Origin of the sequence: Mesorhizobium ventifaucium, assembly GCF_935822925.1 — a bacterium.
Taxonomy (GTDB): domain Bacteria; phylum Pseudomonadota; class Alphaproteobacteria; order Rhizobiales; family Rhizobiaceae; genus Mesorhizobium; species Mesorhizobium ventifaucium.
In genome coordinates this window covers 1-114,125 of the sequence record NZ_CAKXZS010000022.1, presented here as the reverse complement: position 1 = coordinate 114,125, position 114,125 = coordinate 1, and the positions used below count along the sequence as shown (strand labels likewise).

At 62.9% G+C, this 114,125-nt stretch carries 100 protein-coding genes, 1 tRNA gene and 1 pseudogene (1 of these 102 running past the window's edge); 49 read left to right on the top strand and 53 right to left on the bottom strand.

Annotation, left to right across the window (positions count from 1 at the left end; all coding sequences use genetic code 11):
* The 8 genes from NMG70_RS17845 to NMG70_RS17810 form a co-directional block, all read right to left on the bottom strand.
* Window positions 1–584, bottom strand: the 5' portion of a protein-coding gene (locus NMG70_RS17845) for a Tex family protein (RefSeq protein WP_254025767.1). The gene continues 1,723 nt to the left of window position 1, outside the view; only the first 584 of its 2,307 coding nucleotides appear in the window; the start codon lies at window positions 582–584; the stop codon falls past the left edge of the window.
* A 310-nt stretch (window positions 585–894) separates the two neighbouring features.
* Complete coding sequence (locus tag NMG70_RS17840; protein WP_254025766.1) at window positions 895–2,076, bottom strand: serine hydrolase domain-containing protein; 1,182 nt, start codon at window positions 2,074–2,076, stop codon at window positions 895–897.
* Window positions 2,077–2,104: 28 nt separating this feature from the next.
* Complete coding sequence (locus NMG70_RS17835) at window positions 2,105–3,301, bottom strand: serine hydrolase domain-containing protein (protein ID WP_254025765.1); 1,197 nt, start codon at window positions 3,299–3,301, stop codon at window positions 2,105–2,107.
* 68 nt (window positions 3,302–3,369) lie between these two features.
* On the bottom strand, window positions 3,370–4,404 hold the full coding sequence (locus tag NMG70_RS17830; protein ID WP_254025764.1) for an ABC transporter substrate-binding protein: 1,035 nt from the start codon (window positions 4,402–4,404) through the stop codon (window positions 3,370–3,372).
* A gap of 13 nt (window positions 4,405–4,417) precedes the next feature.
* Window positions 4,418–5,224, bottom strand: a complete 807-nt coding sequence (locus tag NMG70_RS17825) for an ABC transporter permease (protein WP_254025763.1) — start codon at window positions 5,222–5,224, stop codon at window positions 4,418–4,420.
* A complete protein-coding gene (locus NMG70_RS17820; RefSeq protein ID WP_254025762.1) occupies window positions 5,217–6,137 on the bottom strand; it encodes an ABC transporter permease in 921 nt (306 codons plus the stop codon). The genes NMG70_RS17825 and NMG70_RS17820 overlap by 8 nt, the downstream gene beginning before the upstream one ends.
* Window positions 6,137–7,231, bottom strand: a complete 1,095-nt coding sequence (locus tag NMG70_RS17815) for an ABC transporter ATP-binding protein (RefSeq protein ID WP_254025761.1) — start codon at window positions 7,229–7,231, stop codon at window positions 6,137–6,139. The genes NMG70_RS17820 and NMG70_RS17815 overlap by 1 nt, the downstream gene beginning before the upstream one ends.
* Before the next feature lie 144 nt (window positions 7,232–7,375).
* A complete protein-coding gene (locus NMG70_RS17810; RefSeq protein WP_254025760.1) occupies window positions 7,376–9,043 on the bottom strand; it encodes an amidohydrolase in 1,668 nt (555 codons plus the stop codon).
* Window positions 9,044–9,212: 169 nt separating this feature from the next.
* Here NMG70_RS17810 and NMG70_RS17805 point away from each other — a divergent pair, with 169 nt between their 5' ends.
* Window positions 9,213–10,244: a histone deacetylase family protein gene (locus NMG70_RS17805; RefSeq protein WP_254025759.1), complete on the top strand. Its 1,032-nt coding sequence runs from the start codon at window positions 9,213–9,215 to the stop codon at window positions 10,242–10,244.
* Window positions 10,245–10,284: 40 nt separating this feature from the next.
* Here the strand turns inward: NMG70_RS17805 and NMG70_RS17800 are convergent, their stop codons facing one another.
* Both NMG70_RS17800 and NMG70_RS17795 read right to left on the bottom strand, forming a co-directional pair.
* Complete coding sequence (locus tag NMG70_RS17800) at window positions 10,285–11,286, bottom strand: DUF5996 family protein (protein ID WP_254025758.1); 1,002 nt, start codon at window positions 11,284–11,286, stop codon at window positions 10,285–10,287.
* A gap of 605 nt (window positions 11,287–11,891) precedes the next feature.
* On the bottom strand, window positions 11,892–12,785 hold the full coding sequence (locus tag NMG70_RS17795; protein WP_254025757.1) for a LysR family transcriptional regulator: 894 nt from the start codon (window positions 12,783–12,785) through the stop codon (window positions 11,892–11,894).
* A 154-nt stretch (window positions 12,786–12,939) separates the two neighbouring features.
* Between NMG70_RS17795 and NMG70_RS17790 the strand changes: the two genes are divergently transcribed.
* Complete coding sequence (locus NMG70_RS17790) at window positions 12,940–13,584, top strand: hydrolase (protein WP_254025756.1); 645 nt, start codon at window positions 12,940–12,942, stop codon at window positions 13,582–13,584.
* 231 nt (window positions 13,585–13,815) lie between these two features.
* A pseudogene (locus NMG70_RS17785) lies at window positions 13,816–14,578 on the top strand (alpha/beta fold hydrolase); the annotation flags it as partial.
* Between the two features lie 110 nt (window positions 14,579–14,688).
* Here NMG70_RS17785 and NMG70_RS17780 read toward each other — a convergent pair.
* Genes NMG70_RS17780 through NMG70_RS17770 form a run of 3 tightly spaced genes read right to left on the bottom strand, consistent with a single transcriptional unit; the run spans window position 14,689 to window position 16,562 of the window.
* The gene (locus tag NMG70_RS17780; RefSeq protein ID WP_254025755.1) at window positions 14,689–15,237 is read right to left on the bottom strand and encodes a dihydrofolate reductase family protein; all 549 of its coding nucleotides are present in this window, start codon (window positions 15,235–15,237) and stop codon (window positions 14,689–14,691) included.
* Window positions 15,238–15,297: 60 nt separating this feature from the next.
* A complete protein-coding gene (locus NMG70_RS17775) occupies window positions 15,298–16,224 on the bottom strand; it encodes an SRPBCC family protein (protein WP_254025754.1) in 927 nt (308 codons plus the stop codon).
* On the bottom strand, window positions 16,221–16,562 hold the full coding sequence (locus NMG70_RS17770; RefSeq protein WP_254025797.1) for an ArsR/SmtB family transcription factor: 342 nt from the start codon (window positions 16,560–16,562) through the stop codon (window positions 16,221–16,223). Before NMG70_RS17770 ends, NMG70_RS17775 begins: the two co-directional genes overlap by 4 nt.
* A 286-nt stretch (window positions 16,563–16,848) precedes the next feature.
* On the opposite strand from NMG70_RS17770, the gene NMG70_RS17765 reads away from it, so the two are divergent.
* Window positions 16,849–18,492, top strand: coding sequence for an MFS transporter (locus NMG70_RS17765; protein WP_254025753.1), 1,644 nt, complete (start codon window positions 16,849–16,851; stop codon window positions 18,490–18,492).
* Between the two features lie 75 nt (window positions 18,493–18,567).
* On the opposite strand, the gene NMG70_RS17760 is transcribed toward NMG70_RS17765, so the two are convergent.
* The gene (locus NMG70_RS17760) at window positions 18,568–19,569 is read right to left on the bottom strand and encodes an NADP-dependent oxidoreductase (protein WP_254025752.1); all 1,002 of its coding nucleotides are present in this window, start codon (window positions 19,567–19,569) and stop codon (window positions 18,568–18,570) included.
* 108 nt (window positions 19,570–19,677) lie between these two features.
* Between NMG70_RS17760 and NMG70_RS17755 the strand changes: the two genes are divergently transcribed.
* The 3 genes from NMG70_RS17755 to NMG70_RS17745 are packed head-to-tail and all read left to right on the top strand — an operon-like array spanning window position 19,678 to window position 20,833.
* Window positions 19,678–20,280 (top strand): TetR/AcrR family transcriptional regulator, encoded by a 603-nt coding sequence (locus tag NMG70_RS17755; protein ID WP_254025751.1) that lies wholly within the window; start codon window positions 19,678–19,680, stop codon window positions 20,278–20,280.
* The gene (locus tag NMG70_RS17750; RefSeq protein ID WP_254025750.1) at window positions 20,277–20,456 is read left to right on the top strand and encodes a hypothetical protein; all 180 of its coding nucleotides are present in this window, start codon (window positions 20,277–20,279) and stop codon (window positions 20,454–20,456) included. The genes NMG70_RS17755 and NMG70_RS17750 overlap by 4 nt, the downstream gene beginning before the upstream one ends.
* The gene (locus NMG70_RS17745; protein WP_254025749.1) at window positions 20,438–20,833 is read left to right on the top strand and encodes an alpha/beta fold hydrolase; all 396 of its coding nucleotides are present in this window, start codon (window positions 20,438–20,440) and stop codon (window positions 20,831–20,833) included. The genes NMG70_RS17750 and NMG70_RS17745 overlap by 19 nt, the downstream gene beginning before the upstream one ends.
* 63 nt (window positions 20,834–20,896) lie before the next feature.
* Here NMG70_RS17745 and NMG70_RS17740 read toward each other — a convergent pair whose 3' ends face one another.
* On the bottom strand, window positions 20,897–22,309 hold the full coding sequence (locus NMG70_RS17740) for a coiled-coil domain-containing protein (protein ID WP_254025796.1): 1,413 nt from the start codon (window positions 22,307–22,309) through the stop codon (window positions 20,897–20,899).
* Between the two features lie 347 nt (window positions 22,310–22,656).
* Here NMG70_RS17740 and NMG70_RS17735 point away from each other — a divergent pair, with 347 nt between their 5' ends.
* Window positions 22,657–22,941 (top strand): SCP2 sterol-binding domain-containing protein, encoded by a 285-nt coding sequence (locus NMG70_RS17735; protein ID WP_128183502.1) that lies wholly within the window; start codon window positions 22,657–22,659, stop codon window positions 22,939–22,941.
* 59 nt (window positions 22,942–23,000) lie between these two features.
* Here NMG70_RS17735 and NMG70_RS17730 read toward each other — a convergent pair whose 3' ends face one another.
* Entirely contained in the window at window positions 23,001–23,564 is a 564-nt protein-coding gene (locus tag NMG70_RS17730; RefSeq protein WP_436798416.1) for a GNAT family N-acetyltransferase, read from the bottom strand.
* A gap of 257 nt (window positions 23,565–23,821) precedes the next feature.
* Window positions 23,822–24,955: an ornithine/lysine decarboxylase gene (odc2, locus tag NMG70_RS17725; RefSeq protein ID WP_254025747.1), complete on the bottom strand. Its 1,134-nt coding sequence runs from the start codon at window positions 24,953–24,955 to the stop codon at window positions 23,822–23,824.
* A 545-nt stretch (window positions 24,956–25,500) separates the two neighbouring features.
* Between odc2 and NMG70_RS17720 the strand changes: the two genes are divergently transcribed.
* The 4 genes from NMG70_RS17720 (at window position 25,501) to NMG70_RS17705 (ending at window position 29,489) form a co-directional block, all read left to right on the top strand.
* Window positions 25,501–26,703 (top strand): amidase, encoded by a 1,203-nt coding sequence (locus tag NMG70_RS17720; RefSeq protein ID WP_254025746.1) that lies wholly within the window; start codon window positions 25,501–25,503, stop codon window positions 26,701–26,703.
* A gap of 1 nt (window position 26,704) precedes the next feature.
* A complete protein-coding gene (locus NMG70_RS17715; RefSeq protein ID WP_254025745.1) occupies window positions 26,705–27,604 on the top strand; it encodes a LysR family transcriptional regulator in 900 nt (299 codons plus the stop codon).
* Between the two features lie 84 nt (window positions 27,605–27,688).
* The gene (locus tag NMG70_RS17710) at window positions 27,689–28,357 is read left to right on the top strand and encodes a DUF1007 family protein (RefSeq protein ID WP_254025744.1); all 669 of its coding nucleotides are present in this window, start codon (window positions 27,689–27,691) and stop codon (window positions 28,355–28,357) included.
* Window positions 28,358–28,361: 4 nt separating this feature from the next.
* On the top strand, window positions 28,362–29,489 hold the full coding sequence (locus NMG70_RS17705) for a nickel/cobalt transporter (RefSeq protein WP_254025743.1): 1,128 nt from the start codon (window positions 28,362–28,364) through the stop codon (window positions 29,487–29,489).
* 248 nt (window positions 29,490–29,737) lie between these two features.
* On the opposite strand, the gene denD is transcribed toward NMG70_RS17705, so the two are convergent.
* From denD to NMG70_RS17685, 4 genes are all read right to left on the bottom strand, one after another.
* The gene (gene denD / locus NMG70_RS17700) at window positions 29,738–30,709 is read right to left on the bottom strand and encodes a D-erythronate dehydrogenase (RefSeq protein ID WP_254025742.1); all 972 of its coding nucleotides are present in this window, start codon (window positions 30,707–30,709) and stop codon (window positions 29,738–29,740) included.
* Between the two features lies 1 nt (window position 30,710).
* Entirely contained in the window at window positions 30,711–30,917 is a 207-nt protein-coding gene (locus tag NMG70_RS17695; RefSeq protein WP_254025741.1) for a hypothetical protein, read from the bottom strand.
* Between the two features lie 63 nt (window positions 30,918–30,980).
* Window positions 30,981–31,967 (bottom strand): cation diffusion facilitator family transporter, encoded by a 987-nt coding sequence (locus NMG70_RS17690; RefSeq protein WP_254025740.1) that lies wholly within the window; start codon window positions 31,965–31,967, stop codon window positions 30,981–30,983.
* 134 nt (window positions 31,968–32,101) lie between these two features.
* Window positions 32,102–32,788, bottom strand: coding sequence for a GNAT family N-acetyltransferase (locus NMG70_RS17685; protein WP_254025739.1), 687 nt, complete (start codon window positions 32,786–32,788; stop codon window positions 32,102–32,104).
* Between the two features lie 83 nt (window positions 32,789–32,871).
* Between NMG70_RS17685 and NMG70_RS17680 the strand changes: the two genes are divergently transcribed.
* Both NMG70_RS17680 and NMG70_RS17675 read left to right on the top strand, forming a co-directional pair.
* Window positions 32,872–34,056, top strand: coding sequence for a pyridoxal phosphate-dependent aminotransferase (locus NMG70_RS17680; protein WP_254025738.1), 1,185 nt, complete (start codon window positions 32,872–32,874; stop codon window positions 34,054–34,056).
* Window positions 34,057–34,090: 34 nt separating this feature from the next.
* Window positions 34,091–34,471: a YciI family protein gene (locus NMG70_RS17675; RefSeq protein WP_254025737.1), complete on the top strand. Its 381-nt coding sequence runs from the start codon at window positions 34,091–34,093 to the stop codon at window positions 34,469–34,471.
* Between the two features lie 17 nt (window positions 34,472–34,488).
* On the opposite strand, the gene NMG70_RS17670 is transcribed toward NMG70_RS17675, so the two are convergent.
* The 3 genes from NMG70_RS17670 to trhO form a co-directional block, all read right to left on the bottom strand.
* On the bottom strand, window positions 34,489–35,244 hold the full coding sequence (locus NMG70_RS17670) for an SDR family oxidoreductase (RefSeq protein WP_254025736.1): 756 nt from the start codon (window positions 35,242–35,244) through the stop codon (window positions 34,489–34,491).
* A 270-nt stretch (window positions 35,245–35,514) separates the two neighbouring features.
* Complete coding sequence (locus NMG70_RS17665) at window positions 35,515–36,288, bottom strand: tellurite resistance TerB family protein (protein ID WP_254025735.1); 774 nt, start codon at window positions 36,286–36,288, stop codon at window positions 35,515–35,517.
* Window positions 36,289–36,421: 133 nt separating this feature from the next.
* Entirely contained in the window at window positions 36,422–37,345 is a 924-nt protein-coding gene (gene trhO, locus NMG70_RS17660) for an oxygen-dependent tRNA uridine(34) hydroxylase TrhO (protein ID WP_254025734.1), read from the bottom strand.
* Between the two features lie 192 nt (window positions 37,346–37,537).
* Here trhO and NMG70_RS17655 point away from each other — a divergent pair, with 192 nt between their 5' ends.
* Window positions 37,538–38,176: a 2-dehydro-3-deoxy-phosphogluconate aldolase gene (locus NMG70_RS17655; protein WP_254025733.1), complete on the top strand. Its 639-nt coding sequence runs from the start codon at window positions 37,538–37,540 to the stop codon at window positions 38,174–38,176.
* Window positions 38,177–38,281: 105 nt separating this feature from the next.
* On the opposite strand, the gene mepK is transcribed toward NMG70_RS17655, so the two are convergent.
* Together mepK and NMG70_RS17645 are read right to left on the bottom strand one after the other, a co-directional pair.
* Window positions 38,282–40,183, bottom strand: coding sequence for a peptidoglycan L,D-endopeptidase MepK (mepK, locus tag NMG70_RS17650; protein ID WP_254025732.1), 1,902 nt, complete (start codon window positions 40,181–40,183; stop codon window positions 38,282–38,284).
* Window positions 40,184–40,598: 415 nt separating this feature from the next.
* On the bottom strand, window positions 40,599–42,134 hold the full coding sequence (locus tag NMG70_RS17645) for a sigma-54-dependent transcriptional regulator (protein WP_254025731.1): 1,536 nt from the start codon (window positions 42,132–42,134) through the stop codon (window positions 40,599–40,601).
* Window positions 42,135–42,505: 371 nt separating this feature from the next.
* Between NMG70_RS17645 and NMG70_RS17640 the strand changes: the two genes are divergently transcribed.
* The 4 genes from NMG70_RS17640 to NMG70_RS17625 all read left to right on the top strand — a co-directional run bounded on the left by NMG70_RS17640 (window position 42,506) and on the right by NMG70_RS17625 (window position 47,512).
* The gene (locus NMG70_RS17640) at window positions 42,506–44,344 is read left to right on the top strand and encodes a M3 family oligoendopeptidase (RefSeq protein WP_254025730.1); all 1,839 of its coding nucleotides are present in this window, start codon (window positions 42,506–42,508) and stop codon (window positions 44,342–44,344) included.
* A gap of 362 nt (window positions 44,345–44,706) precedes the next feature.
* A complete protein-coding gene (locus NMG70_RS17635) occupies window positions 44,707–45,567 on the top strand; it encodes a helix-hairpin-helix domain-containing protein (RefSeq protein WP_254025729.1) in 861 nt (286 codons plus the stop codon).
* Between the two features lie 173 nt (window positions 45,568–45,740).
* The gene (locus tag NMG70_RS17630) at window positions 45,741–46,901 is read left to right on the top strand and encodes an aminodeoxychorismate synthase component I (RefSeq protein WP_254025728.1); all 1,161 of its coding nucleotides are present in this window, start codon (window positions 45,741–45,743) and stop codon (window positions 46,899–46,901) included.
* Entirely contained in the window at window positions 46,850–47,512 is a 663-nt protein-coding gene (locus NMG70_RS17625; protein ID WP_254025727.1) for an aminotransferase class IV family protein, read from the top strand. Before NMG70_RS17630 ends, NMG70_RS17625 begins: the two co-directional genes overlap by 52 nt.
* A 127-nt stretch (window positions 47,513–47,639) precedes the next feature.
* On the opposite strand, the gene aztD is transcribed toward NMG70_RS17625, so the two are convergent.
* Complete coding sequence (aztD, locus tag NMG70_RS17620) at window positions 47,640–48,851, bottom strand: zinc metallochaperone AztD (protein ID WP_254025726.1); 1,212 nt, start codon at window positions 48,849–48,851, stop codon at window positions 47,640–47,642.
* Between the two features lie 78 nt (window positions 48,852–48,929).
* On the bottom strand, window positions 48,930–49,916 hold the full coding sequence (aztC, locus tag NMG70_RS17615) for a zinc ABC transporter substrate-binding protein AztC (protein ID WP_254025725.1): 987 nt from the start codon (window positions 49,914–49,916) through the stop codon (window positions 48,930–48,932).
* Window positions 49,917–50,274: 358 nt separating this feature from the next.
* Between aztC and NMG70_RS17610 the strand changes: the two genes are divergently transcribed.
* The 7 genes from NMG70_RS17610 to NMG70_RS17580 all read left to right on the top strand — a co-directional run bounded on the left by NMG70_RS17610 (window position 50,275) and on the right by NMG70_RS17580 (window position 58,192).
* Entirely contained in the window at window positions 50,275–50,655 is a 381-nt protein-coding gene (locus tag NMG70_RS17610) for a Fur family transcriptional regulator (protein ID WP_254025724.1), read from the top strand.
* A gap of 398 nt (window positions 50,656–51,053) precedes the next feature.
* On the top strand, window positions 51,054–52,499 hold the full coding sequence (locus tag NMG70_RS17605) for a homospermidine synthase (RefSeq protein ID WP_254025723.1): 1,446 nt from the start codon (window positions 51,054–51,056) through the stop codon (window positions 52,497–52,499).
* 198 nt (window positions 52,500–52,697) lie between these two features.
* The gene (omp10, locus tag NMG70_RS17600) at window positions 52,698–53,069 is read left to right on the top strand and encodes an outer membrane lipoprotein Omp10 (protein ID WP_254025795.1); all 372 of its coding nucleotides are present in this window, start codon (window positions 52,698–52,700) and stop codon (window positions 53,067–53,069) included.
* Between the two features lie 178 nt (window positions 53,070–53,247).
* Complete coding sequence (locus NMG70_RS17595; protein WP_254025722.1) at window positions 53,248–55,287, top strand: 5'-nucleotidase C-terminal domain-containing protein; 2,040 nt, start codon at window positions 53,248–53,250, stop codon at window positions 55,285–55,287.
* A 136-nt stretch (window positions 55,288–55,423) separates the two neighbouring features.
* Complete coding sequence (hemH, locus tag NMG70_RS17590) at window positions 55,424–56,488, top strand: ferrochelatase (RefSeq protein WP_254025721.1); 1,065 nt, start codon at window positions 55,424–55,426, stop codon at window positions 56,486–56,488.
* 278 nt (window positions 56,489–56,766) lie between these two features.
* Complete coding sequence (locus NMG70_RS17585; RefSeq protein ID WP_254025720.1) at window positions 56,767–57,717, top strand: SPFH domain-containing protein; 951 nt, start codon at window positions 56,767–56,769, stop codon at window positions 57,715–57,717.
* Window positions 57,718–57,721: 4 nt separating this feature from the next.
* Window positions 57,722–58,192, top strand: a complete 471-nt coding sequence (locus NMG70_RS17580; protein WP_254025719.1) for an NfeD family protein — start codon at window positions 57,722–57,724, stop codon at window positions 58,190–58,192.
* A gap of 39 nt (window positions 58,193–58,231) precedes the next feature.
* Here NMG70_RS17580 and NMG70_RS17575 read toward each other — a convergent pair whose 3' ends face one another.
* On the bottom strand, window positions 58,232–59,233 hold the full coding sequence (locus tag NMG70_RS17575) for a KpsF/GutQ family sugar-phosphate isomerase (RefSeq protein ID WP_254025718.1): 1,002 nt from the start codon (window positions 59,231–59,233) through the stop codon (window positions 58,232–58,234).
* 162 nt (window positions 59,234–59,395) lie between these two features.
* Here NMG70_RS17575 and NMG70_RS17570 point away from each other — a divergent pair, with 162 nt between their 5' ends.
* Entirely contained in the window at window positions 59,396–61,150 is a 1,755-nt protein-coding gene (locus tag NMG70_RS17570; protein ID WP_254025717.1) for an outer membrane beta-barrel protein, read from the top strand.
* A 76-nt stretch (window positions 61,151–61,226) separates the two neighbouring features.
* Here NMG70_RS17570 and galU read toward each other — a convergent pair whose 3' ends face one another.
* Window positions 61,227–62,132 (bottom strand): UTP--glucose-1-phosphate uridylyltransferase GalU, encoded by a 906-nt coding sequence (galU, locus tag NMG70_RS17565; protein ID WP_254025716.1) that lies wholly within the window; start codon window positions 62,130–62,132, stop codon window positions 61,227–61,229.
* A gap of 211 nt (window positions 62,133–62,343) precedes the next feature.
* Here galU and NMG70_RS17560 point away from each other — a divergent pair, with 211 nt between their 5' ends.
* Together NMG70_RS17560 and NMG70_RS17555 are read left to right on the top strand one after the other, a co-directional pair.
* Window positions 62,344–63,570: a lytic murein transglycosylase gene (locus tag NMG70_RS17560; protein ID WP_254025715.1), complete on the top strand. Its 1,227-nt coding sequence runs from the start codon at window positions 62,344–62,346 to the stop codon at window positions 63,568–63,570.
* Between the two features lie 128 nt (window positions 63,571–63,698).
* Entirely contained in the window at window positions 63,699–64,934 is a 1,236-nt protein-coding gene (locus NMG70_RS17555; RefSeq protein WP_254025714.1) for an SGNH/GDSL hydrolase family protein, read from the top strand.
* A 134-nt stretch (window positions 64,935–65,068) separates the two neighbouring features.
* Here the strand turns inward: NMG70_RS17555 and NMG70_RS17550 are convergent, their stop codons facing one another.
* Together NMG70_RS17550 and gltB are read right to left on the bottom strand one after the other, a co-directional pair.
* A complete protein-coding gene (locus NMG70_RS17550) occupies window positions 65,069–66,523 on the bottom strand; it encodes a glutamate synthase subunit beta (RefSeq protein ID WP_254025713.1) in 1,455 nt (484 codons plus the stop codon).
* Window positions 66,524–66,667: 144 nt separating this feature from the next.
* Window positions 66,668–71,416 carry a glutamate synthase large subunit gene (gene gltB, locus NMG70_RS17545; RefSeq protein ID WP_254025712.1) on the bottom strand — a complete coding sequence of 1,583 codons (4,749 nt, stop codon included), beginning with the start codon at window positions 71,414–71,416 and terminating at the stop codon, window positions 66,668–66,670.
* 470 nt (window positions 71,417–71,886) lie between these two features.
* On the opposite strand from gltB, the gene NMG70_RS17540 reads away from it, so the two are divergent.
* Window positions 71,887–72,939 carry a threonine aldolase family protein gene (locus NMG70_RS17540; RefSeq protein WP_254025711.1) on the top strand — a complete coding sequence of 351 codons (1,053 nt, stop codon included), beginning with the start codon at window positions 71,887–71,889 and terminating at the stop codon, window positions 72,937–72,939.
* Between the two features lie 79 nt (window positions 72,940–73,018).
* Here NMG70_RS17540 and NMG70_RS17535 read toward each other — a convergent pair whose 3' ends face one another.
* Window positions 73,019–73,486 carry an Hsp20 family protein gene (locus tag NMG70_RS17535; protein WP_254025710.1) on the bottom strand — a complete coding sequence of 156 codons (468 nt, stop codon included), beginning with the start codon at window positions 73,484–73,486 and terminating at the stop codon, window positions 73,019–73,021.
* Between the two features lie 546 nt (window positions 73,487–74,032).
* On the opposite strand from NMG70_RS17535, the gene NMG70_RS17530 reads away from it, so the two are divergent.
* A complete protein-coding gene (locus tag NMG70_RS17530; protein WP_254025709.1) occupies window positions 74,033–75,025 on the top strand; it encodes an alpha/beta fold hydrolase in 993 nt (330 codons plus the stop codon).
* 116 nt (window positions 75,026–75,141) lie between these two features.
* Here the strand turns inward: NMG70_RS17530 and NMG70_RS17525 are convergent, their stop codons facing one another.
* The 3 genes from NMG70_RS17525 to NMG70_RS17510 form a co-directional block, all read right to left on the bottom strand.
* A complete protein-coding gene (locus NMG70_RS17525) occupies window positions 75,142–75,684 on the bottom strand; it encodes a DUF1579 domain-containing protein (RefSeq protein WP_254025708.1) in 543 nt (180 codons plus the stop codon).
* A gap of 195 nt (window positions 75,685–75,879) precedes the next feature.
* Window positions 75,880–76,653 (bottom strand): histidinol-phosphatase, encoded by a 774-nt coding sequence (hisN, locus tag NMG70_RS17515; RefSeq protein ID WP_254025707.1) that lies wholly within the window; start codon window positions 76,651–76,653, stop codon window positions 75,880–75,882.
* A 373-nt stretch (window positions 76,654–77,026) separates the two neighbouring features.
* Window positions 77,027–77,968: an N-formylglutamate amidohydrolase gene (locus tag NMG70_RS17510; RefSeq protein WP_254025706.1), complete on the bottom strand. Its 942-nt coding sequence runs from the start codon at window positions 77,966–77,968 to the stop codon at window positions 77,027–77,029.
* A gap of 160 nt (window positions 77,969–78,128) precedes the next feature.
* Between NMG70_RS17510 and cpdR the strand changes: the two genes are divergently transcribed.
* A complete protein-coding gene (gene cpdR / locus NMG70_RS17505; protein WP_006199474.1) occupies window positions 78,129–78,491 on the top strand; it encodes a cell cycle two-component system response regulator CpdR in 363 nt (120 codons plus the stop codon).
* A 117-nt stretch (window positions 78,492–78,608) separates the two neighbouring features.
* Window positions 78,609–78,683: transfer RNA gene (locus NMG70_RS17500), tRNA-Val, on the top strand.
* 118 nt (window positions 78,684–78,801) lie between these two features.
* Here the strand turns inward: NMG70_RS17500 and fcl are convergent.
* The gene (gene fcl, locus NMG70_RS17495) at window positions 78,802–79,764 is read right to left on the bottom strand and encodes a GDP-L-fucose synthase (RefSeq protein ID WP_254025705.1); all 963 of its coding nucleotides are present in this window, start codon (window positions 79,762–79,764) and stop codon (window positions 78,802–78,804) included.
* A 142-nt stretch (window positions 79,765–79,906) separates the two neighbouring features.
* Entirely contained in the window at window positions 79,907–81,061 is a 1,155-nt protein-coding gene (locus NMG70_RS17490; RefSeq protein ID WP_254025704.1) for a dihydrodipicolinate synthase family protein, read from the bottom strand.
* 242 nt (window positions 81,062–81,303) lie between these two features.
* On the opposite strand from NMG70_RS17490, the gene NMG70_RS17485 reads away from it, so the two are divergent.
* The 13 genes from NMG70_RS17485 (at window position 81,304) to NMG70_RS17425 (ending at window position 95,980) form a co-directional block, all read left to right on the top strand.
* Window positions 81,304–82,347, top strand: coding sequence for a LacI family DNA-binding transcriptional regulator (locus NMG70_RS17485; protein WP_254025703.1), 1,044 nt, complete (start codon window positions 81,304–81,306; stop codon window positions 82,345–82,347).
* Window positions 82,344–83,360 carry a Gfo/Idh/MocA family protein gene (locus tag NMG70_RS17480; RefSeq protein ID WP_254025702.1) on the top strand — a complete coding sequence of 339 codons (1,017 nt, stop codon included), beginning with the start codon at window positions 82,344–82,346 and terminating at the stop codon, window positions 83,358–83,360. Before NMG70_RS17485 ends, NMG70_RS17480 begins: the two co-directional genes overlap by 4 nt.
* Window positions 83,357–84,958 (top strand): acyl CoA:acetate/3-ketoacid CoA transferase, encoded by a 1,602-nt coding sequence (locus NMG70_RS17475; protein ID WP_254025701.1) that lies wholly within the window; start codon window positions 83,357–83,359, stop codon window positions 84,956–84,958. Before NMG70_RS17480 ends, NMG70_RS17475 begins: the two co-directional genes overlap by 4 nt.
* On the top strand, window positions 84,951–85,727 hold the full coding sequence (locus tag NMG70_RS17470) for an enoyl-CoA hydratase/isomerase family protein (RefSeq protein WP_254025700.1): 777 nt from the start codon (window positions 84,951–84,953) through the stop codon (window positions 85,725–85,727). Before NMG70_RS17475 ends, NMG70_RS17470 begins: the two co-directional genes overlap by 8 nt.
* Window positions 85,728–85,771: 44 nt before the next feature.
* The gene (locus tag NMG70_RS17465; RefSeq protein ID WP_436798415.1) at window positions 85,772–87,259 is read left to right on the top strand and encodes an aldehyde dehydrogenase family protein; all 1,488 of its coding nucleotides are present in this window, start codon (window positions 85,772–85,774) and stop codon (window positions 87,257–87,259) included.
* Between the two features lie 59 nt (window positions 87,260–87,318).
* A complete protein-coding gene (locus NMG70_RS17460; protein ID WP_254025698.1) occupies window positions 87,319–88,572 on the top strand; it encodes an ABC transporter substrate-binding protein in 1,254 nt (417 codons plus the stop codon).
* Between the two features lie 164 nt (window positions 88,573–88,736).
* Window positions 88,737–89,693, top strand: a complete 957-nt coding sequence (locus tag NMG70_RS17455; protein WP_254025697.1) for a carbohydrate ABC transporter permease — start codon at window positions 88,737–88,739, stop codon at window positions 89,691–89,693.
* Window positions 89,690–90,634: a carbohydrate ABC transporter permease gene (locus tag NMG70_RS17450; protein ID WP_254025696.1), complete on the top strand. Its 945-nt coding sequence runs from the start codon at window positions 89,690–89,692 to the stop codon at window positions 90,632–90,634. The genes NMG70_RS17455 and NMG70_RS17450 overlap by 4 nt, the downstream gene beginning before the upstream one ends.
* Window positions 90,635–90,638: 4 nt before the next feature.
* Window positions 90,639–91,754, top strand: coding sequence for an ABC transporter ATP-binding protein (locus NMG70_RS17445; RefSeq protein WP_254025695.1), 1,116 nt, complete (start codon window positions 90,639–90,641; stop codon window positions 91,752–91,754).
* Entirely contained in the window at window positions 91,754–93,256 is a 1,503-nt protein-coding gene (locus NMG70_RS17440) for a GMC oxidoreductase (protein WP_254025694.1), read from the top strand. The genes NMG70_RS17445 and NMG70_RS17440 overlap by 1 nt, the downstream gene beginning before the upstream one ends.
* Window positions 93,253–94,014 carry a 3-ketoacyl-ACP reductase gene (locus tag NMG70_RS17435; protein ID WP_254025693.1) on the top strand — a complete coding sequence of 254 codons (762 nt, stop codon included), beginning with the start codon at window positions 93,253–93,255 and terminating at the stop codon, window positions 94,012–94,014. The genes NMG70_RS17440 and NMG70_RS17435 overlap by 4 nt, the downstream gene beginning before the upstream one ends.
* Before the next feature lie 12 nt (window positions 94,015–94,026).
* A complete protein-coding gene (locus NMG70_RS17430; protein WP_254025692.1) occupies window positions 94,027–95,655 on the top strand; it encodes a GMC family oxidoreductase in 1,629 nt (542 codons plus the stop codon).
* 10 nt (window positions 95,656–95,665) lie between these two features.
* The gene (locus NMG70_RS17425) at window positions 95,666–95,980 is read left to right on the top strand and encodes a Dabb family protein (RefSeq protein WP_254025691.1); all 315 of its coding nucleotides are present in this window, start codon (window positions 95,666–95,668) and stop codon (window positions 95,978–95,980) included.
* A 1-nt stretch (window position 95,981) separates the two neighbouring features.
* Here the strand turns inward: NMG70_RS17425 and NMG70_RS17420 are convergent, their stop codons facing one another.
* The 3 genes from NMG70_RS17420 to NMG70_RS17410 form a co-directional block, all read right to left on the bottom strand.
* Window positions 95,982–96,827, bottom strand: a complete 846-nt coding sequence (locus tag NMG70_RS17420; RefSeq protein WP_254025690.1) for an EamA family transporter — start codon at window positions 96,825–96,827, stop codon at window positions 95,982–95,984.
* A gap of 7 nt (window positions 96,828–96,834) precedes the next feature.
* A complete protein-coding gene (locus NMG70_RS17415) occupies window positions 96,835–97,749 on the bottom strand; it encodes an endonuclease/exonuclease/phosphatase family protein (protein WP_254025689.1) in 915 nt (304 codons plus the stop codon).
* A 91-nt stretch (window positions 97,750–97,840) separates the two neighbouring features.
* Window positions 97,841–99,391, bottom strand: coding sequence for a cation:proton antiporter (locus NMG70_RS17410; protein ID WP_254025688.1), 1,551 nt, complete (start codon window positions 99,389–99,391; stop codon window positions 97,841–97,843).
* 121 nt (window positions 99,392–99,512) lie between these two features.
* On the opposite strand from NMG70_RS17410, the gene NMG70_RS17405 reads away from it, so the two are divergent.
* Window positions 99,513–100,139 carry a glutathione S-transferase family protein gene (locus tag NMG70_RS17405; RefSeq protein ID WP_254025687.1) on the top strand — a complete coding sequence of 209 codons (627 nt, stop codon included), beginning with the start codon at window positions 99,513–99,515 and terminating at the stop codon, window positions 100,137–100,139.
* Between the two features lie 79 nt (window positions 100,140–100,218).
* Entirely contained in the window at window positions 100,219–100,659 is a 441-nt protein-coding gene (locus NMG70_RS17400) for a hypothetical protein (RefSeq protein WP_254025686.1), read from the top strand.
* Window positions 100,660–100,818: 159 nt separating this feature from the next.
* Here NMG70_RS17400 and NMG70_RS17395 read toward each other — a convergent pair whose 3' ends face one another.
* From NMG70_RS17395 to NMG70_RS17345, 11 genes are all read right to left on the bottom strand, one after another.
* Complete coding sequence (locus tag NMG70_RS17395) at window positions 100,819–101,883, bottom strand: ABC transporter ATP-binding protein (RefSeq protein ID WP_254025685.1); 1,065 nt, start codon at window positions 101,881–101,883, stop codon at window positions 100,819–100,821.
* A 29-nt stretch (window positions 101,884–101,912) separates the two neighbouring features.
* On the bottom strand, window positions 101,913–102,707 hold the full coding sequence (locus NMG70_RS17390) for an ABC transporter permease (RefSeq protein ID WP_254025684.1): 795 nt from the start codon (window positions 102,705–102,707) through the stop codon (window positions 101,913–101,915).
* Window positions 102,704–103,612 carry an ABC transporter permease gene (locus NMG70_RS17385; protein ID WP_254025683.1) on the bottom strand — a complete coding sequence of 303 codons (909 nt, stop codon included), beginning with the start codon at window positions 103,610–103,612 and terminating at the stop codon, window positions 102,704–102,706. Before NMG70_RS17385 ends, NMG70_RS17390 begins: the two co-directional genes overlap by 4 nt.
* A 57-nt stretch (window positions 103,613–103,669) precedes the next feature.
* On the bottom strand, window positions 103,670–104,776 hold the full coding sequence (locus NMG70_RS17380; RefSeq protein WP_254025682.1) for an ABC transporter substrate-binding protein: 1,107 nt from the start codon (window positions 104,774–104,776) through the stop codon (window positions 103,670–103,672).
* 243 nt (window positions 104,777–105,019) lie between these two features.
* A complete protein-coding gene (locus NMG70_RS17375; RefSeq protein WP_254025681.1) occupies window positions 105,020–106,192 on the bottom strand; it encodes an iron-containing alcohol dehydrogenase in 1,173 nt (390 codons plus the stop codon).
* A gap of 18 nt (window positions 106,193–106,210) precedes the next feature.
* Window positions 106,211–107,650, bottom strand: a complete 1,440-nt coding sequence (locus NMG70_RS17370) for an aldehyde dehydrogenase family protein (protein WP_254025680.1) — start codon at window positions 107,648–107,650, stop codon at window positions 106,211–106,213.
* Window positions 107,628–108,044 (bottom strand): type II toxin-antitoxin system VapC family toxin, encoded by a 417-nt coding sequence (locus tag NMG70_RS17365; RefSeq protein ID WP_254025679.1) that lies wholly within the window; start codon window positions 108,042–108,044, stop codon window positions 107,628–107,630. Before NMG70_RS17365 ends, NMG70_RS17370 begins: the two co-directional genes overlap by 23 nt.
* Window positions 108,041–108,496 (bottom strand): DUF7662 domain-containing protein, encoded by a 456-nt coding sequence (locus tag NMG70_RS17360; protein ID WP_254025678.1) that lies wholly within the window; start codon window positions 108,494–108,496, stop codon window positions 108,041–108,043. Before NMG70_RS17360 ends, NMG70_RS17365 begins: the two co-directional genes overlap by 4 nt.
* Window positions 108,497–108,553: 57 nt before the next feature.
* Entirely contained in the window at window positions 108,554–109,924 is a 1,371-nt protein-coding gene (locus NMG70_RS17355; RefSeq protein ID WP_254025677.1) for a glutamine synthetase family protein, read from the bottom strand.
* A 97-nt stretch (window positions 109,925–110,021) separates the two neighbouring features.
* Window positions 110,022–111,584 carry an amino acid permease gene (locus tag NMG70_RS17350; RefSeq protein ID WP_254025676.1) on the bottom strand — a complete coding sequence of 521 codons (1,563 nt, stop codon included), beginning with the start codon at window positions 111,582–111,584 and terminating at the stop codon, window positions 110,022–110,024.
* 20 nt (window positions 111,585–111,604) lie between these two features.
* Window positions 111,605–112,423, bottom strand: a complete 819-nt coding sequence (locus tag NMG70_RS17345) for an N-formylglutamate amidohydrolase (RefSeq protein WP_254025675.1) — start codon at window positions 112,421–112,423, stop codon at window positions 111,605–111,607.
* A 152-nt stretch (window positions 112,424–112,575) separates the two neighbouring features.
* On the opposite strand from NMG70_RS17345, the gene NMG70_RS17340 reads away from it, so the two are divergent.
* On the top strand, window positions 112,576–113,403 hold the full coding sequence (locus tag NMG70_RS17340) for a MurR/RpiR family transcriptional regulator (RefSeq protein ID WP_254025674.1): 828 nt from the start codon (window positions 112,576–112,578) through the stop codon (window positions 113,401–113,403).
* A gap of 138 nt (window positions 113,404–113,541) precedes the next feature.
* Here the strand turns inward: NMG70_RS17340 and NMG70_RS17335 are convergent, their stop codons facing one another.
* Window positions 113,542–113,946 (bottom strand): putative quinol monooxygenase, encoded by a 405-nt coding sequence (locus tag NMG70_RS17335; RefSeq protein WP_254025673.1) that lies wholly within the window; start codon window positions 113,944–113,946, stop codon window positions 113,542–113,544.
* Window positions 113,947–114,125 lie beyond the last annotated feature (179 nt).

The following is a 114,125-nucleotide window of genomic DNA, read 5'->3' as shown; positions in this document are numbered from 1 at the left end:
CCGTCGACGACGCGCGACCGCATGAAGGCGCGTTCCTTCATGTAGGTCCGCAGCCTGCCGACCAGATCGGCATTCTCGGCGAACTGCTCGGACAGGATGTCACGCGCGCCCTCGAGCGCCGCCTTGGCGTCGGCCACCTCTTCACTGATGTAGGCCAGCGCCAGCTCGGCGGGCACCGCCGCGCGATCGGCAAGGATGGCCTCGGCCAGCGGTCCCAGCCCACGCTCGCGCGCGATCTCGGCCTTGGTCCGGCGCTTCGGCTTGTAGGGCAGATAGATGTCTTCGAGTCCCGCCTTGGTGGCGGCCGCTGCGATCTTGGCTTCAAGCTCTTCGGTCAGCTTGCCCTGGTCGCGGATCGAACCGAGGATGGTGTCGCGACGCGCGTCGAGCTCGCGCAGATAGACGAGCCGCTCGGCCAGCAGGCGCAGTTGCGTATCGTCGAGGCCGCCGGTGACCTCCTTGCGGTAGCGCGCCACGAACGGCACCGTCGCGCCTTCGTCCAGCAGCCCGATCGCCGCCGCGGCCTGTTCGGGCCGGGCCGCGATCTCGGCTGCGATGATTGCTGCGATGCGCTCGGATGCCATGTCGGTCCTGCTGTCCTGTCGAAAAGAGCGGCGACCATAGGCCGGGAGATCAGCCGCGCCAACCTCGGTCTTTTCGACCGACCAAGAGGTCCACAGGAAAGCACGTTGGAAATTCGCATGGCAGAATGCGCCCACGCCTGGATTTGCCCGTGCCCCTCAGACGTTCGCGCTGCCCTCGCCAATTTCCAGCGTTGCAAATAAGCGCCGACTTTTGCGTTCAGCCCCTTCTCCCCGTCACTATACGGGGAGAAGGTGCCGGCAGGCGGATGAGGGGCAGCGCCGACATTGCCAGTCGTATACGATTGGGCTGCTAGACCATCCGGCTCAGCGCTTCGAAGAAGGCGACCATGTCGAGATCGAGCGGCTCGTCGACCGGTTCCGGCTGTGACGACATCTTGGCGATGACGACCTCCGCCTTGGGATTGACGTAGAGCCACTGGCCGTGGATGCCGATGCCGCAGAAGGCGCCGCTTGCCGCGCCGGTCTGGTACCATTTGTTGCGGTAGCGGCCTTGCGGGAAGAGGAATGCCATCGCGCCACGCTGCCAAGCCTCGCTGTCTCCGCCTATGCTGACTGTGTCGCGCACCCAGGCTTCCGGCACGATGCGGCGACCATCGGCCATGCCGCCCTGCCGCATCATCTCACCGACACGCGCCAGGTCGCGCGGCGTCACCGAAATGCCGCCGGCCGTGCGCGCTGTGCCTTCCCTGTCGACCGTCACCGACGCTTCGCTCGTTGCACCAAGCGGCAGCCAAAATTTTTCGCGCGACAGCTCTGCGAAGCGCTGGCCGGACGCGCGTTCGAGCAGGATGCCGAGCAGGTCGGAATTGGGCGAGCGATAGCGAAAGGTCCGGCCATGCGGCTCGGCAAGGCGCTGCAGCGTCAGGATGAAGTCGGCCAGGCTTTCCGTGCCGCCGCCCGGATTCCACAGCGTCGCGCGACGATAGCGGGCAAAGGCGCTTTCCGGATCGAGATAGGCTTCTTCGAAGTCGAGGCTCACGCTCATGTCGAGCACATGCCGAACGCTGGCATCACCATAGGCCGAGCCGGCAGCTTCCGGCAGATAGCGGGTCACCGGCGCCTGCGGATCAAAAATCCCCTCGCCTTCCAATATGCCGGCCAGAATCGCGGTCAGCGACTTGCTGATCGAGAAGATGATGTGGCGGGCGCCGAACTCCATATGCGGTGCGAACCAGTCGCCGACGAATTTGCCGGCTTTCATGATCGTCAGCGCGTCGCTATCGGATCGCGTGAGAAAGGCCGCAACGGTCTCCGGTCCCCCGGCCAGCGCGATCTTTTCGCCAAGCAGCCCGTCAAGATCCTGTGCCGGCGCCTCACTGCCGCTTGACGCTGCAGCGACAGTTGCGCACGGCACCAACTCGCCGACATTCTGGAACGACCACCGGCTGAACGGGCTTTCGCGCCAGTTGCCGAGTAGCACCTGGTTGCGGCCAAAGCCATATCTGGTCTCGAACGCGGTCTTGCCGGTCATGGCGTTTCCTTCCGGTTTTCTTTGGAACTCAGGCCAGCGCGGCGGCGATCGCGTGCACGGCTTTCAGCGTCGCCACCGAATAGGCGATGTCGGTGAAATCCGGGTAGCTCGAAAGCTTCACCACAACCATTCTCGTGTTCCAGTCAATATGGATCAGCTGCCCGAACACCCCCTCGCACATCAGCGCGCGAGAGCGAGGGTCCTCGATCCAGAACTGGTTGCGGTAGCTGCCTCCCGGCAGGCTGGGATTGAAATCCGGTCCATGCCTGCCGGTGCGCGTCGCCTCGATCCAGTCGGCCGGCACGACGCCGCCGCCATTGTCGAGGATCAGCTGGCCGAAACGGCCATAGTCGCGCAGCGTGGCGTTGAAGCCGCCATCGGCGATGGCGTAGCCGGCGCTGTCGACGGTGAAGCAGGCGCTTTCATCCGCGCCGAGCTTTTGCCAGAGTTCTTCCGAAACCAGCTGCGCCAGCCGCTTGCCAGTCACCCGTTCCATGATGAAGGCGAGGACGTCGGTCTCTATCGAACGATATTCGAACGCAGCGCCATGCGGCCGGCTTGTCTCCTTGAGTCGCAGGATCAATTCGAACATATGGGACGGCCACTCGAAGGCCGGGTCGCTGCCCGGCGGCACCGGTTTCCAGCCGCTGGCGACGTCGACCTGGCCGATGTCGGAATAGCGGTCGGTGTATTCCTCGGAAAAACGCACGCCTGTCGTCATGTCGAGCACATGCTGGACGCTGGCGCCGGCCCAGCCGGTAGTTTCCAGCTCCGGCAGATAGGTCGTCACCGGCATGGCCGGATCGATCAGGCCGCGCCCGACCAGTATGCCGAACACCGAAGCGGTGACCGACTTCGCCATCGACTGCGACAAATGCAGCGTGCGCTCGGTCATGCCGTTGCAATAGCGCTCATAGGCGATCTTGCCGTCCTTGAGCACGAGAAACCCGTCCGTATAGGTTTCGTCCAGCAGCCCGGCCAGCGTCGTCGGCTGACCCGTGCTGTCGCTCACCGGCAGCGCGTCGAGATCGACCTCGCTCCGCTCGAACCGGCGGCGATGGCCATTGCCGCGCCAGACTTCGACGGTCGGCAGGGTTTCGCGGATGTGCTGGAACGCCCAGCGGTTCCATGGCGGCCGGTCCCAGTCGAGCTTCGGCGGCACCATCTTGGGTGGCGAGCCCTGCATGATCGGCGGCACCGGTTCACTGTTACGGTAGGAGGTCATGAGATGCGTCCCGGCAAACATGAAAACGGACCCGGCGGCTGCAGCCGCCGGGTCCGTCAACGATGCGATCACTTCTGCAGTTCGGTCCAGATCCTGGTGTAGAGTGCCTGCACGTCGGGCGCGCAGTTCAGCATGAACTTGCCCTTGTCGGCGAACTCGGCCGGGATGTTGACCTCCGGCGCCGTTTTCATGTCCTCAGGCATGAAGGCTTCCGATCCCTTGATGCCGTTGGCGTAGCGCGCGAAAGACGAGATCAGCGCGGCGTTCTTTGGATCCATGACGAAGTTCTGGAACAGCTTGGCGTTCTCGACGTTCTTGGCGTCCTTCAGCACCGCGAGATTGTCCATCCAGATCGGATAGCCCTCCTTCGGATAGCCATAGACGATGTCCTTGTTCTGCAGGCGGGAGCGGAACGATGCGCCGTTCCAGTCGACGCTGGCGGCGAAGTCGCCCTTGGCGAACTTCTCGACCGTGCCGTAATCCATGGAGATCCATTTCGGCTTTGCCGCCACCAGCGCATCGCGCACCTTCTTCAGCACCTCCTTGTCGCCGGTGCACGGCTCGCCGCCGATATATCTGATGGCGAGATGCATGACGTCGGCCATCTCGGGAACGACGTTGATCTTGCCGACCAGTTCCGGCGGCGGGTCCATGAAGATCGCCGAGGTATTGGGATCGCCCTTGTAGACTGAGGTGTTGACGGTGACGCCGGTCGTGCCCCACTGCCACGGCACGGTGTATTTGCGGCCCGGATCGAAGGGAACATCGACCCATTTCGGATCCATGTTCTTGAAGTTCTCCATCTTGTTCGGCTCCGTCTCCAGGAGCAGCCCTTCCTGGATCCAGATCGGCACGAAGCTCGCCGAAGGCACCACGACGTCGAAGCCGCTGCCGCCCTGCCTGATCTTGGCCAGCGCCGTGTCGTTGGAATCGTAGTCGGTGACGGTCACCTTGACCTTGTATGTCTCCTCGAATTTCTTGACGAGCTCGGGGCTGGTGTAGTTGCCCCAATTGTAAATGTTGAGTTCGCCGTCGGCGCGGGCGAGACCCGCCGAGGCGAACAGCGCGGCGCTGAGTGCCGTCGCAGTCAGTTTCCACTTCATCGTTTCTCTCCTGTCACTCGTGATCCTTCTTCCTGCTGATGAAAAAGAAGACGGTGACGATCAAGATCGAGATCAGCAGGAACACCGTCGAAATTGCGTTGATTTCCGGCGTGATAAAGCGCCGGAACTGGCCGAGCATGTAAGTCGGCAACGTGTCCTGGCCGCCGGACTTGACGAACTCGGTGATGACGACGTCGTCCAGCGAGATGACGAAGGCCAGCATCAGCCCGGCAAGGATGCCTGGCCACAGCAGCGGAAAGGTGACGCGCCGAAAAGCCTTCCAGGGAGTCGCGTAGAGGTCGGCCGCCGCGGTCTCCAACGACAGATCCATGCTCTCGAGCCGCGCCCGGATCGGCAGATAGGCAAAGGGAATGCAAAAGGCGGTATGCGCCGCCATCAAATAGCCCAGCCCCGAATAGCCGGTCCAGATCTTGATGCGCGAGAAGAAGATCAGCAGCGCTACAGCGGTGACGATCTCCGGCACCATCAGCGGCTGGTTGATGAAGGCGTATTTGAAGCCGAGGCCGGGATAGGGCTTGGTTCGTGTCGTGGCGAGTGCAGCCATGGTGGCGACGATGGTGGCAACAGTCGCGGCGACCAAAGCGATCTGTAGCGACCGGATGGCGGCATCGACGACCTGGTTGTTGTTCCAGGCCTGGTAGAACCAGCGCAGCGACACGCCTTCCCAGACCGCGATCGAATTGCCTGAATTGAAGGCATAGACAACAAGCGTGACGATCGGCAGGTACAGCGCGAAGAAGCAGATCATTGCGATGGTGGTGAAGCCGGTCTGCCGGCGGATGTCGAAGCGGCTAGCCATGCGCGCCACCCCGGCGCCCGACGGCGCGGACATATAACAGCAGCGCGACCATCACGATCGCCATCAGCGACAGCGACAGCGCCGAGCCGAGCGGCCAGTTGCGGCCCTGCCCGAACTGCAGCTCGATCAGATTGCCGAGCATCATATTCTTCGACCCGCCGAGCACGCGCGGGGTGACATAGGCGCCCAGCGCCGGGATGAAGACGAGGATCGAGCCGGCGATGATGCCGGGCTTGACCAGCGGGATGATGACCCGCCTCAACACCTGGAAGCGGTTGGCGTAGAGATCGTAACCCGCCTCGACCAGCCGGAAGTCGATCTTTTCCATGCTGGCATAGAGCGGCAGCACCATCAGCGGCAGATAGACATAGGTCATGCCGACCATCAGCGCGAAATCGGTGAACATCATCTGGATCGGCTGGCTGATGATGCCGAGCTTGATCAGCACCGTGTTGGCGATGCCCTCGTTGCGGATCACCTCCTGGATGGCGAAGGTGCGGATCAAGAGATTGGTCCAGAACGGGATGGTGATCAGGAACAGCCAGATGTCGCGCTGCCGCGCCGGCCGGGTGGCGATGAAATAGGCGGTCGGGAAACCAAACAGCAGCGTCAGGATCGTTGTCATGAACGACAGCTTGGCCGAGCGCCAGAAGATCGACAAATGCGCGTCGGCGAAGGCCAGCGTATCGTCGAAGATGTCGCGCTGCATCAGCACCGACAGCCAGCCGTCGGTCGAGAATTTCCACACCACGTCGCCATACGGCCCAGGCGTCAGGAAGGAGTAGACAACGACGATCAGCAGCGGGCCGGTCGCGGCGAGAAAGATGATGATCAGTGCCGGCGCCGACAGCAGCCAGCGATCGCGGATCTCTCGGCGTTCGGCGTCCTTGGCGACCTGTTCCGCGCTCTCCATCAATCCCTCAGCACTTGCGCGGCGTCGTTGCCGATCGAAATGCCGACCTTGTCTCCCCGCTCGAAACCGCAGCCGGCGCTGCGCGTGTTCTGCTGGCGCACGGTGAAGGTCTCGCTGCTGTCCAGGCGAACATGGATGTGCGTGTCGGTGCCGAAATAGACGATGTTTTCGACCGTGCCCGACAGGTCGCCCTTGCCGCTGGTCAGCTTGGCATGTTCGGGCCTGACCACCACGGTGGCATTGTCCTTCGGCTGGAAGCCTTCTGCCACGGTCGCGTCGATCGTCGCGCCGGATTTGAGCGTTGCGCGTGCCTTGCCGTTGCCCATGCCGGTTATGGCTGCCGTGAGGAAATTGGTTTCGCCGATGAAGTCGGCGACGAAGCGCTCGGCCGGCTTGTCATAGATATCCCATGGCGTGCCGACCTGCAGGATCTTGCCCGACGACATCACCGCGATGCGGTCCGACATGGTCAGCGCTTCTTCCTGGTCGTGGGTGACGAAGATGAAGGTGATGCCGGTCTCGTGCTGCAGCCGCTTCAGCTCGATCTGCATCTCCTTGCGCAGCTTGAAGTCGAGCGCCGACAGCGGCTCGTCGAGCAGCAGCACTTTCGGCTGCGGCGCGAGAGCCCGCGCCAGCGCCACGCGCTGCTGCTGGCCGCCGGAAATCTGGCTGGTGCGGCGGTTGCTCAGCGCTTCCATCTTGACCAGCTTCAGCATCTCGGCGACCCGCGCCTTGACTTCGGCCTTGGGCTTGCCGAGCATTTCGAGGCCGAAGCCGATATTCTCGGCCACCGTCATATGCGGGAACAGCGCATAGTTCTGGAACACGGTATTGACCGGCCGCTTGAACGGCGGCAGCGGCGCGATGTCCTGGCCGTGCAGCAGGATCTCGCCGGCGCTGGGGAAATCGAAGCCGGCGATCAGCCGCAAGAGCGTCGTCTTCCCGCAGCCGGACGGACCAAGCAGCGTGAAGAACTCATTTTCGCGGATCGACACCGAAACCGTATCGAGGGCGGCGACCTGTGACTCCCCGGTACCGAAGACCTTGCGGACGCCACGAACTTCAATTGCACTTCTACCCGGTTGTTCCGGCACGATTACCCCATTCTTGTGTCCGCTCTTCTGGCGGATCCAGTTCCCACTCGATTGTCAGCACACGGCGCATGGCTTGGCAAGCCTACGTCTGAATGTCGACCATACATCTGAATGTCGATTCAGAACGCAATTCCCGTGCCACCGTCAGGCCTGGTAGGTAATCTTGCCGCCGCAGACCGTCGTCACCGGCCGCACCGTATGCAGCGCTTCCGGCGCGGTCGCTTCGATGTCGGCTGAGAGCACCACCAGATCGGCCATAAAGCCTGGCTTGAGGCGGCCCTTGCGATGCTCCATGAACTCGGCATAGGCGCCTTCCACCGTGTAGCCCGCTAGCGATTCATGCAACGAGAAGCTCTGGTCGGGATCGCCGTCTGCCCATGGTTTGCGCTGCACTGCCGCCTGAATGCCCAAGATCGGATCGATCGGCGACACCGGCCAGTCGGAAGCGAATACGACGCGCGCGCCGGCATTCTTCAGCGTCCGCCAGGCATAGCTCAGCGGCCAGCGGGCAGGCCCGATGCGCGACACCGTTGGTTCCAGCGGCAAGCCCATGCTGCCCGGCGGATGCGGCGGCTGCATCGAAGCAATGACGCCAAGCTCTGCGAAGCGCGGCACGTCGGCGGCGGTGACCACCTCGATGTGCTCGACCCGGTGCCGGCTGTCGCGCTTGCCGTTCGCCTTTTGCGCCGCCTCATAGCCGTCGAGCACGGAGCGCACGGCGCCGTCGCCGATCGAGTGCACCGCCATCTGCAGCCCGCGCCTGTCGACGGCCACCGCAAGGTCGATGAATTGCTGCGGCGTGAACAGCGGCTCGCCCAGCCAATCCGGACGGTCCGCATAGGGCTCGACCATCACCGCCGTCCAAGAATCGAGCACGCCGTCGTAGAACACCTTGACCATGCCCGACGACAGCCATTCGCCATTGTAGCGCTCAGCCATATCAGAGGCTTTGTCGAGCATGTCGAGCGTCATGAAGTTCTTGTAGTGGAACGGCACCTGCACCCGGCATAGCAAGCCGCCCTCGGCCTCGATCTCGGACAGGAGCTCGAGCTGGTGCAGATTGCCGTCCATGTTCTGGATCGAGGTGATGCCGTGCCTGGCGCACCATTCCAGACCTCGGCGCATGATCGCCCGGTCGCAGGCCTGCTCCGCCGGCGTCGGCTTCGGGTCCGGCTCGCCGCCGGTGGCCAGGCCGAGCCGCACGCGATCCTCGCCGGCCAGCGCGATCAGCGGCCCAAAAGCCTCGCCCTCGCGCAATTCGCCACCGGCCAGCCCGTCGTCGCCCATGACGATCTCGTTGCCGGGACCAAGCCGCTTGCCTCTCAGCAGGCCGGCCAGTTCCAACGCCTTGGTGTTCGCCCACATTGTGTGGTGGTCGGGCGCTGCCATGACGAAGGGCCGGTCCGGCAGGATGCGGTCGAGGTGATGGCGGCTGACCCGCTCCGTCGCCGACAGGATGGTATAGTCGGCGCCTTGCGCCTGCAGGACGGATAGGTCCGGCCACTTTGCGGCATAGTTGCGCACAGCGTCGCAAAGCGCATCGAAACCGTGGACGCCCATCAGTTGGAGGTGATCGAGTTCGGCCGCGCCGGCGAAAAGATGCATATGCGCTTCGATGAAGCCGGGAACGACGGAGCCGCGCTCGGCGTCGATGACGCGCGTGCCGGGTCCCTTGTGCTCCAGCACGGTCGCGCGATCTGCGATCGCAATGATTTCGCCGCCCTTGATGGCTAGGGCTTCGGCGCGGGGAGTATCGGGATCCATCGTCAACATGCTGGCGTTCTCGACGATCAGATCGGCCGATGGCGGCATAATTTTCTCCCGTTTGAGCTTAGGCTAGCAGAGTCTTGGCGTCTGGCAAGCCGTCCCGCTGCCACTCGCAACAACTGTCTGGATGCCTCTTGGCGGCGCTGAAACTCTCTGCCACAAAGCAATCCGTCAATGACGGATACGCAATCCGAAGAGCGAGCCGGTCGCCAAAATGAAGACTGTTTTCTCCCCTCTCCACGCCGGTCATGCCGGCAATTTCGAGCTCATTTCCGGCGCCATCGTGCCGGCCTTCGAGAAGCCCTCGCGCGCCGAGTTCATCAAGGCGAGGGTGGAGAGCGAAAAGCTCGGCCCGGTGCTGCCGCCCGCCACGCACGACCTCGCTGCCGCCAGGAAGGTGCATACCAGCGACTACATCGATTTCCTGCCGACCGTATGGCCGCTCTGGGAAGAGTCGGGGCGGACGGGCTCGGCCCTCCCCTTCACCTGGCCGACGCGCGGCCTGCGCGGCGATATGCGCCCCCAAAGCATCGATGCGCTGCTTGGCTTTTACTCCTTCGACGGCGGCGCCAGCTTCGTCAAAGGCACCTGGGAGGCGATCAAATCGTCCTATGATGTGGCGCTGACCGCAGCCGCCCTGGTCAAGGGCGGCGAGATATCAGCCTTCGCGCTCTGCCGGCCGCCCGGCCATCATGCCGGTGCTGCCTTCATGGGCGGCTATTGCTACATCAACAACGCCGCGGTCGTCGCGCAATGGTTCCGCGACCAGGGCGCCAGGCGCGTCTCGATCCTCGATGTCGACTACCATCACGGCAACGGCACGCAGGAGATCTTCTACAGCCGCGGCGACGTGCAGGTGCTGAACCTGCATGGCGATCCGATGACCGAATATCCTTTCTTCCTTGGCCATGCCGACGAGCGCGGCGCCGGCGCCGGCGAAGGCTTCAATGTCAACTACCCCATGCCGTTCGGCACCACATGGGATGCCTGGAATGCTTCGCTGGAGGACGCCTGCGCAAAACTTGCGGCTTACGCTCCCGAGGTCGTGGTCGTTTCGCTCGGCGTCGACACGTTCGAGAAGGACCCGATCAGCAGGTTCAAGCTGAAAACCGCCGACTATCCCAAGATTGGCCGTCGCATCGCCAAGCTCGGCCTGCCGACGCTGTTCGTCATGGAAGGCGGCTATGCCGTCGAGGAAATCGGCATCAACGCCGTCGGCGTGCTGACCGGATTCGAGGATCGGTGATGCATATCGCCCCAATGCGCGTGGTCGGGCTGTTGGCAGCCTATGACCGAGGAAGCACATCCTGCCATTCCGGATGACGGTCGATCTGCGCTTTTGCGAACGGACAAAGCGGAATGATATTGACCCCTTCGCGTCGTGCATCCTCGACCGCCTGGCGCACCATTTGCTCGCCGACCTTGCGGCCCCGCAAGGCTGCTGGGACTTCCGTATGGTCGATGATGATCAGTCCCTCGCCGGCCCGGCTATAGGTCATCTCGGCTTCGACGCCATCGATGACCATCCGGTAGCGTCCCTTGGATGCGCCATCCTCTCGTTCAACCTTTTCGTCGGTCGATAAAGTGGCCTTCGGCAGCTCGGCGTGTGGCGGCCGCACCTGCCCCGGCCGCCCTTGCAGGCACTCCAGCAGATCGCGGTCCCATCCTCCGAGATCGGCGGCGGCCTCGTAGGTCGAGACGAGAAACGCCAATAGCGTCTCGTCGCCATCGGCCGCCGACTGCACGGCATCGTAGGGCAGGATGAACTCCGACAGGCCGTCATGCCAGAACGCCGCATCCGGCCGGACCGATGCGCCTCGAAAGCCGTTCGGCGTCGGATAGGCGTAGGCGTAGAAGGCGGGATAATCGATGCCGCCGCCGCCCGGCCAGAAGCCTGCCGAGGAGACCTCGCGGTCGTAGGCCTCCTGCGTCACGTGGTCCGGCAATGCCGGAATGCCGCCCGGATGGAGAGGAGCACGCCTCCCTGAGAAGCGCGTGACGGCCAGATCGAGAGCGCCCCAGAACAGGTGAACCGGGCTGGATTTGCCGAGAAAGGAGGTCCGGAACGTCTTGAAGACCCTGTCGACCGACGCCAACGCGTGATGGAAGCGTTGAACGGCGTCGCGGTCATAGGGCCGTTCGCGATGATCCTCGTTGAACGGCACCGGGTTCGGCACCTCGTTCGGCTGGCCGTTGAAAGTCGGCGCGGCGATCTGCAAGTATAGATGCAGTGCGGAACACGTCTCGCGCCAACTGAGGTAGTCGAGGTGGGGCCACTTGTTGCTCATTTTCGCTGTCTCCATTCTGCATTCAACCGGCACGCGACGTCGTTCATGCCGTCCTAGACCGCCCGAGCCGTGTCCGCGCGATCACCTTATCAGCGCCGGTCAGTCCGGAAGAGGAATTTGCTCATCCCGGTCATCGATCGGGAGATCGAAGCGTCCCTTGTTCTCAGCGCGCCATTCGACCTTGAGTGCTACCCGCCCGACGACGGCCCGAACTAGTGAGCAGCCGTCTCTGCAACTAGCCACGCAATGCGCCAAGCTGTGTCGCGGAAAGTGGAACGTGCCGGCAATAAATGTCGCGGAGAGACTGTTTCGAAATTCGCTCTGGCGAGTCATATGGTGGTGGTTCGAGAACCGGCGCGCAGCGGACATTAGAGCGCGGCGCGTCCAATTGGACGCGCAAAAGGACGCTCTAACACTTTGCATTTGCGCATGATCCTTTCCGGAAACCGAAACCGGTTTCCGGGGTCATGCGCTGGTCCGTGAGCACCGGAAGCGCAGAAAACGCCATCAGATGGCCGCCAGAGTAGAGTTTCCAAACGGTCTCTGAGGCCGGTGGCCCGCAGGCGAGCGCCTCGTCTGCCAAAAGCTTCGCGGATGTCAGTGCTTTACCGGTCGAGACCCCAGAGGTGGGGATTTCGTTCGAAATGCTCGATCAGCATTTCGGTGAGTATGCGTATCTTGCGTGCCGGGTGCTGACCCGGCGGGCGGACGACATACGCGGCCCCCGAAGGCACCGGATAGCGTGTCATGATCGGGACCAGCGCGCCGGAGGCCACATATTCATGTGTGATGCAATCAGGGAGCCAGGCGATGCCGAGACTTGCCGCCGCCGCGGCGGCAAGCGCCGTGGCGCTGTCGGCCTTGAACCTGCCCTGCGGCTGGACCGTGACGATCTTGTCGCCATCCATGAACTGCCAGGCTTCGGTTCCCTGCATGAGGGCCTGATGGGTGACGAGTTCGTCCAGCGTTTCGGGTGATCCGTGCGCTTTGATATAATCCGGGCTGGCGACAAGCTTTCCATGGATTGGCCCGACGCGCTTCGCGATCAGGTTGGAGTCCTGAAGGTAGGCGCCCCGGATCGCGCAATCGAAACCCTCTGCGATGAGATCGACGAAGCGATCGCTGTAGGAGGTATGAATGTGAAGCTGCGGGTGCTGGCGCGCCATGTCCGCGAGCACCGGGGCGAAGTGGGTTGGGCCGAAAGTAAGCGGCATGGCAACCCTCAGGCGGCCGCGAAGGTCGCCGGTCGGGAGGATCGTTTCCTTGGCGGTGTCGATCTCGGCGCTGGCTCTGGCCGCATGGTCCCTGAACGTGATCCCCGCTTCCGTGAGCGCGGCGCCGCGGGTCGTTCGTGCAAGCAACTGAACGCCAAGCTCTGCTTCAACCCGAAAGAGCCGTCGACTGACGATTGACTTGGAGACGCCAAGCCGGCGCGCGGCGGCCGATACGCCCCCGGCATCGGCCACTGCGACAAATGTCTGTAGGTCTTCGATGTCCATTCCGGCGTTCCTTATTTCGCGACACAGCTTGCCCGACCATGGCACTACCGCACCACCAAAAGGAACAGCAAATTGCGTCCAGGCAACGTCGCCCGCTGGCGGATGTCTCCCGTGAACCCATCGCCGTCCATAGCGGCAGAGAAAGGAAGTTTTGATGACCCCTCGTAACGGCCTCGATTCGCTTCTTCGTCCCGAAGATTCGGTCCTCGTTCTGATCGATCACCAACCTTATCAACTCGCGAACCTGAACAGCCACGATCCGCACATGGTGGTCAACAACACGACCGCGCTGGCGAAGCTAGCAAAAACCTTCAATGTTCCAACCATTCTCACCAGCGTGATCGCGGCGCGCGGTGGACTTCTCTTTAAGCAGATCACCGACGTATTTCCGGACCAGGAAGTCATCGATCGCACCTGGGTGAACACCTGGCAGGACGAGAATGTGGTGAACGTCGTCAAGGCGACCGGCCGCAAGCAGCTGATCATCGCCGGCCTGTGGACCGAGGTCTGCGTCGCAATGCCTGTGATCCAGGCCGCCGGCGAAGGCTGGGACGTGACCGTGATCACCGACGCGTCGGGCGGGATTTCGAAGGAGTCTCACGAAGTTGCCATCCAGCGAATGATCGCGGCCGGCGCGAACGTGATGACCGTGATGGCGCTCGCTGGCGAATGGCAACGCGATTGGGCGCGCACCGAGCATGTCGAGGAACTGACCGAGATTCTCGTCCAGCACTTCGGCGGCAGCGGCATCGCGTATCTTTGGGAGCAGCAGCTTCTCAACACGCCAGTAGCTGGCTGATCCCGGTCGGCATGGCGAGCATTTCGGTGAGGGTCGGAATCGATCCGTTTGCCGGCCCTCGCCACCCTCACCTCACAGGGAAGCCTTCTACCGAAACAAATCCGTTCATGTGCGGCGACTGCGTGTGATCCCACCCGCCGCCTTTTGAACAACTCGCGGAGACTCCTCGATGCCTCCCACCTTCACCCTCGGCCTGCCGCTCAACCGCCGCGACGTCCTGATCTCGGCCTCGTCGCTTTTCACCATGGCTGGCCGCTCTGCTCCGACGACTGGGACGCCCAGATGCTTTTCTTCCTGTCGAAGGGCTATCGTGTCGTCGCGCATGACCGGCGCGGCCACGGACGCTCGGAGCAGGTCGCCGACGGTCACGACATAGATCACTACGCGGCCGACGCGTTTGCCGTCGCCAAGGCGCTGGACCTGAAGAACGCGGTTCACATCGGCCATTCCACGGGTGGCGGCGAAGTGGCGCGGTACGTGGCGCGACATGGCGAACCTGCGGGCCGGGTGGCCAAAGCCGTCCTCGTCGCCGCCATTCCGCCGCTGATGCTGAAGACCGACGACAACCCCGAAGGCACGCCGATGGAGGTCTTCGACGGCTTTCGGACGGCACTGGCCGGCAACCGTGCACAGTTCTTCCGCGACGTCCCGTCCGGCCCGTTCTACGGCTTCAACCGCGAGGCGCGGCGTCCATGAAGGCGTGATCCAGAACTGGTGGCGGCAGGGCATGATGGGGAGCGCCAAGGCGCACTACGATGGCGTCAAGGCTTTCTCGGAAACCGACCAGACCGAGGACCTCAAGGCGATCACCGTGCCGACGCTGGTGCTGCACGGTGAGGACGACCAGGTCGTTCCGATCGCCGCCTCGGCTTTGAAGGCGGTCAAGCTGCTGCCGAACGGCACGTTGAAGACCTATCCCGGTTTCTCTCATGGCATGCTGACGGTGAATGCCGACGTGCTGAACGCCGACCTTGTGGAGTTCGTCACCAGCTAAGGTGCCGGCGGGGACGGCTCCCAGCCTTGTCAAGGAGTTAGAGCGCGCCGCTTCCTCGGGCCCTCCCCCATCTCGACAAGCCTGGTTGACGGCAAAGAGTGGATCGATCGTCATTGTCTGCTCTCCGGCGCGTAGTGGAGGATGACAACACCTGACTTGAGCGTCCTCGTCTCGAGATGCTTCAGGGGTATCCGGTTCGGGCCGCCCTTGAAGAGCGGCGTGCCTTTCCCGAGAATGACGGGGTTGATCCCGAGGTGATACTCGTCGATCAGGCCGTGCTCCATCAGGGTCGCCGTGAGGTCGGCGCTGCCGAACACGAAGATGTCTCCGCCGTCCCTGGTCTTCAGCTTGGAGACTTCTTCCGCGACATTGCCGTTGAAGAGCTTCGTGTTGTTCCAGTCGGCGCTTTTCAGCGTGCGCGAGAAGACCACCTTCTCGATCTTGTTCATGAAATCCGCGATCCAGCCTTGCTCGGACGGCCAATAGGCTGCCATCAGCTCGTAGGTCACGCGGCCGAAGATCAGCGTGTCGGCGTATTCCTGGGTCGCACGAATGTAGTTCTCGAGTTCTTCTTCGAAGACGAACCAGCTGATGTCCCTGTCAGGACCTTCGAAGAAGCCGTCGACGGTCACCATGTCCCATATGATCAGTTTTCTCATAGAACACTCCTCTTCGTGTATCCCTTTGTGAATTCTCGGCCGACGGGAAGTCGCAGCAATTCAGCGGGAGGCGACGAAGCGTTCCAGTTTGCCCAGAGTTTGCAGTCCTAGTTCCACGGCACCGAAGCCCTTCGCCTCCTGGAACTCGGCAGCCGTGCTGAATACCATGCCCAGCGTTACTTCCGTTGCCCCGTCCTGATCCTCGAACGAGGCCCAGGCGTCGGCATGTTTCGGCCCGTTCTCGCCCCAATACAGGGTATAACCGATCCTCTCCTCGGGCCGGACCTCGTTATAGAGATGGTGGTTCGGGAAAACCGTGCCGTCAGGCGCGATCATGTCGAATACCCACTCGCCGCCCGCTCGCAAGTCGATCCTCTTCGTTCGACAGGAGAAGCCTTCCGGCCCCCACCATTGCGGCAGCGTCTCGGGGTTCATCCAGGAGTTCCAGACGGCGGTTCGCGGCGCCTGTATGACCCGTTGCAGCACCATGGTTCGCTTGGCAACTCCGGCGAGATTGTTCAGTCCTGCGTCGAAGCCCTGTCGATAGCCGGCCTCCATGTCCTGCGCCAGCGAGGAAAGTTGCACCGTCACGACCAGCCGGCTGCGCTTGTCCGTGCCTGACAACTCAGCCGTCACCAGCGCCGCTGATTGCGTCACGCCACCGGAGGAGACCACCTCGTAGTTCACGCTGCGGACACCCGGCTGCAACGCCAGCCAGCCGCACTCGCAGCGGATGTCCGGCTCGCCCTCTATCTTGCAGAGCGAGATCTCGCGACCACCCACCCTGGTGTCTGCCTCCAAAAACTCCACGGTTACCGAGGGCGATGGCGCAGCCCAGACTGCCCGTGCGGCAGGGGCCGTCCAAGCCTGCCACAGCACCGACAACGGCGCGGCCACGTCCCGCTCGAAGGTCAGCGTCGCAAAACGGTCCCTCCTATCATCAGGCGTCGTACGGGCCGTGCTACTTGGATCCAGGTTCTGTGTCATTCTTTGCTTTCCTTCATCACATTCATCACAAATGCGTCCAACCGGTCGAGCCGAGCTTCCCAGATGGCCCGCTGTTCATCGAGCCATGTCCGCACCGGATCCAGAGCCTCGGGTACGATGGCGCAGGTGCGTATCCGCCCGTCTTTGGACGTGGTGATCAACCCTGCCTCCTCCAGCACGGAAAGGTGCCGCATCACCGTGGGCAGCCGTAGTCCCGTGGGCCCAGCCAGATCCGTTACCCGCGCAGGTGTTTCGGCGAGCCGGGTCAGGATCGACCGGCGGGTCGGATCGGCGAGCGCGTGGAAGAGCAGCGAGAGATCAAGATAATGCTTAGCCATATCGCTAACTATCGCCCAATTTGCCGGTGGCGCAAGCGAAAACTTCGTCAAGTCGCTAAGTATTTTTTGCCAACGCGCCGAGTTCTTGGAGCGGGCGGCCGAAACGCGCTTCACGCGGCCTGCAAGAATGGCCGCTGAACTGTCCCGGCCACCGCTATCTTATTGTTGGACCATGATCTTCTTTGAAAAGGCGTTCGCCCTTTGCAAAGTCATGCTCTACTTCTAAGGGACGGCATGAGGGCACCGATTCTGGAAGAACGCAGCATTTGAAGTCGGGGAAGCATCCATGATCGACGACGAGCCGGACAGCGAACGCGTCTCGGCGCTGGCACCGTTCCGACACGGCATTTTCCGCGCCGTATGGTCCGCCAGTCTGGTTTCGAATTTCGGTGGCTTGATCCAGGGCGTCGGCGCCGCCTGGATGATGACCACGATCGCCACCTCGCCCTATCAGGTTGCGCTGGTCCAGGCTTCGACCACCTTGCCGATCATGCTGTTTGCGCTCGTTGCCGGGGCCATCGCCGACAGCTTCAACCGACGCAAGGTCATGCTGATTGCCCAGATCTTCATGCTGGTCGTCTCGGTTCTGCTGACCGTGTTCACCTATTTTGGCTTGATAACGCCGTGGACGCTGCTCGCCTTCGCCTTCCTGATCAACAGCGGCACGGCGCTTTACAACCCGTCATGGCAGGCTTCTGTCGGCGACATGGTGCCGCGCGCCAAGCTGCCGGCTGCCGTCGCGCTCAACTCGTTGGGCTTCAACCTGACGCGCAGCGTCGGCCCGGCGATCGGCGGCATCATCGTTGCCGCCGCAGGTGCTGCAGCGGCATTTGCCGCCAACGCATTGAGCTATGTCGGGCTGATCATCGTGCTGGCCCGCTGGAAACCGGAATTGCCGGCCTCGACACTGCCGCGCGAGACGCTGGGCGCAGCGATGGGTGCTGGCCTGCGTTACGTCGCCATGTCGCCCAATATCGGCAAGGTGCTGGTCAGGGGTGCGGCTTTCGGCTTCAGCGCCGGCGCGGTTCTGGCGCTGCTACCGCTGGTGGCGCGCGATGTCGTCAAGGGCGATGCCTTGACCTACGGCATCATGCTCGGTGCTTTCGGTATCGGCGCCGTCGGCGGCGCGCTGATCAGCGTCCGGCTGAGGCAGATGCTGTCCAGCGAGACGATGGTGCGCATGGCATTCGCCGGCTTTGCGCTCTGCGCCTTCAATGCCGCCGTCAGCGATCAGGCCTGGCAAACGTCGCTCGGGCTGCTCATCGGCGGCGCCTGCTGGGTGGTAGCGCTGTCGCATTTCAACATCACGGTGCAGATGTCGACGCCGCGCTGGGTGGTCGGCCGGGTGCTCTCGGTCTATCAGACGGCAACTTTCGGCGGCATCGCGCTCGGCAGCTGGATCTGGGGTGTTGTCGCCGATGCGCAAGGCGCCGAGTTCGCGCTGACCGCGGCCGCTGTCGCGATGCTGGCGGGCGGTGCGGTTGGCCTCTTGTTGCCGTTGCCGCAGCAGGCGGTTCTCAACCTCGATCCGCTGAACCGTTTCAAGGAGCCGCATCTTGCGCTCGACCTAAAACTGCGCAGCGGCCCCATCGCCATCATGATCGAGTACATCATCCGCGAGGAGGACGTGCCGGAATTCCTAGCCACCATGGCTGAACGCGGCCGCATCCGCCGCCGTGACGGCGCCCGCAACTGGACGCTGGCGCGCGATCTCGAAAATCCCGCAATATGGATCGAGCACTATCACACGCCGACATGGCTCGAATACATCCGCCACAACAAGCGGGCCACCCATGCCGACGCTGTTATCGGCGAGCGCGTGCGGGCGCTGCACAGCGGCGACGAGCCGCCGCGCGTCCGCCGCATGATCGAGCGTCCGACAACCGCCGGCACCGCGATCGTCATGCCGAAAGGACCAATCGAGCATTAATGCATGTCGCGCAGAAGTCCTCCTCAACCTAAAGTTGTGCCAAGAGGCGGACGTGGTCGCCTGAAGCATTGAGAGCTATTTCACCTTGATGACAACCTTGCCCTTGGCCCGGCCCTGCTCGATGTAGGCCAAGGCCTCATTGGTCAGCTCAAACGAAAAGACGCGATCCACGACCGGGCGGATGACGCCCGTTTCGATGAGCGACGTGATCTTGGTCAACTGCGCCCCATTGGCCGCCATGAACAGGAACGAATATCGGAGATCTGCGCGTTTCGCTCGCCTCCTGACGCCGGCGCTCAAAAGGCGCAAGATTAACCTAAGCACCATGCTCAGACCCTTCTCCCTGGCAAAGCCGGGATCGGGCGGACCGGAGATCGAAACGGCGACGCCGCCTGGCTTCAACACACGCAGCGACTTTTCGAGCGTCTTGCTATCCTGGCTGTTCAGGACGACGACGTAGCCCGAAAGGACTTTCTCGGAGTCGCCCTTCTTGTAGTCGATGACGACATCAGCGCCCAGCTTTCTGACCATATCCATGTTCGAGGCGCTTGTTGTCGTGGCGACCGTCGCGCCGAGGTGCTTTGCCAATTGGATGGCGAATGTTCCCACTCCGCCGGAGCCGGCCTGAATGAAGACCTTCTGTCCTTTCTTCAGCTTCGCCCTTTCGACCAGCGCCTGCCAGGCGGTCAGACCCACCAGCGGAATCGACGCAGCCTCTTCCATGCTGAGGTTTTTTGGCTTCAAGGCCACGTCCGCATCATCAATGGCGATGTACTCGGCGAAAGCTCCGATCCTACCGTCGCGCGGTCGCGCATAGACCTCGTCGCCCGGTTTGAACTGCCGGACCTTCGAGCCGACGCGAATGACCGTTCCGGCCACGTCATGGCCCGCAACGAAGGGCAGGCGGTAGGGCAGGATGAGCTTGAATTCTCCGTCCCTGATTTTGGAGTCCAGCTGATTGAGACTGGCGGCATGGATCTGCACCAGCACGTCCTTCTCCCCGACTTCCGGCTCCGGAACGTCTCCAAGCCGCAGGGGAGCGTGCTTTGCGTATCGATCGACGATGAAGGCCTTCATTGCAGCTTTCCCAAATTGAGGAGACCCGGAGTGACGCGTCCCTATTGCATTACGAGCATTTACTGATATTATGATTATAATGCAATAGCAGATGGAAGGAGAAATGACATGCGCTACGAGAAGGGCAGGAAGGACGCATCGCGGCAGCGGATCATGGATGTGGCGACCGAACGGTTTCGCTCCGATGGCATCGCTGCATCAGGTCTCGCCGGCATCATGGGCGAGGCGGGACTGACCAACGGCGCTTTCTATCCCCATTTTCCGTCCAAGGCGGCGCTTGTGCGTGAGAGTGTGGCCGCCGCCCTGGAGGCTCAGGCGACCCAGATTCAGGAGCTATTGGCGGCCGGAGGGCCGTCAATGGCCATCGATGCGTATCTGTCGGCGGAACACCGAGACAATCCAGGCAAAGGCTGCGCTTCAGCCGCGCTGTTGCCCGAAATTGCGCGTGAGCCGCTCGAGACGCGCCAGGTTTACGCCGAGCACCTGCTCAAGCTCGTACGCCTGATGGCGGCCGAGCTGACGCCCGACGTCCGCGACCCCGAGGCCGTCGCATTTGGCGTCTTCGCAACCCTGATCGGCACGCTTGAGCTTTCGCGCGCGGTGAACGGAACCGAGCTGTCCGATCGCATTCTTGAGGCTGGCGCGGTGGCGGCGAAGGCGCTGCTCCAGCCCCGCGAGAACGACAAGCCAGAAGAAGGGAAACCATCATGAACGTGCATCATCTGTCGCGACCTGCCGCGATCATCAAACACAGGGACGTGCCGACGAAGACGGTCGACGTCGGGGGTACGAAATTCGCCTACCGCGAGCTCGGGCCCACGTCAGGGGTGCCGGTAATCTTTCTTACCCATTCGTCACCATCTTCGACATGGTCCGCGCCGCGCTGACCATTAAGGACCCAAAGAACTACCTCTTCTTCACCCAAACCCCCAACGGCAAGAAGGCGGCGCGCGAGTTTCTGCAGCGCCTGAAGGAACGGACCAATGACCGCGACAAGCCCATCGCGCTCGGCGCTTTCAGACAGCAGCTCAAGGCTATCTGTGCCTTTGGCCAGGAGCGCCCTGCCGACCTGTCGCGTATCCGGCACCCGGTCCTCGTGGTTAATGGCGATCACGACAGAATGGTGCCCACCAGCAATTCCGTCGACCTGGCACGGCGCTTTCCCAATGCCGAACTGGTCCTGTACGAGGACGGCGGGCATACGGCCATTTTCCAGTATCACGCCGCCTTCGTGGAAAAGGCCCTGGACTTCCTCGAGGCCTGATCAGGCCGTGGGTGTGCCCTTCAGCCTGTTCCCGTAAAGACTGCGGCGTATAAACATCCGCGCTCAGGATGCAGCGCGCAGGCTAGTACGGACGCGCCGCCTGCTCGTGGCGCGGGCCTTCTCCGCAACGACACCGGTGATCTCGACCACGCCGTTCTCATTTGGTCTGGCGTTTGTCACCTTGTGGAGACGCTCATAAGGCAACAATTCCTTGACCCGGGCATCGAGCAACGCGACTTCGGCTCGCAGATCCTCGCATTCCTGCCTCTGGACATCGAGCTGTATCTGTTCGGATGCCTGCTGCAGCGAAAGCTGCGAAAAATTCGCGCTCACCGTCGAAAGGTGCATCTTGTCGTTCTCGTTCTCCTTTCTGAGAACGGACAACCTTTCCTCCGCAATTTGCTTTTCGGCGACAGCGTCGCTCCATTGAGCCTTGAGATTGGCGATCTCGCTGGCGGCTTGACTGTTCTCGTTCGAGGCAGCCTCCAACCGCGATTGGAGGTTCCAAATTTCAGAGCGCAGGCCGCCGATCTCGGTGAAACTACGTGCACGCTCGGCCTCCCTGTCACCTTCCACGATACGGGCCGCTTCCGTCATTTCCGACAGCTTCGCTTGCGCGATATCGAGCGATTTCTGCAGCCGCAGTTCCTCCTTCTCGCTCTTGCCAAGCGCAGCCAGCAATTCTGAAATTCGCGCTGCGTCATTGGCATGAATCGTCGAGATTTCATCCAGCCTGTGCCGCGACTCGGCTTCTCGTTTCAGCGCCTTATCGAAGTCGATCGACAGGCAGACATGTTTTTCCCGCAATATCTCGTTCTCGCGCGCGCATCTGTTTGCCTCGGCCGTTCTGGCCGAAAGCGTTCTGACGAGGTCGCCGAACTCCGCTTCGAGTTTTGCGTTCGCATTGCCTGCCACGACGACTTCCAGCCTTGCTGCAGCCAACTCACCGCGAAGGGCCTCCTTGTCCTCGACCAGGCTTGTCTCGCGCTGCTGCAGGGCCGCGACAGCGCTTTCACGCTCGCTCTGCTTTCTGGTCGCATCGTGGAGTTGCTCCGCCAGCACTCTTTGCTGCGTGGTCAGGCTGACATTTGCCAGTTCCAATTCGTTGGCGCGAAGGATGTCCCCGTGAAGCAGCTTCAGGAATTCGCTTGTCAGATGATGCGAGGTCGCGACCTCCGACAGTTTCGTGTTGATCTCCTCCAGATACTCGCGCGCATCGTCAAAGAGTCCATCAACGGCACTTAACGCAGCCAGGCGGGTTTGTGTATGGGAAGTCAGCCGCAATGCGATCTCGTCCGCATCGTCCTCAGGCTGAGAGTTGTCATTCCATGCCGCGAGATTCTCATCCGGGACGTTCGGCCACTGCTCGTCGTCCAGGTTGAGACACTCATCGAAGGCATCCGCCAAATCGGCTTCGAGCTGCTTGAATGCCCTGTCCACCGTCTCGGCACGCTTGATCAGACTTTTGATTTTCATGACTGAACATCCCCTTTTACCGCGATCATGGGGCCGCGATCCTCGCCTCCCGGATACGGGTTCATCCCCATCCCCTGATCGCGCGGTCGCGCATGAGCCGAGCCACGCTAGGGACAGGCTTGGCCACTGTCCTCGTCTGTTTGAATGATGCAAACCGTGTAACTGGCAGTACGGACGTCGCAGCTTCGCTGCGGCGATAAAATCCATCTCAGCTGGGGAATCGCGTTGACGTAAACGTCAACCCAAAGCTATATGCGCCAGCGACCGTGATCGCAAAATGCGCAAGACGGCGACTTCGGCCGGATCGAAGTGTCCAGACCGAAGTGCCCCAGACGAGGAGAACGGCCATGGGCGTTCAGGAAATTGCCGACAAGATCAGCGCGCGCGTGGCGAGTGCCGGGTTCGATCGTTCCGTGAAATTCGATACCGGTGACGACGGTGTCATCGTCATCGACGGCGCTGACGTGTCGACCACCGACGCGCCCGCCGACTGCACCATAAAGCTTTCGCTCGACGATCTGGAGTCGCTGATATCGGGCGATCTCAACCCGACGATGGCGTTCATGTCCGGCAAGATAAAGGTCGAAGGCGACATGAGCGTCGCCATGGCGCTGAGCCAGTTGATCGGCTGATCCAACCAATTCGGGATGAAACAAGCCGCCGCCCGATGGCGGCGGCTTGTTTCCGATCGTCAGGCAGCGAGCGGCAGCCGCTGTGCCTTCAGCTTGCGCCCCGCCGCCTTCAGCGTGCCCTGCGCGCCGGCGAGCACGCCTTCCACCAACTCCAGCGCCAGCAGGCGGTGCCGCTCATAAGGGCCTGGCATGGCGAGCGAGCCGGTTTTTTCGGCCGAAAACCCAAAGCGCTCGTAATAGGGCGCATCGCCGACCAGCAGGATCGCCACATGGCCGAGGCGCGCGGCTTCAGCGATTGCATGGCGCATCAGCGCCGAGCCGATGCCGGCATTCTTGATTGTCGGATCGACGGCGAGCGGGCCAAGCAGAAGGGCAGACCTACCGCCCTCGCCCAGCACGACGTCCCAGAGCCGCACTGTGCCAGTGACAGCGCCCGACCCATCACGCGCGACAAAGGCCAGGCCTTCCGAAGGCCGGCGGCCGCGCCGCAGCTTTTCCGATGATTTCTTCCGGCGCTTCGGCCCCATGGCGCGATCGAGCAAAGCCTCGCGCGCCGAAACGTCAGCAGCGGTTTCAGCGGTGATGACGAAAGCGCCAGCAATCTCCCCCCTTGAGGGGGAGATGTCGCCGAAGGCGACAGAGGGGGTCGACGCGCGTGAAGCGCCGGCCCCACACAGCCCAAGAGAGGTCGCGACGGCTGAGCCGACCCCCTCTGGCCGCTTTGCGGCCATCTCCCCCTCAAGGGGGGAGACTCCCGCAGCGCCTTCAACAATGAAATCCACAATTTCCATTGCCGCGATCCTTCACGAGCGGATTGTTCCACAGGCGAGCCCGGGCGGGCGACAGGCGCCCACCTCGGGTGATCTGAGGGCCGAAGCCGTCAGATCACGTAGGATCGGAGAGGCTCGAAGCCGTTGAAGGCGACCGAGGCGTAGGTCGTCGTGTAGGCGCCAGTGCCCTCGATCAGCACCTCGTCGCCGATGGTCAGCGACAGGGGCAGCGGATATGGCGTCTTCTCGTACATCACGTCTGCCGAATCGCAGGTCGGGCCGGCGAGCACGCATGGCGCGGTCTCGGTGCCGTCATGCGCGGTCACGATTGGGTAGCGGATTGCCTCGTCCATAGTCTCGGCGAGACCGCCGAACTTGCCGATGTCGAGAAAGACCCAGCGCACATTATCGTTGTCGGCCTTCTTCGAGATCAGCACGACTTCCGACTTGATGACGCCGGCATTGCCGACCATGCCGCGGCCCGGTTCGATGATGGTCTCGGGAATCGCGTTGCCGAAATGCTTGCGCAGCGCCGAGAAGATCGCCTGGCCATAGGCCTGCGCCACCGGCACGTCTTTGAGGTAACGGGTCGGAAAACCGCCGCCCATATTGACCATCTTGAGCACGATGCCTTCCTCGGCGAGCGTGACGAACACCTTCTTGGCGTCGCCGAGCGCGCGGTCCCAGGCGGCCAGGTCGGTCTGCTGCGAGCCGACATGGAACGACACGCCATAGGCGTCGAGCCCGAGCGCCCTGGCACGGCGCAGCACGTCGACCGCCATCGCCGGCACGCAGCCGAACTTGCGCGACAGCGGCCATTCGGCGCCTTCGCCGTCGGTCAGCACGCGGCAGAACACACGGGCGCCGGGTGCAACGCGGGCGATCTTATTGACCTCCTCGACGCAGTCCACCGCGAACAGCCGGATGCCAAGCTGATAGGCGCGCTGGATGTCGCGCTCCTTCTTGATCGTGTTGCCGAAGGAGATGCGGTCCGCCGGCGCGCCGGCGTCCATCGCCATCTCGACTTCGGCAACGGAAGCCGTGTCGAAGGACGAGCCCATCGCAGCAAGGAGGCGCAGGATTTCCGGCGCCGGATTTGCTTTCACCGCATAGTAGATTTTCGAATCGGGAAGCGCCTTCTCGAAGGCGCGGAAATTGTCGCGCACGACATCGAGATCGACGACCAGGCATGGGCCGTTCGGACGTCGGGTGGCGAGGAAGTCAAGGATGCGCTGGGTAGCCATCGGGGTCTCTCCATCAGCGCCTTTCGGCGCGCACAAAGGCTGCGGGACACGGGTCATCGACCTCGCGAACACGCGGTGGACAAAGGCGGGACGTCAATCCATGGAACCAGCCGGTGGAGACCCCGGAACCATGAAGCGCCGTCTCGCGGCGGTGAACCTCGGCCTTGCCCGGCCTCGGTTCGCTTTGTCTGCCTTGGCTTGGATTGGGAGAACCCGTTCCGCACTGCCGGCAATGAAGGTGTGCCTCTTCAGTAACCCCGGTCTTTGGACGACCGGCAGAACACCAGAAAGGCCCGCACCGTCGTTGCTTCAAGGTGTCCTCGGTCTGGCGGTTGGCCGCTAAACCGACTGGAGGGGTTAGCTCCAGTTACCTTACCGATATCCCTCACCATTTTGAGGATCGGCGGACACCCACAGGCACGTGCGACTTTGGGCAAGCGCGATATAAGGTCGTAGGATTTCACAATCAATAAAAATCGTACGCCAGGTTGTAAAAATCCTGGCGTCGAACAATGTTGCAACAACTGTATCCGGATATCGAACGCATGACAGGCACTCGTGGCCCCCTGAACGCTTTTCTCGACCTCGACAGTATACCTGTATCCAATGCTCAATCCGGCCCGCTTGCCGGCCTGCGGCTGGCCGTCAAAGATATTTACGACGTCGCCGGCTACCGCACCGGCTGCGGCAATCCGCAAAAATACCAGCAGGCCTCACCCGCCTCGGCGACGGCGCCGGCCGTCCAGGCGCTGCTTGATTCGGGCGCGCGCTTCGTCGGCAAGACGCAGACCGACGAACTGGCCTTCTCGCTGATGGGGCTGAACGCGCATTTTCCGTCGCCGGTCAATCCGGCAGCACCTGATCGCGTCACCGGCGGCTCTTCCTCCGGTTCCGCCGCCGCGGTCGCCGGCGGGCTTGCCGACATCGCCATCGGCTCCGACACCGGCGGCTCGATCCGCGCCCCGGCAAGCTTTTGTGGACTGATCGGCCTCAGGACCACGCATGGCCGCATCTCGCTCGAAGGCGCCATGCCGCTGGCCCCTTCACTGGACACGTTCGGCTGGTTCGCCAAGGATATGGCCACCTATGACATGGTCGGCGCGGTGCTGCTCGGCGACGATCTGCACCACCACGAGTTCCAGCGTCCCCTCGCCCTGGGTGCGCTGGACGGGCTCGTGCTCGGCCCGCAGGAGGCCGACGAGTATCGCGCCCTGGTCCGCACTGTCGCATCGGTGCTGGGCGGCGCGCCGCGCACCGTTGCCCCGCTGTCGCATTCCACCGACTATCTCTACTGGTGCTTCCGCAAGCTGCAGGGGTACGAGGCCTGGCAAAATCACGGTGCCTGGATCGCCGGCAGCGATCGGATGCTCGGCCCCGGCGTCAAGGAGCGCTTCGAGCATGGTGCGACCATCGACGCAGCAGCCGCACAATTTGAAACGGAACGTCGCGTCTCGTTTCGTCTTGAGCTTGCCGACCTGCTTGGCGAGGACGGCGTCCTTGTGCTGCCGACCGCTCCAGGTGCCGCCCCGCTCAAGGCCGCCTCGTTCGACGATTTGCAGACCTATCGCGAACGCGCGCTGAGACTGTTGTGTCTTTCCGGCCTGTCCGGCTTTCCGCAGATCACTCTGCCGCTGGGCCGGGTCGATGGCGCCCCCTTCGGCCTTTCGCTGCTCGGACCGAAAAACAGCGACCGCCAGCTGATGGCGCTTGCCGCGCGCATCCTTTCAGCCCACCAGAGGAGCGCATGACATGGACACGCTGACCCGCATGCGCGCCTTCATCGACGTTGTCGAGGCCGAAGGATTTTCGGCAGCGGCGCGCAAAATCGGCCGCTCCAAGGCGCTGCTGTCGAAATATGTGCGCGAGTTGGAGGACGAGCTCGGCGCGCTGCTGCTCAACCGCACCACCAGGCAGTTCTCGCTGACCGAGGCCGGCCACACCTATTACCGCCGCGCCTCGGAAATCGTCCGTGAGGTCGACAGCCTGGCCGATGCGGTGCGCGAATCCTCCGGCGACGTGCGCGGCAGGATCAAGCTGTCGGCGCCACGCACCTTTGCCGATGCGCCGATCGGCCAATCGTTGATCGACTTCGCAAAGCAGCATCCCGACATCGTGCTCGACATTCATCTCGACGACCGCTTCGTCGATCTGGTCGAGGAAGGTTTCGATCTCGCCGTGCGCATTTCGCGGCTGGAAAGCTCCTCGCTGATCGCCAGGCGTCTGGCGCCGTTCTCGGTGCGGCTCTGCGCATCTCCCGAGCTGATCGCCAGGCACGGCATGCCGGCGCGGCCGCAGGACCTTGGCCGCGTGCCCTGCATCATCGACACCAATGGCCGCTGGCTGACCAACTGGCCGTTCAAGGGCGACAGCGGAGACACGGTGACCGTTTCGGTCTCAGGTCCGATCGAGGTCAACAGTCCGATGGCGGCAAGGGCCGCCGCCGTGGCGGGATTGGGATTTTCCATCCTGCCGGATTTCATCGCCGCGCCCGATATCGAAAATGGCCGGCTGGTGACCGCGCTGGATGACCGCATCCTGCCGGGTGGCGGTATTTTCGCCGTCTATCCGCACCGGCGCTATTTGCCCGCGAAAGTTCGCGTCTTTGTTGATTTCCTGGTGCAGTGGTTCAAGACGATTGACAATGCATGAGCTTTTAGCCGCCCGGGGTCCCATTTTCGCCCGCTTTCTGGTAACTCTCGACAGTCAACGAAGTCAATGGAATCACCACTCAGAATGCACCTGAAGCGGCAAGCAATCATGATGGCTTCGGCCATGGCGGCAATATTTGCCACGGTCGGGCCAGCCGAGGTGCATCCCCACGTCTTCGCCGAGGCTCGCCTCGAAGTGATCCTCAGCCCGGATCACCAAAGCGTGAAGGCCTTGCGCCATGTCTGGCGCTTCGACGATTTGTTTTCGAGCACAGTGATGATGGAGTTCGACAAGAACTCCGACCTGAAGCTCGACGACAACGAACTGAAGGAAGTCGCCGACACCGTCCATGCTTCGCTGGCGGAGTTCAATTACTTCCAGCTCGTCACCGTCAACGGCAAGGATGAGGCGATGAGCCCGCCGCCGCAGCTGATGGCGAATTTCGACAACGACCAGCTCATTATCCTGTTCGAATCCGAACCTAAGGCGCCGACCAGGCTGGCCGGCAAGATCGATATCGGCGTCTATGACCCGACCTTCTACACGGCGATCGACTTCACCGAGGATGCCAATATGCAGGTCGCCGGCTTGCCGTCGACGTGCACGAGCAAGGTCGTTCGTCCGAACCCCGACGAGGCGATCGCCGAGAACCAGAAGACCCTGACGGACGCCTTCTTCAACGATCCGACAGGCACCGATATGAGCAAGATCTTTGCGACCAAGCTTGAACTGAACTGTCAGCCAGAAGGATAATCCGGTGACGAAACCGTCCCTGCGTTTGGCCCTCGGCCTTTTGGCCGTCGCCCTTGTGACGACGCACGTCCTCGGCGCCGCCCACGCCCAGAGCTCGCTCGGCATCGGCACCAATGACGGGATAGCTCCCACCACCGGCCCGTTCGCCCAAATCCTGATGTGGATCAATCTGCGCCAGCAGGAATTCTACCGCGCGCTTGCCGGCGCGATGAAGGCGATGCGCGAGGACGGCGGCAAGCTGTGGCTGCTTATCGGCCTGTCCTTCGCCTACGGCATTTTCCATGCTGCCGGCCCCGGTCACGGCAAGGCGGTGATCTCGTCCTACATGGTGGCGAACGAAGTCGCGCTCAAGCGCGGCATCATGCTGTCCTTCGTCTCGGCTCTGCTGCAGGCGCTGACGGCGATCCTGGTGATGATGCTCGCCTACTTCGTCCTGCGCGGCACCACCATATCGATGACCGTTGCGGCATGGTTCCTCGAAGTCACAAGTTTTGTCTTCATCACCCTGTTCGGCGCCTGGCTGTTGTGGCGCAAGGCCGGCCCCGCCATCCTTCGCCTGGCCGGCGCCAACCCTGCCTACAGCCTGTCGGCGGCCCATGCGGGCCACTCACATTCCGCACATGCTCATTCGGCGCATTCCCATGCGCTTCACGCACATGGCCATGATGGCCACGACCATGATCATGGCGCACACGACCATCACCATGACCATGACGGGCACGATCATCATCATCATGCGGCGGGCGAGGTCTGCGAGACGTGCGGACATTCACACGCGCCCGACCCGGCGCTGCTTTCCGGCGACCGCTTCGACTGGCGCACCGCCTGGTCGGCGGTGGCTGCGGTTGGTATCCGGCCTTGCTCGGGCGCGCTGATCGTGCTGAGCTTTGCCATGCTCAACGGGCTGTGGTTCGGCGGCATCCTGTCGGTGCTGGCGATGGCGCTCGGCACCGCGATCACGGTCTCGATCCTGGCGACGCTGGCGGTGACGGCCAAGAACTGGGCAGTCTATTTCGCCGGCGACGGCCGCATGGGCAACCGCATCCACTCGATCGTCGAGATCGGCGGCGCAGCCTTTGTCTTTTTGTTCGGGTTGCTGCTGTTGTCGGCGAGCCTGACGGCTGGCGGATGACGTCTCGATACGCAGGCGCCGCCCCTCATCGCCCTGCCGGGCACTTCTCCCCGTATAGTGACGGGGAGAAGGGTGCCTTCGCAAAGGATTTCGCCAATATCCAGCGCTGCAAAGACGCGGCGAGGGTGCGGCCAGCCCCCTCTCCCCGTCACTATACTGGGAGAGGATGCCGGCAGGCAGGTGAGGGGCGGCGCCGAGGTCGGCAATTGGCGTAGTACAGCCCACCGTGACCTGAATATCAACGCAAGTTAGATCTTCCCGCCCAGTTCATCCTCGATATGGGCGCGGATGATGTCGTCGAAGCTGGTTTCGGCGGCAAAGCCAAGCTCCCTTGACCGCCGCGCCTCGAACCGTGTCGGCCAGCCATTGACGATCGCCCAGATCGTATCATCGGGCTCTTCGCGGATCAGTTTCACCGCCCTGGCGCCGGCAATGCGTTCCAGGGCCTCGATCTGCTCGCCGACCGTGACGGCGACGCCGGGCATCGTCAGATTGCGGCGCGGCCCGACGGCGCTGCCGTCGATCGCTGCTGCGTGGATCAAAAAATTCACCGCCGAGCGCGGGCTGGCGTGGGTGTGCACGACGGAGCGCGGCACCGGCAATATGGCCTCCTGGCCGCTCAACGGCTCGCGGATGATGCCGGAGAAAAAACCTGACGCCGCCTTGTTGGGCTTGCCCGGCCTGACGCAGATGGTCGGCAGCCTGATGCCGATGCCGTCAAAGAAGCCGCGCCGCGTATAATCGGCGAGCAGCGCTTCGCCCATCAGCTTCTGCGTGCCGTAGGAGGTCAACGGCGTCGGGTGGAATTCGTCGGGGATGATGTCCGGGAACGGTGCGCCGAAAACGGCGATCGACGAGGTGAAGACGACGCGCGGCGCAAACCCCGCCAGTCTTACGGCATCGAACAGCAACCTTGTGCCGTCGAGATTGACGCGGTAGCCGAGATCGAAATTGGCTTCCGCCTCGCCCGACACGACGCCGGCGAGATGGAAGATCACGTCTGGGCGCGAAGCGACCAGCCGTTCCATCGCGCTCGCCGCGGCGAGATCGCCTGTATGGATGGTGACGTCGACGCCTTCCAGTGTCGGCGCCTGCGGCGGCACGATATCGTGAAGGTCGAGCGCGGCGATCTTCCGGCCGCTGAGCGTTCCGTCCTTCGCCAGCCGGGCGATGAGCTTGCGGCCGACCATGCCTGCCGCGCCGGTAATCAAAACACGCATATCAATGATCCTTTTTGCGCTGGCTGCGGCCACGCAGCCAAAACACGACGAAAATGGCCACCATGAAGACAGCGGCAATGAGAGCGGCAAGAATGGTCGAGACGCGGCCGACCGCCAGCATCACGGTTGGCAAATAGTAGGCGGCGATGCCGAACAGCAGCAGTACCCAGAGGGCGCCGATCGCCGCGTTGCGCGTGTCGCGATCCATCACGCGGCCCTGACAGGGCGGGAATTCATCAACTTCGCTACCAATGCCATGAAACTCCTGGGGTCAGTGATGGTGGCGATGATGCGGAGCCGCATCAAGCGCATGGTCGTGCTCGCCATCGTGCTTATCATGGCTGTCGGCGCAATGGCCGTATTCCGGTTCCACGGTGGCGTGGGCAATGCCATGTGCCGCGGCAAGCCGCTTCTTGATGGCGCTGACCGCTTTGTGGGCATCGACGCCATCGTTGAGGCAAGCATGCAACGTCGCCATGTTGCTTGACCCGTCAAGCGACCAGACATGCATGTGATGCACCTCGCGGACGCCGTTCACCGTCCCTTCTATGTCCCTGGCGATCAGGTCGCGATCGAGGCTCGCCGGCACGCCTTCGAGCAGGACATGGGCTGCTTCGCGCATCAGCGACCAGGCCGTGGACAGGATCAGCAGTGAGACAAGGACGGACAGGATCGGATCGATAGGCATCCAGCCCGTTGCCAGGATGATCAGCGCAGCGATGATCGCCGCCGCCGAGCCAAGCAGATCGCCGAGCACGTGCAGGATGGCGCCGCGCATGTTCAGGCTGTCGCGGTCGCCGCCATGCAGCACGAAGAAGCAGCCGATATTGACCAGCAGGCCGGCGATCGCCACGACCAGCATCGGCCCGCCGAGCACGGGCGCAGGCGTCAGCAGGCGTTCCCAGGCCTCATAGATGATCCACAGCGCAATGGCGAAGATGGCGATGCCGTTGGTATAGGCGACCAGCGTCTTGACCCGGCCGAAACCATAGGTGAGGCGAACGGTGGCCGGCCGGCCGGCCAGATGAAAAGCATACCAGGCAAGGCCGAGCGCGATACAGTCGGCGAGCATGTGGCCGGCATCCGCCAGCAGCGCCAGCGATCCGGTGAACAGACCGCCAAGCGCTTCCACGACCATGAAGCCGGCGGTCAGGCAGGCCGCGACCAGCACGCGTTTCTTGTCGGTCGAGCCGTGCACATGACCGGCGCCATGGCTGCGGTCATGCCCTTGCGAACCATGGTCGTGGGTATGCGCCACCTGCGAACTCCTGTCAGAGCCTGATCCATCCCGGCAGAATCGGAGGGAGGCTCTATCTTCTTGTTTTGACCATGATCTTGCCCGAACCGAAGGTCAGCGCAGCAAAAACCGGCTTCCACTTTTCGGGATCATGGTCAGGCGCCGAACTCGGCGCGGAAATCCTCGAGCCGTCGCTTCTGCCGGCCGTCGCCATCGAAATTGCCCGGATCGAGCCATGCCTCATAGGCTCTGCGCAGTGCGGGCCACTCCTTGTCGATGATCGAGTACCACGCGGTATCGCGGTTTTCGCCCTTGACCACAAGATGCTGGCGGAAAATGCCCTCGAACTTGAAGCCGAAACGGTCCGCCGCGCGCTTCGACGGCTCGTTGCGGTTGTTGCATTTCCATTCGTAGCGGCGATAGCCAAGCTCGTCGAAGATGTATTTCATGAACAGGAACTGCGCTTCCGTCGCCGCCGGCTTGCGCGAGATCAGCGGACCCCAATAGATGTTGCCGATCTCGATAACGCCATAGGCAGGGTCGATGCGCATCAGCGTCTGGCGTCCGGCGACCTTCGCGCTGGCCTTGTCGATGACGGTGAAGAACAGCGGGTCCTCGCTGGCTTCGGCCTTGTCCAGCCACGGCTGGAAGGCGGCGCGGGTCTGCGGCGGATAATCGGGCAGCCAAGCGAAGCGGCCGTCGACATCAGGCACCGACGACACCTCGAACAGGCCGTCGCCATGCTTTTCGGCGCTCAGCCGCTCAAGCCTGACAGTGCGCCCCTCCAGCACCTTGCGCTCCGGCCGCGGGCGCGGCTGCCAATTCTTGAGATTTTCCGACACCCAAAGCTCCAATCCGTTTGACTTTTGCGAAAGGACGCTCACAAAAACGCTCGCTCGGCGAAAGAACCACACGGACGGGAAAAATGCTCCACACGATTTCGGCCTTCGACCGCCTCGGCGAGGAAAATGCCTTCGCGGTGCTGGCTCGTGCCACCGCGCTCGCCCACCAGGGCCGCGATATCGTCAATCTCGGCATCGGCCAGCCCGACTTCAAGACGCCGCAGCATATCGTCGAGGCGGCAATCAAGGCGCTGCGCGACGGCCATCACGGCTATACGCCGGCCAACGGCCTGCTGGCGACACGCGAAGCGGTGGTGCGCCGCACGCTGACCACAACCGGCGTCGAGGTGTCGCCCGAGGCGGTGATGATCCTGCCCGGCGGCAAGCCGACCATGTTCGCCGCGATCCTGATGTTCGGCGAACCGGGCGCCGAAATCCTCTATCCCGATCCCGGCTTTCCCATCTATCGCTCGATGATTGAGTTCACCGGTGCTGCTCCGATACCGGTGCCGATGCGCGAGGAGAACGGCTTTGCCTTCTCGGCGCAGGAGACGCTGGCGCTGATTACGCCGAAGACCAGGCTGCTCATCCTCAACTCGCCGGCCAACCCGACCGGCGGGGTCACCCCCCGCGCCGAGATCGAGAAGCTGGTCAAGGGACTGGAAGCGCACCCGGACGTCGCCATCCTCTCCGACGAGATCTACGACGTGATGAGCTATGACGGCGAGACGCACTGCTCGCTGCTCAATTTCCCCGAGATCCGCGATCGGCTGATCGTGCTCAACGGCTGGTCGAAGACCTGGGCGATGACCGGCTGGCGCATGGGCTGGTCGATCTGGCCGAACGGCGACAAGGGCGCCCACCTCTACGACAAGGTGCGCAAGCTGGCGGTCAATTGCTGGTCCTGCGTCAACGCGCCGAGCCAGTATGCCGGCATCGCCGCCATCGACGGCCCACAGGACGACGTCGACAAGATGATGCGTGCCTTCGACCGCCGCAGGAAGGTCGTAGTCGAAGGTTTGAACGCCTTGCCAGGCGTTTCCTGCATCACGCCGAAGGGCGCTTTCTATGCCTTCCCCAATGTCTCAAAAACCGGCTGGAAGGCCAAGAAACTCGCCTCGGCTTTGCTTGAGGATGCCGGCGTGGCGCTGATCGGCGGACCGGATTTCGGCGTTCTCGGCGAAGGCTATATCAGGCTGTCCTACGCCAATTCCGAGGAGAACATCCTGCGCGCGCTGGAGCGTATCAAGACGTTTCTGGGCAAGTGAGGGCGGGTACACGACCGACGAAAGGAGATGTCAGATGTTCTATGCCATCCTCGCCTATCACGTGGAAGAAGTGATCACGGCGCTGACGCCGGAGGAGGACGCGGCGCTGATGACCGACCTGCTCCAGATCCACGAACGGCTCTACCGGGAAGGCAGGCTCGGCCCGGCGGCGCGGCTCGGGGCGACCAAAGACGCCTGCACCTTGCGCGGCCCGGGCGCCGGAATGGTCATTGACGGGCCCTTCGCCGAAACCAAGGAACAATTGTTGGGGCTCTACGTCGTCGACTGCGCCACGCGAGACGCCGCGATCGCGATTGCGCGCGACCTTCGCCGCGTCAATCCGACCGCCGTCTACGAGATCCGCCCGATTTCGCTGTATCTTCCCGGCGTGCCGCTTTCGGCTACGCAGTCCTAGGACCGCTCGTTGAGCGACTACCCTCGCCCGACATATGGCATCTTCGTCGCCATCACGGTCATGAACAGCACATTGGCGTCGAGCGGCAGGCTGGCCATGTGGACGACGGCATTGGCGACGTGCTGAACATCCATCACCGCTTCCGCGGCGATGGAGCCGTTGGCTTGCGGCACGCCGACCGTCATGGCCTGCGCCATGTCGGTCAGGGCGTTGCCGATGTCGATCTGGCCGCAGGCGATATCAAAGGGCCGGCCGTCCAGCGCCAGCGTCTTGGTCAGCCCGGTAATAGCGTGCTTGGTCGCGGTGTAGGGTACTGAGCCCGGACGCGGCGCGTAGGCAGACACCGAGCCGTTGTTGATGATGCGGCCGCCCATCGGCTGCTGCCTGCGCATGGCGCCGAAGGCGGCGCGGGCACACAGGAACGAGCCGGTGAGATTGACCCCGACGATGTCGTTCCACACCTCGACGGGAATCTCGTCGATCAATGTCGACCTGTAGCCCGCGCCGGCATTGTTGAAGAGCAGGTCGACACGACCGAAAGCCGCCGCCACCGTCTCGAACATCTCGTCGACCTGCTCGGCCTTGCTGATGTCGCAGGCGACCGCCAGCGCCTTGGCCGGCGTCGGTCCGGCCTCAGTGATCGCCTTGTCCAGCACCGGCTTGCGGCGACCGCAAAATACCGTGTTCCAGCCGGACCTGAGGAGCGCCGTAGCAACGCTCTTGCCGATGCCCGTGCCGGCGCCGGTGACGATGGCTGTCTTGTAGTCTGTCATAACTGTCCTCCTGCAGCGCCGCGTGTTCGCAGGGACGCCATAGCACCTTGATTTCGAGCATCTTGCGCATGATCCCTTCCAAAAATCGATTCCGATTTCGGCTCATGCGCTAACCCGCTCAAGAAAAGGGCGGCCATTGGCGGCCGCCCTGATCTGAACCGGCCTGGGAGGAGGAAAGCCGATCCGACTGCTTAAAATCATGCGCTTCCTGGGTAAACGAGACATTAACGCGAAAGGACGTCGGCATCCCGCTCTCCGCGGCCGTGAAGCCTACCAGCGCGAATTGGCGGTTGCCTTGCCCGATCCCGGCACCCCTGACGCCGGCACCCCTGACACCTCTGGCGCCGGCACTTTTGCCGCCGATACCGTCGCCTCGACGTGGTCGAGCAGTGCATCGGGCAGGCTGAGGCGGCCGGCCAGCAGATCGAGATAGCCGCGTTCGGCACGAGTATTCGGATCGATGGCGAGGCGCGAGGCGGTGTAGAGCTCGAGCTTCTGGGCGTCGGTTTGGGCGCCGGCGACCAGCGTATCCAGGTCGAGCGGCCTTTCCAGTTCCGACATCAGGAATTTCTCTGCGTCGGAGTCGATGCCCGCGAGGCTGAGCTTGCCGGCGATCTTTTGCCGTTCGTCGTCGTCGATATGGCCGTCGGCCTTCGCCGCCGAAATCATCGCGCGCACCAGCGTCAGCGTGAATTCGTCCTCGCCTTGCGGCGCTTGTGAGGGATGAAAGCTGGTGTCGGCGGGCGGCGGCAGCAATTCCGGTTGGCCGGCCGTCGCCTCCGCCGGCGCTTTGCCGTTCTTGTAGTTCTGGTAGGCCTTGTAGGCGAGACCGCCGACAACGGCCAGCCCACCAAGCTTCACCGCCGTGCCGGTGACCTGACGGCCGGCGCCGGTTCCGAGCAGCACCGCGGCCAGCGCGCCGGCGGCCAGCGGATTGTCCTTGGCCATCTGCATCGCCTGACCCCCTTTGTCGCGCACGGTCGACCCCGTTCCTGGAATTTGCGAGCCGAGCAGATCGTTGAGGAGCTTCTTGGGATCGAACATCAATGCCTCCAGAATTGGCCGGCCGAAAGCGCCGGGCAGGTTTTCGGACGTTGAACAGGTAGGCCCCACATATGGACATACAATGACGGATGGGCGCTTTGCCGGTGATGCGCCCAAGCGGACGCACGTCGCTCTAACGTCCGATGTGCGGAGCCCTGCCTTGCGCTTGCGCAAGCTCGACCTGGCGTTGACGCTCGGCGTAGCGGGCGCGATCCTCGTCGGAACGGGCATCGAAGCAATGCGGGCATGAGATGCCGGCGGTGTATTTCGACGACAGCAGGTCCTGCCCGGTTAGCGGATGCCGGCAGGCGCGGCAAAGTTCGGCCTCCCCCTCGACCAGGCCGTGCGACACCGAGACGCGTTCGTCGAAGACGAAGCACTCGCCCTGCCAGAGGCTTTGCTCGGCGGGCACCTCTTCGAGATAGTTCAGGATGCCGCCCTTGAGATGGAACACATCCTCGAAGCCGAGCGACTTCACATAGGCGGTTGCCTTCTCGCAGCGTATGCCGCCGGTGCAGAACATGGCCACCTTCCGGCCGACGAGCTCGGCCCGATGCTGCTCGACCCAGGCCGGGAATTCGCGAAAGCTGGTCGTCGCGGGATCGACCGCTCCCTTGAAAGTGCCGATCGATACTTCGTAGGCGTTGCGCGTGTCGATGACGATCGTGTCCGCATCCGATATCAGCGCGTTCCAGTCGGCCGGTGCGACATAGGTGCCGGCGCTTGCCGCCGGATCGATATCGCTAACGCCCATGGTGACGATCTCGCGCTTCAGCCGCACCTTCATGCGGTGGAACGGCATCTGCGCGGCGCTGCTGTACTTGACCTCGAGACCGGCGAGAGCTTCGATGGATTCGAGATGATCGATGAGCGCGGCGATGTCAGCTTCGCCGCCGGCGACCGTGCCGTTGATGCCCTCATGCGCCAGCAGCAGCGTGCCCTTGATACCGCGTCCGCAGCAGAAGGCGGCGAGCGGCGCGCGCAATGCCTCGAACTCGTCGAGCCGGGCAAACCTGTAGATCGCGGCAACGCGCAAGGGTTGATTGGGCAGTGTCATCGCCGAAGCCACTAAACGCTCATCAAAGCCGATTCAAGGCTTGCGCGCGGAGCAGCTTCTCCTCGGTGGCTTTGACGGCCGGTCTGACGGACTTGTGGGCGGCGCGTGACATCGCGACACGCTTCGCTTCGTGGACAGAAAACCGGCCTTCTGCTAACCGATTGAACGGATCAAATACCGGAGAGACGACAAATGCCCAGCAAGACCGAAAAGCTCCTGTCGCTGCTCAACGGCCAACCGGTTATCCCGGTGCTGAAGATCGCCAATCTCACTGACGCCGTGCCGCTGGCGCGCGCGCTGGCGCGCGGCGGCCTGCCGGCGATCGAGATCACGCTGCGGACCGCTGATGCGCTGGAGGCGATCCGGCTTGTGGCAAGCGAGGTCGAGGGCGCCATCGTCGGCGCCGGCACCATTCTGGACGCCCGCCAGTTCGGCGAGGCGGCAGCAGCCGGCTCCAAGTTCATCGTCAGCCCCGGCATCACCCGCGAGCTTCTGGCGGCGGCGAAGGACAGCGACGTCCCGTTGCTGCCCGGCGCCATCACGCCCGGTGAGATCATGGCCGCTCGCGAGGCAGGCCTGCGATTCCTGAAATTCTTCCCGGCAGAACAGTCGGGCGGCATCGCCTCGCTCAAGGCATTCGCATCGCCGCTCGCCGACGTCAAATTCTGCCCGACCGGCGGCATCACTGACAAGAACGCCGGCGACTATCTGGGACTGCCCAACGTCATCTGCGTCGGCGGCTCCTGGGTGGCGCCGGACGATTTGGTCAAGGCCGGCAAATGGGACGAAATCGAAGCCCTGGCGCGCGCCGCGAGCAAGCTCGGGCGATAGAGACAACTCTTATCCCGAAGTGGACTGGCAGCATTGCGGCGTTTTATTTGCGAACAGCAAAAAGCCGCGCGGGTACCCGGCGGCTTTGTCTTGCTGGTCGATCCGCTATTTGGTCTGGAAGCGGGCGACCGACAGGAATTTGACGGCATTGCCGGTGAACCGGTTGGCGTCGGCCAGCTGATCGTCCGCCTGGAAGCCCAAGGTATAGACTTCGGTTGGCGGCGTGTGCACGATATTGTAGGCGTAGCGCGGCGCCGTCGCTGCGCTGGAGACGGTGGCGACATTCTCGCCGCTGTTCAACGCCCAGCGCGCCGCTTTCGGCTCGGCGGCGACCACCACCGACTTCGGACCAGGCTTCAGGTCACGGGCGGTTGCCCTGGCTGCCTTGCGGGTGGTCTTCACACCCGTGCCGATCGCCGCGGCCGGATCGGAGCCAGCCGGGCGGGAAAAGACAGCCTCGCGCGGCGATGCGGCATTGCCCTTCGCCAGCTCACCGAGGACCGAGCTTGGCTGGGAAAGCGAGGCGACCTGGTATTCGTCGGTTGCGCTGACCCGCTCGAGGACGGCTTTGACCGCGTCAGACTGGACCGCGGCTGACTGGACCTGGTCAGGCTGGGCCAAGTCGGGCTGGGCCAAGTCGGGCTGGGCCATATTTGGCCGAGCCGACGGCAGCACCGAGAACACATCGGTAGCGGTCTTGCCGTGCCCGGCGGTGTCCGCCAGCGCCAGAAGCACTTCCTTGTCCTGCGGCGCGAGGTCGGCCGCTGCAAGGTCGGCCGGCAGCGAGTGATTGGGACGCCAGGTCGGCAACGGGATGTCTTTGGCCGCAACCTGCACCGCATCGGCGGCGACAACGGCCGGTTCGGCCACGCCGAAGGGAGCGTTTGCCGGCGCTTGCGCGGTCGTCACCGCCTGTTCGGTGGTGGCGGTGGCATCCGCCACGCCGAACGGAACGTTTTCGGGCGGCTGAGCGACATCGGCCTTCGGACGCGGGGCGAAATCGGGCAGCGGCACGCTGCGCGCCGGCAGCGCCGCGATGATCGTTTCCGGCGTGTCCTCCTCCGGTTCCGGAGCAGGCGCATCGGCGATTTGCGGAATCTCTGCGCGCTTCGCATCCTCAGGCGACACGATGGCAATGCCTGGAAGCTTGCTGTTCCTGGCGGCCGGCGCCGGCTTGGCGGTCGCCAGCTTCACGTTCGCCGGTTTCACGGTTGACTTCGGCGTTGGCGCGACTGCGACATCGGCGCTGTCATCGGCCTCGTCTTCACCGCCGCCGAAGAAAGCCGCCAGCAGACCGCCAGATCTTTTGGAACCGCCACCTGCGCTGGCCATTTCGATGGCGGGAGCGCCGGCGCCCTTGCGCGCCTTGTAGGAGGCGAGCGCCTGTGAATAGCCGGGCAGCGGCTTGCCGTCGCTTGGCACATGCAGCGTCTTGCCATTGGGGAACACGCGCGCCAGTTCCTGGCGGCTGATGCCGGGCCAGTGCCGCACATTGCCGACATCCATGTGGACAAAGGGCGAGCCGGACCTCGGATAATAGCCGACGCCGCCGCCCTGCATCCGCAGACCGATGTCGCGCAGTTTCTTCAGCGGCACGCCGGGAATGTAGAAGTCCATGGCCTTGCCGAGCGTATGCTGGCTTTTCTTGGCGACGCCCCTGCTGCGGCTGCGCAGCATCGAGTTCGTCGATGACGAGCGATAACCACACACGACCTGGATGTAGTCGCGGGCGCCGCTCTGCCGGTAGGCCTCCCAGACCAGGTCGAGCAGCCGCGGATCCATCCTGGTCGGCTCGTTGCGGCGCCAGTCGCGCAGGATGACGTTGATCTTTTTCAGACCCGCCTGATCGTAGCGGCCGCCGCGCTTGAAGACGATCTCCGCCTTCTCTTTGGTGTGGAGGTTGTAAAGTTTCAGCGAACGTGTCTGGGCGCTGGCGCCGGTCGCAGCCGCTTTAAGGAAGCCAAAGGCGAGAATCACCGCTGCCAGCCATCTCGGCCAGGCGCTCATGTGATCGTGCCGCCCGTTTGTGTGTCGTTCGACTTTGTTCAAATCAAAAGGCCTTGCAGGCTGCCGTTTGTCCCCGGATTTGACCAACGGATGCGGTGGTGTTCGTATCCGAATATCGATCCTAATGGTTAATCATCGCTTATTGAAGCCGAAATGCGGTAACACCGTGGCGATATCCCGTCAAAAATGTTGCGCGGGGTTTCTTGGTAAACTGCTGGTTTAGATGATGTTTCCGGCTTTGCCTGAACACGATCTGTTACCAGGCGCCTCAATGCGTGAACACTGCCGGCAAGCGCGTCACCCGTGACGCCCGTCACGCCCGATCGACGACTGTCGACTGTTCTGATGCCAGGCCGGCAAGCTGGCCAGTCTTGCCTTCAGGAAGGACTTGCCTTGTCAGGGAGGACTTGACTTGTCAGGAAGCAAGCCGGTCGATACGACCTGTTTCCGGATCGATGCCGTATTCCTTGAGCTTCCTGTAGAGGGTCGAGCGGCCGATGCCGAGGCGGCGGGCAACTTCGCTCATCTGGCCGCTATAATGGTCGATGGCGAGCTTGATCATTTCGAGTTCGACATCGGCCAGCGTCCGCACATTGCCGCGTTCGTCCAGCGCCCGCAGCGTGCCGAAGCGAGGCTGCGGCCTGGCTGGCGGATCGAACTCGGTTACAGCGATGCCGTTATTGGCGTGCGCGTCCTCGCCAAGCGGTTCCGGGACCAAAGGCGACCCTGGCAACATGCCATGCGCATCGAGGTTGACGGTGCCCTCGACCTGCGCCCGGATCTGCGGAAACTCCTCTTCGGTCAGCACATCGCCTTCACAAAGCACCGAGGCCCGGAAGACCGCGTTTTCCAGCTGGCGGATATTTCCCGGCCAGTCGTAGGCCTGCAGCATGGCGAGCGCCGCAGCCGAAATGCCGTGCAGGCGATGACGTGGATCGGTGGGCGCGACCTTGTCCAGAAAATGCTCGACCAGATACGGAATGTCGTCGCGACGGTCGCGCAGCGGCGGCACGAAGATCGGATAGACGTTCAGGCGGTAGAACAGATCCTCGCGGAACTTGCCGTCCTTGACCTGCTGCAGAAGATTGCGGTGTGTCGCCGAGATCAGCCTGATGTCGACCCTGACGGTCGAGCGCCCGCCGACCGGATCGACCTCACCGTCCTGCACGGCGCGCAGCAGCTTGACCTGCACGTCGAGCGGCAGGTCGCCGATCTCGTCGAGGAAGAGCGTGCCCGAATGCGCCTCGACGAACTTGCCGGTGTGTTTTTCGGTGGCGCCGGTGAACGAGCCCTTCTCGTGGCCGAACAGGATCGATTCGACCAGATTGTCGGGGATGGCGCCGCAATTGACGGTAACGAACGGTTTTGAGCGGCGATCGCCGCTGCCCTGGATGGCGCGCGCCACCAGCTCCTTGCCGACACCGGATTCGCCTTCGATAAGAATCGGAATGTTGGACGCGGCCGCCTTCTGGCCGAGGCGGATCACCCGATCCATCGCCGGGCTGTGCGTGATCATGTCCTTGAAGGTCAAATGGCCGCCGCGCCGCCGCGACGTGCGCTTCACTTCACCCTCGACCGCCTCGACTTTGAGCGCGTTGCCGATCGATGCCTGCAGCCTGTCGGGAGATGCCGGCTTGACGACGAAATCGAAAGCACCGTGACGCATGGCCGAAACGACGGTCTCGATACCACCCTGGGCGGTTTGCACGATGACCGGAACTTGGATGCCGCGCTCACGCATCGCCTTCAGCACGCCGATGCCGTCGAGGCCCGGCATGACGAGGTCGAGGATGACCACCGACACGCTGCGCGCATTGGGCCCGTCGAGCGCATCGAGACCGGCCTCGCCGCCATCCGTGATGATCGCGCTGTGGCCGAATCTCGTCACCGCCGCCTCGAGCAGCCTGCGCTGCACGGGATCGTCATCGACTATAAGTATGGAACCTGTCATGACTGGTTCAACGATGCTCGCCCAATATGCCCACCCCACTGTGCCCACCCAATGGGGAAGCCAACCCTATGGATCATCCTGACACAGGGTTCTAAATAAGCTTTCAAAAAACCCGGTGAATGAATTCCTTAGGATTTGACCGGCTTTCTCAATCCCGTTGAATCTTGGCCCTTTGAATCTTTGGGTCTGACCGCTTAGAGACTGTTTCGAAATTCGCTCAGGGCGAGTCATATGGTGGTGGTTTCGAGAACCGGCGCGCAGCGGACATTTGGGTCCGTGAGCACCGGAAGCGCAGAAAACGCCATCAGATGGCCGCCTGAGTAGAGTTTCCAAACGGTCTCTCAGGTCTTGCAATCTGGAAAGTTTCGGCAATGAGCATGGTTTTTGGTCGGCAGCTTGCGGCGGCGGCGTCCGGTCAGGGCGCGGCGGAGCTTGGTGATCTGCCGGAATGGGATCTCGCCGATCTCTATTCGGGCATGGACGCCCCCGAGCTGAAACGCGACATTTCCAAGGCGATCGCCGATGCCATCAGCTTCGAGAGCCGCTGGAAAGGCACGCTCGCCGCCGAGGCGGAGCGTGCCGACAGCGGCAGGCTGGGCGAGGCGCTTGCCGCCTATGAAGCGCTGGAGGAACTGATCGGCCGGATCGTCTCCTATGCCGGACTGATCTATGCCGGCAACACCGCGGATCCGCAGCGCGCCAAGCTCTATGGCGACATTCAGGAGAAGATGACCGACGCCAGCGCGCATCTTCTGTTTTTCGCGCTCGAGCTGAATCTTGTCGACGATGCCGCGATCGAAACCGCGCTTGCTGCCGATCCCGGCTTCGCTCACTACCGGCCGTGGGTGCTTGATCTGCGCATGGACAAACCCTACCAGCTCGAAGACCGGGTCGAGCAGCTTCTGCATGAGAAGTCGATTACCGGACGCGGCGCCTGGAACCGCTTGTTCGACGAGACGATGACCGATCTGCGCTTCGACATCGATGGCGAAGAGCTGACCCTGGAGCCGGCGCTGAACCGCCTCCAGCACCCCGATGGCGAGGTGCGCCGCCGGGCTTCTGAAGCGCTGGCCGCAACCTTCCGCAAGAATCTGCGCATTTTCACGCTGATCACCAACACGCTGGCCAAGGACAAGGAGATTTCCGACCGCTGGCGCGGCTTCGAGGACATCGCCGATTCGCGTCATCTCGCCAATCGCGTCGAGCGCGGCGTGGTGGATGCGCTGGCCTCAGCCGTTCGTGACGCTTACCCGCGCCTGTCACACCGCTACTACGCGATGAAGGCGCGCTGGCTCGGCATGGAAGTGATGAACCACTGGGATCGCAACGCGCCGTTGCCGGAGACCCCGCAAACGATCATCGGCTGGGACGAGGCCAAGAACACGGTGCTTTCCGCCTATCAGCGCTTTTCACCTGACATGGCGGAGATCGCCCGGGTTTTCTTCGACCGCAACTGGATCGACGCGCCGGTGAGGCCTGGCAAGTCGCCGGGCGCCTTCGCGCATCCGACCGTGCCGTCGGCGCATCCCTATGTTCTGCTCAACTACATGGGCAAGCCGCGCGACGTGATGACGCTGGCGCATGAGCTTGGCCACGGCGTGCATCAGGTGCTGGCCGCAGGCCAGGGCGCGCTGATGGCCTCGACGCCGCTGACACTGGCCGAGACGGCGTCCGTCTTCGGCGAGATGCTGACCTTCCGCTCGCTGCTGGACCAGACCACGGCCAAGCGCGAGCGCAAGGCCATGCTTGCCCAGAAGGTCGAGGACATGATCAACACGGTCGTGCGCCAGATCGCTTTCTACGAGTTCGAGCGCAAGGTGCATGCCGAGCGCAAAAACGGCGAGTTGACATCGGACAGGCTTGGCCAGTTCTGGCTGGAAGTGCAGGCGGAAAGCCTCGGGCCGGCGATCAAGCTACGCGAAGGTTACGAGGTCTTCTGGAGCTATATTCCACACTTCATCCATTCGCCTTTCTACGTCTACGCCTATGCGTTCGGCGATTGCCTGGTGAATTCGCTGTATGCGGTCTATCAGAATGCAGAGCGTGGCTTTCAGGACAAGTATTTTGCCATGCTGCGGGCCGGCGGCACCAAGCATCATTCCGAGCTCCTGGCACCCTTCGGTCTCGATGCCACCGATCCTGCCTTCTGGCAGATCGGACTTGGCGTGATCGGCGGGCTGATCGACGAGCTCGAAGCTTTGGACAATTGACGCGCAGCGCTGAATATCCAGGTTCGACAGAACAGTTTAGCCGCAATGCATATTGCGGCCGTTCTATTCTTGCCCTAAATATCTGTTCTTAAATAACTCTCCGTGGAATTTTTCCGTTAGCTTTCCGGAAGCTGTATGATAGCGTCCCGTCTCAACCGCAGTCGGGCGCCGGGCTAAGGCCAAATCTTCGGCCGGTCACGGCGCTTCAACGATTGCGACAGCGCCGTTGGCCATGGCAGGAAAAGCCGGTCGCCGACAGCGCGATTTAAGCCGGCCGTTCCGCGAGCAGCGGAGCACACCATTGAATGGTCCTTGTGCCAAGGTCCCAGGCCACGGCAGATGGATCGCACTGGAGAGAGACAATGGGCACTTTTTTCTACATGCTCCTGGCGTTCCTGGTAGGTGTGTTGGTTGGCTGGTTCATCTGGGGACGCGAGCGCGACAGCCTACGGGGTGACATGGACCGCACCCGCAGCGAACGCGACAGGCTGCGCGCCGACGCCGACCGCCTGACCCGTGAGCTGGAAGCATGCCGCGGCGCCCGCGCCGACCTGGAGCGCCAGCTGGGCGAGGCACTAGGCACCAAGACCGGTGCGACAAAGGCAGCAATCCCGGCACCCTCGGCATTGATGGCGGCGCCGGCCAAGACGACGCCCGCCAAGACGACACCGGCCAAGACGACGCCAGCAAAGACCGGGTCAGCAAAGACCGCGCCAGCAAAGGCCGCGCCAGCAAAGGCCGCGCCAGCACAGTCCGGGCCAGCAAAGACCACGTCCAAGAAGCCGGCGGCCGCGAAGGCTTCAGCCGCGCCGAAGGCCAGTGCGTCGAAAACGAGTGCGCCGAAAGCGAGTGCGTCGAAAGCGAGCGCGTCGCAGGCAAGTGCGCCAACACCTCCCGCATCGAGTGCTGCGCCAAAGAGCGCTGCGCCGGCGGCAAAGAAAGCCGCGACAGCAAAGGCGGCGGCGGACACAGCCAGCAATCTGCGCCGCCTGATCGGCATCGGTCCGGCCAACGAGCGATTGCTCCACGGGCTCGGAGTCACGACCTATGCGCAAATCGCCGCCTGGACGGCCGCCGACGTCAAGCGGATCGAGGAGACGTTGAACTTCGACGGCCGCATCGAGCGTGAGCGCTGGATCGAGCAGGCGAAACTGCTTGCCGCCGGCGAAGAGGAGGAATTTGCGCGCCGCTTCCCGACCGCGGGGACCGGGACCAACAGCTGAATTGCCTGCCGGCATCGAGCACATAAGAGACCGGCGACACCCGCGAGGCGCCGCCAGTTTGCTTTTGCAGCAAGGCTGCGTTTGCGTCTTGAGACGCCGGCCTCTCGATTGCGCGCGATCGAGCCGCCATATAGAGCGATAGCTGGCGTCATTGATCGCAGCATCCGAGTCCCATGCCCCTGCCCTCTGCAATTTTTCGAAATGACGAGCGCGCACATCAGCTCGTCTTCGACCGGCCGGCCGACATCATCGTGGCGCATGAGGCGGAGGATTTCCTGCCGGCGCTGGAAATTGCGCAGGCCGCGCATGACGCCGGCAAATGGCTGGCCGGATACTTCTCCTACGAGGCCGGCTACCTGCTCGAGCCGAAACTCGTTCCGCTGCTGCCGGGCGGACGCCGCGCCCCGCTTGTCTGCCTGGGGATCTTCGACGCGCCTGTCGAACAGCCGGTCGTGCCCGGCAACGCGCCGGCGACCAACGGCCCGATCATCGACGCCCCGATCTTCAACGCCAGGGCCGCCTGGTCTTCAGAAGACTACGCAAAACGCTTTGCGCGGCTCCACAATCACATTCGCAAGGGTGATTGCTATCAGGGCAATCTGACCTTTCCGGTTCATGCGCAGTGGTCGGGCGATCCGCTGGCCGCCTTCGATGCGCTGACGGAGCGCCAGCCGGTGAAATACGGCGCGCTGATCGCGCTCGGCGATCCGGTCGTCTTGTCGCGTTCGCCGGAACTGTTCTTCGAGATCGACGCCGCAGGCATGATCGAGACGCATCCGATGAAGGGCACCGCCCCGCGCGGCGCGACCAAGGCGCAGGACAAGCGGCTGAAGGCGTTCTTGCTCAATGACGAGAAGAACCAGGCTGAGAACCGGATGATCGTCGATCTGCTGCGCAACGACATTTCGCTGATCAGCGAAGTCGGCACGCTGGAGGTGCCGGAGCTTTTCCGCATCGAGAGCTACCCGACCGTCCACCAGATGGTGAGCCGCGTGCGGGCCAAGCTGTTGCCCGACCTCACCATCCGCCGGATCTTCGCCGCTCTGTTTCCATGCGGATCGATCACCGGCGCTCCGAAAATCCGCGCCATGGAAATCCTACACGATCTGGAAGCCACGCCGCGCGACGTCTATTGCGGCGCCATCGGCTGGATCGCGCCCGGCGGCACGATGCGCTTTTCGGTGGCGATCCGCACCATATCGCTCTTTTCCAGCGGCGAGGCCGTCTACAATGTCGGCGGCGGCGTCGTCTTCGATTCGACGGCAGAGGAGGAGTATCAGGAGTGCCTGCTGAAAGCGCGCTACGCGACGGGAACACCGCCGATTTCGACCTGATCGAAACCATGCGCTGGCAGCCGGGCCAAGGCTTCCTCCGTTTCGACCGCCATTTGGCGCGCCTTTATGGCTCGGCAGCCGAACTGGGTTTTGCCTGCGATCCGCAGAAGGTCGGCGAGATGCTCAGGAACGCCGTCGACCGGCCTGACATAGCCTTGCGCACACGCCTGGTCCTGTCGCGCAGCGGCAAGGTGACGGTCTCGGCGCTGCCTTATGAGCCGCACGCGGCCGACAAGGTCTGGAGGCTGCAACTGGCGCGGGTGCGGCTTCAATCAAGCGACACGCTGCTGCGCCACAAGACGAGCCGCCGGGACATCTATCAGCGGGCGCGAGCCGAATATCTGATCAGCCGGGCCGACGAGGTGCTGCTGGCCAACGAGCGTGGCGAACTCTGTGAGGGCACGATCACCAATCTGTTTGCCGATTTCGGCGACGGCGTGCTGGCAACGCCGCGGCTCGATTGCGGCTTGCTGCCTGGCGTCTTGCGCGGCGAATTGCTGGATGAAGGCCGCGCCCGCGAGGCAATTTACAGCCTGGACGATCTGAAGTCGGCCAAAGCGCTGTTCGTCGGCAATTCACTGCGCGGACTGATCCCGGCGCGGCTGGGCTGAAACGCAATCAAGGCACCGACGATACAGCCTATGATTGCGCCTCGCTTGTCTCCCCTTGAGTTGTAAGATGCGTCCGGCCCGACAAAAAATGGGCCGGACGCGTGGCAGCCGCTTGGGAGGAGCGACACTATTCGCCTGCGTGGGTCTGACCGGAGCCGCCGACGGAAACGATGTTGAAGGGTTTGCCTTCGACGGCAATGTCGCCGGTTTTCTCAAACGACGTCGCGTCGACGAGATGCAGCACGCCTTGCAGGGGATCAGTGACCACGATCTTGTCGCCGGCCACCGCGACACGCGGCCTCGGATCGCTCCAGTGACCGTCCATCGAATAGGGGCCGGTCAGCTTGAGCGAGTTTGCGATCTCCCCCTTGACCACATCGAGCTGGTGAAGCTGGCCGTCCTCGGTGATGACGTAGGCGAACTTGGCACAAACGGGGTCGACCGCGAAATGCACGCGGCGCGTCGGAAGGTTGATCAGCCGGAATGAGTCGCTCTCGATCGTCGGATCGATCAGCACCACCTTGTCGGCGCCGTAGTTGCCGAGGAAATACTGCAGGCCTCTGCCACCGATCAGCGTCGTCGTTTTGCCATCCGGCAGGCTGTCGGCATAGGGCAGATGACGGACCGCCGGGCTGCCGTCGCCATGGCTGACGACAAGCAGGCCGGTCGCGCAGGCGAAAGCCAGGATGTTACCGGAAGACGCCTCGCCGTGGAGGTCTGGGCAAGCGTGGATGCCGCCGATCGGCGCGCCGGCTTTGTCGGTGACCCTGATGCCGACCGGGAGTTCGTCCGGCTTTTCCCGGTTCGGCTCCGACAGCAGGACATGGGAGCCATAGGCGACTGCGACGCCGTGCTGCGGCGCGTCGGTCTTGACTTCCATGAAATCCGGCTTGCCTTCCAGGACGGATTTTTCGGAGATGATGCGGGCGACACCCTCGCCGTCGAAAAAAACGGCGAAGTCTCCGCCATGCTCGACGAAATGCGACGGCTTGTTGCCTGTGATCTCGACACCGGCAAATTTTGGCGCTTCGACGTCGATGTCGCCGTGTTCGCCATGGTCCTCGAAGGAAATGCCGCTCGCGATCCCGGCAACGACGCCGGCCGAGCCCTGCACGGCAAACACGGTCCTGCCGCTTTCGCTGCGATGGAGCGACGCTGGCCCTTTGATCTCGAACGTGTCGAGCTTTTCGCCATCGATCGCATCGATTACGGTCACCTTCGGGTCCGCGTGATCCGAGATGAAGAGGCGCCATGCGGTCACCTCCTCGGCATGGGCAGCACTTGTTGATAGGGACAGAAGCAGCGCGATGGCCGTGGCTGACGCCCAATTTGTCCTCATGGTATTCTCCTTTATGTTATTACATAACGCATTATGATCGACGAAGAGGCGGATTTCTCCGCCTTTCCGTCGTGGCGGTCAGCTTCCGAGGATCGCGCCTTTGATCGTCGTGATGTTGTGCCGCATCATCTCGAGATAGGTCGCAGCCGGACCGTTCTTATCCGACAGGGCGTCGGAGTAGAGTTCACCGCCGACTTTCAGGCCCGTCTCGCTGGCGATCTGCTCGATCAGGCGCGGATTGGTGACGTTCTCCACGAAGATTGCCGATGCCTTGTCTTGCCTGATCTGTTTGATCAGGGCCGCGACATCGGAGGCTGAAGCCTCCGATTCAGTGGAGACGCCCTCCGGTGCCAGGAATTTTATGCCGTATTCGTGTTCGAAATACTTATACGCGTCGTGGGATGTGATGATCGTGCGCTTGTCCTCGGGGATCTCGGCTACGGCGGCTTTGATCTCCGCTTCCAGTGCCTCGAGCTGCTGGCCGTATGATTTGGCATTGGCCCGATAAGTGTCACAGCCGGCTGCATCGGCGGCACAGAACGCGTCGGCGATGTTCTTCACATAGAGTTCGGCATTGTGCACGGACTGCCATGCATGGGGATCGGACTCGCCGTGATGATGGTGCCCTTCCTCATGGCCCTCTTCCGCCGCCGCGGCGTGACCTCCCTCGCCCTCGGCGGCTTTATGCTGATCGTGGTGACCTTCTTCCTCGGTGTTGCGCAACACCTCGCCGCCTTTGGTCAATTCGACGATCGGCGCCTTGGTGGCGCTCGCCTCGACGAGACGCTGGAGGAAACCCTCGAACTGGAGGCCGTTGACCAGCACCACGTCGGCCGAACCGACGGTGGCCGCGTCGGCCGGTTTCGGTTCGTAGACATGTGCGTCACCATTCGGGCCGACCAGCGTGACGATGTCGACACGATCGCCGCCGACATTCTTGGCGAAATCGGCGATGATCGAGAAACTGGCGACAACCCTAAGGTTCTCGGCAGCGGCCACCGAGGGAGCGATTGGCAAGGATGTTATAGCGCCTATCACGGCGGCGAGCTTCAGCGTCCTGGACATTCTATCGACTCCTTTGTTCAAGCGGTTCTGTGGGAGATGCGCCGGACGCGTGGCAAGCAGCCGCGCGTCCCGGCAGAGCTAGAAGGGAATGTGGATCGTGCCGGCCGACAGATGATCGTCGTGCCGCACGATCCCGTCGAAGCGGCGGGATGGCTGCCCAGCGTCAGGTCTTGAAAGATCACACAGGCCGCCATTCGATCCATCTCCGCGGCAGCCATCAAAGTCAGCCCCGCTCTTGACGATCCGTTATGTTATGTTATCACGCTCGTCAATCGAAAATGTTATACTATAACCGACGCTCGCCATTGTGATCAAAACTGCCTGGAACAAAACTGCATGGATCACGGGGGAACAGCGGATGCCTGGACGCAACCAGCAGCTGGTGCTCGACGCGCTGGCGCGCTCCGACAGGCCGATGGGGGCCTATGAACTGCTTGGACTTCTTCGCCAGGAAGGGCTCCGCTCACCGCTACAGATCTATCGCGCTCTGGATCGGCTCGTCGAGCAGGGCCTGGTTCACCGGATCGAGAGCCTGAGCGCGTTTGCGCTCTGCGTCCACGGCGAATGCGGCACCCATGGGCGCGCCGCCTTTGCAATCTGCGCGAATTGCGGGCGGGCAAGTGAGGTTCATGACCCGGCATTGGAGCGGGTGCTGCGCCGCATTGCCCGACGGCAGGGCTTCCGAACCAACTCGGCCACGGTGGAGCTTTCGGGTCTATGCGAGGCTTGCGCGCATTGAACAGACGCCGGCCTTCCCAACGTGCGGAGACGACACACGATCTGCCGCAAGGGTGAATAGGTCGGCGCATCGGCAGGTTGTTTTGGCCTGTTGGCCAACGCTGTGGGGCGCGGAGGTAGGGCTGCGGCCCGGATCCGGAACCATCGACGAGCTGATGCTCGCCGCATCTTAGGTCGCGCATCTTTGGCGCTCGGGTTTGCCCAACGCGACAAGGTCCTGACGGCCATGATCGACTGGTCGTCGTCCTTAACCCATGGCGAATGCGGCGTCGCTCGCGGCTTTTCGCTGGTTTATGACAATGATCTGTGGTTGTAGCGCGTGGCGGTCTGGCAAAAAAATGCTCCGCTTTGCGTCTGTTTGCCCGGCTTTTCAGCCTATCTGAGGGAGTAATCGATAAAATGGCGAATGAAAACTGGCCCGTTTACGGTGAGATCACCGGCCCTGTCGTGATGATCGGCTTCGGCTCGATCGGACGGGGAACGCTGCCGCTGATCGAGCGCCATTTCAGGTTCGACAAGTCGCGCATGACGGTCATCGACCCACGCGACACCGACCGCAAGCTGCTCGACGAGCGCGACATCACCTTCATGCAGGATGCGGTGACCAGCAAGAACTACAAGAAGCTGCTGACGCCGCTGCTGACCAAGGGCGGTGGCCAGGGCTTTTGCGTCAACCTGTCGGTCGACACCGGCTCAGTGGATTTGATGCGGCTCTGTCGCAAGCTCGGTGTGCTCTACATCGACACCGTCGTCGAGCCATGGCTCGGCTTCTATTTCGACACCAAGGCCGACAATGCCAGCCGCAGCAACTACGCGCTGCGTGAATCCATGATCGAAGAAAAGCACGCGCATCCCGGCGGGGCGACCGCAATCTCCACCTGCGGCGCCAATCCAGGCATGGTCTCGTGGTTCGTCAAGCAGGCGCTGGTCAACCTCGCCACCGATCTTGGCCACGAATTCTCGGAGCCCGCGCAGCACGATCGCGAAGGCTGGGCCAGGCTGATGAAGAAGGCCGGCGTCAAGGGTATCCACATCGCCGAGCGCGACACGCAGCGCACCAAGAAGCCGAAGCCTATGAACGTGTTCTGGAACACCTGGTCGGTCGAAGGCTTCATCTCGGAAGGGCTGCAACCGGCCGAACTCGGCTGGGGCACGCATGAGAAATGGATGCCGAAGAACGGCAAGAAGCACAAGCATGGCTCGAAGGCCGCGATCTATCTGGAGCAGCCGGGCGCCAACACGCGTGTGCGCAGCTGGTGCCCGACGCCGGGCCCGCAATACGGCTTCCTGGTGACGCACAACGAGTCGATCTCGATCGCCGACTTCTTCACCCTGCGCGGCAAGAAGGGCAAGGTCCAATATCGCCCGACCTGTCACTACGCCTACCATCCCTGCAACGACGCCGTGCTGTCGCTGCACGAGATGTTCGGCGCCGCCGGCAAGGCCCAACCGGTGCATCACGTGCTCGACGAAAACGAACTGGTCGACGGTGTCGACGAACTCGGCGTGCTGCTCTACGGCCACGACAAGAACGCCTATTGGTACGGCTCGCAGCTGTCGCTGGCGGAGGCGCGCAAGCTGGCGCCTTATCAGAACGCCACCGGCATGCAGGTCACATCGGCAGTGCTGGCGGGCATGGTCTGGGCGCTGGAAAATCCCGAGGCCGGCATCGTCGAGGCCGACGAGATGGACTACAGGCGCTGCCTGGAAGTGCAGTCGCCCTATCTCGGGCCGATCAAGGGCCACTACACCGACTGGACGCCGCTCGACAACCGCCCTGGGCTGTTCCCGGAAGACCTCGACAAAAACGACCCATGGCAGTTCCGCAACATCCTCGTTCGATAGTGCAGCATCCCCGTTCGATAGCAATGTCTCACTGCCTTGCAATCGGCTGGAAATCGGGCGATTGAAGGAAGGCGGTCTGGAGCGACGTGCGTCCATCTGGACGCGTAAAGCACGCTCTGGCGCTTTGAGCGTACGCATCGTGCTTTCCGAAAAATCGAATCGATTTTCGGGTCAATGCGAGAGGAGAGGATCTTGATGATGACGATTGCGCGCAAATTGCTTTCGGCCGGCATTGTCGCGGCCGCTGCCGCCTTGGCGGCGTGCACCACAGCCGGCCCGAGCGGGCCGCCATTGGCCGCGCGGAGTCCGGTCGAAGGCTCATGGATCGACGCGCAGGGCACGGGCCTGTCGACCTTCGCCGGCGGCAGCTTCAAGACCGTCGCGACCGACACCGGCCAAAAACTTGCCGACGGCAGCTACACCATGACCGGCGGCACCTCGGTCGAAATCCAGGGCACTTCGCTGATCCGCCAGACGCCGATCAGCTTCAACTGCTTGTTGATCTCCACCTCGCAGCTTAATTGCACCAGCGTGAGCGGGCAGAACTTTGTGCTGACGCGACGCACCTGAGGCCTCTACTGAACTGCTTTGCAAGGACGGCGGCTTGAGCCTCCGTCCTTTTTTGCGCCGGCAAAACTGTCCCCGATTCCACTTGCATCGGCTAAAACGCGATGTGAACATGCGCCAAAAGCTGGCTGTTATGTTGCAGTCAAGCAGGGGCGTTAAACTGGTCATCCGGGAGACGAAGATGAAGAAGATCGCCGCCATTGCCGCCCTGTCGGCGTCGACGCTTGGCCTGTCGACCGGCGTGTCCTTTGCCGACTACACGCTGAACATCCTGCACATCAACGACTGGCACAGCCGCATCGAAAGCAACAACAAGTATGAATCGACCTGCTCGGCCGAAGAGGAGACCAAGGGCGAGTGCACAGGCGGCGCGGCGCGGCTGATCACGGCGATCGCCCAGGAGCGCAAGAAGCTGGACGGCCAGAACGTGCTGCTGCTCAGCGCCGGCGACAATTTCCAGGGTTCGCTCTTCTACACGACCTACAAGGGCAAGACCGAAGGCGAATTCCTCAACCAGATGAAATTCGACGCCATGGCGGTCGGCAATCACGAGTTCGACGACGGCGAGGCGGCGCTGGCGCCGTTCCTGGATATGATCAAGTTTCCGGTGCTCGGCGCCAATGTGAAGGCCAACGCGCAATCCAGGCTCGGCGACCGCGTGAAACCGTCGATCGTGATCGAGGTCGGCGGCCAGAAGATCGGCGTCGTCGGCGCGGTCACCAACGACACGCCGGAGCTCGCTTCGCCAGGCCCAAACGTTACGATCGAGGACGACGTCAAGTCGATCACAGCAGAGGTCGAGAGGTTGAAGGGAGAAGGCGTCAACAAGATCATCGCAGTCACCCATATTGGTTACAAGCGCGAGCGTGACGTCATCGCCAAGATCCCGGGTGTCGACGTGGTGGTTGGCGGCCACAGCCATTCGCTGCTGTCCAACTCCGACCCCAAGGCTGAAGGCCCCTACCCAACGATGGTCGACAATCCGGACGGCTACAAGGTGCCGGTCGTCCAGGCGGCGTCCTATTCGAAATATCTCGGGGAGTTCAAGGTCGTGTTCGACGACAACGGTGTCGTCAAGCAGGCCAGCGGCGACCCGATCTACCTCGACAAGTCGATCACGCCAGACCCAGCCGTGCTTGCCCGCATCCAGGAACTCGGCGCGCCGATCGAGGCGTTGAAGAACCAGGAGGTCGCCGAGACCACCAAGGCGATCGACGGCAGCCGTGAGAACTGCCGCACCCGCGAGTGCGAGATGGGCAATCTCGTCTCCGATGCCGTCCTCGACCGCGTCAAGGACCAGGGTGTGGAGATCGTCATCACGAATGGCGGCGGTCTGCGCGCTTCGATCGACCAGGGCACCGTCACCATGGGCGAAGTGCTGAACGTGCTGCCGTTCCAGAACACAGTGGCGACTTTCCAGATTTCCGGCAAGGATCTGCTTGCCGGGCTCGAGAACGGGCTCAGCCAGATCGAGGACGGCGCCGGACGCTTCCCGCAGGTTGCCGGCCTGAAGTATTCATTCGACAAATCGGCTGCCCCGAATGCCGGGCGCGTCAAGTCTGTCGAAGTCATGGCAGGTGGCGCGTGGACGCCGATCAGTCCAGACAAGGACTACCTGGTCGCGACCAACAATTATGTGCGCCAGGGCGGCGACGGCTATAAAGTGTTCGCCGACAAGGCCAGGAACGCCTATGATTACGGTCCGGGCCTCGAACAGGTGGTCGCCGATTACCTCGGCGCGCATCGGCCCTATACGCCGAAGCTCGATGGCCGCATCACCGAGGTCACGGCCGCTGCCGCGGCGGAACCGGCCCAGGTACCGGCCCAGGAGCCGGCGAAGCCGGCCGAAGCTGCGCCCGCTCCGGCCGAGCCGGCAAAACCAGCAGAAACGGCTCCAGCCCCAGCGGCGGAGCCGGCGATGCCCGAACCGCCGGCCGGTTCGGACGATATTGCCACGACACCGCCAGCCGTGCCGGCGGAACCCGCCCCGGCAACGCCGGCGCCAGCTGAGCCGGCGAAGCCAGCCGAGGCTATGCCTGCCGAGCCGGCAAAGCCGGCCGAAAGCAGCCATGTGGTCGTTGCCGGCGATACCTATTGGGATTTGGCGGAAAAGGCCTATGGCGATGGCGCCAGGTGGAAAACGATCTCCGACGCCAACAAGGACTACGAGCCGCGCCGCCTTCCCGTCGGCGCAAGCTTGACCATCCCGGCGGCAAACTGAATACTTTCGTCATCGTTGGAAAACCCGTCCGGTTAACCCCGCGGGTTTTTCTGCTTTCGCTGATAAGGTGCGGCCAGACGCTGCATTGAAAACCGGCGCGGCATCGCTAGTTTCGCGCGGTGTCCGGAGATCCCTTATGACGCTTTCGAACCCTGCCGATCGAAAAGCCGCGAAGGTCGTCGGCCCGCTGTCGGCAGGACAGTCGCCGGTCGGGGCGGGCGGGATCGGCGTCATGCTGGTCAATCTCGGCACGCCCGACGGCACGGAATTCAAGCCGATGTGGCGCTATCTCAGGGAATTCCTGTCCGATCCGCGCGTCATCGAGCTCAACAAGGCGATCTGGTACCCGATCCTCTACGGGCTGGTTCTCACCACGCGGCCGAAGAAGTCGGGCGCCAACTATGCCAGGATCTGGAACCGGCAGCGTAACGAGTCGCCGCTGCGCACCTACACCCGCGCTCAGAGCGAAAAGCTGACCGAGGCGCTGCGCGACCTGCCCGGCGTCACCGTCGACTGGGCGATGCGTTACGGCAATCCTTCGACCGAGAGCGTCGCCAAAGGGCTGGTCGCGCAAGGCTGCGACCGCATTCTGTCTTTTCCGCTCTATCCGCAATATTCCGCGACCACGACCGCGACCGCCAACGACCAGTTGTTTCGCGCGCTGATGAAGATGCGCCGCGCCCCGGCGATCCGCAGCGTGCCGCCCTACTATGCCGAACCGGTCTATATCGAGGCGCTTGCCCGTTCGATCGAGCGCCATCTGGCGAGCCTCGATTTCGAGCCGGAAACGGTCATTGCCTCCTATCACGGCATTCCGAAAGCCTATTCCGACAAGGGCGACCCCTATCAGGCGCATTGCCTGGAGACGACCCGACTGCTGCGTGAAAAGCTCGGCTGGGATGAGAAGAAGCTGATCACCACGTTCCAGTCGCGCTTCGGTGCGCAGGAATGGCTGCAGCCTTACACCGACCAGACGGTCGAGAAATTGCCCGCAGAAGGCGTGAGATCGATCGCCATCGTCAATCCGGGCTTTTCTGTCGACTGCATCGAGACGCTGGACGAGATCGGCAGGGAGGCGGCCGAGACCTTCCATCATACCGGCGGCGAGAAATTCGCGCATATTCCCTGCCTCAACGACAGTGCCGCGGGCATGGCGGTGATCGAGGCGATGGTGCGGCGCGAACTGTCTGGCTGGATCTGAAGCGGAATACAATCGAGCGCCGCGGGCCGGCTTTCCATGCACCGGTAATCCACTAAAGCGCGTCGCGTCTGAGCGGCCTGATGCGACGCGCTTTAGGTTGTTGTTTTTATGCATGTCGTTATCGCAAAACCGCTGCCCACCCTCGGTTCAAGCCCGACGGCATGCTTTTGCGCGACATGCACTATCACCTGATTGTAACGTTCCTGAAACACACTTAAGTGTTTGGTGAAGTCGGTTGCGTAGAAACATTTCGTGGCCGGCATCTGAGGGAGAGCCAAATGGATTTCAGTGGTTTCGATATCGCGCTTCTTGTCCTTGTCGCTCTTGTCGTGCTCGTGCTTTTCAAAGGCATCCGGACAATCCCGCAAGGCTACAATTATACCGTCGAACGCTTTGGCCGCTATACCAAGACATTGAGCCCCGGCCTCAACCTCATCGTGCCGTTCGTCGACCGCATCGGCTCCAGATTGAACATGATGGAGCAGGTGCTCGACGTCCCGACCCAGGAGATCATCACCCGCGACAACGCCACCGTCGCCGTCGACGGCGTCGCCTTCTACCAGGTGCTCAACGCCGCGCAGGCCGCCTACCAGGTCGCCGGGCTGGAGAACGCCATCCTCAACCTGACGATGACCAACATCCGTACCGTGATGGGCTCGATGGACCTCGACGAGCTGTTGTCGAACCGCGACGCCATCAACGAACGCCTGCTGCGCGTCGTCGACGAGGCGGCACATCCCTGGGGCATCAAGATCACCCGCGTCGAGATCAAGGACATCAATCCACCGGCCAATCTCGTCGAGTCGATGGGTCGCCAGATGATGGCCGAGCGCAACAAGCGCGCGCAGATCCTCGACGCCGAAGGCCTCAAGCAGTCGCAGATCCTGGAAGCCGAGGGCCGCAAGGAAGCCGCCTTCCGCGACGCCGAAGCGCGCGAACGCTCGGCCGAGGCCGAGGCCCGCGCAACGCAGGTGGTGTCGGAAGCGATCGCCAAGGGCGACGTGCAGGCACTCAACTACTTCGTTGCGCTGAAATACACCGAAGCGCTGACCAGGATCGGTTCCGCCACAAACAGCAAGGTCGTGCTGATGCCGATGGAAGCTTCATCACTGATCGGCACGCTCGGCGGCATCGGCGCCATCGCCAAGGAGGTTTTCGGCAGCGACGGCACTGCCGGCACCACGCGGCAAGCTGCACGCCCGCCCGTGGTTCGTCCCAGCGAGACCTGAGGCCATGTTCGACCGCATCGTTTCCGAACTCGGCCCCTGGGTTTGGATGGTTCTCGGCTTCGTCCTCCTGGTGATGGAGGTCATCGCACCGGGCATATTCATGCTGTGGATCGGCATCGCCGCGCTGCTGATCGGCGTGGTGTCACTGCTTATCTGGGACGCGGTCTTCTGGACCTGGCAGATCCAGGTTCTCGCTTTCCTGGCGATGTCGCTGGTTTCAACCTATGTCGGCAAGAGACTGGTGGGCGGGCGCGATGATGGCACCGACCAGCCACTGCTCAACCGCCGCGGCGCACAGATGATCGGCAGGATGGCCACCCTGGACGAGCCGATCAGGGACGGCCGCGGCCGCATAAAGCTGGGCGACACGCTATGGCGCGTCTCCGGCCCCGACCTGCCGGCCGGCACGCAGGTGCGCGTGACGGGCGCGGCCGACACCGATCTGGAACTGACGGTCGAGGCGGTCCTGGACTGAGCCCACCATCTCCGGCGAGCGACCTAGGCCTGAGAACTCTCAGGCCGCGCCGATGCGCAGCAGGTCATGCAGATGGACAAGTCCGACCGGCCGTCTGCCTTCGACAACCATCAGGCTGGAGATGGTCGAACTGTTGATCGTCTGCAGCGCCGTCGCCACCAGCGTATCCGGTCCGGCCGTCTTCGGCTCCTTGGTCATGACCTGATCGACGCTCATTGCCAGAAGATTGCTGCCGATGTGGCGCCTGATGTCGCCGTCGGTGATAATGCCGATCAGCGCACCATCCGCAGCAATTATCGCGACGCAGCCAAACCCCTTGCGCGACAATTCGAGAATCGCTTCGTGCATTCCAGTGCCGGAAGGCACCAGCGGCAGCCTGTCGCCGACATGCATGATGTCGCGGATCTGCGTCAGATTGGCGCCAAGTTGCCCACCGGGATGGAAGGTGCGGAAATGGTCCGGCGTGAAGCCGCGCGCTTCGAGCAGCGCGATGGCCAGTGCATCGCCGATCACCAGTTGCAGCAGCGTCGATGTCGTCGGCGCCAGGCCGTGCGGGCAGGCTTCCGGCGCACGCGGCAGCAAAAGCACCACATCGGCCGCCCGCGCCAGCGCCGATCGCTCTCCGGCGGTGACTGCGATCAGCGGAATCGAGAAGCGCCTGGAATAGGCGATGATGCCCTTGAGCTCGCGGCTCTCGCCCGACCACGACAAGGCGATGATGGCGTCGTCCCTGGCGATCATGCCGAGGTCGCCATGATTGGCTTCGGCAGAATGGACGAAGAAAGCCGGCGTGCCGGTCGAGGCGAGCGTCGCCGCGATCTTTGAGCCGATATGGCCGCTCTTGCCAACGCCGGTGACGATGACGCGGCCGGCAATCTGCGACACCATATCGACGGCGCGCGCGAACGGTTCGGTCAATCCGTTTTCGAGCGCGGCCGCCAGCGCCGCGACACCGGCCTGCTCGGTCGCTACCGTTCTAAGCGCCGAGGCGATCGAAGCCTGCCCATCGAGCCGCTTCTTGTCTGGGGATCCCGCATGCATGGCTGATGCGATTAGCGCTTTGCCGCGCGCCTGTCCAACGGAATTGCCATCCGCCAGCCATCCGGCGGGCTTTGATCGACCGCTGCCTCAACCCTGCGTTAACCATCCCCGTTTACGGTTCGGTAAGTATGGCGCGCGTGCGCCGCGCAAGCAGTGGTAGCGATGTCCGGGGCCCAGCCAGAGAAGAAAAGAGGACGAAACGGCAAAGCGGTCTGCGCCTTGCTGCTGGCGACCAGCGTCTTCGCCTTGCTGCGGCCTGCGCAGCCCTATGCCCAGGTGACCGAGCTGCGCGGCGAGGTTTCCGAATCGGCGATTCTGGAAGACCAGCAGCGCAAGACCAGGCAATTGAGCCTGGCCAATGCCCAGGACCAGACGGCGCAGGCCGGTGCAACCACGCAGAGCACTGCGCCGACGCCCACCTATCAGCCGGCCAGCCCGGGCGCCGTGCAGGACGACGACACGGCACCCGCGACCGGCAGTATTTTTGATCCGCCGGACGCAACCGACGATCCGTTTGCAGACACGCCCGCTCCAATCCCGCCGCGCCGGCCATCGAGCGCAACGCAGGGCGCAGCCGATCGAGACGAAGCCGCCGAGACACAAGCCGCCGAGACACAGGCCGCCACCGCGACGACGGTCACGACGGATGGCGAGGACAGCGCCGCGACCGACCAGGACCCAGTCAATTCCCGTGCCGTGACCATCGATTCCGCCGACAGGCAGCTCGATCCGGGCGCCGAGCGCGTCGAAGCCATCGAAGGCCGGGACAGGAGGGCCGAGGACGACCCGTTCGCCGCCACCGGCATCAAACTCGGCTCCTTCGTGATCAGGCCGACGCTCGAGCAGGGCCTGAGGGCGTCGTCAAATGCCGATTCAAGCAGCGAAGGAAAGCCGGCCCTGCTGTCCGAAACGGCGCTGCGCTTCAATGCCATCTCCGACTGGCGCGAGAATTCGGCTGTCATCGACGGCTATGGCATCTTTCTCAAGACCATATCGGGCGACGAGGTTGAGGAGGCACGGGGCGCTGTCGACGGCACGCTCAATATCGACCTCGACAACGATCTGCGCGCTATCGCGAACCTTGGTTACGAGGCGGCGCCGGAATCGGCTTCGTCGCCGGTCGTCATCGAAGGCACCGTCGAGCAGCCGGTGCGTCAGAGCATTAACAGCAGCCTCGCGGTCGAGAAGGATGCCGGCAAGATGCGCTTCGCCCTCACCGGCGCAGTCGAGCATGACATCTACGGCGACGCCAGGCTTTCGACGGGCGGAACGCTGTCGCAGAAAGACCGCGACTCGACGCTCTATACCGCCACCTTGCGCACCGGCTACGAGATTTCCCCCGCTATCACCCCCTTCACCGAAGTCGAAATCGGCCGCCGGGTCTATGATTTGCGCGTGGACACCAATGGTTTCGAACGATCCTCGACGGGGTTTGGGATTCGGGCCGGCGCCGAGCTCGACCTCGGCGAGAAGCTTGCCGGCGAATTCTCGGCCGGCTGGCTGCGCGAGGCGATCGACGACGACCGGCTGCCGGCAATTTCGGGTGCCACGGTGAACGCCGACCTCAGATGGTCGCCGGAACGCGGCACCACGATTGGCCTCATCGGACAAACGACCGTCGAGGGCACGACAACCGCCAACGAAAGCGGCGACATCCTTTACTCCGGCCTCCTGACGGGCGAGCGGGAAATCCGTGCCAACCTGATTGGCAACGCAGCTTTCGGCGTGGGCTGGCGCGACTACATCGGGTCCGACGGCCACGATCTGACGCTGAGCGCCGAGGCCGGATTGACATGGTGGCTGAACCGATATGCCGGACTGACCACCCGCGCCAGAACTGAAAAACAGATCAGCAACCTCGAGGGCCGCGACTACACCGCCCACAGCATCTTTGTCGGCGTGACGCTGCAGCCGTAAACCAAGCGGTTGGAGGTGTCCCAGGATTCGGGTCAGGCGGTGGCGAGCACGGTGGTTTTCGAGACCTGAACGCGGCTTAGAACGCCGCGCCACGCTGCTGTGACGGTTTCATCTCGTCGAGAAGCCTGCTGATAATGCCCGCCATGCGGCCGTTCATGTCGCTGCGCCACAGCGCGAAGGCGACGTTGGCCTCGACAAAGCCTTCCGGCGATCCGCAATCGAAGGTGCGCCCCCGGTAGTGGCAGCCATAGAAGGGCTGCTGCTTCTCCAGCTTCAGCATCGCGTCGGTGAGTTGTATCTCATTGCCGGCGCCCTTCTCCTGGCCTTCGAGAATCCCAAATATCTCCGGCTGCAGGATGTAGCGCCCGTTGATGTATAGATTGGAGGGCGCCGTGCCGGTCTTCGGCTTCTCCACCATACCGGTAATGCGGAAACCGTGATGCGTATCCTCGCCACGGCCGACGATGCCGTATTTATGGGCCTCGGCGGGGTCGCATTCCTGAACCGCGACGATGTTGTTGCCGGTCTCGGCATAAAGCTCGACCATCTCCTTCATGCAGCTTTTTTCGGACTGCATGATCATATCGGGCAAAAGCAGCGCGAAGGGCTCGTCGCCGACCAGCTCGCGGGCACACCAGACGGCATGGCCAAGGCCAAGCGGCACCTGCTGGCGGGTGAAGCTGGTCTGCCCTGGCGAAGGTTGCAGCCGCTGCAGGCGGGCGAGCTCGTCGTCCTTGCCGCGCTGGGCGAGCGTGTCATAGAGTTCGAACTGAACGTCGAAATGGTCCTCGATGACCGCCTTGTTGCGTCCGGTCACGAAGATGAAATGCTCGATGCCGGCTTCGCGTGCCTCGTCGACCACATACTGGATGACTGGCCTGTCGACGACGGTCAGCATTTCCTTGGGTATGGCCTTGGTGGCCGGGAGAAAACGCGTGCCGAGGCCAGCGACCGGGAAAACTGCCTTGCGAACTCTCTTCATGCTGTCAAATATCCGCTTCTAAGGTTGTTCGGCAATCCCGCTTCAAGACATTTTCGTGCCGGAATCTGGGATTATGGAACGGCTGGTCAGAAAAAACTGTAGTCCGTAAAGCACCCACCCGCCTTTTCGTTCCCAACGGCACCTATGGTAAACTAAATGCTAACCGGGTTCGGCGATGAATGATCTTCCTGTGATGAAGAAGGAGGAATAGATGTCCGTTCGCAACGCCGCAAAGCGCTTCACAAGCATCGTTGCGGCCGCCAGCCTTTCGCTTGCCTTGCTGATTTCAACCGGATCGGCTGTTGCCGACGCCGGTTTCCGGCAATGGGTGGCGAGTTTCCGCGCCACCGCGGTGCGGAGCGGCGTTTCCGGCGCCGTTTACGACCGCGCATTCGAGGGCATCAGCGATGCCGACCCGGTCGTGCTGGAAAAAGCCCGTTATCAACCCGAATTCACCGCGCCCGCCTGGGACTATTTCGACAACCGCGTCCATGACCAATCGGTCGCTGTTGGCAAGCAGATGGCCAGGAAGTGGAAGCCGTGGCTGGACAGGATCGAGGCAAGATACGGCGTCGACCGTCACATCCTACTGGCGATCTGGTCGATGGAATCGAACTACGGCGAAATCCTCAAGCGCGACGATGTCATGCGCAATGTCGTGCGTTCGCTGGCAACGCTTGGCTATGCCGATTCGAGACGATCGAAGTTTGCCCGCACACAGTTGATCGCGGCGCTGAAGATCCTGCAAAGGGGCGACATCGATAAAAGCCACCTCAGTGGCTCATGGGCCGGCGCCATGGGCCATACCCAGTTCATTCCCACCAGCTATCAGGCCTATGCGGTCGACATGGACGGTGACGGCAAGCGCGACATCTGGAATTCGATTCCCGATGCATTGGCAACGGCCGCCAATCTGCTCAGGAAGAACGGCTGGCAGGCCGGCAAGACCTGGGGCTATGAAGTCAGCCTTCCCAACGGAAAGAAGTTCCCGGCCGGATCGAAGTCGTTGTCGCAATGGCAAGCGCTGGGTGTCACGCGTGTCAACGGCAAGCCGTTCAGGAATAGCGCGGAGAAGGCCACGCTGAAGGTGCCAGGCGGCCGCGGCGGCCCGGCTTTCCTGATGGTCAAGAATTTTTCGGTCATCAAGCGCTACAACAATGCCGACAAATACGCGGTTGCCGTTGGCCTTCTTGCCGACGAAATCGCCGGCCATGGTGGGCTTGTGCAGGACTGGAAGCGGCCTTTCACGAAGCTCTCCTTCGAGGAGCGGCAGGAGCTTCAGCAACGGCTTTCCCAGTACGGCTACTACGACGGCAAGTTCGACGGCAAGATCGGCGAGGGATCGAGAGCCGCCATCATGGCCTTCCAGGCAAAGGCTGGCCTGACCCAGGACGGACATCCGAGCATGGAAGTGCTCAAATGGCTCAGGCAGAACTAGCCTCGCATAAGGGGCACACCTGGAGCATCGGACCCAAACCGGTTTTGAGGAATCCGATGCTCAATCAAGATAAGAGCGGCGGCACGGTTGTATTGGAGTCCGGCGCTCCTAAGGGATGGAGACGGTAATTGGTTTCGGCTGCGCGTATTCGTGTGATCCTTCGTCGCGTGCCGATCCTGATTCTGGCTATTGCCGTCCTGGCCGTCGGCACTGCCGCCGTCTTTCACACGCCGGCCGTGGCGCAGGAAGAACAAAGGCGTGGCTGGTCGCTGCGCGACTTGTTGTTTCTGCGCCGAAGCGAGCGGGTGGAGCCGCCGCGACTGATTCAGCCGCGACAGATTCAGAGGATCGGGCCACGCAAGCCAAAAGCCAGAAAGCCCCGTGCCGCGCCGCGCCGGCCGGCTGAGCCGGCAGCCCCCATTGTCGAGAAGGCGCCGGATGCCCGCACCGTTCTGGTGGTCGGCGATTTCATGGCGACCGGCCTCGCCGAAGGTCTCGATACCGCCTTTGCCGAAAACACCAAGGTCAGGATCGTCGTTCGCAGCAATGGTTCGTCCGGTTTCGCGCGTGACGATTTCTACAACTGGCCTGAACAGATCAAGTCGCTGATCGAGACCGAAAAGCCGGCGGCCGTGATCGTCATGCTGGGCTCCAACGATCGGCAGCAGATGCGTGTCAACGGTGAACGCGAACAGCCGCGGTCCGAGGCCTGGACCAAGGAATATGAACGCCGTACCGAAGCGTTCGGCAAGGCCATCGCATCGGCCAAGGTGCCGTATCTGTGGGTCGGCATGCCGGCCTTCAAGGCGCCGAAGATGACCTCCGACATGTTGGCTTTCAACGAAATCTACCGCTCGACGGCCGAGAGTCATGGCGGCGAATTCATCGACATCTGGGACGGGTTCGTCGACGAGGACGGCGCCTTTGTCACCAGCGGGCCTGATATCAACGGCCAGCCGGTGCGCCTGCGCACCGACGACGGCATCCGTGTGTCGAAAGCCGGCAAACGCAAGCTCGCCTTCTATGCCGAAAAACCCTTGCTGAAGATCCTTGGAATGACCTCGCCTCCGGGCACACTGGCAGCGTATGCGCCAGCCGGCGCTCCCGTCGGGGCGCCGGCCCCGACACCCATGCCCGTCGACCGCACCGTGCCGATGCTGCTCAGCGATCCGGCACTCGACGGCGGTTCGGAACTTCTCGGCGCCGCAGCGCCGGCACAGGCGGACGGGCCCGGCGAAAAACGCGTCGTCGGGGGTAAGGCATCAGCTGCTTCGCCCGGCCGCGCCGACGATTTTTCCTGGCCGCCAAGGAAGCAGCCTGCGGCGCCGGCCGTGCCCGAAACGACCACGGCGATCACTCCGTAAACCTGCTCCGGCCGCCGGCCTACGCCCGGCCGTAGCTTTAACTGCCACGACCGCTCACAAGTGCTTCGGCCGGCGAAGGCCGGAAGCGCAGAAACGCCCTCAGATGGCCGCGGGAGTAGAGTTTCCGAACGGTCTCAGCGCGGCAGCACGCTCGATCCCATCAGCGCCTCGTCGATCGAACGCGCTGCCTGACGGCCCTCGCGGATCGCCCAGACGACCAGCGATTGACCGCGGCGCACATCGCCCGCCGCATAGAGCTTTTCGACGCTGGTCTTGTAGTCGCGATCATTGGCCTCAACGTTGTTCGAGCGGCGGCTGTCGATGGCGATCGTCATTTGGCCAGCCAGCTCCGACACCGGCCCGACGGCGACCGGCCCGGCAAAGCCGATGGCGATGAAGGCGAGATCGGCGCGGATGACGAATTCCGTGCCGGCGATCGGCTTGCGCTTTTCATCGACCTCGCAGCATTTGACGCCGGTCAACGCGCCGTCCTCGCCGATGAATTCGAGCGTCGCCACCTGGAACTCGCGCTCGGCGCCTTCCGCCTGCGAGGACGAGGTGCGCATCTTCGTCGCCCAGTAGGGCCAGACCGAAAGCTTGTCTTCCTTTTCCGGCGGCTGCGGCCGGATGTCGAGCTGGGTGACGCGCACGGCGCCCTGGCGGAAGGCGGTGCCGACGCAGTCGGAGGCGGTGTCGCCGCCGCCGACGACGACGACATGCTGGCCGCCGGCGACGATCGGCGGCGAGGGCCACGCCACCGACTGGATCGGCTCGCCGCCTATGCGCTTGTTCTGCTGCACCAGATAGGGCATCGCGTCATGCACGCCGTCGAGATCGTCGCCGGGAATGTTGGCCGGGCGCGGCGTTTCCGAACCGCCGCAATAGAGCACAGCATCATATTCGGCGAACAAGTCCGCCACCGGCTTGTCGACGCCGACATTGATCCCGCAATGGAAGCTCACGCCCTCGCCTTGCATCTGCTCGATGCGGCGGTCGATGTAGTGCTTCTCGATCTTGAAGTCGGGGATGCCGTAGCGCATCAGCCCGCCCGGCCGGCTCTCGCGCTCATAGACGTGAACGTCGTGGCCGGCGCGGCCAAGCTGCTGGGCGGCTGCCATGCCGGCCGGCCCCGAGCCAATGATTGCGACGCGCTTGCCGGATTTCTTTTCCGGCGGATAGGGCCTGATATGACCGGTTTCATAGGCCTTGTCGGCGATCGCCTGCTCGATCGTCTTGATGGCGACCGGGATGTCCTCGAGGTTCAGCGTGCAGGCTTCCTCGCAGGGTGCCGGACAAATGCGGCCGGTGAATTCCGGGAAATTGTTGGTCGAATGCAGGTTGCGGATCGCATTGTCCCAGTCGCCATTGTAGACGAGGTCGTTCCAGTCCGGGATCTGGTTGTGGACCGGGCAGCCGGTCGGCCCGTGACAGTACGGAATGCCACAATCCATGCAGCGTGCGGCCTGTTTCTCGACCTCCTTGTCCGACATCGGCAGCGTGAACTCGCGAAAATGCCGGATGCGGTCGGAAGCCGGCTGGTACTTGTGCACCTGCCGGTCGATCTCGAGAAACCCTGTTACCTTGCCCATAGTCCAGTCCCTGCTGTCCAGATGGCGCGCTCGACGACGCACCCGTTAACCTCATAAGGCAGCCATGGCAACCTTCAGTCCGAGGCCAGGATTGTTGATGAAGGCGTCGACCGGGAAGCTTGGCTTCCCGGCAACTCCCAAAGCCTATTCCGCCGCAACGCCCATGCGCATGCGTTCCATTTCGATCAGCGCGCGGCGGTATTCGACCGGCATGATCTTCCGGAATTTCGGCCGGAAAGCCGCCCAGTTGTCGAGGATCTCGCGGCCGCGCACCGAACCCGTGTAATGGACGTGGTTCGAGATCAGCTGATACAGCCGCTCCTCATCATGGCTGGTCATGTCGCCGGACACGTCGACGCGGCCTTTGTGGTCGAGGTCGCCGCCATGATGGAGCAGTTTCTCCATCAGGTCGTCTTCTTCGGGAACGGGTTCCAGTTCGACCATCGCCATGTTGCACCGCTCGGCAAAATCACCCTCCTCGTCGAGCACATAGGCGACGCCGCCCGACATGCCGGCGGCAAAGTTGCGGCCGGTCTGGCCGATGACGACGACAATGCCGCCGGTCATGTACTCGCAGCCATGGTCGCCAACGCCTTCGACGACGGCGGCCACGCCCGAATTGCGAACCGCAAAACGCTCGCCGGCGACGCCGCAGAAATAGGCCTCGCCCTCGGTCGCGCCGTAAAGCACCGTGTTGCCGACGATGATCGACTCCGCTGCGACGATCTTCGTGTTCTCAGGCGGGCGGATGACGATGCGGCCGCCCGACAGGCCCTTGCCAACATAGTCATTGGCCGCACCGACCAGCTCGAACGAAACCCCCCGCGCCAGGAAGGCGCCGAAGGACTGGCCGGCGGTGCCGGTGAGCTTCACCGAGATCGTGTCCTCGCGCAGGCCCTTGTGCTTGAAGCGCTTTGCCACCTCGCCCGACAGCATGGCGCCGGTCGAACGGTCGACATTGCGGATCGGCAGTTCGATGCTGACCGGCTGCCTGGCTTCCAGCGCCGGCTTGGCCAACTCGATCAGCTTGCGGTCGAGCACGTCGTCGATCGGATGCTTCTGCCGCTCGGTCCAGTGCACCGCCTCATGCGGGGCATGCGGCTTGAAGAACATCTTGCTGAAATCGAGCCCGCGCGCCTTCCAGTGCTGGATCAGTGCCCGCTTTTCCAACAGTTCGGTGTCGCCGATGATCTGGTCGAGGTGGGTGTAGCCCATCTCGGCGAGCAGCGCACGGACCTCTTCCGCAACATAGAAGAAGAAGTTGATGACATGTTCCGGCGTGCCCTTGAAGCGCTTGCGCAACACCGGATCCTGCGTCGCGACGCCGACCGGGCAGGTGTTGAGATGGCACTTGCGCATCATGATGCAGCCGGCCGCGATCAGCGGCGCGGTCGAGAAGCCGAATTCGTCGGCGCCAAGCAGCGCGCCGATGACGACGTCGCGGCCGGTGCGCAGGCCGCCATCGACCTGCAGCGCGACGCGCGACCTGAGGCCGTTGAGCACCAGCGTCTGGTGCGTCTCGGCAAGGCCCATTTCCCACGGGCTGCCGGCGTGCTTGAGCGAGGTCAGCGGCGATGCGCCGGTGCCGCCGTCATAGCCGGAAATGGTGATGTGATCGGCGCGCGCCTTGGCGACGCCGGCCGCAACCGTGCCGACACCGACTTCCGAGACCAGCTTGACCGAGACATCCGCCGCCGGGTTGACGTTCTTGAGGTCGTAGATGAGCTGCGCCAGATCCTCGATCGAGTAGATGTCGTGATGCGGCGGCGGCGAGATCAGGCCGACTCCGGGCGTCGAATGCCTGACCTTGGCAATGGTGGCATCGACCTTATGACCGGGCAGCTGACCGCCCTCGCCGGGCTTCGCGCCTTGCGCGACCTTGATCTGCATCACATCGGAATTCACCAGATATTCCGCCGTCACGCCAAAACGCCCGGAAGCGACCTGCTTGATCGCCGAACGCTCGGGGTTCTTGCCGCCGCCCGGCAGCGGCAGGTAACGGTCGGCCTCTTCGCCGCCCTCGCCGGTGTTCGACTTGCCGCCGATGGCGTTCATGGCGCGCGCCAGCGTGGTGTGCGCTTCCCTGGAGATCGAGCCGAAGGACATCGCTCCGGTCGAGAACCGCTTGACGATATCGGCAGCCGACATGACCTCGTCGAGCGCGACCTTCTTGCGCCCGCTTTCTTCGGCTAGCCTGATCTTGAACAGGCCGCGAATGCTCTGCGCCCGCGCCGTCTCGCTGTCGATCTGAGCGGAATAGTCCTTGAACGTCTGCCACGATCCCTGGCGCACGGCGTGCTGCAGGGTGGCCACCGCATCGGGCGACCAGATATGCGCTTCGCCGCGCATGCGGAACATGTATTCGCCGCCGACCTCGAGGCTGTTGCGCAGCACCGGGTCGTTGCCGAAGCCGTCGGCGTGGCGGCTGACCGTCTCGGCCGCGATCTCTTCCAGCCCGACGCCTTCGATCAGCGTCGCGGTGCCGGTGAAATATTTCTGCACGAAATCGGTCTTCAGCCCGATGGCGTCGAAGATCTGCGCGCCGCAATAGGACTGGTAGGTCGAGATGCCCATCTTCGACATCACCTTGAGAATGCCCTTGCCGATCGACTTGATGTAGCGGGAGACGACCTCATTGGCGTCGACTTCGGCCGGCAGCTCGCGGCGCTTGTGCATGTCGAGCAGCGTGTCGAAGGCGAGATAGGGATTGATCGCCTCGGCGCCATAACCCGCAAGGCAGCAGAAATGATGCACCTCGCGCGGTTCGCCGGACTCGACGACGAGCCCCACCGACGTCCGCAATCCCTTGCGGATCAAATGATGGTGGACCGCCGCCGTCGCCAGCAATGCCGGAATCGCGATGCGGTCCGGCCCGAGCTGACGGTCGGACAGGATGATGATGTTGTAGCCGCCGGCGACCGCCGCCTCAGCGCGCTCGCACAGCCGGTCGATGGCGCCCTGCATGCCGGCCGCGCCTTCGCTCGAGGCATAGGTGATGTCGATTGTCTTGGTGTCGAAACGGTCCTCGGTATGACCGATGGAGCGGATCTTCTCAAGATCGCCATTGGTCAGGATCGGCTGGCGCACTTCGAGCCGCTTGCGACGCGAATTGCCGACGAGGTCGAAGATGTTAGGCCTCGGCCCGATGAACGAGACCAGGCTCATCACCAGTTCCTCGCGGATCGGGTCGATCGGCGGGTTGGTGACCTGGGCGAAGTTCTGCTTGAAATAGGTGTAGAGCAGCTTCGATCTGTCCGACATCGCCGAAATAGGCGTGTCGGTGCCCATCGAGCCGACCGCTTCCTGGCCGGTGGTCGCCATCGGCGACATCAACAGCTTGGTGTCTTCCTGGGTAAAGCCGAACGCCTGCTGGCGATCGAGCAGGCTGACGTCCCTGCGCAGCGCCCGCGGCTCGACCGGCTTCAGGTCTTCGAGGATGAGCTGGGTGTTGGCGAGCCAGCTCTTGTAGGGATGCCTGGTCGCGATCTCCGACTTGATCTCCTCGTCGGAAACGATGCGACCCTTCTCCAGGTCGATCAGCAGCATGCGGCCGGGCTGCAGCCGCCACTTCTTGACGATCCTTTCCTCCGGCACCGGCAGCACGCCGGCTTCCGAGGCCATGATGACGCGATCGTCGTCGGTGACGATGTAGCGCGCCGGGCGCAGCCCGTTGCGGTCGAGCGTGGCGCCGATCTGGCGGCCGTCGGTGAAGGCCACCGCCGCCGGCCCGTCCCACGGCTCCATCAGGGCGGCGTGGTATTCATAAAAGGCCTTGCGATCTTGATCCATCAGCTTGTTGCCGGCCCAGGCCTCAGGGATCAGCATCATCATCGCGTGAGCGAGCGAGTAGCCGCCCTGCGTCAGGAATTCGAGCGCATTGTCGAAACAGGCGGTGTCCGACTGCCCCTCATAGGAGATCGGCCACAGCTTGGAGATGTCGTTGCCGAACAGTTCGGAATCGACCGAGGCCTGCCGCGCCGCCATCCAGTTGACGTTGCCGCGCAGCGTGTTGATCTCGCCATTGTGGGCGACCATGCGATAGGGATGCGCCAGCTTCCACGACGGGAAGGTGTTGGTCGAGAAACGCTGGTGGACGAGGATCAGCGCCGTCTCGAAACGCGGATCGGTCAGATCCTTGTAATAGGCGCCGACCTGATAGGCCAGGAACATGCCCTTGTAGACGATGGTCCGCGATGACATCGACACGACGTAGAAGCCATTGTCGACGCCCTTGGTCTCTTCATGGATACGGCCGGAAATGACCTTGCGCAGGATGTAGAGCCGCCGCTCGTAGTCGTCGTCGCTCTCGATCTCGGCGCCACGACCCAGAAACACCTGCCGCTGGACCGGTTCGGAAGCAGCGATATCAGGCGCCTTTGACAGCGATGAATTGTCGACCGGCACGTCGCGGAAGCCGAGCAGCGGCTGGCCTTCGAGCTGCGCGACCTCGGCGATGATGCCTTCGATATGCGCCTGAAGCTCAGGATCGCGCGGCATGAACACATGGCCGACGGCGTAGTGGCCGGGCTTGGGCAGTTCGACGCCCTGGCTGGCCATTTCCTCGCGGAAGAAGCGATCGGGAAGCTGCACCAGCACGCCGGCACCGTCGCCCATCAGCGGGTCGGCGCCGACGGCGCCGCGATGCGTCAAATTTTCGAGCATCGCCAGGCCGTCCGTGACGATCTGATGCGACTTCACGCCCTTCATGTTGACGATGAAGCCGACGCCGCAGGCATCGTGCTCGTTGCGCGGATCGTAAAGGCCGTGGGCGGCGAACCCGGTATGGGTCCGCCCAAACCCGGACAGGCCAGTGGCGATGGACGGATTTTTGACGGCTGGCGCTTTCGTCTGCGCGGCCGGGCCGTTCGTCGCAGATGGCGTCACTTCCGTCATCGTCCTGTCCTCCAAGCCAGCCCTTAGGGCGCTGGTTTCCGTTGGGAAGCGCATGAGCTTCCCTCTCATCCTTGCGGCACGTCTTGCGAAATCCTTGCGGAACCAGGCGACCTGGTTCGCATCCGGCAATCGTACAGGCCAGAGCCGGGCTGTCCACCTGTCGCTCGCGGCAACGGCCGGAGAGGCCCAATGATACGCCAATCCAGCCTGTTTTGTGCGACAAAATAAGACAGCACTACTGTCCTAAATTTTTATGACAGAAATTGCGGATGCGCACAAGACCGATTCACAACAATCGTGGGCATCTAGAGACAGAAAATTACGCGCTACCCTGCCAAAACGCAACCTTCAGTCGCGGCATTAAGTCCCGTCCTCTCGCTGGCTTTACCCGCTTTTCCGCCGCTTGGCACTTGCGAGCGGCATGCGAAAGCGGCCAAGGTCGGCTCGATTTTCCCAGCACAGGCAAACGCATGAATTTCGCTTCCGACAATTGGGCAGGCGCCCATCCCAGCATCGCCGCGGGCCTGTCGGCCCATGCCGGCGGCTTTTCCACCGCATATGGCGACGGCGCCCTCGACGAGGCCGCATACCAGCGCTTCAACGAAATCTTCGAGCGCGAGGTCGCGGTATTTTTCGTGGCCACCGGCACCGCCGCCAATTCGCTGTCGCTGACCGCCTACAACAGATCAGGCGGCATTTCCTTTTGCCATCGAGAGTCGCATGTCATCGAGGATGAATGCGGCGCCCCTGAATACTTTACCGGCGGCTCACGGCTCTATGCCGTCGACGGTGCGCTGGGCAAGATCGATCCGAATAGGCTGGACAGGGCAGTCGGCCGGTTCGCGCCTGAAAGCGTCCATTCCGGGCGCCCGATGGCGGTGTCGATCACCCAGTCGACCGAGGTCGGCACCATCTACACACTGAACGAAATTGCCAGGATTTCGGCGATCGCCAAGCATCACAAACTGCCCCTGCACATGGATGGCGCCCGCTTCGCCAATGCGCTGGTCGCGCTCGAAACAACACCGGCGGAGATGACCTGGAAGGGTGGCGTCGACATCCTCTCTTTCGGCGGCACCAAGAACGGCTGCTGGTGCGCCGAGGCTATCGTGCTGTTCGACCTCGACCGCGCCAGGGAACTGGCCTTCCTGCGCAAGCGCGCGGCGCAATTGTTCTCGAAATCGCGCTTCGTCGCTGCGCAGTTCGAAGCCTATTTCAAGGACGAACTGTGGCTCGACACGGCCCGGCATGCCAACGCCATGGCAGCACGCCTCGCAGCACTGATCGAGGATTCCCCGTCGGCGCGTCTGGCCTGGCAGCCGCAAGCCAACGAAGTGTTCGCGGTGATGAAAAAGGCCGAGGCCGAACGGCTGCATTTGGCCGGTGCCGCCTTCTACGACTGGCACAAGCTGCACGACTTTGATGGCCATATCGGCGAGGACGAGGCGCTCTACCGCTTCGTCACCAGCTTTGCGACCACGACCGAAGAGGTCGACCGCTTTGGCCAGCTAATTGCTGGATAGCGGCACCTTATCCACATCCATAAAAAAGGGCGGCGCCAAGCGCCGCCCTTCGTCCCTGAGGTCGTCTTTGTGACGCAGCTTACGCGGCGGTCTTGGCCTCGATCTGCTTGGCCTTCGCCGAAGACGCGGTGATCGCGATCTTGCGGGGCTTCAACTCCTCGGGAATATTGCGCTTGAGGTCGACGAAGAGCAGGCCGTTCTTCAGCGAGGCGCCGACGACGTCAACATGGTCGGCAAGCTGGAAGCGGCGCTCAAAGGCCCTGCTGGCGATACCGCGATAGAGCAGTTCGGAGGCTTCGCCATTGCCCTCCTCCTTGCGCTCACCCTTGACAGTCAGAACGTTGCGGTGAGCCTCGATCGAGAGCTCATCGTCCGAGAAGCCGGCGACCGCCATCGAGATGCGATAGGAATCCTCACCGGTGCGCTCGATGTTGTAGGGCGGATAGGTCTGCGCGCCTTCCGGCTGCGCAAGCGAATCGAGCATTGTGAACAGCCGGTCGAAACCGACGGTCGAACGATAGAGCGGGGAAAAATCAACGTGACGCATAGTGTGTTCTCCTGTTGAGCAACAAGGTTTGCGTATGGCCGGTGCGAAACCCGTGACGGCGTTCCGGATGGGCCAGCGGCCCCGACATTGGCGGCCGCAACAGACATTTGGGGAGCACGAGAAGGCATTTCAAGATTCTGCCGCCTCGATGAACGGCAGATGAACCGCGGCTTCGGCGGGCGTTCAGCTAAGTCGCGCTAGACTGCTTCCAGGATCAAGGAACAGGCGGCGGTTACGCGTCGCGCGTCCTCTCGGACACGCAAAAGAAAGCTGTAACACTTTGATTGCGCATGATTCACAGCGAAATCGGCTGCGGTTTTCGGGGCTGTGCGCGAGATGCCGCAAACGAGGCCGACCGGGTGTAACGTCCCTTCCTCCCGGATCGACGGGGGCCGGAAGCATGCCGCAAGCTGCTTTCGGCCTCACTCGCTGGCTGCCTCTTCAGCCTTCCAACGCGTCCGGAATTCCTTTGCTTTTGCTGCATGGGCGTCTATGCCTACCAAAGCTTGCGCCATGCAGGCAGCGACACTTAAAACGCAGCGCCGAATGACGGACCTCCCCGACGAAATCCCCCCCTTCCGCGAAATTCCCCTCTTCCGCGAAATTCCGGGCAATCCGCTACCGGAAAATGCGGCCGGTGGTTTCTTCACCACGCGCGACGGCAAGAAGATCCGCTACGGCCTCTTTCCCACCGTTGCCCGTCCGATGAAGGGCACTGTGGTCGTCTTGACCGGCCGCAACGAGTGCATCGAAAAGTATTTCGAGACCATTCGCAACCTCGCCGACCGCGGCTTTGGCGTCGCCACCTTTGACTGGCGCGGCCAGGGCGGTTCCGACCGGCTGATCAGCGACCGCGACCGCGGCTATGTCCGCAGCTTCTTCGACTACACCCGCGACCTGGAACAGTTCTTCGAGGAGATCGTGCTGCCCGACTGCCGGGGGCCATATTATATCCTGGCCCATTCGGCCGGGGCGGTGATCACGCTGCTTGCCGGGCCGTCGATGGTGAACCGCGTACGGCGCATGGTGCTGATCGCGCCATTCCTGGCCGTTCCCGACCTGCCGGTCTCGACAACCACCGTTCGCCGTCTCTGCTCGCTGTTCTGTCTGCTGGGTCTTGGCAGCCTCTATGCCGCCTGGGGTCCGCGGCCCAGAAGAACCATTCCGTTTGCCGCCAATATGGTGACATCGGATCCGGAGCGGTATCGGCGCAACACGCTGATCTACGAAACCTACCCGCAACTGGCGCTCGGCGGCCCGACGATTCGCTGGCTGAAAGCGGCGGCTGAGGCCTCCGAGGCCGTCAGCGATCCCGACTTCATGGCCAGGATCCAGGTTCCCCTGCTGGTGGTCGCTGCCGGCGCCGACCAGGTCGTCTCGACCAAGGCGGTGGAAACCTACACCAGACGCCTGCGGCTCGGCTCGCTGCTGGTGATCGATGGCGCACGCCATGAAATATTGCAGGAAGCCGACTTTTTTCGCGAGCAGTTCTTTGCCGCCTTCGATGCCTTCATCCCGGGATGCGACGACACCGCCTGATTGAGTGCCGCACTCCCTCCGGACGCGCAGAAGACCGCTCCAACTCATTGAAAATCCATGACTTGGCTTGAAAACATGACTTGGGGTGAAAAATACCTGCCAAGCCGATCGTCGGCCTACACTTGCCGGGCGAAATCCATGATCCAATTGGTTTCCCAGATGTCGCCGCCATCCGGTGAAAAAGCCTGCTCCCAGCGCGCCGATTTTTCAGTGATCCGCGACCACAGGAAGCGAACCTGGATATTTCGTCCGTCGAAAACGTCTTCACACAGGAACGTGCCGACGCCTGCTTCGAAGGCGCCGCGCATCGGAACATCGATGGTCGCCGGGTTGCGGCCGTCGATCCACCAGATCGACCATTGTCTCGTCGCCGGATCGAAGGTCCGCAGTGTGGCGGCGCGATAGGCGCCGCCGGGCAATTCAATGACATTGTCGTCGACATTGCCGAGCCCGCCAAGGATCGGGCGCACCTCGCATGTCCCGCCAAACACGTCCCAGTTCGTGTCGCCTTGTAGGCGCTCCTGCAACCTTCGATGGCTGACGTTCCAGCGCCCGAAGAAGAAATCGAAATCGGCCCGGCCATCTCCCAGGGTATTTTCTGCTGGAGCATTTTCTGCTGGAGCATTTTCGGAACGGCTGGCTGTTGACTGCGTCGGCATGTGATTCCCTCCCGTGACATTGTCTCCATAGCCGAGAGCTGCTGACACCCTCCCGTCAGGAGCGTGGGCTGTGAAACGGCCAGCTGCCCAGCCGGCTCAGCCACGCAGCGCCGCCATCGCGGCGGCATGAAGCTCCGGCGTTGCCGCAGCCAGGATATCGCCGCCCCTTTCCGCCGGCCCGCGTGCCCAGCCGGCTCAGCCACGCAGCGCCGCCATCGCGGCGGCATGAAGCTCCGGCGTTGCCGCAGCCAGGATATCGCCGCCCCTTTCCGCCGGCCCGCCTTCGAAGGTGGTGACGACGCCGCCGGCCTTCTCGATGATCGGAATCAGCGCGACGATATCGTAGGGTTTCAAACCGGGGTCGGCGACGATGTCGACGCTTCCCGCCGCGACCATGGCGAAGGCATAGCAGTCGGTGCCGTAGCGGGCGAGTTGGACCTGCCGCTCGAACAGGTCGTAGCGCAGGCGCGCGTCTCCCTTGAACAGTGCCGGCGTGGTGGTGAACAGCGTCGCCTCGGCGAGGCTTGTCGTCTTGCGTGTCGTCAGCCTTCGCGGTCCGCCCGGGCCTTCATAATGGGCACCGGACGCGTTGGCGTAGAAAAGCTCGCCGGTAAAAGGCTGCGACATCATGCCGGCAACGGCATCGCCGTCGACCGTCAGCCCGACCAACGTTCCCCACACCGGCAGGCCGGAAATGAAGGCACGGGTGCCGTCGATCGGATCGATCACCCAGACATGCCTGCTGGAAATGTTCTCGCTGCCATGCTCCTCGCCGAGGACGCCATGATCGGGATATTCCGCTGAAATAAGCGCGCGGATGACCCGCTCGGCCTCGCGGTCGGCCTCGGTGACCGGGTCGAAGCTGCCTTGCTCCTTGTTGGCGACCGCGCCTTGGCTACGGAAGCGCGGCAAGGTTTCGGCTGCGGCGGCATCCGCAAGGCGCCGCATGAAATCGATGCTGATATCCAACTGAGTCTCCCCGCGATGTAGCCTGCTGGAACCGTCGTTTGCCTGCGGTCTTGCGCCAAGACAAGGGCGTGCGGAACTTTTGCGCGTCGACAACTGTTGCTCGAATGCAACGCTGGCGCCCTCGATATGCAATTTCCACATCATAGTGAATTAAAAACGTCTGTTGGCGGCTTGACATTTGTGCATCGCACAATAGATTTGTTCTCGGACAGGTTTTCCTGTCCATGCCCTCCTTGGGCGTTTCCTCCCTAGACTTCGACCGTGTCGTGCAAACGATGCGGTCTTTTTTTCGGCGCGGCCTCCACCGGATTGCGCGTTCCGACCGCACGCCGACGCCTTTGTCTGGCGCAAGATCTCGTTTCGATTTTCGGCATCATTCGGCGGCAAGCGGCAGATCGATAAAATTGTGGTCGGGCATTGCCATCAGGTCGGCCGAGAATTGCGCCAGATCATCGGCGAGCGCATCGAAGCCGGCGGATTTCTGGAACGTCCGCTCGTTCATGTAAAGCCCGCGATTGACCTCGATCTGCAGCGCATGGAGATGGCGCACGGGGCGGCCATAGTGCTCGGTGATGAAGCCTCCGGCATAGGGCTTGTTATGGGCGACGGTATAGCCCATGCCGATGAGCAGGCCGATCGCCGTCTCGGTCAACGCTGCCGAGGCCGACATGCCGAAACGGTCGCCGACGATGAAGTCTGGCCTGACACCGCTGTCGCCGACCCTGATGCTCGCCGGCATCGAGTGGCAATCGATCAGCACGGCAAAGCCGAACCGCGCATGGGTCCTGGTCAAAAGCCGTTTCAGCGTCTCGTGATAGGGCTTGTAGACGGCCTCGATGCGCGCGACGGCTTCCGCCAGCGGCAAGCGGCCGGCATAGATTTCGAGCCCCTCTCCCACCAGCTTGGGCACAGTGCCAAGCCCGCCGGCCACGCGCGCCGAGCGGATGTTGCAGAACGACGGCACGGGTTCGGCGAACATGCGCGGATCGAGTTCCCAGGGCTCCCGGTTGACGTCGAGATAGGCGCGCGGGAAGTTTGCCGCCAGCATCGGCGCGCCAAGCGCAACGGCGCCGCCGAACAATTCGTCGACATAGCAATCTTCGGAGCGGCGGATGGCGTTTCGGTCCAGCCTTGCCATCGCCAGGAACCGGTCCGGATAGTGTCGGCCGCTATGCGGCGAGTTGAAGAGGAAGGGGACGCGCTGTTCGGCGCCCGACCGGATTTCGAAGGGGGGAACGACCGAAAAATCCTCGGCTGCCGTTTTCAATTTGGACGAACCCGGAAATACCAATGCATCATGATTGAAAGGTGCCACCTCCCCGGCCGCATGTCCAGCGTTTCGGCGTCCGGACCGCTTGGTTAAGGCGGATCGGGCCTTTATCGTTCACTTGATGTTTACCCTCACCTCCTCATATACAGGATGGTTAACGGGCTGCCCCACGGCAGTCCCGGGCGGGTGATTCGGACGGGATAAGATGGCACGCATTTTACTGGCGGAAGACGACGATGACATGCGCCGGTTCCTCGTCAAGGCGCTGGAGCGTGCCGGCTACCAGGTCAGCGATTTCGACAATGGCGCCAGCGCCTATGAGCGGCTGCGCGAAGAGCCTTTCTCACTGCTGTTGACCGATATCGTCATGCCGGAGATGGACGGCATAGAACTCGCCCGCCGCGCCACCGAGATTGATCCCGACCTCAAGGTCATGTTTATCACCGGCTTCGCCGCCGTTGCGCTCAATCCGGATTCCAAGGCGCCGAAAGACGCCAAGGTGCTGTCGAAGCCGTTCCATCTGCGCGATCTCGTCAACGAGGTCGAAAAGATGCTGCAGGCAGCCTGACGCGCTTTCCGCCGCCGGCTTCCGGCGCGCCTTCGACGGCGTGGCAAGGCGAACCTTCTTTCCTTTTTCCCGCTATTGACGCGCCGTGGCAAAAATGGTGTATGCGCGGCTTCGGATGGGCGTGTAGCTCAGCGGGAGAGCACTGCATTGACATTGCAGGGGTCACAGGTTCAATCCCTGTCACGCCCACCATCCAGACAATCCGCCGTCTCTCGTACCCGTGTCGGACGAGCGATTTTGCATTGGCCATGGCCAAGAGACGGCCGCCCAAGCCGTCATGTCTGGTGGCAGCAATCAGCGTCGATTGAGATCAAGCCGCGCCGAGGCGGAGGTCACCTGTCTCAATATGCTGGAGAAACCAGGCATAGGTCTGCTCCAATCCGCTCTGAAGCGAGTACCGCGGGCGCCAGCCGGTGGCAAACAGCCGCGATACGTCCATCAGCTTGCGCGGTGTGCCGTCCGGCTTCGTCGCATCGAATGTGAGCACCGCATCGGCGCCGACGACGGAGAGCATGGTGCGGGCCAGCTCGGCAATGGTGATGTCTTCACCCGAGCCGACATTGACGTGGCCGTCGCCGGCATAGTTTTTCAGCAGCCAGACCAGAGCGTCGGCGGCGTCGTCGACATGCAGGAACTCGCGCATCGGCGTGCCCGATCCCCAGACCTCCAGGGTTTTGTCGCCAGCGCGCTTGGCCTTGTGCGCCTTGCGCATCAGGGCCGGTACGACATGGCTGGTGGAGAGGTCGAAATTGTCGCCGGGGCCATAGAGGTTGGTCGGCATCGCCGAGATGTACTCGACACCGTATTGGCGCCGATAGGCCTGGCATAGTTTCAGCCCAGCGATTTTGGCGATCGCATACCATTCGTTGGTCGGCTCGAGCGGACCGGTCAGCAAGGCATCCTCGGAGATCGGCTGCGCCGCAAACTTCGGATAGATGCAGGACGAACCGAGAAACAGCAATTTCTGCACTTCGTTGCGGAAGGCGCTCTCGATAACATTGGTCTGCATGATGAGATTGTCCTGCAGAAAATCGACCGGCAACCTGTTGTTTGCCAGGATACCGCCGACCTTGGCCGCCGCCATCACCACCGCGTCCGGCCTGTGGCCAGCCATCCAGCGCCGCACGCCGGCCTGGTCCATCAGGTCGAGTTCATCGCGGGATGCGGTCAGGACCTCGCAGTCCTCGTCCGCCAGCCTGCGCACTAAGGCCGAGCCGACCATGCCGCGATGCCCGGCCACGAAAACGCGCTTGCCCCTTAGGTCGAAATCCATTGAGGTATCCCTGTGCAGAACGGCCGCAATGACAATCTGGCGTCGGCGCGCCGGATGGTCGGCACCGGACGCATAGCGCATACAGATTTGCCCGGACAAGGCAAATCGGAGATTCGGACGAGCTCTTCTTGTGGTATGGCGCTCAGACGCCCGCCACGGCGCACAAGTTTTTCATTCTTGTGCTGGCAAGCTCCGGGTCGGCCAGCAATCCGGCCTGGTCGGCAAGACGGAACACATCGGCGTAGTGGCAAATGCCGCGCGCCGACTGCATGCCGCCGACCATCGAGAAATGGTCCTGGTGGCCGTTCAGCCAGGCCATGAGGACGATGCCGGCCTTGTAATACTCGGTCGGCGCCTCGAAGATCTTTCGCGACAAAGGCACTGTCGGCGCCATCAGCGCGTCGTAGCCTGAGCGGTCGCCGGCGGCCAGTCTCGCCAGCGCGGCATTGGCGACCGGCGCGATGGCGTCGAAAATCCCGAGCAGCGCGTGCGAATGCCTTTCGCCGTCGCCGGCGATCAGCTCGGGATAGTTGAAGTCGTCGCCGGTGAACATGACGGCCCCTTTCGGCAGCCGGTTGCGCAGGGCAACCTCTTTGCCGGCATCGAGCAGCGATATCTTGATGCCCTCGACCTTGCCGGCGTGGCGTTCGATGATGGCGACGACCGTATCGAGCGCAGTCTCGAAATCATGGCTGCCCCAATAACCCTTCAGCGCCGGATCGAACATGTCGCCCAGCCAGTGCAGGATGACCTTGCCGGATGCCTGCGACAGGATGCGCTCATAGACGCTTGCATAGTCTTCGGGACCCCTGGCGACAGCCGCGAGCGCGCGGCTGGCCATCATGATCGCCTTGCCGCCCAGGCCTTCGATGAAACCGAACTGCTCTTCATAGGCCGCGATGACATCGTCGAGCGTCCTGGCGGCGCCTGGCGCCAGATGCTCCGTTCCGGCACCTGAGGCGAGATCAGCGCCCTCGACGGTTCGCGCCTCGGCGATCGAGCGGCGGATCAATTTCCTGGCGTTTGCCCAGTCGAAACCCATGCCACGCTGCGAGGTGTCCATGGCCTCGGCGACACGGAAGCCGAGCCGCCACAGATGATGGCGAAACGCCATCGTGCGCTCCCAGTCGACCGCAGGATGAGACCATGGATCGGTCATCGCGAGCGGATCGGCAACGACATGGGCGGCGGCATAGGCGATGCGCGAAAACCGCGCGCCGGTCACCGGCTGTACCGGCTGGCCGACAAGACGGTAGCGAGTGCTGCGACCGCCCTCACCGGGCAAGGCAATGTCCATCGATCTCTCCCTTGGTCGCGCCTATTAAATGGAACGTTCCAACAAATCAAGAACATTTTTGATTCTCAATCCACACCCCAAAAATGCTGCATCGCCGCGACAAAGCCGTTTAAGAGCGCCGCTTTCAGCCGCCGAGTGCCAGATTTTTCAAATTGGGGAAAATTTCTGATTGACTCAAATGCAGCCCAGAATTAGAACGTTCCAATAAATTCGAACCAGAAAATGCCGGAGGACGGATCTGGATGGCCAGCAGGCCCAAAGCGACGATACTCGACATTGCCCGTGAGGCGGGCGTGTCCAAGTCGACGGTGTCGCTGGTGCTGCAGGGCAGCGATCTGATCCGGCCTGAGACCGCGCTGAAGGTCCGCAAGGCGATCGAGGATGTCGGCTATGTCTACAACCGCGGCGCCGCCAATCTGCGCAAGGCCCATTCCAATGTCATCGGCATGGTCATCAACGATCTCACCAACCCGTTTTTCGCCGAAATGGCGGTCGGCATGGAGCGCGTCTTCCAGTCGGCGGGGATCGTGCCGTTCATCGCCAACACGGCGGAGAACCCGGTGCGCCAGGAGGAGGTGCTGAAATCGCTGATGGAGCAAGGTGTCGCCGGGCTGATCGTATCGCCGGCGCGCGGCACGACTCCCGGTGCGTTCCGCCGCATCGAGATGGCGGGCCTTCCGATCGTCTTCACCATGCGCCGCCTCCCCGAAAGCCGCATCCCGGTGATCGCGCCCGACAATCATCGCGGCGCCTGGCTCGCCACCGCCCATCTGATCGGCAAAGGGCATCGCCGGCTCGCCTTCTTCGGCGGCTCATCGGACCTGGTGGTCTATCACGAGCGGCTGGGCGGTTTTCGCGAGGCCTGCGAGGCTCTTGGCATCGCCAAACGCGATACACTGGTCGTCGAAGGCGAAACCAGCCGCAAGGGCGGCATTGCCTGCCTGGAGACGGCCCTCGCCATGGCCGATCCGCCGACCGCGGCGCTGTGCTTCAACGATGCGGTCGCATTCGGCGTCATGCTGGCGCTGCGCAAGCGCGGCCTCGAGCCCGGCGCGGATTTCGCCGTCGTCGGCTTCGACGACGTCATCGAAGCCCAGCACTACATGCCGACGCTGACCAGCGTCGCGGTGGATTCGGCAGGCCTCGGCGAGCGCGCCGCCCATGTCATGCTGAGGATGATCCAGTCGCGCACCACGCGCGCCGAGGATCATATCGGCGCCGTCAACCTCGTCGTCAGGGACAGTTGCGGTCCTCATCGCCCTGCCGGAATGGGAGACGCGGCATGACCGTGAAATGGGGACTGATCGGCGCAAGCACGATCGCCAGGCAATTCATGATCAACGCCATCCGCGCGCAACCGAACGGCGAGATCGCGGCGGTGATGAGTTCCAGCCCGGAGCGCGCCACTGCCTATGCCAGGGAGAACGGCATTGCGCTTGCCGTCTCGACGCTCGATGCATTGCTCGGCTCCGACATCGACGCCGTCTACATCTCGACCACCAACGAATTGCATCTCGAACAGGCACTAGCCGCCATCACGGCGGGAAAACATGTGTTGTGCGAAAAGCCGCTGGCGCTGACCAGCGCCGATGCGCGCACAATGGTCGCCGCGGCCAAAGCGGCCGGCATCGTGCTCGGCACCAACCATCATCTGCGCAATGCCGGCTCGCACCGGGCGATGCGCGAGAGCATTGCCGCCGGCCGCATCGGCAAGCCGATTGCCGCGCGCGCCTTCCACTCCGTCTATCTGCCTGAAAATTTGCAAGGCTGGCGCATCACCAGGCCGGAAGCCGGCGGCGGCGTCGTGCTCGACATCACCGTGCACGATGCCGACACGCTGCGCTTCGTGCTCGGCGACGATCCGCTCGACGTTTCGGCGTTCACGCAGGCCGCAGGCATGGCCGGCGGCGGGCTGGAAGACGGCGCCATGTGCATCTGGCGCTTCAAATCGGGCGTCATCGCCCAGTCACATGAGGGTTTTACGACGAAATTCGCCGGCACCGGCTTTGAGGTGCATGGCAGCGAAGGCTCGCTGATCGCGAAAGATGTGATGACGCAGAAGCCGATCGGCGCTGTGCTGCTGCGCACCGCAAAAGGCGAGGAGGAATTGAGCTTCGACCGCGAAGATCTCTATGTCCGTTCCCTGCGCCAATTCCATGAGGCGATCGGTGGCGAAGGCCAGCCGTCGGCCACCGGCGAGGACGGCGTCTGGTCGTTGACATCAGCCGAAGCGGCATTGCAATCCGCCAGGTCCGGCAAGTCAGTCGCGATCGATCCGAACCTCGGGGGCGCAGGATGACCAAACTCGTCTCCGCAGTCCAAGCCGCCAGCCTGATCAGGGACGGCATGGTCGTTTCGGTATCGTCGTCGAGCGGTCTCGGCTGCCCGGATGCGGTGCTCGCCGCGATCGGCGAGCACTTCGAGGCGGAGGGCCATCCGAAGAACATCACGACGCTGCACCCGATCGCCGCCGGCGACATGTACGGCATCAGGGGTATCGACCATCTGGCCAAGCCCGGCCTGTTGAAGCGCACGCTCTGCGGCTCCTATCCGTCCGGCCCGTCCTCTTCGGAGCCGCCGCAGATCTGGAAGATGATCGGCGACAATTCGGTCGCCGCCTACAATGTGCCCTCAGGCATATTGTTCGACATGCATCGCGAGGCCGCTGCCAAGCGCCCCGGCGTGCTGACCAAGGTCGGCCTCGACACCTTCGCCGACCCGCGTCATCAGGGCTGCGCCATGAACGCGGCCGCCAGCGAGCCGATCGTTTCGGTGCAGCAGTTCGACGGCGAGGAATGGCTCTATTTCCGCTCGATCGTGCCTGACGTGTCGATCATCCGGGCGACGACGGCCGATGAGCGCGGCAATCTGACCTATGAGCATGAGGGCGCCTATCTCGGCGGGCTGGAACAGGCGCTCGCTGCCCGCAACAATGGCGGCACCATCATCGCGCAGGTCAAGCGGGTCGTCGAGAACGGCACGCTGAAGCCGCATGACGTGCGCGTGCCCGGCGTGCTGGTCGACCACATCGTGGTGGCGCCCGACCAGTTGCAAACGACGCTGACCTCCTACGACCCGGCGATCTCCGGCGAGATCTTCCGGCCGCTGTCGACCTTCCGCAATACCGAGATGAGCGTCCAGAAGGTTATCGCCCGGCGCGTCGCCATGGAGCTTGCCGACGGCATGGCCGTCAACATCGGCTTCGGCATCTCGGCCAACGTGCCGCGCATCCTTCTCGAGGAAGGCCAGCACGGCAAGGTCACCTGGGTGATCGAACAGGGCGCGGTCGGCGGCGTGCCGCTGCTCGATTTCAAGTTCGGCTGCTCGTCGAACGCCGACGCGTTCATGCCTTCGCCACACCAGTTCATCTACTTCCAGGGCGGCGGTTTCGACGCCTCGCTGCTGTCCTTCCTTCAGATCGACCGCCATGGCTCGGTCAACGTGTCGAAGCTTTCGGCGAGGCCGCACGTCACCGCCGGCGCCGGCGGCTTCGTCGACATCACCGCGCGGGCGAAGAAGATCGTCTTTTCCGGCTTCTTCAATGCTGGCGCCAAGCTGTCGCTGGCCGATGGCGGCATCCGCATCGACGGGGAAGGCAAGGTCAAAAAAGTGGTCGGCGAGGTCGAGCACATCTCCTTCTCCGGAAAACGTGCCGTCGCGCAAGGACAGGACATCACCTATGTCACCGAGCGCTGCGTCATGAAGCTGACGCCGGATGGGCTGATGGTGACGGAGCTGGCACCCGGCATCGATCTTCAGCGCGACGTGCTGGCGCAGGCCGAGGTTCCGCTTGGCGTCGCCAACGACCTGAAAGTGACGCCGGACGCGCTCTATCGTGACCGGCCGATCGGACTGTCGCTCAATGGCGGCGCCTCGCTTGGAGGGGCGCATGTCTGAGCGTCTCGTCAGCTTTGAAACAGACGGTGCCATCGGCATCGTCACGCTGCGCCGGCCGGAGAAATTCAACGCGCTCGACATCCCGATGCTGCGCGCGCTGGAAGCCGCGCTCGATACGGCAGAGGCCGCGGACGGCGTCCGCGTCGTGCTGCTGTGCGGCGAAGGCAAGGGCTTTTGCGCCGGCGGCGACGTCGAAGCCTGGTCGCAAATGAGCGCCGCCGATTTTCAGGTGCAATGGGTGCGCTATGGCCACCGCGTCTTCGACCGGCTGGCGCGGTTGCGGCAGCCGACGATCGCCGCGCTGTCCGGCCATGCGCTGGGTGGCGGGCTGGAACTGGCGGCGGCTACAGACTTCCGCGTCGCCGAGGCGCAGGTGAAATTAGGCTTGCCGGAAACCTCGATCGGCGTGGTGCCCGGCTGGTCCGGCACGCAGCGCGCGGTGCGCCGCTTCGGCGCGCAGACGGTGCGGCGCATGGCAATCGGCGGCGAGACGTTCGTGGCGGCCGAAGCACTCGCTCTGGGCATCGTCGACCGGGTGGTCGACACGGGCAAGGCGTTCATCGAGGCCAAGGCCTGGGCCGGCAAGATCGCCGAGCGCGGCCCGTTGGCAACCGAGGCCGCCAAGCTGATGATCGCGGTCGCCGAAGGCGAGGAAAGTGCCGCCGCGACCGAGGCGCTGGCCAGCGGCTTCATCGCGCTGACCGGAGACCTCAAGGCTGGTGTCGACGCTTTCAAGGCCAAGCAGAAACCAGCGTTTTCAAGATCATGAGAATGCGAGCGGAACCTCACATGAACTTGCCCCTCACCATAGCCATGCCCGCCGAGGCATCCGCAGCACCGAAGACCTACCGGCTGCTGATCGACGGCAAGTTCGTCGATGCCCGCGACGGCCGCACGCTGGAGCGCAACAGCCCTGGCCACGGCTTCACCGTTTCGCGCTATGCGCAAGCCGGCGAGGCGGAAGTCGAGGCGGCGGTACAGGCGGCGCACAAGGCTTTCGAGACCGGCCCGTGGCCGCGCATGAAGGCCGGCGAGCGCGCCGCGATCCTGCTCAAGACGGCGGACCTGATCGAGGCGCGGCTCGAGGAGATTGCCCGGCTCGACGTGCTGGAATCCGGCAAGCCGATCGCCCAGGCGCGCGGCGAGATCGGCGGCGCCGTCGACATCTGGCGCTATGCCGCGGCGCTTGCCCGCACGCTGCATGGCGAGACCTACGCCAATCTCGGCGACGCCATGCTGGGCGTCGTGCTGCGTGAACCGATCGGCGTCGTCTCGATCATCACGCCGTGGAATTTTCCGTTCCTCATCGTCAGCCAGAAGCTGCCGTTCGCGCTCGCCGCCGGCTGCACGGCGGTGGTCAAGCCGAGCGAGATGACCTCGGCCTCGACCTTCGTGCTCGGCGACATCCTGATGCAGGCCGGTTTGCCGGACGGCGTCGTCAACATCCTCGCCGGCCTGGGCGCCGATGTCGGCGCGCCGATGGTCGCCCACCCGCTGGTCGAGATGGTGTCGTTCACCGGCTCCACCCGGGTCGGCAAGATGACCATGGCGTCGGCTGCAGACTCGCTGAAGAAGGTCTCGATGGAGCTCGGCGGCAAGAACGGCCAGATCGTCTTTCCAGATGCCGACCTCGAAGCCGCCGCCGACGCGGCGGTGTTCGGCGGCTTCTTCAACGCCGGCGAATGCTGCAACGCCGGCAGCCGGCTGATCGTCCATGAGGCGATTGCCGACGACTTCCTCGGCGCAGTGAAGGCGCTCACCGCCAGGGTCGCCGTCGGCGATCCGCTCGATGACAGCACCAAGGTCGGCGCGATGATCTCTTCCGAGCACCTTTCCAAGGTCACCGGCTACATCGCGGCGGCGGCAAACGACGGAAGCAGCGTCTATATCGGCGGCAAGCAGATCGCCTCCTGTGCCGGTCAGTATCTCGACCCGACCATCCTTCGCGGCGTCACCGAAGACATGGCCATTGCACGTGAAGAAGTGTTCGGCCCGGTGCTGTCGGTGCTGACGTTTGGATCGATTGAAGAGGCGTTGCGCATCGCCAACAACACGCCCTATGGTCTATCGGCGGGCGTGTGGAGCGCCAGCATCGACACCTGCATGTCGGTGGCGCGGAATGTGCGTTCGGGAACCGTTTGGGTGAACACGTTCATGGAAGGTTATCCCGAGCTGCCTTTCGGCGGCTACAAGCAGTCCGGTCTCGGACGCGAACTCGGCAAGCGCGCCGTCGAGGACTATACCGAGGAAAAGACGATCCAGTTTCATCGCGGCCAGCGCACCGGATGGTGGGTCGGCTGAGTTGGGAAGAACCCGGCGGACAATCGCCGGTCGTGTAGCTGCAACAAGGGAGGAAGTACATGTTGCGCAAATTGCTTATCGGAACGGCTCTCGGCTCGGGTCTTGCGTTCGCGGCCCATGCCCAGGACGTCAAGGAAGTCGAGATGCTGCATTGGTGGACGTCTGGCGGCGAAGCGGCTGCCTTGAACGTGCTCAAGGAGGATCTGGCCAAGCAAGGCTTTGCCTGGAAGGACGTGCCCGTGGCCGGCGGCGGCGGCGACGCCGCCATGACCGCGCTGAAGGCGATGGTCGCGGCCGGCAACTACCCGACCGCCTCCCAGATGCTCGGCTATACCGTGCTCGATTATGCCGCGGCCGGCGTGATGGGCGACCTGACCGAGGCGGCGGTAAAGGAAGGCTGGGACAAATCCGTTCCGGCCGCCCTGCAGAAATTCTCGGTCTATGACGGCAAGTGGGTCGCGGCTCCGGTCAACGTCCACTCCGTCAACTGGCTGTGGATCAACAAGGCGGTGATGGACAAGATCGGCGGCACCGAGCCAAAGACCTTCGACGAATTCATCGCGTTGCTCGACAAGGCCAAGGCGGCGGGCGTCATCCCGCTCGCGCTCGGCGGCCAGAACTGGCAGGAAGCCACCATGTTCGATTCGGTCGTGCTGTCGACCGGCGGACCTGAATTCTACAAAAAGGCCTTCAACGACCTCGACGAAGAGCAGCTGAAATCCGACACGATGAAGAAGTCGTTCGACAACCTCGCCAAGCTCGTCACCTATGTCGACCCGAACTTCTCGGGCCGCGACTGGAACCTCGCCACCGCCATGGTCATCAAGGGCGATGCGCTGGTGCAGGTCATGGGCGACTGGGCCAAGGGCGAATTCAACGCCGCCAAGAAGACCCCGGGCACCGACTTCCTGTGCTATCGCTTCCCGGGCACTGACGGCAGCGTGGTCTACAACTCCGACATGTTCGGCATGTTCGACGTTCCGGAGGAACGCAAGGCTGCCCAGGTCGCCTTGGCCACCGCCACCTTGTCGAAGAGCTTCCAGTCGGCGTTCAATGTCGTCAAGGGCTCGGTCCCGGCCCGCACCGACGTGCCCGACACCGACTTCGACGCTTGCGGCAAGAAGGGCATCGCCGACCTGAAGGCCGCCAACGAAGGCGGCACGCTGTTCGGTTCGCTGGCGCAAGGCTATGGCGCGCCGCCGGCCGTCGCCAATGCCTACAAGGACGTCGTCTCGAAGTTCGTCCACGGCCAGATCAAGACCTCGGACGAGGCCGTGACGCAGCTGGTTAACGCAATCGAAGACGCCAAATAAGAACCGGCATGCAAGGACCTTCCCCGCTCCGTTGGGGAAGGTTCCACCAAGCCAGGATGGTCGGCCTCTGGTCGGAATGGCGCCGGCGATCAACCAACACGCCCCGTCTCGACGGGGCTATCCTTCACCGCCTGGCGGGGAAGGGACCCGAAAGGGAGGAGCCCATGACTACGGTCACGACCCAGATCAAGCTGACGCCGGAGCATAGTGCCCGCCCGGGCGCCTCCATGCGTTCGCGCCTGCAGGACGCGCTGCCGAAGATCGTGCTGGCGCCAAGCTTTGCGATCACCATCGTCTTCGTCTACGGCTTCATCCTGTGGACGGTCTATCTGTCGTTCACCAATTCCAAGACCTTTCCGTCCTATGCCCTGACCGGGCCGCGGGCCTATCAGCGGCTGTGGCGCTGGACCTTCGAGAGCGACCCGCCGTCGAGCTGGTACACCTCGATCACCAATATGGGCATTTTCGGCTTTCTCTACATCTTCATCTGCCTGGCGCTCGGCCTGTTCCTGGCGATCCTGCTCGACCAGAAGATCCGCGGCGAAGGCGTGTTGCGGCCGATCTATCTCTACCCGATGGCGCTGTCCTTCATCGTCACCGGCGTCGCCTGGAAATGGTTCCTCGACCCCGGCCTCGGACTCGAGCAGACGCTGCATCAATGGGGCTGGACGAGCTTCCATTTCGACTGGATCAAGAACAAGGATTTCGTCATCTACACGGTGGTGATCGCCGGCGTCTGGCAGGCCTCGGGCTTCATCATGGCAATGTTCCTGGCCGGCCTGCGCGGCATCGACGGCGAGATCATGAAGGCGGCGCAGATCGACGGCGCCACCACTTTCCAGCTCTATCGCCGGATCGTCATCCCGCTGCTGCGGCCGGTGTTCCTTTCGGCCTTCATCGTGCTCGCTCACCTCGCCATCAAGTCCTACGATCTGGTCGTAGCACTTACCAGCGGCGGGCCCGGCGGCTCCGCCTGGCTGCCGTCGAACTTCATGTATGAGTACACCTTCAAGCGCAACGAAATGGCCGTCGGCTCGGCCAGCGCCGTGATCATGCTGATGACCATCACCGCGATCATCGTGCCCTACCTCTATTCCGAGCTCAGGGAGAAGCCGCGATGAGCGTCATTGCCACGCCCGCTCGCCAGAGCACTGGCGGCATCAGCGCCAGGACCGTCAACCGTATCCTCATTTACAGCCTGCTGGCGCTGTTCGCGCTGTTCTACCTGATGCCGCTGTTCGTCATGCTGGTGACCTCGTTCAAGACCATGGACGAGATCCAGAGCGGCAACATGCTGGCGCTGCCGCAGGCGCCAACCTTCGAGCCGTGGCTGAAGGCGTGGGGCGAGACCTGCGTCGGCCTGACCTGCGCCGGCATCAAGGGCTATTTCTGGAACTCCATCAAGATGGTGGTTCCGGCGGTGCTGATCTCGACGCTGCTCGGCGCGCTCAACGGCTATGTCCTGACCAAATGGCGCTTCCGCGGCCACACGCTGGTCTTCGGGCTTATGCTGTTTGCCTGCTTCATCCCGTTCCAGTCGGTGCTGTTGCCGATGGCGACGATCCTCGGCAGCCTCGGCCGTTTCGGCGTGACGCTGCGAAACGCAACGGGATTTTCATTCGGCTTGGGCAATCCGACGGTCAACCTGGTCTTTGTTCACGTCGTCTACGGGCTCGGCTTCACCACCTTGTTTTTCCGCAATTATTACGAGGCTTTCCCGACCGAACTGGTCAAGGCGGCACAGGTCGACGGCGCCAGCTTCTTCCAGATTTTCCGGCGCATCATGCTGCCGAATTCGATGCCGATCTTCGTCGTCACCGTCATCTACCAGTTCACCAACATCTGGAACGACTTCCTGTTCGCCTCGGCCTATGCCGGCACCGGCGACGCGATGCCGATGACCGTGGCGCTGAACAACGTCGTCAACACCTCGACCGGCGTCGTCGAATACAATGTCAACATGGCGGCGGCGATGATCGCCGCACTGCCGACCCTTCTCGTCTATGTGGTCGCTGGCCGCTACTTCGTGCGCGGCCTGATGGCCGGCGCCGTCAAAGGATAATCGAATGGCTTTTCTCGAAATTGATGGGCTGAGGAAGCGGTTTGGATCGGTCGAGATCCTGAAGGGCATCGACCTCGATCTCGAAAAGGGCGGCTTCCTCGTGCTAGTCGGCCCGTCCGGCTGCGGCAAGTCGACCTTGCTCAACACCATCGCCGGCCTGGAAACCATCACCGAAGGCGAAATCCGTGTCGACGGACGCACGATCAACGATCTCCACCCCTCGAAGCGCGACATCGCCATGGTGTTCCAGAGCTACGCGCTCTATCCGAACATGACCGTCGCGGGAAACATTGCTTTCGGCATGGAGATGCGCGGCGTGCCGGCTCAGGAGCGCCAGAAGGCGATCGACAAGGTGGCGAAGGTGCTGCAGATCGGCCATCTCCTGCAGCGCAAGCCGAGCCAGCTTTCCGGCGGCCAGCGCCAGCGCGTCGCCATGGGCCGGGCGCTGGTGCGCGACCCCAAGCTCTTTCTCTTCGACGAGCCGCTCTCCAATCTCGACGCCAAGCTGCGCGTCGATATGCGCATCGAGATCAAGCGCCTGCATGCAACCACCGGCACGACTATCGTCTATGTCACCCACGACCAGATCGAGGCGATGACGCTGGCCACCAAGATCGCGGTGATGCGCGACGGCGAGGTGCAGCAGTTCGGCACGCCGGCCGAAATTTACAACAACCCGACCAACCTGTTTGTTGCCGACTTCATGGGCTCGCCGGCGATGAACCTGATTCCGGCGACGATCGGCGGCAATGGCAATGCGCTTTCCGTGGTGCTGCAGCGCGAGGCGCGCGAGCCGATCTCGCTGGCGCTGGCCGATGCGCCGACGGGCCTGTCGGCATTCCACAGCAAGCCGATCATCTTCGGCGTTCGCCCCGAGGCTCTGACTGATCCCGAAGGGGCCGAACGCAACGCCTCGAACATCGCCACCGCCGACTGTCATATCGAGGTTGTCGAGCCGGCCGGCTCCGACACCTTCGCCGTCACCAATCTCGGCGGCAAGGCGGTGGTGGCGCGCCTGCGCGCCGACGCCAACATCCAGCCGGGCACCAGCACGCCGCTCGCCTTCAACCTGACCAAGGCGGTGTTCTTCGATCCGGCGACCGAGAACCGCATCCTCTGATGACAAACCCGGACATCGTCATCATCGGCTCCGGCATCGGCGGCGCCACGATAGCTTCCGGCCTTGCCGGCAGTGGCGCCTCGATCCTGATGCTGGAGCGTGGCGAACCGCTGCCGGCGACGCCGCACACGCGCGACACGCGCGCCATCTTCGTCGACGGCCACTATCGGCCGAAGGAGATGTGGCGCGAGGCCGGCGGTGCTGCGTTCAATCCCGGCAACTACTACTATGTCGGCGGCAATTCGAAGTTCTATGGCGCCGTGCTGATCCGCTACCGCAGGGAAGACTTTTCGGAGATGGAGCACTATGGCGGCATCTCGCCGCCATGGCCGTTCTCCTATGAGGAGTTCGAGCCATGGTACTCCAGGGCCGAGCAGCTTTTTCGCGTGCGCGGCGCACTCGGCGAAGACCCGACCGAGCCGTTCCACTCGATCCCCTATGCCTTCGGGCCGGTGCCCGACGAGCCGCCGATCGCCCGCGCCCGCGCCGAACTCAAAGGCCTCGGCCTGCACCCGGCATCGCTGCCGCTCGGCGTCGACATCGATGCCTGGCTGAGAGACGGCAAGACAGGCTGGGACGCGTTTCCCAACACCGGGACCGGCAAGGTCGATGCACAATCGGGGCCGCTGACAGCGGCACTTGCCGACCGGAACATCAGGCTCGAGACCGGTGCTCATGTCGAATACCTCGAAGCCTCGTCGGATGCCACGACGATCGCAGCCGTTCACTATCGCCAGAATGGCACGCTGAAGAAAGTGACGCCGAAACTGGTCATCCTCTCGGCCGGCGCGGTGAATTCCGCCGCCATCCTGCTGCGTTCGCCGTCCCCGATCGGAAGCGGCCTTGCCAACCGCTCCGACCAGGTCGGCCGCAACTTCATGAACCACAATTCGAGCGCCATGCTGGCGATCGATCCGCGCCGCAGGAACACCTCCGTCTACCAGAAGACGCTGATGCTCAACGACTACTATCTGTCCGATGGCAAGGGCGGCAAGCCGCTCGGCAACGTCCAGCTTCTCGGCAAGATCGACGGTCATATCCTGAAGGCCAACGTCAGGCTTGCACCCAAATTCGCGCTGGACTTCATGGCCGGCCACGCCGTCGACTGGTACCTGATGTGCGAGGACCTGCCCGATCCCGAAAGCCGCATCATGGTCGACGGCAAGGACATCGTCATGCAGTGGCGGCGCTCCAACATGCAATCGCTCGAAGGGCTGACCAAGGTGATGCGCGAGAATTTCCGCGCCTGCGGCTATCCAATCGTCCTGTCGCGGCCTTTCGACAAGCGCACGCCATCGCACCAGTGCGGCACGGTCAGGATGGGCGACGATCCGGCAACCTCGCCGCTCGACCCCTTCTGCCGCTCGTTCGACCACCACAACCTGTTTGTCGTCGACGCTGGCTTTTTGCCGAACTCGGCCGCGGTCAATCCGGCGCTGTCGATCGCAGCACAGGCGCTGCGCGTCGCCGACCACATCCGCAAGACGGAGCTTGTCGCATGAGCCGCCCGGCAGCGATCGTCACCGGCGGCGCGCGCGGCATCGGCCTTGCTTGCGCCGAAGCGCTGGCCGATGCGGGCTTCGATATCCTTGTCGTGGACCTTGCCGAAAAAGCCGGCGACGGGCTTGCCGCTGACATCACCGCCCGCGGCGCGAAATTCGCCTACCATTGCGGCGACATCGCCGATCTCGACGACCATGCCGCATTGGTCGATGCCGCGACAAGCGCCTTCGGCCGCATCGACTGCCTGGTCAACAATGCCGGCATCGGCGCCCCGGTACGCGGCGACCTGCTGGAATTGAAACCGGAAAATTTCGACCGCATCCTCGCCATCAATCTGCGCGGCACCGTCTTCCTCAGCCAGGCCGTTGCCAGGGCGATGCTTGCGGCGCCGGGTGATCACCCAAAATCGATCATCACCATCACCTCGGTCAGCGCCGAAATGGCCTCGCCGGAACGTGCCGACTACTGCATCTCCAAGGCCGGGCTTTCGATGTGGGTGAAGACCCTGGCGCTGCGGCTCGCTCCCGAAAATATCGGTGTGTTCGAGGTGCGGCCGGGCATCATCCACACCGACATGACCGCAGGGGTAACCGCCAAATACGACGCGCTGATCGACGGCGGGCTGGTGCCGGCCAAGCGCTGGGGCGAAGCCGCCGATGTCGGCGCCGCCATAGCGGCACTCGCCGGCGGCAAGCTCGGCTTTTCGACCGGCTCGATCATCAATGTCGACGGCGCGCTGTCGGTGCCGAGACTGTGAACAGGTGACGCCATGACCGACTACATCATCGTCGGCGCCGGCCCGGCCGGCTGCGTGCTGGCCAACCGGCTGAGCGAAGAGCCATCGAATTCAGTGCTGCTGCTCGAGGCCGGCGGCAAGGACTGGCACCCGCTGATCCACATGCCGGCCGGTTTCGCCAAGATGACCAAGGGCATCGCCGCCTGGGGCTGGTCGACCGTGCCGCAAAAGCACATGAAGGACCGCGTCTTCCGGTACACGCAGGCCAAGGTGATCGGCGGCGGCTCCTCCATCAACGCTCAGATCTACACGCGCGGCAATGCTCGCGACTACGACGCCTGGGAGAAGCAAGAAGGCCTTGCCGGCTGGGGCTATCGCGACGTTCTGCCCTATTTCAAGCGGGCCGAGAACAACCAGCGCTACGCCAACGATTTTCACGGCGACCAAGGTCCGCTCGGCGTGTCGAACCCGATTGCGCCGCTGCCGATCTGCGAGGCTTATTTCCGCGCCGGACAGGAGATGGGCATTCCCTTCAATCCGGACTTCAACGGGGTAGCCCAAGAAGGCGTCGGTTATTACCAATTGACGCAGAAGGACGCGAGACGCTCCTCCGCCTCGGTCGCCTATCTCAGGCCGATCCGCGAGCGCAAGAACCTGACCGTCAGGACAGATGTGCTGGTCACGCGCATCGTCATCGACAAGGGCCGCGCCACTGGCGTCGAGATCGTCGACAGGCCGGGCGGCCAACCGACGATCCTGCGCGCCGAGCGCGAAGTGATCGTCTCGTCCGGCGCCATCGGCTCGCCGAAGCTCTTGATGCAATCGGGCATCGGCCCGGCCGACCATCTTAAGTCGGTCGGCGTGACGCCGGTGCACGATCTGCCCGGCGTCGGCTCCAACCTGCAGGACCATCTCGACCTGTTCGTCATTGCCGAATGCACCGGCGACCACACCTACGACAACTACGCCAAGCTGCACCGGACGGTGTGGGCCGGCCTGCAGTACCTGCTGTTGAAAAAAGGCCCGGTTGCCTCCAGCCTGTTCGAGACCGGCGGCTTCTGGTACGCCGACCCGACCGCCGCCTCGCCCGACATCCAGCTGCATCTCGGCCTCGGCTCCGGCATCGAGGCCGGCGTCGAAAAACTGAAAAATCCGGGCGTGACGCTGAATACGGCGTTCCTGCGCCCGCGTTCGCGCGGCACGGTGCGGCTGAACGGCGCCGACCCGGCCGACCATCCACTGATCGATCCGAATTACTGGTCCGACCCCTACGATCGCGACATGTCGATCAAGGGGCTCAGGCTGGCGCGCGAGATCATCCGGCAGAAGGCGCTGGCCCCCTTCGTACTGCGTGAGGTGTTGCCGGGACCGACACTCACCAGCGACGACGAGCTGTTCGACTATGCCTGTCGCAGTTCCAAGACCGACCACCACCCCGTCGGCACCTGCCGCATGGGCCATGACGCGATGAGCGTGGTGACGCCCGATCTCAGGCTGCGCGGCATCGAGGGTCTGCGTGTCTGCGATGCTTCGGTGATGCCGCGCATCCCCTCCTCCAACACCAATGCGCCAACCATCATGGTCGGCGAAAAAGGCGCCGATCTGATCCTTGGCCGCGACCCACTGCCGCCGGCCGTGTTTTCCACCAACCAAGCCGCATGAGATTCCAAGAATGATCAGGCACTGTGTTTTCGCTCGATTCCGCAATGACGTCACCGACGACGAGCGCGCGGCAATCCATGCCGACCTTGAGGCGCTGCGGCGGGTGATCGGCGGTATGGGCAAGGTCGAATTCAGCGCCAACACCAGCCCAGAGCCGTTCGCGCGCGGCTTCACGCACGGCTTCACCATCGACTTCCGCGATACCGCCGCACGCGACGCCTATCTGGAGCATGAGGCTCACAGCCGAGCCGGCGCTCGGCTGGTCGCAGCGCTTGAAGGCGGAACCGACGGGCTGATGGTGTTCGACCTCGAGATAGGCGCTTAGCCTATCCAAGCCTCAGCGCGACGACGCCGGCAACAATGCTGAGCACGGCGGCACCGCGCCAGGCGGTCATCTTCTCGCCGAGCGCAAACACCGAGATCATCATGGCGAACAGGATCGACGTTTCGCGCAGCGCCGCGACCGAGGCGATCGGCGCCTTGGTCATCGCCCACATCACAATCCAGTAGGCGGCGCCGCTGAGCACGCCGGTGTAGACGCCCGCCTTCCAGTCGCGCGCCAGCACCGGCAAAGCCTTCGGTCCGCGGAATATCAGGCACAGCACCAGCGCCCACAGCGCATCGCAGACGAACAGCCATGCCGCATAGCTCGACGCCGTCGCGGCCAGCCGCGCGCCGCTGCCGTCGGACAGCGTATAGCCGGCGATGAAGATCGAGGTGCCAAGCGCAAAGCCGACCGCGCGCAGGTTCAGCCTTTGCAGATGCGCGCCGCCGCGAAACGACAAAACCAGCGTCCCGGCCGACAAGAGAACAATGCCGAGGATGGCGAGCGGCGCCGGAACTTCGGCGACGACCACGATGCCGCCAAGTGCAGCCAGCAGCGGTGCGGTGCCGCGGGCCAGCGGATAGGTCTGGGCGAAATCGCCGGCCTTGTAGGCGCCGATCAGGAACGTCCTGTAGCCCATATGGAAGATCACCGAGGCGATGATATAGGGCCACACTTCCGCATTTGGCACCTCGACGAAAGGCAGCGCCAGAAGCGCCACGGCGCCCATGCCGAGCGTCATCAGCGTGATCGACAGGAAGCGGTCGAGATGGACCTTGACCAGCGCGTTCCAGATCGCGTGCATGGCGGCGGCGGCGAGCACGGCGAAGAAGACGAACAAGGTCATCGGCGGCTCATGCGCCTTCGGTCCCCGTCGCGAACGGCGTTTCCAGGTCGATGTCGACCGGCAGCGGAAAATGGTCGGAGGCGATTTCGCCGATATCGGCACTGGCCGAGCGCACGCGGTCGGCAAACATTCCGCCGACGAAGCAGTGGTCGAGCCGTCGTTTTGTCGGCCTGCCGTCGATGGTCGTCACATGCGTGTGGAAGTCCGCCGTCGGTTCTCTGGCGACGGCGGCGGCATCGACAAAACCGCCGAGATAGGCAGCACGGCGATGGTACGGCGTGCTGCCGACGATGCGCCGGTATTCGGCGCTGCCCGGCTCCATGTTGAAATCGCCCATCCAGATCGCCGCCAGCGGGTTTTCCGGCTCCGGCCCACCATTGCTCCAGTTGCGCACAGGTTCGTCATCGGCGCCGCTCCACGGGCCGCCGTCGGACGGCGCCCGGCGATGCTCGGCGAGCAAATAATCGATCTGCTCCAGCCGCTCTTCGGCGGCGATATGCGCCAGATGCAGCGAAAGCACCCGCACCGGACCGGCGGGGGTGCGGATCATGCATTCGAGTGCTGCGTTGCGGGTGTTGAGCGGACGCACGGTGCGGCGCAGCGGCAGCGTGTGCAGGCGCGACCAGGCGATCGGCAGCTTCGACAGGAGCATGGTGCCGAATTGCCGCCGCCGGTTGACGATGCGGCCGTCACGCCGCTCGCTGGCGTCCATGTCGAAGGCCGGCCCATAAACCCAGTAGTATTCGGGCAGTAGCCGGGAAAGTATCTCCGGCTGGTCGTCCTCGTTGCTGCGCAGCCAGTGCCGTTCCACCTCCTGCAAGGCGATGATGTCGGCGCCGGCCACGACGCGTGCAGCGCGCGCGAGATCGTAGCGGCCGTCGCCGCCGAACCCGTACTGGATGTTGTAGCTGACCAGCTTCATTGCTTATCCGGCTCATTTCCTGATGGCAGTAGCCGTTGGGCTGATTTGGCGCAATGTGCAGCCAGATAGACAGAGCTTGGGCCAGGCAGCGCTAAGTCGTCAGCGGCTGGAATCGTCCGGGCGGAGAAGCGGCCAGTTCCGACCAGTCGATTTCCTCCTCCAGGCGATGATACGCTTCGTCGCCGATCGTCCCGTCGATGCGCAGCTGCTCCAGCGCGTCGCGCTGGCTCTTGATGGCATAGAGGCGCAACCTGTCGTACTCGGTCGCAGCCTGGGCGTCCTCCGGGTTTTCAGCGATCGTGCGCTGCGCGGCAAATTGCTCGCGAACCACGGCCGCGGCATTCGATGTCTTGCCGCTCAACACGTCCAGCGCGGCCTGCATGATGGCGACGCGTGCCTGCGCGACCTCTCGGTCGACAGTTTCGTCGGGATCGAGACGAAGCAGGCGCAGCAGCGGCTTCAGGCTGATGCCTTGCAGCACCAGGGTGCCGAGGACGACCGAGAAAGCGGCGAGCACGATCGGGTCGCGGCCGGGAAAGTCAGCCGGCAAGGCAAACGCTGCCGCAAGCGTGACCAGGCCGCGCATGCCGCACCAGCCGATCAGCACGCCGCCGCGGAACGACGGGGCTTCGGCCTGCCGGTCCGCGTCACCGAAGCTGGCAAGCCACCTCATGATCGCGCCGCATCCCAACACCCAGACGAGACGCGAGACGATGACGACAGCCAGCACGGCCGCGGCGAAGACGAACGCTTCGACCTGTCCCTGCTCGGCCAGCCGGCCGACGATCGACCGTGCCTGAAGTCCCATCAGGACGAAGGCAAGCACGTTGAGCACGAACACCGCCGTCTCCCAGACCGAGTAGGAGCTGACGCGATTTCGGGCCGGCATGCGGCGCGGCGCGGTTCGCGCGATGGTCATGGCATAGACCACGATCGTTATGATGGCGGAGAGCCCGATCCTGTCGGCCAGGATCCAGACGCCGAACGTTCCGGCGAATTGCACCACCGTGCCGCTTGCCGGTTCTCTGATGCGGCTGAGGGTGACGAGAGACAACCGGCCGAGCACGTAACCAGCAGCGAGGCTGCCGACCGTCGACAGCAAGATCATCGGAACCGCGCTGCTCAGCAGGATAGAGCCGGCAGCTGCCGAAACCGCCATACGGTAGATCAGCAGTGCCGTGGCGTCGTTGAGCAGGCTTTCGCCTTGCAGGATCGCGGTGACGCGGTGCGGCACCTTGAACTGTCCAAGCACGGCCGACGCCGCGACGGCATCGGGCGGCGCCACGATCGCGCCAAGGGCAATAGCCGCAGCGATCGGCAGGCCTGCCATTGTCCAGCCGACGAGCGCCACGGCAGCAGTCGTGAAAACGACGGCGCCCAGAGCCAGCAGGACGAGCGGCAGCCTGTAGCGATTGAGGTCGCGCAGCGACGTATCGTAGGCCGCGTCAAGAAGCACCGGCGCGATGAACAAGGCGAGCGCCAGTTCGGGATCGATCTCGATGGTCGGCGCAAACGGCAAAAAGGCGATGCCCGCGCCGGCCAACGCCAGCAAGGAGGGATAAGGAATCTGGAGACGCCGCGACAACGCCGTCAGCGCGACGGCGATCAGCAGAAGAATAAGGGTCAGCTCGAAAAGCGCCATGCCTCATCGTAGCGGTGAAATCCGGCTGTTGGCAGAGGCAAAGCAGCAAGATGCTGTTAATTGGCGCCGCTCAGATGCCGGCAGTATGTCCGGATCCGGTTTCGGCATGTAAGCTCCGGTTATGATCCTCATTGGTCAATATGACTCGCCCTTCGTTCGTCGCGTCGGCATCGCGCTCACCCTGTACGGTCTGCCGTATGAGCATCGTCCCTGGTCGACTTTCAGCGATGCGGACAAGATCCGGCCCTACAATCCGCTGACGCGGGTGCCGACCCTGGTGCTGGACAATGGCGAGGTGCTGATCGAGAGCCACCTCATGCTGGACCACCTGGACGGCCTCGTTGCAGCCGAGCGAAGGATGTTTCCAACCAGCGAGCCGGCGCGCCACCAGGCGCTGAAGATCGCTGGTCTGGCCACCGGGCTGGGCGACAAGGCGGCCAGCCTGTTCTACGAGAGGCTGCTGCACGAGACAGTCTCCGATCTCTGGGTCGAACGCTGCCGCAAGCAGATACGGGGAGCCATGGCTGCGCTGGAAGCCGATCGCAGCACAAGGCCTGAGACCTACTGGTTCGGCGATCGGATCGGCCATGCCGACATCGCAGTTGCCGCCGTGCTGCGCTTCATCGGCGAGGCGCATCCGGGGCTTGTGTCGCTAACCGGCTTTCCAGCGTTGGAAGCCCATGCCGCGCGGATGGAAGCGCTGCCTGTCTTTAAGGCGATTTCGCAACCGTTCATCGCGCCAGCTTGACCTGTCGAAGACATCGGTCGTTAACTACCAAGCGCAGAATTCAAATCTCTATTCCAGTTCAGCCGCGCAGGAGCTCCCCGTGCCAAGACTATTCATAGCATTGTGCGCATTGATACTGTTCCCGCCCATGGCCACGGCCTCCGCGCTGTACGACGAATTGGCGGCGGCAAAGATCAAACTTTTGGGGACTCCCAGAGCTGGGCCAGGGATGGGACTCTGGGCGCAGCAGACGAACGAGAGATTGCTCGCTGCCATAGAAGGGAAATGGTTCGATCTTGGATATTCTGACCTGACCAGCGAAGACGGTATGAAGAAATACTGCCTCGAATATGGAGTGTCCTTCAAGAAATTGACCGATTATTCCTTCGAAATGATCTCACAGATCCGCCCTCCCCGGGCGAAGCAACCGATCCACAAAGAATATATCTTCAGAACAGGAATGACCTACAACTTCCGATGGAACGTCCAACAGCAAATGGACGTGCAAGGGACATTAGGAGGAACGGCAAACAGATTCTGAGATACGCCAACGGCACAAGCGCACTGATGATGACGACACCCAACACGCTGTTCGAGGTCGATTTCGATCTCGGAATACCTTTCCTATGGGGCCGCTGCCCCGCCGAATAGATCGGCGGCTTGATTTGCCCCTGGTTATCCCAGCCGCTGTCTGCCGCTTTTAATGCAGCACCAGCATGTCGCCCGACGAGAAGGAAATCTCGGCCTTCTCGCCCACAGCGGGCGGCGGGGTGGCCGGGCTGTTGAACGTGTCGAGCGATACCGTGCTGCCGCCAATGCCGACGCGGACCCGGATGACCGAGCCGAGGAAGTGCACTTCGGTGATCTCGCCCGAAAGACTGGAGTCGCGGCCGGGATGGCGGCCGAGCGAAATCGCCTCGGGCCGCAGCGCCAGCGACAGCGTGTCGCCGGACTTGGAGCCGTTCAGCTTTCCCTGCAGCGAGACCTCTTGCGAATTGACGCGCACCTTGCCCGAGGCTGCATCGGTGACGGTGCCTTCGAGCACGTTCAGCGTGCCGACGAAATTGGCGACGAACTTGGTCGCCGGCCGGTTGTAGATCTCGAACGGCGTGCCGACCTGCTCGGCCTTGCCGCCATACATGACGGCGATGCGGTCGGAGATCGACAGCGCCTCTTCCTGGTCGTGGGTGACGAAGACAGTGGTGATGCCGAGCTTCTTCTGGATCGAGCGGATTTCCTCGCGCAGCGACACGCGTACCTTGGCGTCGAGCGCCGACAGCGGCTCGTCGAGCAGCAGGAGCTTCGGCTTCGGCGCAATCGCTCGCGCCAGCGCGATACGCTGCTGCTGGCCGCCGGAGAGCTGATAAGGATAGCGGTCGCCCATCTGCGGCAGCTTGATGAGGTCGAGCATCTCGGCAACGCGCCTGTCGGCATCGGCCTTTGGCATGCCCGCGACCTTCAGCCCGAAGCCGATGTTCTGCGCCACGGTCAGGTTCGGAAACAGCGCGTAGGCCTGGAACACCATGCCGACGTTGCGCTGGTTGGGCTTGAGCCGGGTGATGTCCTTGCCGGCCACCACGATCTTGCCGGCGCTCGGCTCCTCGAAGCCGGCGACCATGCGCAGCACCGTCGTCTTGCCGCAGCCCGATGGCCCGAGGAAGGAGACGAATTCGCCCGGCTCGACGTCGAGGTTGAAATCCTGGACGACGGTGGTGGTGCCGAAGGATTTTCGAACCTGCTGGATGGAGAGGAATGGCTCGGCCATGGCTTTTCTTTCGCTCGGTACTTTTTCGATCAGTTTGGCCGGTTCGCCGATCGCGGCGCAAAACGCGACAGGATCTGGATCAGCGACATGCAGCCCCAGGTGATGGCGAACGAAATGAGCGCCAGTGCCGACGGCTCATAGGCACTGTTGGCGCCGATGTTCTGCAGATAGGGGCCGAAGGCCGGGCGATTCAGCAGCGACGCCATCGTGAACTCGCCGATGACGATGGCAAAACTCAGGAACGCGCCGGACAAGACGGCGATCAGCACGTTCGGCAGGATGATGCGGGCGATGATGGTGGTCCAGCCGGCGCCGAGGATTTGTGCGGCTTCGGTGAGCGTTCTGACGTCGATGGTCCTGAGACCGGTATCGACCGCCCGGTACATATAGGGTAACGCCAACGTCGTATAGCCGATGACCAGCAGAGCATCGGTGCCGCGCGCTGTCGCCAAAAAAGGCAGCGTTGAATTCGAACCGAACATTCTGATGTAGCCGAAGACGATGACGATGGCGGGGATAACCAGCGGCAGCAGGGTTATGAACTCTACCACCGGCCGCAGATGCGGTAGCCGCAGCCGTATCCAGTAGGCCGTCGGGACGACGAGGAGCACGCCCAAAAGAATGGTAAAGACCGCCACAACGACGGAATAGGTAAATGTCGTCTGGAAATTCGGATCTCCGAAGACCGAGCGGTAGGCGTCAAAGGAGTATTCCCCTCGCCGCTTACGCAAGGAGAATTCAAAGGTCGCCAAAAGCGGCAGGACAAAATAAGTGGTTCCCACGCCAAAAACCAGCCAAGCCCAAAAACGGCTGCCTTGCTTCATTTCAGCCACCGTTCGGCTCGCCGTTGGAACAAGATGTAGAAGAGATTGGCCAGGCCGGTGATGACGATCATGCCGAATGCAAGCGCATAACCTAGATTCGGATTGTAAAGCACGTCGCCACGAATCTGCGCGAACAGCTGGATGGGCACGATGTTGAGTGACGGCCCCGTCAGGGCATAGGCCGTTGCGACCGCGCCGAACGCGTTGGCAAAGAGGAGGACCGTCGTACCGAGAAAGCTCGGCCATAACACCGGGATGACCACCATGCGCCAATATTGCCAATTGGTTGCCCCGAGCGTGGCGGCAGCTTCGCCCCATTCCTTCTTCAACCCATCGACCGCCGGCGTGATGATGACGATCATCAATGGAATCTGGAAATAGAGGTAGGTGAGGATCAGGCCCCAAAACGAAAAGATACTGAAGCCGAGCGAATAGATGTTAATGCCGAAAATGTCTCGCAACAGGATCGTCGCCACTCCGAGCCGACCTAGAGTCGCGATGAACGAGAATGCCAGCGGTACGCCGGCAAAATTCGAGGCGACGCCCGAGAAGGTCAAGGTTGCCGAGCGCAGCCACGGCGGCAAGCCTCCGCGAACCACTGCCACCGCCATTGCCAAGCCGATCAAGGCGCCAAGGACCGCAGAGACAAAGCTGATCTGAATGGATACCCAATAGGCGGCTGCGAGCTTGGGTTGCGACAACGCTATGATGTTGTCGAGCGTATAGTCGCCGGCTGCATTTTTGAACGCGCCCGCGATCAGCCCTATCGTGGGCAGGATCAGAAAGAGCAGCGCGAAAACGAAGAACGGAGCTACGCCTAACCAATGCAGTGGCAGCCGAAGGCGGCTGATCTCCGGCGCGCCAGGGCTGACGCGGGCTGTCTCGGACACTATGGAGTCTGCCATGGACTTCCCGAAGTTGGCATAGGGCGCCGGCCAGCGAACCGGCCGGCGCCCTATGAATTACTTCACGACGGCGCCAACGATGGCGTCCCAGTTCGTGCTGATTTCCTTCTTGGCGGCGTTCTGCTCCTCCAAGGTTGGGAAGATCGCTTTCTCGTAGTTCTCGGCGGCCGGCAGCTTGTCCAGCATCTCCTTCGGGATCACGCCCTTCTTGGCGAGGTCATTGAAGCGGATCGGGTGGCAGTAGCCCTTCAGCCAGCCGAGCTGGCCTTCGTCCGAGTAGAGATACTCCATCCACAGCTTGGCGGCGTTCGGATGCGGCGCATAGGCGCTGATCGCCTGTACGTAGACGCCAGCGACAACCGCTGCCTTTGGCACGACGATTTCGATTTCCGGATTGCCGGCCATCTTGTCGCGCATGGCGAGCAGGTTGTAGTCCCAGTTCATCACGATCGGTGTCGTGCCCTGGGCGACAGCTGCCGCTTCACCGTCGACCGGCACGAAGTTGCCGGCATCGTTGAGCTGCTTGAAGAACTGCAGACCCTTGGCGGCGGCATCCTGGCCGCCGCTACCGCCAGCCGCGAGGCCCGAAGCGTAAACCGACATGACGGCGTTGTTCGACGAACGCGGGTCACCGGCAAGCGCCACCGAGTTGGCATATTCCGGCTTCAGCAGGTCGGCCCAGTCCTGTGGTGCGTTCTGCACGACGGCCTTGTTCACGCCGAAGGCGAGCACGCCGTAATAGTCGCCGTACCAGTAGCCGTCGGCATCCTTGGCGCTGTCAGGGATCGTATCCCAGGTCGACACCTTGTAGGGTTGGATCAGACCGTCGGCCTTGGCGGACGGGCCAAAAGACAGGCCGACGTCGATGACATCAGGCGCCTGCGGGCCCTTATTGTCCTTGTTGGCCTTGATCGCCTCGATCTCATCGCCGGAGCCGGCATCGGGATTGAGCTCGTTGACGGTGATTTCCGGATACTTCGCCTTGAAGCCGGCGATGACGTCGCCATAGCCGCACCAGCTGTGCGGCAGCGCGATGGTGGTGAGCTGGCCTTCCGCCTTGGCGGCGGCGATCAGTTCATCCATGGACTGCGCCGACGAGATGGCAGTGGTCGCCATCAGGGCGACGGCCGTAAGGGAAAGCACTTTCCCCGTGAATTTGAACATGTGTTCTCTCCGTTGAACTGACGCCGTTGGACGCCTGCGATGCGGTATCGTTTTCGTGTGACAGCCCGATGAAAGCTTTGTGAAAGCGATGCCCTGCAGTACGAAAAAGTAAACTCTTTTTGACCGGCTGTAGCAATCGCTCCGCGATTATTTTTCCGGCTAACGAATTTCGGTCTTACCTTTCATCCCTTCCCCTTTCTTTGCCCTCAATTTCCAGATCAATTTTCGGCGCGAAAAACCGTCTCAGACGGTGCCGGCAATGGCATTGTCGAGCAGCGTCAGCGCCGCCTTCCTGGTCAGCTTGACCGGGTTGCCGCCGGCGGTCGGATCGACCACCGCCATGTCGGCGATCAGGCCCTTGCGCTTCTTGTCCATGTCGAGCCCCTTGATCAGGCCCGGCAGCGCGTGCGGCACCTTCAATTCCTTGCGCAGCTTGATGACGGCCTTGGCGAAGCCGTCGAAGCCGCCCTTGATGCCGCAATAAGCCGCGAGCCGGGCGATGCGCGCCTCGATGGCGTCGCGGTTGAAGGCCAGCACATAAGGCATGAACACGGCGTTGGTCATGCCGTGATGGGTGTCGTAGAGCGCGCCGATCGGATGCGACAGCGAGTGGATGGCGCCCAGCCCTTTCTGGAAGGCGGCAGCGCCCATCGCGGCCGCGCTCATCATATGGGCGCGGGCGACAAGATCCTTGCCGTTGGCGAAGGCCTTCGGCAGGTTCTCGAAGACGAGCCGCACGCCTTCGACAGCGATGCCGTCGGCCATCGGATGATAGCCCGGCGCGCAATAGGCCTCGAGGCAGTGAGCAAGCGCGTCCATGCCGGTGCCGGCGGTGATGAAGCCGGGCATACCGACCGACAGTTCCGGATCGGCGATGACGATCGCCGGCAAAAGCTTCGGATGGAAGATCACCTTCTTGGTGTGGGTCGCTTCATTGGTGATGACGCCGGCGCGGCCGACTTCCGAGCCGGTGCCGGCCGTGGTCGGCACGGCGATGATCGGTGCGATCGCATCGGCGTTGGCGCGCGTCCACCAGTCGCCGATATCCTCAAAGTCCCAGACCGGCCGCGTCTGGCCGGCCTGAAAGGCGATCAGTTTGCCGAGGTCGAGCGCCGAGCCGCCGCCGAAGGCGATGACACCGTCATGCCTGCCCTTGTTGAACACGGCAATGCCGGCGGTCAGGTTGGAGTCCACCGGGTTCGGCTTGACCTCGGAAAACACGCCATAGGGGACCTTGGCGTCATCGAGGATCTTCAACGTCGAGGCGACCACCGGAAGCTTCGCCAGCCCCGGATCGGTGACGAACAGCGGCCGCTTGATGCCGGTGGCATCAAGCACATCAGGCAATTCCTTGATGCGCCCCGCGCCGAAGCGCACGGTTGTCGGATAGTTCCATTTGGAAATCAATTTTGTCATTTCTGTCTTTCGAAAAAATCAGATGGCTTCACGCAGATGATATGATTTCGGCCTCGTCAGATTGTCGTAGCCGATGGCCGACAGCGCCGCGCCCTTGCCGGTGTCCTTGACGCCGGTCCAGACCAGCGCCGGATCGAGATAGTCGCAGCGGTTCATGAACACGGTGCCGGTCTCGACGCGATCACCGATCGCCGCCGCATGCTCGGTGTCGCGCGTCCAGATCGAGGCCGTCAGCCCGTAGGGGCTGTCGTTCATCAACGCGATCGCCTCTTCGTCGTTGCGCACCTTCATGATGCCGACGATCGGCCCAAAACTTTCCTCGCGCATGACGCTCATCTGGTGATCGACCCCGGTCAGCACTTCGGGCGCCAGATAGGGCGAACCCGGCTCGTCGTCCGCCAGCTTCATGTTGATGTGCGCCCTAGCGCCCTTGCGCAGCGCCTCGGCCTTTTGCTCGCGGATCAGGTCGGCAAAGCTCGCCTGGGCCATCGGCCCCATCGTCGTCGCCTGGTCGAGCGGATTGCCGACGACATAGTTCCTGGTTTCGGCGACGAAGCCTTCGACGAACTCGTCAAAAACCTTCTCGTGGACATAGACGCGCTCGATGCCGCAGCAGCACTGACCGGAATTGTAGAAGGCGCCGTCGACCAGATTGGCGACGGCATGGTCCATCTTGGCGTCGGCCAGGACATAGGCCGGATCCTTGCCGCCGAGTTCGAGGCCGAGCGTCATGAAGGTCCCCGCTGCCGCCTTTTCGATGGCGCGGCCGCCGGCAACCGAGCCGGTGAAATTGACATGGTCGATCTTGCCCGAGCCGAGCAGTTTTTCGGTCTGCGCATGGTTCATGACGAGGTTCTGGAACAGACCCTTGGGCAGGTCTGCTTTGTCGAACGCCTGTTGAAAGCGTTCGCCGACCAGTAGCGTCTGCGCCGCATGCTTGAGGATGACGGCGCTGCCGGCCATCAGCGCCGGCACGATCGTGTTGACGGCGGTGAGATAGGGATAGTTCCACGGCGCGATCACCAGGACCACGCCGAGCGGCACCTTCTTCACATAGCGGCGAAACCCGTCCTTCGGATTGGAGGCCATCACCGGCTTGAGTGCCGCTTCGGCGATCTCGACCATGTAGCTGGTGCGTTCCCTGACGCCGCCGAACTCGCCGCCATAGCGCACCGGACGGCCCATCTGCCAGGCGATCTCCGGCACGATCTCGTCGGTCATGGCGACCAGCGCTTCCAGCATGGCAAGCATGTACTTGCCGCGCTCGACGATCGGCGTCTCAGCCCATCTCTCCTGCGCCGCCTTGGCGCGCTCGACCGCGGCATTGATCGCCTGGTCCGTGGCGATGGGCCGTTCGGCATAGATCGAACCATCGATGGGGGATTTGAGTTTTACGGTTTCCAAGTGGGCGACTCCATGTATCGAAGGCAAAGCGTCAGCAGGCAAGGGCGCGAACATGCCCGGCTCTTGCATAATCCAGTATTGACTGATCGCGCGTCACGAGCGTCAAATCGAACGCCCGCGCTGTCGCGATCAATATCCTATCCGCAGGATCGCCGTGGAGCGATCCAGGCAAGAAAGACGATTCAATCAACAATTCCGGCGAAAGAGCCTCGACCTTGATGCCTGGCGTGGCGATCACTTCCCCAAAAATGCTTGCTGGCGACTTTGCTGCCGCCAACCGGCCCTTGGCGCTCAGCAGGCCCAACTCCCAGGCCGAAATGGGGGAAACCCGGACCTTCTCGTCAACAGCCGCGGCGCTGTTGATAGCAATCTTGGCTTCCGGCGTGATTGGCTCGTTCAGCGCTATCCATATGATCGCGCAAGTGTCGAGCAGCAGCCTGTGCGTCACGGCAGCACGTCAGGCTCAAAGGCCGGCCTCGTGTAATCATGTCCTTGGAGAAGCGTGACCTTGCCTGTCCATATGCCGAAAAGGGGATGGTCGGTATTTCCCTGCGGAAGTTCGTAGCTGGCCTGCGCTGGTTCCGCCATTCCCGAACGGGTCTTGTCTGTGGTAGCCATATTCGGCTTTCGATAACCTTCGGGCCATCCCTCCAGTTTGAAATCCACCCGCTCGTTCGCAAGATCGACACGAGACGACCGGTAGTTTGCGCGCAACCAGGCGCGCGCCTGGCTGTGCCCGCTCGGGCTGTTCGCCCACCATTCCTCCCGCTGTCGTGCCGACGGCGGCAAGCGGCCACCGATAACTTGCTCGATCTCTGCAAAGCTCATCGACATCTGGCCCTGGCCCGAGAACAGGAGATGCTCGAAAAGCGGATGGTATTTTGTTCCTTCGGTCATCATACAAACTAGTTCAAGCCGCATTTTTGGTCAAGGTATAGATAGTATCTTACTATCTTTCTAATAACGCTCGAACCCCCTGTGCAGTTCCCAGTCGGTAATGCGGCGGTCGTATTCGAACTGCTCCCAGTGCGCCGTATGGACATAATGCTCGAGCACGCCGTCGCCGAGCGCCTGCTTCAGCATCTCCGATTTCGCCAGCGTCTCGGTGGCATCACGCAGGGTCTTCGGAATTTCCGGCAGCTGCGAGGCTTGATAGGCATCGCCAACGAAGGGTTTTTGCAGTTCAAGCTTTTCGTCGATGCCGGCAAGGCCGGCCGCGATCAGCGCGGCGAAGGCGAGATAGGGGTTCAGATCGGCGCCGCCGATGCGGCATTCCATGCGGATGCCCTTGGTGCCCTCACCGCACAGGCGGAAACCGGCGGTGCGGTTGTCCTCGCTCCACATGATCTTGGTCGGCGCGAAGGTGCCGGCCTGAAAGCGCTTGTAGGAGTTGACGTAGGGCGCCAGGAACCAGGTGAATTCCCTGGCGTATTTGAGTTGGCCCGCCGCCCATTGCTGGCCGAGCGTCGACAGCGTCCAGTCGGCCTCTTTGTCGTAGAAAAGCGGCGTCTCGCCGTCGGCGCTCCACAGCGAATTGTGGATATGGCTGGAATTGCCGGCCAGCCCGTAATTGTACTTGGCCATGAACGAGATCGCCTTGCCTTCGGACTCGGCGATTTCCCTGGCGCCGTTCTTCAGGATGACGTGGCGGTCGGCCATCTCGAGCGCCTCGGCATAGCGGACGTTGATTTCTTCCTGGCCCGGACCCCACTCGCCCTTGGAGTTCTCGATCGGAATGCCGGCCGCTTGCATCTCGTTGCGCAGCCGGCGCATGACGCCTTCTTCCTTGGTGGTGATGCCGATCTGGTAATCGCCGATATAGGGCGAGGCTGTGTCGAGGCCCTGCCAGTGCTTCTTGCGGGCGGAATCGTAGGTTTCGCTGAACAGATAGAATTCGAGCTCGGAGGCGAAATAGCCGATATAGCCGCGTTCGGTCAGCCGCTTGACCTGCTTCTTCAGGATGGCGCGCGGCGAATGCGGCAGGTCGTCATGGCTGTGGTGGTCGAGCACGTCGCAGATCACCAGCGCCGTCTTTTCCAGCCATGGAATGCGCCGCAGCGTCGACAGGTCCGGCTTCATGACGAAGTCGCCATAGCCTTTCGACCAGCTCGCCGCCCTGTAGCCGGGCACCGGTTCCATATCGATGTCGGCGGCCAGGAGATAGTTGCAGCCATGCGTCTCGTCATGGGCGGAATCGACGAAATACTGTGCCAGGAACCGCTTTCCCGCCAGCCGCCCCTGCATGTCGACAATGCAGGCCAGCACCGTGTCGACCTCCCCGCTGGAGACCGCCTTCTTCAACTGATCGAACGAAAAATTTCCGGCCATTCCTTTGGCACTCCAACGCTTGTCGTTTCGGGCTTGTCGCCTTGAAGATGTAGAAAGCCATGACCGGCAAGGCGCCGGCCATGGCAATGGAGAGGTGTCAGGCGCCGGCTTCGCCGACGGCCACCTCGGCTGCCCTGATCGCCGCCTGACGCTTGGCAATCTGGTCGCCGATCGGCGGCCCCTTGAAGCGGCGGTTCTCAAAGCCGAACCAAAGCACGGCGGTCAGCACAATGAAGCCCAGGGTGATATAGAGCACCTTGTCGTTTGGCGGCTGGATGGCGATGTAGAAGATGATCACCATGCCGACGACCGAAAGGATGCAAAACAGCTTGAACAGCCCGGCGCCGAGATTCCACGGGCCGGGATTCGGCCATTTCTCGGTTCCGAACGCCATCATGCCGAGTACGATCGGAATGATGAAGGACAGGAACAGGAACACCAATGTCGAATTGACGACGATGGTATAGATGTTCGTGCCACCGATCGAAATGAACTGGGCAAGAAAGACATAGATGATCTCGAGGATCGCAGCCGTCCAGATGGCGTTGACCGGCGTGCGCCAGATCGGGCTGACTTTGGCTAGCGAGGCCGAGCCGACCGGCATGCCACCGTCACGCGAGAAGGCGAAAAGCATGCGCGAGGCAGAGGTAACCGTTGCGAGACCGCAGAGGAACTGCGCGATCAGGATGGCCAGATAGAGCAGCGTCTTCAACCACGACGGCAAGATCGCGTCCATCGTCGCGAAGAACACGCCCCAGCCCTGCTTGGCGCCGGCCGCCAGATCGGGGATCGCCAGCACGATCGCGCATAGCATCACCCAGCCGATCAGCGATGACCAGAGCACCGACGAAACGATCGCCCGCGGAACCGAGTGCGCTGCCTTCAACGTTTCTTCCGATGTATGCGCCGACGCGTCATAACCAGTGATGGTGTAAACCGGCAGCAGCAGGCAAAGCAGGAAGAGATACCCCATGGAATCGGACTGCGGGAAAACGCCGCCGCCTGCATCACCCGAATAGTTCGTGAACGTCCACAACCGTGTGATGTCGATCGCTGGAGCAAATATCAGGCAAGCGACGATCAGCACGGCTGTCGTTGCCAGGATCAGGAAGCCGGAGGCGTCCGTGAGCATAGCCGTCAACTTGATGCCGAAATGGTTGAGCAGCGCCTGCAACACGGTGATGAAGGCGACAAACCCGACGATCTCGCCAGGCGTACCAGTCATGCCGAAGGCTCCGCCGAAAGTGCCGACGAAGAAGAACGCGGTGCCGATGTTGATCGCGCCGAGCACGGTGATCAGGCCAAGCAGGTTGAGCCAGGCGGTGAGCCAGCCGGTGAAGCGGTTCCCTAGAATGGACGCCCAATGATAGAGGCCGCCTGCGGTCGGAAACGCAGAGGCGATCTGGGCCATGGCGAGCGCGAAAAATCCCGAAACCATGCACCCGACGATCCAGCCGATGCCGGCGCCAGCGCCGCCGATCGACGACGTGGCTTGCGCGAAGGAATTGATGCCACCCGACAGGATGCAGATGATCGAGAACGAGATGGCGAAATTCGAGAAGCGGCTCATGCTTCGCGACAGTTCCTGGGCATAGCCCATGCCGTGGAGGACATTCAGGTCCTCCTTCTTGTCGACTTCAGTGTAGTCTTGCGCTGACATTTTTTGTCCCCTTCTGGTTCTTAGCTGGCCGATTGTACTGACTTTCCCACTGCGCTTGGTCGGGAGCTCCTGGCCTCCCCGGGCTCGAGATCGGAAAAAATACCCGTGAGCAGATCCGCCCATTTCCGCTGCCCGGCTTCGTCGGATATTTCGTCGTTGCGGATTTCGATCATCGCGCAGGGTAGCCCCCGCGGGCGCGCGTGCCGTTCCAGCGTGAAATAGACGCGGTCGGCCGGCGAATAGGGTTCGTTGACGCCGACGGTGACGCCGGCGAGCCGCTGCAGCGCGGTGACAAGCGGCGCTGCCAGCCGACGATCCTCGTCATGGATGACGCCGATGTGCCAGGGCCGGCTCTCGCCGTTGTAGACCGGGTTGAAGGAATGGATTGAAACCAGCCGCGTCTCCAGCCCGCGCGCCAGCCTTTTGTCGATGATATCAGCGACCGCATCGTGGAAAGGTTGCCAGGACAGAGCGATGCGCGCGGCGCGCTGCTTTTGCGACAGGCCGGCATTGCCCGGAATGGTTGTGATCTCGCTGACCGGCGGCACCAGGTCCGGCGCATCCAGTGGCCGGTTGCAGTCGATGACAAGGCGCGAAATGCGGGTCTCGACCAGCGTCGCGTCAAGCGCCGCGGCCATGCGGAGGGCCACCGGGAGCGCGCCGGGGTCCCAGGCGATGTGGCGAGAAAGCTCTTCGGCAGCAAGGCCGAGCGTTCCAAATTCCGGCGGCAGGAAGTTGGAGGCGTGGTCGCAGGTCAGCACGAAAGGGCTCGATCCGCCGGGGTTCGTCACCCCTACGGTTTCAGGCGATGCAAGGCTGGCGGGCCGTGCTGTCTCCATTGTCCTGCAGTCCCCGGGGAGTGCTGTATCGTATGTTACGTATTTTGTCTCATTGCGTCCCTGCGGATGATTTCATACAGTTTGTCGGGCTTTGTCAAACGCGATTTCGGGTCAAGTGCGATTTCGGCAAAAACTGCCACGGGTGGGGAAAGATGATTTCGAGCATTGCCGAACTGATCTCGGACCGCATCGGCATGATGCCGGCGGGCGAACGCCGCGCAGCGCAAACGCTGATCGCCAATTACCCGCTGATCGGCCTGAAGACGGTCGCCGAGTTCTCGGCTGCCGCCGGCGTCTCCTCGCCGACCATCCTGCGTTTCGTCGCCCGGCTCGGCTTCCAGAACTACCCGGAATTCCAGTCGGCGCTGCAGGACGAACTGGCGGCGCAATTGCAGTCGCCGGCGTCTCGGACGCTAAACCCGCCATCGCCGAACGGCGGCGCGGTGTCGCCGATGCTGGAGGCAACGCTCGACAATATGCGCGAGACGTTCAGGCACCTGTCCGACAAGCAGCTTGCCGACATCGTCGCAAAGCTTGCCGATCGGCGCGGCAAAACCTTCCTGATCGGCGGCCGCTTCACCGATCCGCTGGCGCGCTACATGGCCGCTCACCTCGCCATCGTCCAGCCCAATGTCTTTCACCTCGCCGGACAGGAAAGCGTCTGGCGCGACCGGCTGATCGACATGGGCAAGCGTGACGTGCTGGTGATCTTCGACATCAGGCGCTACCAGGACAGCCTGGTCCGCTTCGCTGAGACGGCGCATCAGCGCGGCGTGCAGATCGTGCTGTTCACCGACCAGTGGCTGTCGCCGATCGCCCGCTTCGCCCGCCATGTCATCGCCGGGCGCACCGCCGTGCCCTCGGCCTGGGATTCCTCGGCGGCCCTTTTCGTGGTTGCCGAAACGCTGATCGGCGCCGTCACCCGGCAGCTTGAGGCCGACGGCGCCAAACGCATCCGCGAGCTGGAAAACCTGCGGTAGGGACGCGGCCTGAACCCGACCGCCTGATCGCTTCCGCGCCGGCGGCTTGAACCGGGACTTGCGGCGTGGGACTCTGGCACTTCTTCCGTTACGAACGTGCTTATCTAGTTCAGCGCGGCCGCCCAAGATACACGGACGTCACCGTGGCTTCACGCTGAGCTGAACGGGCACGGTCTCGATCAATTTGCGCGACAGGATCATCGACTGCGTCGTCGCGACATACTTCTTGAAGTGCGGCGATGCGATATGCGCCCGATACGCTTCCTCGCTGGCGTAGACCTCGAAGAACCGAAGACTGTTCGGCTTGTCCTTCTCGGCCACCGAGTAGATGGCCAGCACGCCGGGTTCGAGATCGATGGCGTCTTCCATCTCTTCCTTGACAGCGGCCTTGTAGGCGTCGAGCTGGGCCGGATCGATTACCAATTCGGCAACGCGGACCACTGTCTCATCGCGCTCCTGCGCTTGAACGGCACTTTTCTCGCCACCCATGATCAACGCTCCGACAAGCAATACAGCTTTGACATAATACCTATTCTTGAACATCCCTATTACCTTAGGGACGCGCCGCATCTGCATGGCGGCGCGGCCAAACGACTGGAACCATTCGGCCCCGGCTGCTGGTTCCATCAGCGAAGAACGGAAACCGCCGAGCAAGCGGAAGCCGCCATCGTACAGCCTCCTTGCAGAACTTCAACTCGACCGCGGCAGGCTCCAAACGCAAA

Excerpts from the sequence above, each read along its gene's own strand:
- NMG70_RS17840 (WP_254025766.1), bottom strand. The coding sequence starts at position 2,076 with ATGACCGGCAAGACCGCGTTCGAGACCAGATATGGCTTTGGCCGCAAC.
- NMG70_RS17835 (WP_254025765.1), bottom strand. The coding sequence starts at position 3,301 with ATGACCTCCTACCGTAACAGTGAACCGGTGCCGCCGATCATGCAGGGC.
- NMG70_RS17830 (WP_254025764.1), bottom strand. The coding sequence starts at position 4,404 with ATGAAGTGGAAACTGACTGCGACGGCACTCAGCGCCGCGCTGTTCGCC.
- NMG70_RS17825 (WP_254025763.1), bottom strand. The coding sequence starts at position 5,224 with ATGGCTAGCCGCTTCGACATCCGCCGGCAGACCGGCTTCACCACCATC.
- NMG70_RS17820 (WP_254025762.1), bottom strand. The coding sequence starts at position 6,137 with ATGGAGAGCGCGGAACAGGTCGCCAAGGACGCCGAACGCCGAGAGATC.
- NMG70_RS17810 (WP_254025760.1), bottom strand. The coding sequence starts at position 9,043 with ATGCCGCCATCGGCCGATCTGATCGTCGAGAACGCCAGCATGTTGACG.
- NMG70_RS17805 (WP_254025759.1), top strand. The coding sequence starts at position 9,213 with ATGAAGACTGTTTTCTCCCCTCTCCACGCCGGTCATGCCGGCAATTTC.
- NMG70_RS17800 (WP_254025758.1), bottom strand. The coding sequence starts at position 11,286 with ATGAGCAACAAGTGGCCCCACCTCGACTACCTCAGTTGGCGCGAGACG.
- NMG70_RS17795 (WP_254025757.1), bottom strand. The coding sequence starts at position 12,785 with ATGGACATCGAAGACCTACAGACATTTGTCGCAGTGGCCGATGCCGGG.
- NMG70_RS17790 (WP_254025756.1), top strand. The coding sequence starts at position 12,940 with ATGACCCCTCGTAACGGCCTCGATTCGCTTCTTCGTCCCGAAGATTCG.
- NMG70_RS17780 (WP_254025755.1), bottom strand. The coding sequence starts at position 15,237 with ATGAGAAAACTGATCATATGGGACATGGTGACCGTCGACGGCTTCTTC.
- NMG70_RS17775 (WP_254025754.1), bottom strand. The coding sequence starts at position 16,224 with ATGACACAGAACCTGGATCCAAGTAGCACGGCCCGTACGACGCCTGAT.
- NMG70_RS17770 (WP_254025797.1), bottom strand. The coding sequence starts at position 16,562 with ATGGCTAAGCATTATCTTGATCTCTCGCTGCTCTTCCACGCGCTCGCC.
- NMG70_RS17765 (WP_254025753.1), top strand. The coding sequence starts at position 16,849 with ATGATCGACGACGAGCCGGACAGCGAACGCGTCTCGGCGCTGGCACCG.
- NMG70_RS17760 (WP_254025752.1), bottom strand. The coding sequence starts at position 19,569 with ATGAAGGCCTTCATCGTCGATCGATACGCAAAGCACGCTCCCCTGCGG.
- NMG70_RS17755 (WP_254025751.1), top strand. The coding sequence starts at position 19,678 with ATGCGCTACGAGAAGGGCAGGAAGGACGCATCGCGGCAGCGGATCATG.
- NMG70_RS17750 (WP_254025750.1), top strand. The coding sequence starts at position 20,277 with ATGAACGTGCATCATCTGTCGCGACCTGCCGCGATCATCAAACACAGG.
- NMG70_RS17745 (WP_254025749.1), top strand. The coding sequence starts at position 20,438 with ATGGTCCGCGCCGCGCTGACCATTAAGGACCCAAAGAACTACCTCTTC.
- NMG70_RS17740 (WP_254025796.1), bottom strand. The coding sequence starts at position 22,309 with ATGAAAATCAAAAGTCTGATCAAGCGTGCCGAGACGGTGGACAGGGCA.
- NMG70_RS17735 (WP_128183502.1), top strand. The coding sequence starts at position 22,657 with ATGGGCGTTCAGGAAATTGCCGACAAGATCAGCGCGCGCGTGGCGAGT.
- odc2 (WP_254025747.1), bottom strand. The coding sequence starts at position 24,955 with ATGGCTACCCAGCGCATCCTTGACTTCCTCGCCACCCGACGTCCGAAC.
- NMG70_RS17720 (WP_254025746.1), top strand. The coding sequence starts at position 25,501 with ATGACAGGCACTCGTGGCCCCCTGAACGCTTTTCTCGACCTCGACAGT.
- NMG70_RS17715 (WP_254025745.1), top strand. The coding sequence starts at position 26,705 with ATGGACACGCTGACCCGCATGCGCGCCTTCATCGACGTTGTCGAGGCC.
- NMG70_RS17710 (WP_254025744.1), top strand. The coding sequence starts at position 27,689 with ATGCACCTGAAGCGGCAAGCAATCATGATGGCTTCGGCCATGGCGGCA.
- denD (WP_254025742.1), bottom strand. The coding sequence starts at position 30,709 with ATGCGTGTTTTGATTACCGGCGCGGCAGGCATGGTCGGCCGCAAGCTC.
- NMG70_RS17695 (WP_254025741.1), bottom strand. The coding sequence starts at position 30,917 with ATGGATCGCGACACGCGCAACGCGGCGATCGGCGCCCTCTGGGTACTG.
- NMG70_RS17680 (WP_254025738.1), top strand. The coding sequence starts at position 32,872 with ATGCTCCACACGATTTCGGCCTTCGACCGCCTCGGCGAGGAAAATGCC.
- NMG70_RS17675 (WP_254025737.1), top strand. The coding sequence starts at position 34,091 with ATGTTCTATGCCATCCTCGCCTATCACGTGGAAGAAGTGATCACGGCG.
- NMG70_RS17670 (WP_254025736.1), bottom strand. The coding sequence starts at position 35,244 with ATGACAGACTACAAGACAGCCATCGTCACCGGCGCCGGCACGGGCATC.
- NMG70_RS17665 (WP_254025735.1), bottom strand. The coding sequence starts at position 36,288 with ATGTTCGATCCCAAGAAGCTCCTCAACGATCTGCTCGGCTCGCAAATT.
- trhO (WP_254025734.1), bottom strand. The coding sequence starts at position 37,345 with ATGACACTGCCCAATCAACCCTTGCGCGTTGCCGCGATCTACAGGTTT.
- NMG70_RS17655 (WP_254025733.1), top strand. The coding sequence starts at position 37,538 with ATGCCCAGCAAGACCGAAAAGCTCCTGTCGCTGCTCAACGGCCAACCG.
- mepK (WP_254025732.1), bottom strand. The coding sequence starts at position 40,183 with ATGAGCGCCTGGCCGAGATGGCTGGCAGCGGTGATTCTCGCCTTTGGC.
- NMG70_RS17645 (WP_254025731.1), bottom strand. The coding sequence starts at position 42,134 with ATGACAGGTTCCATACTTATAGTCGATGACGATCCCGTGCAGCGCAGG.
- NMG70_RS17640 (WP_254025730.1), top strand. The coding sequence starts at position 42,506 with ATGAGCATGGTTTTTGGTCGGCAGCTTGCGGCGGCGGCGTCCGGTCAG.
- NMG70_RS17635 (WP_254025729.1), top strand. The coding sequence starts at position 44,707 with ATGGGCACTTTTTTCTACATGCTCCTGGCGTTCCTGGTAGGTGTGTTG.
- NMG70_RS17630 (WP_254025728.1), top strand. The coding sequence starts at position 45,741 with ATGCCCCTGCCCTCTGCAATTTTTCGAAATGACGAGCGCGCACATCAG.
- aztD (WP_254025726.1), bottom strand. The coding sequence starts at position 48,851 with ATGAGGACAAATTGGGCGTCAGCCACGGCCATCGCGCTGCTTCTGTCC.
- aztC (WP_254025725.1), bottom strand. The coding sequence starts at position 49,916 with ATGTCCAGGACGCTGAAGCTCGCCGCCGTGATAGGCGCTATAACATCC.
- NMG70_RS17610 (WP_254025724.1), top strand. The coding sequence starts at position 50,275 with ATGCCTGGACGCAACCAGCAGCTGGTGCTCGACGCGCTGGCGCGCTCC.
- NMG70_RS17605 (WP_254025723.1), top strand. The coding sequence starts at position 51,054 with ATGGCGAATGAAAACTGGCCCGTTTACGGTGAGATCACCGGCCCTGTC.
- omp10 (WP_254025795.1), top strand. The coding sequence starts at position 52,698 with ATGACGATTGCGCGCAAATTGCTTTCGGCCGGCATTGTCGCGGCCGCT.
- NMG70_RS17595 (WP_254025722.1), top strand. The coding sequence starts at position 53,248 with ATGAAGAAGATCGCCGCCATTGCCGCCCTGTCGGCGTCGACGCTTGGC.
- hemH (WP_254025721.1), top strand. The coding sequence starts at position 55,424 with ATGACGCTTTCGAACCCTGCCGATCGAAAAGCCGCGAAGGTCGTCGGC.
- NMG70_RS17585 (WP_254025720.1), top strand. The coding sequence starts at position 56,767 with ATGGATTTCAGTGGTTTCGATATCGCGCTTCTTGTCCTTGTCGCTCTT.
- NMG70_RS17580 (WP_254025719.1), top strand. The coding sequence starts at position 57,722 with ATGTTCGACCGCATCGTTTCCGAACTCGGCCCCTGGGTTTGGATGGTT.
- NMG70_RS17575 (WP_254025718.1), bottom strand. The coding sequence starts at position 59,233 with ATGCATGCGGGATCCCCAGACAAGAAGCGGCTCGATGGGCAGGCTTCG.
- NMG70_RS17570 (WP_254025717.1), top strand. The coding sequence starts at position 59,396 with ATGTCCGGGGCCCAGCCAGAGAAGAAAAGAGGACGAAACGGCAAAGCG.
- galU (WP_254025716.1), bottom strand. The coding sequence starts at position 62,132 with ATGAAGAGAGTTCGCAAGGCAGTTTTCCCGGTCGCTGGCCTCGGCACG.
- NMG70_RS17560 (WP_254025715.1), top strand. The coding sequence starts at position 62,344 with ATGTCCGTTCGCAACGCCGCAAAGCGCTTCACAAGCATCGTTGCGGCC.
- NMG70_RS17550 (WP_254025713.1), bottom strand. The coding sequence starts at position 66,523 with ATGGGCAAGGTAACAGGGTTTCTCGAGATCGACCGGCAGGTGCACAAG.
- gltB (WP_254025712.1), bottom strand. The coding sequence starts at position 71,416 with ATGACGGAAGTGACGCCATCTGCGACGAACGGCCCGGCCGCGCAGACG.
- NMG70_RS17540 (WP_254025711.1), top strand. The coding sequence starts at position 71,887 with ATGAATTTCGCTTCCGACAATTGGGCAGGCGCCCATCCCAGCATCGCC.
- NMG70_RS17535 (WP_254025710.1), bottom strand. The coding sequence starts at position 73,486 with ATGCGTCACGTTGATTTTTCCCCGCTCTATCGTTCGACCGTCGGTTTC.
- NMG70_RS17530 (WP_254025709.1), top strand. The coding sequence starts at position 74,033 with ATGACGGACCTCCCCGACGAAATCCCCCCCTTCCGCGAAATTCCCCTC.
- NMG70_RS17525 (WP_254025708.1), bottom strand. The coding sequence starts at position 75,684 with ATGCCGACGCAGTCAACAGCCAGCCGTTCCGAAAATGCTCCAGCAGAA.
- cpdR (WP_006199474.1), top strand. The coding sequence starts at position 78,129 with ATGGCACGCATTTTACTGGCGGAAGACGACGATGACATGCGCCGGTTC.
- fcl (WP_254025705.1), bottom strand. The coding sequence starts at position 79,764 with ATGGATTTCGACCTAAGGGGCAAGCGCGTTTTCGTGGCCGGGCATCGC.
- NMG70_RS17490 (WP_254025704.1), bottom strand. The coding sequence starts at position 81,061 with ATGGACATTGCCTTGCCCGGTGAGGGCGGTCGCAGCACTCGCTACCGT.
- NMG70_RS17485 (WP_254025703.1), top strand. The coding sequence starts at position 81,304 with ATGGCCAGCAGGCCCAAAGCGACGATACTCGACATTGCCCGTGAGGCG.
- NMG70_RS17480 (WP_254025702.1), top strand. The coding sequence starts at position 82,344 with ATGACCGTGAAATGGGGACTGATCGGCGCAAGCACGATCGCCAGGCAA.
- NMG70_RS17475 (WP_254025701.1), top strand. The coding sequence starts at position 83,357 with ATGACCAAACTCGTCTCCGCAGTCCAAGCCGCCAGCCTGATCAGGGAC.
- NMG70_RS17470 (WP_254025700.1), top strand. The coding sequence starts at position 84,951 with ATGTCTGAGCGTCTCGTCAGCTTTGAAACAGACGGTGCCATCGGCATC.
- NMG70_RS17465 (WP_436798415.1), top strand. The coding sequence starts at position 85,772 with ATGCCCGCCGAGGCATCCGCAGCACCGAAGACCTACCGGCTGCTGATC.
- NMG70_RS17460 (WP_254025698.1), top strand. The coding sequence starts at position 87,319 with ATGTTGCGCAAATTGCTTATCGGAACGGCTCTCGGCTCGGGTCTTGCG.
- NMG70_RS17455 (WP_254025697.1), top strand. The coding sequence starts at position 88,737 with ATGACTACGGTCACGACCCAGATCAAGCTGACGCCGGAGCATAGTGCC.
- NMG70_RS17450 (WP_254025696.1), top strand. The coding sequence starts at position 89,690 with ATGAGCGTCATTGCCACGCCCGCTCGCCAGAGCACTGGCGGCATCAGC.
- NMG70_RS17445 (WP_254025695.1), top strand. The coding sequence starts at position 90,639 with ATGGCTTTTCTCGAAATTGATGGGCTGAGGAAGCGGTTTGGATCGGTC.
- NMG70_RS17440 (WP_254025694.1), top strand. The coding sequence starts at position 91,754 with ATGACAAACCCGGACATCGTCATCATCGGCTCCGGCATCGGCGGCGCC.
- NMG70_RS17435 (WP_254025693.1), top strand. The coding sequence starts at position 93,253 with ATGAGCCGCCCGGCAGCGATCGTCACCGGCGGCGCGCGCGGCATCGGC.
- NMG70_RS17430 (WP_254025692.1), top strand. The coding sequence starts at position 94,027 with ATGACCGACTACATCATCGTCGGCGCCGGCCCGGCCGGCTGCGTGCTG.
- NMG70_RS17425 (WP_254025691.1), top strand. The coding sequence starts at position 95,666 with ATGATCAGGCACTGTGTTTTCGCTCGATTCCGCAATGACGTCACCGAC.
- NMG70_RS17420 (WP_254025690.1), bottom strand. The coding sequence starts at position 96,827 with ATGACCTTGTTCGTCTTCTTCGCCGTGCTCGCCGCCGCCGCCATGCAC.
- NMG70_RS17415 (WP_254025689.1), bottom strand. The coding sequence starts at position 97,749 with ATGAAGCTGGTCAGCTACAACATCCAGTACGGGTTCGGCGGCGACGGC.
- NMG70_RS17410 (WP_254025688.1), bottom strand. The coding sequence starts at position 99,391 with ATGGCGCTTTTCGAGCTGACCCTTATTCTTCTGCTGATCGCCGTCGCG.
- NMG70_RS17405 (WP_254025687.1), top strand. The coding sequence starts at position 99,513 with ATGATCCTCATTGGTCAATATGACTCGCCCTTCGTTCGTCGCGTCGGC.
- NMG70_RS17395 (WP_254025685.1), bottom strand. The coding sequence starts at position 101,883 with ATGGCCGAGCCATTCCTCTCCATCCAGCAGGTTCGAAAATCCTTCGGC.
- NMG70_RS17390 (WP_254025684.1), bottom strand. The coding sequence starts at position 102,707 with ATGAAGCAAGGCAGCCGTTTTTGGGCTTGGCTGGTTTTTGGCGTGGGA.
- NMG70_RS17385 (WP_254025683.1), bottom strand. The coding sequence starts at position 103,612 with ATGGCAGACTCCATAGTGTCCGAGACAGCCCGCGTCAGCCCTGGCGCG.
- NMG70_RS17380 (WP_254025682.1), bottom strand. The coding sequence starts at position 104,776 with ATGTTCAAATTCACGGGGAAAGTGCTTTCCCTTACGGCCGTCGCCCTG.
- NMG70_RS17375 (WP_254025681.1), bottom strand. The coding sequence starts at position 106,192 with ATGACAAAATTGATTTCCAAATGGAACTATCCGACAACCGTGCGCTTC.
- NMG70_RS17370 (WP_254025680.1), bottom strand. The coding sequence starts at position 107,650 with ATGTTCGCGCCCTTGCCTGCTGACGCTTTGCCTTCGATACATGGAGTC.
- NMG70_RS17360 (WP_254025678.1), bottom strand. The coding sequence starts at position 108,496 with ATGATGACCGAAGGAACAAAATACCATCCGCTTTTCGAGCATCTCCTG.
- NMG70_RS17355 (WP_254025677.1), bottom strand. The coding sequence starts at position 109,924 with ATGGCCGGAAATTTTTCGTTCGATCAGTTGAAGAAGGCGGTCTCCAGC.
- NMG70_RS17350 (WP_254025676.1), bottom strand. The coding sequence starts at position 111,584 with ATGTCAGCGCAAGACTACACTGAAGTCGACAAGAAGGAGGACCTGAAT.
- NMG70_RS17345 (WP_254025675.1), bottom strand. The coding sequence starts at position 112,423 with ATGGAGACAGCACGGCCCGCCAGCCTTGCATCGCCTGAAACCGTAGGG.
- NMG70_RS17340 (WP_254025674.1), top strand. The coding sequence starts at position 112,576 with ATGATTTCGAGCATTGCCGAACTGATCTCGGACCGCATCGGCATGATG.
- NMG70_RS17335 (WP_254025673.1), bottom strand. The coding sequence starts at position 113,946 with ATGTTCAAGAATAGGTATTATGTCAAAGCTGTATTGCTTGTCGGAGCG.